Origin of the sequence: Gordonia oleivorans (genome assembly GCF_040044975.1) — a bacterium.
Taxonomy (GTDB): domain Bacteria; phylum Actinomycetota; class Actinomycetes; order Mycobacteriales; family Mycobacteriaceae; genus Gordonia; species Gordonia oleivorans.
Genome location: NZ_JBDZDI010000014.1, coordinates 1 through 115,343 on the forward strand (window position 1 = coordinate 1; position 115,343 = coordinate 115,343).

Here is a 115,343-nt window from a genome sequence, read left to right on the forward strand (position 1 = left end):
ACCCACGTGTCGTCAAACGCAAATACGTGAAATGGCACGTCAAACGCGCTCACCACGCCGCCTGGCCGCAACCGACACAGTCACCGGTCTACGCAACCGCACCGCTTAACTGAACGGTATTGGAGTTAAGCCACTTTCCGTTGACAGCGCTCTCCGTTCCGCTGACAGCGCCCAGACGTCGGCCCGTTTCGCGTTACTGACCCGTCGATTCGGTTCGGGCACCGAAGTCCCGCAGGAACAGCGCCTCGGCAACGGCGAGATTCTCGATCTCGGACGGGTCGACGCTCTCGTTGGGTGCGTGGATCAGGCAGCTCGGCTCCTCGACACCGAAGAGCATGATCTCGGCGTCGGGGAAGGTCTCCTGCAGCACCGTGCACAGTGGGATCGACCCGCCCTGGCCCTGCTGCACCACCTCGTGGTCGTAGGCGCTGCGCAGCGCGGCCGAGATCGCCTCGAAGGCGGGCCCCTCGGTGGAACCGGAGAACGGCTTTCCGGTGGCCTCGCGTTCGAATTCCACCCGGGCGTTCCACGGCGTCACCGCCCGTAGGTGTTCGATCAGCGCATCCTGCGCCACGGCCGGGTCCATGCCCGGCGGTACCCGGAGATTGATCCGCGCCCGCGCCTTGGGCGTCACCGATGCCGACGATCCGACCACCGGCGAGCAGTCGATGCCGAGGACGGTGGCTGCCGGTCGCGCCCAGACCATTTCGGCGATGCTGCCCGAACCGACGACGTCCACACCGTCGAGAACCGTTGCGTCCTTGCGGAATTGCTCCTCGGCGTAGTCGATACCGGTCCACTCCTGATCGGCGTCCACCCCGCGGACGGTGGTGTTGCCGTCGGCGTCGCGCAGGGTGGCGAGCATCGCGATCAGCGCCGCCAGGGCGTCCGGGGCGGCACCGCCGAACATGCCGGAATGCATGGCCGACGACAAGGTTTCGACGCTGACGACGACATTGGCGATCCCACGCAGACTGGTGGTCAAGGTGGGGCGACCGACGCCGATGTTGCCGGAGTCGAGAATGAGGATGGCGTCGGCGCTCAGCAGTTCCGGATGCTTGGGCACGAAATCCTCGATGCCGCCGGAACCCTGTTCTTCCGAGCCCTCCCCGATGATCTTGACGGTGACGCCCAGATCCTTGCCGAGGGCCCGCAGCGCCGTGAGGTGGACGGCGATGTTGCCCTTGCAGTCGGCGGCGCCACGCCCGTACCAGCGTCCGTCGCGTTCGGTGAGGGTCCACGCCGGCGTCGTCCAGGCCTGTGAGTCCAGCGGCGGCTGCACGTCGTGGTGGAAGTACAGCAGCACCGTCGGCGCTCCCGGCGGACCGGGGATGTGTCCGGTCACCGCACGGGACCCGTCGGAGGTGACATGTGCGGCCACGTCGGACACCCCGGCGTCGGTGAACGCCTCGATCAGCCAGTCCACCATCTTCGCGCACTCCGGCGGCTCCGGCCGGGACGGATCGAAGACCGACTCGAAGGCCACCATCTCGGTCAGATCCTCACGGGCCCTGGGCATCAATGCGCTCACCCGTTCGCGAATCTCGTCCACACTCACGTCAGTTCTCCTCCGATGCAGTACTGACCGGCTCGGTACCGATCCCCGGGTCGCGCCCGAATCCCCATTGTCGCAGCAACCGGCGCAATTGCCCGCCGAAGCCGGCGCGGTCACTCGCCTGATTTGCCGGTGCGAGTCCACCACGGCAGCACGAGCAGTGACGCCACGAAAAAACACAGCGCACCGACGAAGGTGCCACCGCCCGCGAGCGTGGCATCGAGGGCATCACCTCGGACGTCACATAGGCGGCCACCGCCGACACCATGAAGGCGATGCATCCGAGCATGTTGATCTGCGTCGCCCACCAGTCCACATCTCGCGGGTTCCATAGCGTCTCGGCCCGCGTGTAGGCGATGACGACGAGCACACCACTGATGAGGAAGGCCACCGATCCGGCGAAGTCCGGTCGCCAGACATGATGCTTCTCTGCCTGCACGGTGCCGACCGTCAACGCGGCCGAGGTGCTCACGTTGAACAGCACCGTACCGAACGACTGCGTCGACGCAGCCAGCCAGTCGTCGCTGAATGCCCTTGCACCCGAGCCCTTCTCGGTCAGTATCATCGGCCCGCTGTCGACCAGTGGCGCGCGTCGTAAGTGTCTGAACGGTTGGTTTGCTGCGATAATGGGGTATGGCGAATCGTCCTGCTGCAGCATTGATGTTGGGTGATGGTGGTCGTGAGGTGCTGGAGTCGTGGACTCGGTCGGGCTCGGTGCAGGCGTCGGCGGCGAAGCGGGCGCGGATGATGCTGCTCGCTGCTGATGGTGTGGCGAATCGGCGGATCGCGGAGTTGGTAGACGCGTCGCCGACGACGGTGATCGCGTGGCGCGAACGCTACCTTGAGCGCGGTCTGGCCGGCCTGACTGATCGTGCACGCGCTGGGCGGCCGCGGCAGGGCTGCGGGACCTCGCGATCGCCGCGCTCCTCTGGACGCTCGGACACATCCTCTACGCCCGCGATCACGGGCACTACAAGTCTCGACTCGTCGCCCGCGCCGACGCCTGCGTCACGTGCTGCGTCTACTCGCCCGCCCCGACCACGAGACCCGCCCACACACGAAGCGGCCTACGTGTCCCCGTTACAGGGGAATCGTGGCGCGAAGTGCCACCAACCACCACCGTTCAGGTTGTCAAGTGTCTGGTTCTCTGTTCTAATCCTTGTGGTAGTGGATTTTGGGGATCACGTTCACCATTCGCCAAACCCGGCAGTCGGGTCGATACCGGCGAATCTGGAAGGGGGGGTTGGACATGGCGCAGGCCATCCTGATTGGGGCCTTCTACGTAGCAATGATGGTGGTCAATGTGGTTTTCGTCGGTTTGGTTGCAGCGAACCGGGTGAAGCCGAATCGGCTTGTCGGCATTCGGATTCCGGCGGCGTTTAGGAGCGCTGAAGCCTGGACTTCAGTTCAGAAGGCGGCGGTGCCGTTTCGACTGACAGCGTCCGCCGTATACGCGGCCGGGCTCGTGGTTCTCATCAGTGGTGTAGACGTGAGCCGGTTCGGACTGCTCGTCGTCGTGGTCTGCGTCGATCTTGCCCTCTATGTAGTCGGGCACGTCGTGGGGAATCGCAGGGCGAAGTCTTTGTAGGACAACGTTATATAGGTGACGCAATCCGGGGAGGTATGCACGTGTTTAGCGTGATCAAGAAGTACAAGCTCGGTGCCGTGGTGATCGGGGTAGCAGCGGTCGCTGCCGTTGCCGCTGCCGTGATTCCAGCCGCACTGGTAGACAGTTCGCATCACGCGGCCGCGACAGCACGGCCGGCGCAGGCGAAATACGGCGATTACGACGTGATCGATGCGGTGGTGTTCAGCCAGGGGCGGATCGTTGACGACCATCCCGGGCTGAAGGCGAAGCTGCTGAACAGTTCCGTGCAGCCGTTGGACCCGGAGCCCCGGCAGAAGTTTGAACAGTTTGTCCTGCAACGAAACCCCGACTTTCACGATGTCGTCACCGTGCCGCTACAGTCCGGAGATCCGTACGCAGCACAGCAGGCGCTGAGAACGTTGTCCACGAAGGTGACCGAGGCCGTTGACGCACCGCAGCGTGACAACGCGGCCGTACTCGGCAACACCTCCCTGAGTCAAGGAGTAAGGCAAGGGGCGGTCGCCCGCGCTGCCGGGTTCGCCTGGCACGATAGCTGGCTAGCGACCGAGGGGTACATCGCAGCCGTGTGGGCGGCGGCCGCGGTGCACACCGTCGGCGGCGCTGTAACCGTGGCGGTCGCGCTCTACGTGGCCCCGGCGGTGGCGACGTATGAGTTCAAGGTGAACTCAGCGGACGATCTCACGAAGAACAGCATGGTGGCCGCGCTGGCCAGCAGCCTTGCGTAGATGACCGAGGCTAACCGCCAGGCTGAGGACGGCACCACGCTAACGCCAGGCCGGACCGCGAATCCGCGCCGGGTGTTAGGTGTTTTCGCCGGTGCCGCCACGGCGGTGCTGCTGCTCTTCGGTGTGACCATCTTCTACACGCTGCCGAGCAACGTGCTGTCGCAGCGAGACGACGACAGCGCCGTGCGCGAAGCCGTCCGGGTGCTCGCCGCGCAGCAGTTCGGCTACTTCACAAAGGACCAGCGCGGCGACCAGGCCGTCGTGTACCGGCTCGATGGGAACGGCACGATTCACAACCTGATGAAAACGCCGCAGAACCTACCGTCAAACCTGTTCGGCTGGTCCAGGATTCAACGCGCCCAGGGGCCGGAGGTGGCCGATCTGCTGAACTTCAACCCTGACCTGCAGTGGCGCGAGTGCAACAGTGCCGCTGAGGCGTGCATCAAGACGAACGCTGACATGCCGAGCACTGCTGCCACCACGAAAACCCATCGTCACACCATCTGCGGCGAGGTATACGTGGTGGTCGAACGCACCGTGGACTGGAGCTTCCGCAAGCTGGTCGACTATGACCGCCGCGCAGTGAGAGTGAGCCATGTCGACGTGGCGTGCTGACTTCTCCGACATCTTGACGTCACTGCTGACGACGATCACACGATTTGATCATCGTAACCGGTGGTGGGCAGTCGGCCGTTCCCTCCTCGCGGCCGCCACCATGTCAGTAGTTCTGCTGACACCGCTGGACTACCTGTTCACTCCGGTGGCCGGTATGCCTGGACCCCGCTGTGGTGGTGTACGAGCCGTCTCAATGCTGTGTATTGGCAACCCGGACAGTTTCCAGGAACTGCGTCGCTGGCTACTGGTACTGATCCTGGCCGTCGTAGCCAGCGGTTGGCGGCCCCGATATACAGCGCTGCTGCATCTGTGGGCGACCTATTCCATCGCCGTGGCGATCACCCTGCCCGACGGTGGCGAAGCTATCGCTGTGATCGTCTGCGGTTTGATCACCCCGCTCGCGTTCGCCGACGACCGAACCTGGCACTGGCAGCAGCCTTCTCGACCGCTATCGGACGAATGGTCGGCTCTTGCACTGGTATTCACGATCGCACTCCGTCTGCAACTCGTGTACATCTACCTTGACACGACGTTCGCCAAGTTCGGCAACACCGCCTGGGTGGAAGGGTCGGCGATGTACTACATCTCCCGCGACTCGGCGTTCGGCGACGGAGGACTGTTTCACGTCCTGAACCTGGAGGTAACCAGGACCGCGCTGGGAACGATCCTGCTGTCGTGGGGCGCGCTGGTCATCGAGGCGCTGATCGCGTTCCTGCTATTGTTCAGCGCGCGGTGGCGCAAGGTAGCCCTTGTACTGGACGTCGTGCTCCACGTCGGTATTGGGCTCACTCTCGGCCTATGGAGCTTCGCCGTCGTGATGATCTCGTCCGCTACGATCGCCGCGAACCCGGACCGTGCCGCCTGCGGGCGGGCCGTCGAGAATCCCGCGTCCGAACCACCTGATGCACCGTCGACGCCAGATTCAGAGCGGACCGAACACGATAGCGAGGTATCACCAGCATGAGCGACACAGCCAGTATCACAGTGTACGCGCAGGGGCATCCGGTCAACTCCTGTGTGCTCTACCCGATGGCGGTACCGTACGTCGCCGTGGACGGAGGAACCCCGCAGCGACTGCGCTGGGGCCGGAGTAACGCCTACACGTTCACCGGCCTCGCCGCAGGAAACCACGACCTCTTGTTCGAACTGCGCTACAAGGGTTTCAAGAATCCCGTGACACGGGCCACCGAGACCGTCGCGCTGGAGGGCGGCGAAACCGTCGAGTACCGCGTCCGTAACGGGTGGAGCAATCAGCACCCGTTCACCTTCAGACGTGTCAGCTAATTGAGTACGCGGATAGCACTGGCGCCAGGCGCTTAGAGCGGTTGTCGCCCGACATGGATTCTGCTGCCTCCCAGGCCGTCGTCGGCCGCTCTCAGTCGGTGCCCGCTATTGCAATTACCTCGCAATGATAGTAACGCTAGTGGCGCGAGTTTGAAGTTGTTGGACGGTTGGCTTTTTCCAGGATCTGTTCGGCTGTTTTGGTCCAGACGAATGGGTGGGCTCTGGGGTTCCATCCGTCGATGAACGCGCGGATTTTGGTGTTGAGGTCTGTGACGGAGGTGAACACTCCGCGGCGAATCGCTTGGCGTTCAATGATGCCGAACCAGACCTCGACGAGGTTCATCCAGGAGGCGTGGGTTGGGGTGAAATGCACGATGACTCGGGGATGCTCGGCCAGCCACTTCTTCACGTTGGCATGTTTGTGAGCTGCATAGTTGTCCATCACCAGGTGCAAGTCGACCGGATTACCGGTGTCATCGACGGTGTCGCGGTAGGCCCGTTCGACTTGCTTGAGGAAAGCCAGGAACTCTTGGTGGCGATGCTTGGGCTTGAGTGCGGCGGTGACTTTCCCGGTCGCGATATCGAGGGCGGCGAACAAGGTGGTGGTGCCGTGCCGGTAGTAGTCATAGGAGCGGCGTTCGACCTTGCCCGGTTGCATCGGCAGGATCGGCACCGTCCGATCCAACGCTTGAATCTGGGACTTCTCGTCAACGCAGAGCACGATCGCGTTCTCCGGCGGATTCAAATACAAGCCGCAAATGTCGGTGACCTTGCCCACCAACTCCGGGTCGGTGGAGAATCGAAACGACTCGGCCTTGAACGGTCTGATCCCATACGCTCGCCACGCTCGGGCGACCGAGGCGTCGGAGATCTTCAGCTTCTTCGCCAGCAGCCGAGTCGACCAGTGCGTCACCCCAAGGCTTTTCGGCGGTGGCGTGAGCGTGGCGACGATGATCGCATCCCTATCGAGCCGCCGCGGCCGCCCGGAGCGTGCACGATCAGTCAGGCCGGCCAGACCGCGCTCAAGGTAGCGTTCGCGCCACGCGATCACCGTCGTCGGCGACGCGTCTACCAACTCCGCGATCCGCCGATTCGCCACACCATCAGCAGCGAGCAGCATCATCCGCGCCCGCTTCGCCGCCGACGCCTGCACCGAGCCCGAGCGAGTCCACGACTCCAGCACCTCACGATCACCATCACCCAACATCAATGCTGCAGCAGGACGATTCGCCATACCCCATTATCGCAGCAAACCAACCGTTCAAACAGTTACGACGCGCACCACTAGCTGGATCAGGCCCGCCCCGGTGAAGAACCAGGCTCCGACGAAGAAGCAGATGTTGGCATTCGCCGCCCCCATCCAGACACTGATCCAGGGCGCGGAACCGAGCGCGAACAGGCTCGAGCCGATCATGAAGCCCCAGCATTGCTTTCGCAGCGTCGGGGCCAGAAGCCCGCGGCGGCGCCGGCTGACCGCGCCCGGTTGGGCTGCCGAGTCGGACACCCGTGTCACCGGCGCTCGCGGGTACAGGCACCAGCGTGCGCGGTCGGCATCATTTCTCTCCTCGGGACTGCGATGATGGGCGACGGTCGGCAGGGACCGCCAACCCGGCTACCCGCAGTTCTCTCACACCCGAGTTCGTGCCGTCTTCATGCGTGTCAGATGATGTTGCGCGCTCAGCTCCCACCACATGCATGCAATGCATTCCTTGTTTATGGGAGCTGCGCGCGCTCCAATGCGGAGGGGACGTCAGCGCTCAGCGTCCGCGTCGTCGGCACCCACGTCGTCGGCACCCAGGTCACCGGCACCCAGGTCACCGGCACCCAGGTCATCGGCACCCGCGACGGCCGCGTAACTCTCGGTGAACGAGACCCGTGGCGTCGTCGCGGCGTGGAATGCGGCGAGTCCGGCGAAGAACAGCGCGGCCAGCCCGAAGACACCGGCGAGTACGAGGGACGCCGCGTGCAGGACCGTCAGGTACAGCCCGTCGCCACGAGTCGCAAGCCCCCCGGCCGCCGCCAGCACCGCACCGAGCAGCGCCCACACGGCGCTGCGCACCCGCGGTGACACCGTCGAGACGAAGAAGAGTCGCTGGTAGAGGGCGGTCTCGTATTCGTCCACCGCGGCCAGGCGCACCGGGTCGTCGGCTCCGAGTTCGCGCAGTTCGCGCGCCAGCGACGCCCCGCGCCGCAACTGCTCCGGCTCCCGCTCGCGAGACCGAACGAAGGCGACGGCCGCGACGACCGCGGCCACGAGGAAGATCCCGACCATGACACCCCAGTACTCCACACCGCGAGGCTACCGTCGCCTCCGACGGGCGGGTGCGCCAGGTCACAGGGCGCCGGTCGGCGATCCCTCTCGGTCAGGAAAGGTCCAGGTATCCGCCGTATGCGCCGCAGTGCAGACATCGGAACACCGCGACCGAGGCGTCGCCGTCTGCGCGCAGGATCGGCAGCAGCTCTGCCCATTGGTCCACCGGCACCTCGGCGGTGGTGCGTACCTGCTCGATCGCGTCATCGCCGAGGGCGATCATCTCGTCGGTTCCGGCCATGCCGACGAATGCGGCGCCGTCGTCGCAGTGCGTCCACCATCGTCTGTCCTGCCAAGTCGGGAACCCAGGTGTGCGGTGGGCGATCACGTCGATCACGTCGCGGGGGACATCCCACCGTGGGAGGCCCCATCCGATGTCGGCGGTGAACTCACCGTCGAACCTCGCCGCCGCCGACCCGTCGGCGATGCACCACGGGCACAGGTCGTCAATCTCCTGCTCGGAGTAGAAACTGCCGTGGTAGATCCAGCCGCGAGAGCGTTCGCAACACTGACAGACGTCGTCGGCGGGTGCGACGGCACCGGCGGCCACCGGATCGGGAAAGTACCGAAATGTGGGCAGTTCGGAAGCGGGCATCGCGCCAGGATAGCCACCGGAGACGACGAGCCCCAACGCCAACGAGCCCCGCCGAAGGGGCGGGGCTCGTCACGGGGTGGGAAAGCGAGGACCAGGCTGTCACCCTCGCGTCCCCCGGTGATGCGGTGCTCAGGGGCGTAACGCTCAGGCCACCTGGGCCTGCCACATCCAGTGCAGCTGCTCGAGCTTCGAGGCGAATCCGATCAGCAGATCCTGAGTGACCGGGTCGGTCGACTCGGTGGCGTCGATCCGCGCCCGAAGACCGGCGATGACGGCCTTGAGGTTGTCGACCACGGCCGCGACGACGTCGGCGTCCTTGGTCCAGCCCTCACCGAATCCGGTGGTGCGGGCGGTCTTGGCGACCGTCTCGGCCCGCCCGTCGGGGCTGACACCGATGGCGGTGGCGCGCTCGGCCGCGGCGTCGGTGAACTCGCGGGCGACGGCCACCAGCTCATCGAGTTCGAGGTGGACCGAACGGAACTGTGCACCAACCACGTTCCAGTGGGCCTGCTTGGCGATCAGTGACAGGTCGATCAGATCGACGACGGTCTCCTGCAGCGCGGTTCCGGTGACCGACTTCTGCTCCTCGGAGAGCGTGCTGGTGATCGGGGTGTTCAGAGTGGAGGTCATTGTGTGACGTCCTTTCTTCTTTCTTGGCGGCACCGGGCGCTTGTGGCGGGTGCCGCGTGGATATGTCTCGTGTCGAGCAAACGGTGACGCGGGGTCAGACCCGGACGGTCAGCGTGTGCTCGATGTTTCCCTTGGTGGCCTTCGAGTAGGGGCAGAAGGCGTGTGCCGCCTCGGTGAGTTCCTTGGCCTTGGCCTCGTCGAGGCCGGGGAGGTAGGTCTCGATGGACACCTCGAGACCGAAACCGTCGTCGGCCGGGTCCTTGCCGATGCCGACCGTCACGGTGACCGTGGAGTCGTCGGGTGCGGGCGTGCCCGCCTGCTTGGAGGTCAGACGGAGGGCACCGAGGAAACAGGCCGCATAACCCGCGGAGAACAATTCCTCCGGGTTGCTTCCCTCGCCGCTGCCACCGAGTTCCTTGGGCGGCTGCAGGTCGAGGTCGATGCGTCCGCTCTCGGACACGACCTCGCCGTCGCGGCCGCCGCCGCTGGCCTTGGACGAGATGGTGTATGCGGTCTCGATTGCCATAGTGCTCTCCTCACTGATGCCATCGGTGTCGACGGCGATTGATGATCGAACGTCCTTGCTGTCCAACGATTCTCGACGATGAATGCTTACCGATTCGGGTGAACGGCGAAAGAACTTCTCGGTTAACGGAATTCGCCGCCGAGCCGGTGCACGTCAGTCCTGTTGACCGTTGCGCACGCCCTCCTCGACCTTCTTGCCGAGTTCGGCGTCCACGTTGCGCCAGTACTCGAACACCCGCGAGAGCACCGGCTCTTCGACGCCGTCGAGGACGTGGCCGACGATGTTGTTCACCAGCCGCTCCCGGGCGTCGTCGTCGAGGACCTCGCGCACCATCGTTCCGGCCTGCGCCCAGTCACTGTCCTCGGGGTGTTCGATGTAGCCGGCGCGGACGGCCTCGTCGCCGAAGGTCCACAGCCCCTCGTCGCCGGCGGCCGCGGCGTCGGCGTGCGGGCCGCCGTAGGAGTTGGGCGCGTAGACCGGGACGTCGGAGCGGCTGAAGTCATACGCCATCGCGCCCTCCTTGGAGTAGGAGTTGACCTGTGCGGCCTTGGCCGAATTGACCGGCAGCTGAGCGTAATTGGTTCCGACCCGGTAGCGATGCGCGTCGGCGTAGGAGAACACCCGGCCCAACAGCATCTTGTCGGGCGAGAATCCGATGCCCGGAACCACATTCGACGGTTCGAAGGTGGCCAGCTCGATCTCGGAGAAGAAATTCTCCGGATTGCGATCGAGTGTCCACTTGCCGACCTCGATGAGGGGGTAGTCCTTCTGCGACCACACCTTGGTCAGGTCGAAGGGATTGAACCGGTATCCCTCGGCCTCGTCGAGCGGCATGATCTGCACCTTCAGTGTCCAGCTGGGGAATTCACCCCGATCGATCGCCTCGTAGAGGTCCTGACGGTGGTAGTCGGGGTCGCTGCCGGCGAGGGTGTCGGCCTGTTCCTGGGTGAGGAACTCGATTCCCTGATCGGTCTTGAAGTGGTACTTCACCCAGAAGCGTTCACCGTCGGCGTTGACCCACTGATAGGTGTGCGAGCCGAATCCGTCCATGTTGCGCCACGACTTCGGGATGCCGCGGTCGCCCATCAGCCAGGTCACCTGATGTGCCGACTCCGGGCGCAGGGTCCAGAAATCCCACTGCATGTTGTGGTCGCGCAGTCCCGAGCCGGGGAGCCGCTTCTGTGACCGGATGAAATCCGGGAACTTGATCGGATCCTTGATGAAGAAGATCGGGGTGTTGTTGCCGACGAGGTCGTAGTTGCCGTCCTCGGTGTAGAACTTCACCGCGAAACCGCGCGGGTCGCGCCACGTGTCGGGGCTGCCCTGTTCGCCGGCCACCGTCGAAAAGCGCACCAGCGATTCGGTTGTCGCGCCCGGCTGGAACAGCTTCGCCTTGGTGTAGCGCGAGACGTCGCCGGTGATCTCGAGGCGACCGAACGCGCCGGCCCCCTTGGCGTGCACGACGCGCTCGGGGACGCGTTCACGGTTGAACTGCGCCAACTTCTCGAGCAGGTAGTGATCGTGGAGCAGGATCGGCCCCTGCGTGCCGGCGGTCAGGGATTCGTTGTCGCTGGCGACCGCGATACCGGCGTTGGTCGTGGTGCGCGGGGTGTTCTGAGACGAGGTCATGCGTGGCTCCCAATCGTGAGTACGTCAGGTCGCGGCACCGGGCTGTGGCACCGTCGTCATGTGGTCTGGCTGTGAATTGTGTTGTCGCCCTGCGGTTTCAAGGCCTCGGTCATCGAGCCGGGACGGCTCACCCGGCGGGGTCGGACCCCGCATCGTGCGCGGCGGTGGTGCGGCAGGCCGGACACCTTCCCCAGAACGTCACCTCTGCCTCGTCGATCTCATAGCCATGATCGGCGTCGGGGGTCAGGCACGGGGCCCGGCCGACGACGCAGTCGATGTCGATGATTTCGCCGCAGGACCGGCAGACCAGGTGATGGTGATTGTCCCCGGTGCGGGTTTCATAGCGCACCGGCGAGCCCGCCGGTTCGATCCTGCGCACCATGCCCCGTTCGGAGCAGGTCCGCAGAACGTCGTACACGGTTTGGGTGGACACACCACCCAGCCGGTCCCGCACGCCGGCCGCCACGAAATCGGCGGTGGAATGCGGATGATCATGCAGGATCTCGAGCACCGCGAGCCGCGGCGCGGTGACCCGGAGGCCTGCGGCGCGAAGCGCGTGGGTGAACTCTGTCCGATCCGGCATGAGACCACCATAGCCACTTATTTGGAACGAGTCCAGTATTTGGAAGAATTCCAGATTATTAGGTCTGCCTTGCCTCAGGCGACCGTTCAGCTCGACCGCAGCATCCGCGTCGGACGCATCCGCGTCGATTCGGGCAGCCATCGGTTGACGCCGCGCCGCAGCGTCATCACCGCGGCGATGACCAGCAACGCGAACTGCAACCATCCGAGGACGACCGACCCCGACCACAACTCCGGGTACCGGAAGAACAGATCGAGTCCGATCGGGATGCACATCAGGTGCAGCGCCACGATCGCCAGGAAGAAGTTGCGGCAGTTACGGCTGTGATGACTGACCGCGGCGACCAGAAACGCGTACTCGCCGACCAGGAACAGGGCGGCGATCACCAGCCCGGCCACCGGGAGGACATCGGCGAACGTCGTGATCTGATCCCCGGTCGGCTGCCCCTTCGGCGTGGTCACCGCGTCGACGAGCATCCGGTGGCGCAGTGCGTCGCGCGTCGCCCCGAGATTGACCGCGCCGTAGACGATGCAGATCAGCCCACAGACCGCCGCCGCCCACCAGGCCACCCGGGCGTGCAGCACGAGGGCCGCGGGAGCGGGCCCGGGCGCGCCCGGACGCTTCGGGTAGAGGTTCGCGCGGTCACGGTCGGCGGAATTGCGTTTGCGCAGTTCGGCGAGATCCTCCGCGTCGAGTTCGGCCTGCGTGGGAGTGCGGTCCGCATCGTCGGGAGTGGCGTCGGTCATAGTCGCATTGTCGCACCCAACGCGGCGTCGACGGTTTGGTGGTGCGCTCGGCGGTTCAGGAACCGATCTTGAGCATCCGCCCCACCGTCGCCTGCCAGAGCGTTCCGTCGGCGGCGATCGTTCCGGTCAGTTCGAGCGGTTCGTCGACGGGCGCGCTGCCCACCTGCAGCGTCTCCACCCGAGCGCCGGTCGCGAAATCCGTCGCGATGTAGTCGACCGGCCCGAGTTGCTGAACCGAACCCGCGACGTACGGACCGTAACCGAGACCGTGGATGAGACCGTCGGCGCGCGAGAGTTTCGGCAGCGACGCGAGGCGGTCGCCGTTCTCCCACACCCGCCGGCAGCCCTGCGCCGACACATCGATTCGCGTGGAGCCGCCGACGAAGCCGGCGTCGGCCGGGACCGACGGTCCCGAGACCGCCATCGGCGGGTACTGATAGCCGTAGGTGCTGGGGATGACCAGCGAATTCCCCCACGCGATCGGCGAATTCTCGGTGCCCTGCCCGGAGGTGGCGAACGCCGGCATCCGGCAGACCAGGCGACCGGTGTCGGACTCCCGCACGATCAGCGACGGACGCGCATCGGCGTTGTCGACGATGGCCACCCACCCGTCACCACCGGGACCGAAGTAGGTGGGCGTCGTCCCCGATCCCCAGGTGAGCTGGCCCGGTTTGCGGGCCGAACCACGGTCATAGGCCTGCCGCCACACCGTGCGCGGCGCGGCTCCCGGATCGGCCCACATCTCGTAGAGCGCATGTGTGGTGATCACCGAGACACCGCCGGGGTGGACGCTGAGCCCGTTGCCGAGGTCTTCCCCGGCCGGTACGTGTGTGGTCCGTACCGTCCGGTCGCCCTCGACCAGCCCCACAACCCCGTGGGTCGTTGCGAACCAGATCCGGCCTGCGGCGTCCGGAGCCAGGCCGGTGATCGCATCGCCGGACGGGATGTGGCGCGACACGTCGATCCGGCCGTCGACGTAGACCTGCCATCCGGACGTCGTATGCCGATGCGCCACAAAGAGAATCGAATTCGAACCGTCGGCGACGACCACCCGGTTGTTGCCGTCGAGGTAGCCGTATACACCGCCGAGCAGACCGCCCTTTCGCAACTCGGTGCGGGCCAGCGGTGCGGCCGTACGCGGATCGAACAGGACGACCGAGGGCACCGCGACCCCGCCCGCACCGACGAAGCCGGTGCACAGGGACACCGGCATCCCGTCCGAACCGATGAAGGTGGCTGCACACGCACCGCCCGGCACCGACGACGCGAGCAGTCGCGCACCGCGTCCCGGCCCGGGATGCGGCGTGGAGTCGGTGGACGCGGAATCGCCGTGCATCAGCGACGTCCCGGCCGGACCGAGGATCGGTGGGCCCGGATCGGCCGGCGGATTCGCTTGTGCCGCACCCGCGCCGGTGATCAGCACGGCGGCGGCCATCAGGACCACGGTCATCAGGGTCACGGTCTTCGTGGCCACGACCGTCGACCGCGACGCTCGAGTACCGGTCCCGCGTCTCACCCGTATCCGCATGCGCGACAGCACATCACATCCGAGCCGATCCGGCCAGGGTTTCGCGCGGCCTCGTTCACCGCGCTCTGTTCGACGTTGACAGCGCCCGCGTGGCCACTGACAGCGCTCACCTCTCCGTTGACGGCGCCCTGAGTTTCGTTGACAGCGCTCGTCTCCCCGTTGACAGCGCCCTGAGTTGCGTTGACAGCGCTCGATACTGCGTTGACAGCGCTCTCCCAACCGCCGGCCGAGCCCGACGAGGCGCTGGCCGAGGAGGTGTCGAGGCCTGGTGAAGGTCAGGCTGGAAACCGATCGGAAGTAAGAAGGCCTGATGCGAGCGCTGTCAACGCGGGAGAAAGCGCCGTCAACGTCAGAGAGAGCGCCGTCAACGTCAGAGAGAGCGCCGTCAACGTCAGAGAGAGCGCCGTCAACGTCAGAGAGAGCGCCGTCAACGTCAGAGAGAGCGCTGTCAACGTGGGAGAGAGCGCCGTCAACGTCACCCGACGACAACGTCCCCGTGGACGGAACGCTCCCCCGGCGGTTGGTCCGGGGAAGGGTTCGTCCACGGGGACGTCACGGGGATCAGCTGTTGAACTCGCTCATCAGGAAGCTCGTCGCGGGCAGCAGCGTGGTGATCATCGGCAGTGCATGGTTGACGACGAGACCCGGGAAGATCGGCGGGATCGGGTTGGTCACCATACGCACGTCGGCACCCTTGGCACGCCAATCCTGGTACAGCTGACGCACCTGGCCGTACGGGATGACGTCGTCGTTGATGCCACCTTCGAGCAGCACCGGCGCGTTCGGCGTGAGCCGACCGATCCGCTGTTCGTCGACGACTGCCTTCACGTCGGGGTACTGATTGATGACCGCCGACAACGGCTTTCCGCTGCGCGTCCACTGACTGGTGCGCTGGAATCCGAAGGCCAGTCCGGTGTCTCCGATGCACTGCGTCGACAGTGTCTTCAGTGCCGCGCGGCCGTTGGCATTCGTCTCACGGTCGACGACGGTCTTGAGTGCGGGGTAGCGGGCCTCGAGGCCGTTGATCGCGTAGCCGATACCGCCGACGATGAACGTCCCGTCGATCTGGTCGATGACCTTCGACAGATCCGCGGGCGGTGCACCGGCGTAGGTGGCCTTCACGTTCAGATCCGGGGCGTAGGTGGCGGCCAGCTCGGCCGCCGACGCGGCGGCGCCGCCACCCTGGGAGTATCCGGAGAAGCCGACCGGCGAATCGGCCGGTGCGCCCGCGACCTTCAGCGCGGCCCGCGCCGCGTCGAGCATGGCGTGTCCGGATTCGGCGCGATTCACGTAGGTGTGGATACCCGGGGTACCCATGCCGATGTAGTCGGTGATCGCCACTCGCACACCGTTGATGAGCAGCAGGTTCATCTCGAGAGCGGAGTAGTTGACCGCGATGCTCGGCTTGCTGGGGTCGATGGCGAGCGGGAAGCTCATCAGCTTCGACCCGGCGCACTGATCACCCTGGCCGACGGTGCCCGGACCGAGGACCACCGTCGGGCGCGGCCCCTTGCCCTGCCACGGCGCGGTCGGCTCGACGACGGTGCCGGTCACCGGCGCGGGTGATCCGTCCTGATAGGTCGAGGTGTACATGATGCGCTTGGCGGTCCCCGGCCACTGGTTCGCGACACCCGGGATCTGCAGCAGCAGCGGCGAGGCCTCGCTGCGGATGATCGAGCCGGGCGTCGAGTTGAACGACGCCGGCGGAGTGTAGAAATCGGCGGCCTGCGCCGCCGGTGCGGCCATGCTCAGGCCGGTGCCCACGACGGCACCCGCGGTGACGACGCTCGCGATCCGAACGGTCCAGGAACGTTGCCGTGATGAGGTGAATCCCCGAATGTGTCTCATGCCGAGGTAACCTACCACACGGTAACAACGGGGCGTGGCAGGGGTCACGAAACGTTCCGGCGACGTGACGATTCACCAGCACGCGCCACCCCCGCGTCGCCTCAGATCACCACCCCGAGCGCCGAGACCACGATCAGCCCGGTCACCGACAGGATCGTCTCCATCGCCGACCACGTCTTGAACGTCTGGCCGACACTCATCCCGAAGTACTCCTTGACCAGCCAGAACCCGGCGTCGTTGACGTGCGACAGGAACACCGAGCCGGCGCCGATCGCGAGCACCACCAGCGACACCTGACCGGACGAGAGGCCGTCGACGAGCCCCAGCATCAGCGACGACGCGGTGATCGTTGCGACGGTCGCCGAACCGGTGGCCACGCGGATCAGCGCGGCGAGCACCCAGCCGAGCAGGATCACCGAGATGTTCGCCGCCGACGCCCAATCGGCGAGCAGGGTGCCGATACCGGTGTCGACGAGGACCTGTTTGAACCCGCCGCCCGCCGAGACGATCAGCAGGATGCCGGCGATCGGCGGCAACGCCGATCCGACGCAGGTGGAGATGGTGTCGCGGTCCATGCCCGACCCGCGCCCGAAGTTGACCATGGCGACGATGACCGCGACCAGCAGGGCGATCAACGGCGTTCCGAGCACGTCGAGGACCTGCCGGATCGGGTTGCCGTCGTCGGAGATGGCGATCTCGGCGATCGCCTTGCCGAGCATCAGCACCACCGGCAGCAGAACGGTGGCCATCGTGACCCCGAATCCGGGGCGGCGTGAGGTCGGCCCGTCGGCCGGGTCGGCATCGAAGGTGTGCGGGGCGTCGAGTGGCACCCACTTTCCCGCGAGGGTGCCGAACAGCGGACCGGCGACGATGATGGTCGGGATGGCCACGGCGACGCCGAGCGCCAGGGTCAACCCGAGGTCGGCGCCGAGCGCATCGATGGCGACCAGCGGGCCCGGATGCGGCGGCACGAATCCGTGCATCGCCGACAACCCGGCCAGGGCGGGAATCCCGATGGGGATCAACCCGATTCCCGATCGCCGGGCGACGAGGTAGATCACCGGCATGAGTAGCACGAGGCCGATCTCGAAGAACATCGGCAGACCGATGATGGCGCCGACCAACGCCATCGCCCACGGCAGCATCCGCGGGCTCGCATGCCCGACGATGGTGTCGACGATCTCGTCGGCACCACCGGAGTCGGCGAGGAGCTTGGCGAACATCGCACCGAGCGCGATCAGGATGCCGACCCCGGCCGCGGTCGAACCGAAACCCTTCGTGAACGATTCCAGCACCGTCGGAATCGACTCGCCGGCAACCATTCCCACGGTCGCGCCACCGAGGATGAGGGCGAGGAACGGGTGCAGTTTCACCCAGGTGATGGTCACGACGATGACCGCGATACCGGCCACCGCGGCCAGCACCAGTTGCCAGCCTCCGGCGACGGGTTCGGGCAGGTCCGCGTCGGCGGCGAGCAGCATCGGCGACATCATGACCGGCTCCCCTCGGAATCATGGTCACTCGCAACAGCATCGACGATCGCATCGACACTCTGGTCGACGTCGACAGCGAGCCCCGCTTCATCCGACCCCAACGGTTCCAGGGTCTCGAATTGCGATGCGAGCAGCGAGGCCGGCATGAAGTGTCCCGGCCGCGACGCCTGACGACGCCGGATGACGTCGAGCGACCCCTCCAGATGAACGAATCGCACCGCTGGGCAGTGCGCCCGCAACCGGTCGCGGTAGATGCGCCGCAGCGCCGAACAACTCATCACCCCGCCGTCGGCGTGGTCGGCCAGCCAGACACCGATCTCGTCGAGCCACGGCCCGCGATCGTCGTCGGTGAGCGGTTCACCGGCCGACATCTTCGCGACGTTGGCCGCCGAGTGAAAGTCGTCGGCGTCGGCGAATGGCACCCGCAGACGCTGCGCCAGCGCCGCTCCCACCGTTGACTTACCCGATCCCGACACTCCCATAACCACCACCGGTGACCCCATGAGCTCTCCTCATCGCTTGTGCTTCCGATCACAGAGTGTGCCGTATAAGTAGTATTAATACAAGTAATTCTGGTCTCTCGTAGTTCTATATGAACCAGAGCGGCGCACTTACCCGATCATTCATCCCGAGACCCGATCAATGAGAGGATGTGTGGGTGAGTCAGGAAACAGGCCCGAATGACCGGCACGAGCTGGTCCTCGGCACCATCGGCGCCCGGATCGCCGCCGGGGACCTGCCCGTCGGGGCCGTACTGACGCTGGACGGGATCTGCACCCAACACGCGGTGTCGCGGACCGTCGCACGCGAGGTGATCCGGGTACTCGAATCGATGGGGATGGTCGCCTCGCGCCGCCGCGTGGGCATCACCGTGCAGCCGCGCACGCGGTGGAGCGTCTTCGATCAACGGCTCATCCGGTGGCGCCTCGACGGCGACGAACGCGAGGACTTCCTGCTCACCCTGTCCGAGTTACGACGCGGAATCGAGCCCGCCGCAGCCGCTTTGGCGGCCGTTCGCGCCGACGAACACCAGTGCCGGGTGCTCGCGGCCGCGGCCTCCGACATGGCGGTACACGGCCGGACCGGCGATCTCGACGCATATCTCCAGGCGGACAAGATCTTTCATCGCGCGCTGCTGGAGGCGAGCGCGAACGAGATGTTCCGTGCGCTCACCGGCGTCGTCGGCGAGGTGCTGTCCGGGCGGACCCATCACGGCATGATGCCGGCGACACCGAATCCCGTGGCCATCGCTCTCCACGACGATGTCGCTCGGGCGATCCGTCTCGCCGATCCCGACACCGCGGAAGCCCGGATGCGCGCCATCATCGATGAGGCCGCATCAGCGGTCGCACAGCACGACCGGATGTCCGAATAGCTACCAGAGGTCAGCTGAAGCGGACGTTCATCGTCGCCAGGCCGAAGATCTTGCGGCCACCGGACTTGGCGATGAGCAGGATCACGCCGCTTCGGGTTTCAGGGTCCAGCGACTTGATCTTGCCGGAGAACTCGATGTCGCCGCCCTCGGCCGCGGAGACGGCGGCAACCTGGGACAGCCGTACCGCATAGCGGGTGACGGCACCGGGATCACCCGACCATGCGGAGACGAAGCCGGCGCCGAGTCCCATGGTGAGCATGCCGTGCGCGATCACGTCGGGAAGCCCGGCCGCCTTGGCGATCACCTCGTCCCAGTGGATCGGGTTGCCGTCCCCGGAGACACCCGCGTAGTTGACCAGATCGCCGCGGGAGAGCCGTGCGTGCCGCAGCGGCAACTCGGCACCCACGACCAGGTCGTCGAACCGCAGCGTGCCCGGCGTGCGCTCGACACCGGCATTGGAAAACCGTTGCGGGACATCGGGCCGCACCGTCTTGTGATAGTCGGCGCCGACCGCGTCGGTGGACAGCACGGTCACGTCGTGCACCATCAGACTGCGCGCGAGCGCCGTCATCGACTGGTCGACCTCGTCGCCGCCCACGCCGACGACGGTGGTGTGCATGGAGTGCACCGTCTCCCCGGCGGTATCGGTGAACGTGTTGGTGATGGTGAACATGTCGCGGCCCGCGATCCGACGCACTCCGGTGAGTTCGACGTCGGTGGTCAGTTCATCGCCTTCGACGATCGGCCGATGCTGCTCGAACACCTGCTCGGTCTGCACGTAGGTCTCGTAACCGACGACGACGGTCTCCAGCAGGGAGCGGTTGGCCGACATCGCCGGGATCGAGGTGAACGTCAGCGGCGTCACCAGTCCCGAGTAACCCAGTGCGGCCGCGGCGGATTCGTCGCGGTGCACCGGGTGAAAGTCCTGCACCGCACGCGCGTACTCGCGGATCTTCTCGCGGCCGACGAGATAGGTGCCGTCGACCTGGTAATAGTGGCCGAGCCGATCGGCGATCGCCGGGGCATCAGGAGAGGACATGAGGCATTACCTAACGGTGGTGAGGGACGATGCCGGTCGCCGCGCGACGGCGCGTCAGCCGACGAGTAGCTCGGCGATCTGAATCGTGTTGAGTGCAGCACCCTTTCGCAGGTTGTCACCCGAGATGAACAGCGCCAGCCCACGCCCGTCGGGCACGCCGGGGTCCTGCCGGATACGTCCGACCAGGGAATCGTCCTTACCGGCCGCGGCCAACGGCGTAGGCACCTCGACGACCTCGACGCCCGGTGCGCCGGAAAGGATTTCGGTGGCACGTTGCGGCGACAGCGGCGAGGCGAACTCGGCGTTGATCGACAACGAGTGACCGGTGAACACCGGCACGCGCACACACGTGCCACTCACCAGCAACTCCGGCAGACCGAGGATCTTGCGGGATTCGTTGCGCAGCTTCTGATCCTCGTCGGTCTCACCGGAACCGTCGTCGACCAGCGCACCGGCCAGCGCGACCACGTCGAACGCGATGGGGGCCACATACTTGACCGGCGCCGGGAAGTTCACCGAGGACCCGTCGTAGACCAGCTTCTCGACGTCATCGATCACCGCACGGGATTGGGAGGCAAGCTCTTCCACACCGGCCAGTCCGCTACCGGACACCGCCTGATACGACGACACGATCAGACGCGTCAGACCGGCCTCGTCGTGCAGCGGCTTGAGCACCGGCATCGCGGCCATCGTGGTGCAGTTCGGGTTGGCGACAATGCCTTTCGGCGGGTTCTTCGCCAACTCCCCGTTGACCTCCGAGACCACCAGCGGCACATCGGGATCCTTGCGCCAGGCGGAACTGTTGTCGATGACGGTCGCACCCGCGGCGGCAAAGCGCGGCGCCTGCTCCCGCGACATGGTGGCGCCCGCGGAGAACAACGCGATGTCCAGACCCGACGGATCGGCGGTCGCGGCATCCTCGACGACAATCTCGCCGTCACCCCACGGCAGCTTCTTACCCGCCGACCGCGGGGAGGCGAAGAAGCGCACCGAATCGGCAGGGAACTTGCGTTCCGCCAACAGGGTTCGCATGACTCCACCGACCTGCCCGGTGGCGCCGACCACTCCGATACTCACACCCATGGTTCAGCGCCCCGTTCCCGCGTAGACGACGGCTTCCTCGTCACCACCGAGCTTGAAGGCCTCGTGCAGGGCGCGCACCGCGTCGTCGAGTTCGGTGTCGCGGCACAGCACCGAGATCCGGATCTCGGAGGTCGAGATGAGTTCGATGTTGATGCCGACGTCGCTCAACGCCTCACAGAAGGTGGCGGTCACCCCCGGATGGCTCTTCATGCCGGCACCGACCAGCGACACCTTGCCGATGTGATCGTCGTAGAGCAGATCGGTGAAGCCGATCTCGGACTGCAGCTTGGTCAGCTTCTCCACGCCGAGCGGACCGAGCTCCCGCGGCAGGGTGAAGGTGATGTCGGTCTTGCCGGTCTCCACCTTCGAGATGTTCTGCAGCACCATGTCGATGTTGATCTCGGCGTCGGCGACGGCCCGGAACACCTTGGCGGCGTAGCCGGGTCGATCCTCGAGGCCGACGACGGTGATCTTGGCCTCGCTGCGGTCGTGTGCGACACCGGTGAGAATTGCTTCTTCCACGGGAATGTCCTCCATCGATCCGGCGACCAAGGTGCCGGGTTTGGTCGAGTACGACGAGCGCACGTGAACGGGAACGTTGTATCGGCGGGCGTATTCCACGCACCGCAGCATGAGCACCTTGGCGCCGCATGCGGCCATCTCGAGCATCTCCTCGAAGGAGACGGTCTCCAGCCGACGTGCGTCGGACACGATCCGCGGGTCGGCGGTGTAGACGCCGTCGACGTCGGTGTAGATCTCGCAGACGTCGGCCTCCAGCGCGGCGGCCAGCGCCACCGCGGTGGTGTCGGAGCCGCCGCGGCCCAGCGTGGTGATGTCCTTGGTGTCCTGCGACACCCCCTGGAACCCGGCGACGAGCACGATCTTGCCCTCGTCGAGCGCTGCCCGGACCCGGCCCGGCGTGACGTCGATGATCTTGGCCGCGCCATGGCTGCTGGTGGTGATCACGCCGGCCTGGGAGCCGGTGAACGACTGCGCCTGCGCACCCAGTGAGCTGATCGCCATCGCGACCAGCGCATTGGAGATCCGCTCGCCCGAGGTGAGCAGCATGTCCATCTCGCGCGGCGGGGGTGCCGGGTTGACCTGCTGGGCGAGGTCGAGCAGTTCGTCGGTGGTGTCACCCATCGCCGACACCACCACGACCACGTCGTTGCCCTGCTTCTTGGTCTCGACGATGCGCTCGGCGACACGACGGATGCGTTCGGCCGAGGAGACCGAGGATCCGCCATATTTCTGCACCACGAGTGCCACGTCGGCTGCCTCCCTGCATGGTTGTCGTCTGTGTTTGCCATGGCAACCTTACCGGCGGTCGGTCAGGGGCATGCGGGCGCCGGTGGTCGCCGGTGACCCGCGGGGCTCCCGCGCTCGGATGTGTGACCGGTACCGCCGACACCCGACCCGACGCACAGCGCTCTGCCCTACCATCTCTGGCGTGTCCACCACGAGTGCGCAGCGTGCACAGGCCGAGCCCACGAGCCCGGACGACGACGCGCTCGCGACGCGCGGCCGGGTCCCCGACTGGCGTTCGTGGATCCTGCCGATCGGCATCTACCTGGTCATTCGGGCCATCGGCATCGCCGTCCTGGCCCGCTTCGACGTCCTGCGCGGCGTGTCATTGCGCGACTCGCTGGCGGCCTGGGACGGCAAATGGATGCTGGCGATCGCCGAACACGGCTACGGCGGCGTGCCGATCGACCTCACCGACGCTCGCGGCATCCACTCCTCGGACACGGCGTACGCATTCTTCCCCGGCTACCCGTATGCGGTCGGGCTGATCGCGAAACTCCCGTTCGTCTCGCCGTTCGCGGCCGCGGTCCTGCTCAACCTGGTGCTGGGCTGTGTCGCCGCGGTCGGCGTCGCCCGGTTGGGAGCGCTGTGCGTGCGTCGGATGGCCGGCCGGTCACCGATGGTCGACGCGGTGTCGGCGCCGGACGCCACCGCATCCGAGACGGCCGACTCTGCTGACGGCCGCGTCGTCGACCCGCGCCGCGTCGGCCTGTATCTGGTGGCGATCTTCGCCGCGACACCCATGTCGGTGGTGCTGAACATGGCCTACACCGAAACCCTGTTCTGCGTGCTGAGCATCTGGGCGCTGGTCGGCGTGTTGGAACGCCGCTGGCTGCTCGCCGGGATCTGCGCCTGCCTGGTCGGGACCGTACGTCCGACGGCGGTGGTGGTGATCGGGGTGGTGATGCTGGCCGCGCTGATCGATCTGTTCGGTTCGGGGCGGTCTCCGTTCGCCGGGTGGCCGGCGGTGCGGGGCTGGCTCGCCGTCGTCATCAGCCCGCTCGGGTATCTCGGGTATCTCGCCGTGGTGTGGGCGCACACGGGTTCACCGACGGGCTGGTTCACCATCCAGACCCAGGGCTGGGACACCCGATTCGATTGGGGTGTGGCCGCATTCGATTTCGTCAACGACATGCTGGTGAACTCCGGTGAGATCGCCCCGGTGGCCACCGCGTGGATCATCGTCGGCACCCTGGTGCTGGTGTGCGTGGCGATCTGGGCGCGACTGCCGTGGCCGGTCGCGACCTACGGCGTGCTCGTCGTCGCGTCGATCGTGCTGTCGAGCGGGCTGATGATGAGCCGCCCCCGCCTGCTGCTGCCGGCGTTCGTGCTGCTGATCCCGCTGGCGATCCTGTTCGCCCGCGCCCGCCCGGCCACGGCCATCGCCGCGCTCGTCCCGATCGTCGTCGGCAGCGCCTGGTTCGGTGCGCACATGCTGACGGTGTATCCGCACGCGATGTGAGGGCCGGTCGCGGGTCCGCAAGGCCTGCCGAAAGTGGGGGAAGAACGTTCGTCCCCCAGAAACCTCATCGTCGGCGAGGAATGTCTGCCGGACGAATCAGCTTCTGGGGGACGAACGTGTCGGGTTTACGACGTCGTCGTCAGGCGAGCGCCGCGAACGTGCCGTCGAGGCCCGAGTCGCGCGGTACCGTCGTCTGACTCACCGACGGCACCTGCCACGGGCAGCGGTCGAAGCCGGTGCCGATCAACGACGTCACCGGCGTCCCGCGGTCGATGACCTGCAGTTCAAAACACGACCCAGGTCCGGCGTCCTCGGTGATCCAGTCCGCCATCACCGTCGCCAAGTACGCATTGATCGACGCGTCGACCAGCTCCGGTGGCAGCACCTCGTCATTGTCGATCGCGAGGTCGGATATGGCATCGGTGAGCTCGTAGGCCTGGTCGGTGGCCAGCAGCTGGGTGGTGCCGGCATCGAACCGGAATACCCACGCGTGATCGCCGGTCGGCGCCGCCGAGGCCGCCGGAGCCAGCGCCATACCCATCGAACATGCCGCCAGCGCGGCAAGCATCAGTCGCACAACCATTTTCATGTGTTCCCCCAACCCTCATCGGAAATCATCTGTGACCGCCATGCGGCTTCTGCACCATACAGCATGGCGGGTTCACCATAGCGGCGAGATATCAGATATGCGTGTCGGCGGGTGAGCACACTCGACGAGGATCGGCGCCCACTCGACAGGCAACGGCGCCCACTCGACGGGGATCAGCGCCCACTCGACGCTTCGAAACCTGCGCACAGGTAGGCCACGCCGGCGTCGAGGATGGTGCGTGGCGACAGCAGACGTCCGACGTCGGCCCGCGCCGCGACCGACGACACGATCGGCAGCGATGCCAGCCGGGTGTCGTCGTCGCGTTCGGTCCAGCCCTGCAGCAGATCGCCGAGCCCACCGCCGGCGTCGGCGGCCGTCCCCTCGGCGCGCAGGATCTGCTCGCTGACGCCGACCAGGGCGACGCCGTTGACGTAACTCCAGAACGTCAGCACCATCTCGACCGCGCGCGCGGGTTCGACGCCGAGTTGCCCGAATCCGTCGGACAGCCACTCGAGCCCCTCGAGGGAGTCGTCGCCGAATCCGTAGCGTGGCACCGAGTAGGCCAGCACCACCCACGGGTGGCGCTGATAGAGCTGCCAGTCGATGTCGGTGGCGATGGCGATCCGCTCGCGCCACGTCGGCGCCGGGTCCATCTCGACGGGATAGGGAAAACGCCGTCCGACCTCGGCCGCCATCGCGACCAGCAGCGCATCCTTGTCCGCGACGTGCCGGTACAACGACATCGCGCCGACACCGAGATCGTCGGCGATCCGGCGCATCGAGAGCGCGTCGAGTCCGTCACGGTCGGCGATGGCGATGGCCGAATCGACGATCGCCGACGTCGTCAGCTTCTGCGTCTGCGGGGCCACCGTTTCTCCCTCCTGACCGACCGCCGGGTCACCACGTGTGACATTCACCGGGAATAACCCACTTGCGTACAGCGTACTCATATCCGTACCGTCAGTGAGCGTACGACGTACGCGTCGCTTCGACGAGAACCGTCCACACCGAGCACAGTCCACACCGGACACCATCCCCACCGAGCACCACCATCCCCACGAGCACCACCATCCCCACGAGCACACGGAGAGTCGCATCATGTCCACCCAGTACCGCCCCGTCGATCAGCGTCACCGCGAACCCGCGCGCGCCGATCGCCGAACCTGGCTGGGTCTGGCCGTGCTGACCCTGCCGGTGTTGCTGGTGTCGATGGACTTCTCCGTCCTGTACCTGGCCATCCCGTCGATCACCGACGCCATCGAACCGACGGCCGCGCAGCAGTTGTGGATTCTCGACATCTACGGCTTCCTCATCGCCGGCCTGCTCATCACCATGGGCAACGTCGGTGACCGACTCGGTCGTCGGCGCATCCTGCTGGCCGGCGCCGCCGTCTTCGGTATCGCGTCGGTGATCGCCGCGTTCGCACCGAGCGCCGGCATCCTCATCGCCGCGCGTGCCCTGATGGGGATCGGCGGCGCGACGCTGATGCCGTCGAGCCTGTCGCTGATCGCCAACATGTTCCCGAACGCCCGTGACCGCGGTCGCGCCATCGGCGTGTGGACGGCCGCCTTCGCCGGCGGCTCGGCCATCGGTCCGGTGGTGGGAGGCGTTCTGCTGCACCACTTCTGGTGGGGTGTCGTCTTCCTCATCAACGTGCCGGTGCTGGCCGTGCTGTTCCTGCTCGCCCCGCGCCTGGTGCCCGAGTACCGGGCCCCGTCGACCGACCGCTTCGACATCGTCGGCGTCGTCCTGTCGCTGCTGGCGATCCTGCCGATCGTCTACTCGATCAAGACGATGGCCGCCGAGGGCGTCACCCCGCTCGTCGCCGTCATCGGCGTGGTGGGCGTGGCGATGTTCGCGGTGTTCATCGTGCAGCAACGCTCCGCGCGGGCACCACTGCTCGACCTGAAGCTCTTCGCCAATGCGCAGTTCAGCTCCGCCGTCGCGGTGGCGCTGGTCGGCATGATGGCCCTCGGCGGCACCTCGTATCTGACCGGGGTCTACCTGCAGTCGGTGATGGGCCACGACGTGCTCGCCGCCGCCCTCGCCGGTCTGCCGATGGCCATCGCCGTCGCCGTGTTCTCGATCGGCGCGAGCCGCGTCGCCGCCTGGGTGGGTGTGCGCACCGCGTTCATCGGCTCGGTGGTCCTGGCCGCCGCCGGCAACCTGGGATTGCTGTGGCTGACCACCGACAGCCCGCTCTGGATCTATCTGGTGGCCACGTCGGTCGCCGGTATCGGCTACGGCATCCAGTTCAGCCTGGTCTCCGACATCGTGGTCGGTTCGGTTCCGCCGGAACGGTCCGGCGCGGCGTCGGGCATCTCCGAGACGAGCTTCGAACTCGGGACCGCGCTCGGCCTGGCCCTGCTCGGGTCGCTGGCCACGCTGGTGTTCCGTGAGCACGCCGACGGCCGGAACTTCGGCGACACCCTCGGTGAGACCCTGCACGACGCCGGGCAGCTGGGCCCCGACGGCACCGCACTGGCCGACGCCGCACGCAGCGCCTTCGTCGACGGCATCCACGCGGCATCGCTGGCCGCGGTGATCACGTTGTCGGTGCTGGCGGTGGTCCTGGCTGTGGTGCTGCGCACACCGGTCGGCGACGACGACGATGCCGCCGTCGAGACACCGTAGGCTCGTCGGGGTGCACGCACCGATCGAGAATCGCTGGAGCGCCCGCGGCTACGACCCCGAGGCGACGATCACCACCGCGGAGGTGACCGACGTCCTCGAGGCCGGCCGATGGGCACCCACCTGGGGCCGTATCCAGCCGGTCCGGTTCATCGTCGGGCTCCGCGGCGACGACACCTTCACGCGGCTGGCCGCAACCCTCAACCGCGGCAACAAGAGTTGGGCACCGGCCGCCGGCGCCCTCATCCTGCTGAGCACCAGCAACAATCCCGACGACGCCATGGTGCACGAGTACGGCGCCGTCGACCTCGGATTCGCCGCCGCACAGATGAGCATCCAGGCCGTCTCGATGGGGCTCAACGCGCACCCGATGGCCGGATTCGACGTTGCCGCCGCGCGGGCGGAGTTCGGTGTCCCGGCCGAGTCCCGACCGATGCTGGTCCTCGCCCTGGCCCGCCTGGCCGCCGACCCGACCACCCTCGCCCCCGAGGTCGCCGAACGCGACGCCTGGCCCCGGGAACGACTCCCCTTGCACGACATCACCTTTGCCGGGCAGTGGGGCACGTCCTTCTACCCCGCCGACTGATCACCGCCGACTGACCACCGCCGGCCGCCGATCGCTCCCCGATGAGTTCCCCGCCGCCGCAGACGCATCCCCGTGTCGGGCTGCTGGGTCCCATCACGGTCATCGACGGTGACGACGAGACACCCATCACGTCCGGGCGCGCCCGGGCACTGCTGACCGCCCTCGCGCTGGCCCATCCGCGGCCGGTCGGCGTCGCCGCACTGGTCGCCGACGCCTGGGCAGACCGGCCGCCACAGAATCCGGCCGGGGCCGTGCAAACGCAGATGTCCCGCCTTCGGCAGGTCCTCGGTACCGGATCGATCGTGGGCTCGGCCGCCGGATATCGACTCGATCTCGCCGTGCCGGTCTCCGATCTCGCTGTGGCCGAATCACTGTCGGACCTCGACGACGACTCGGACGGGGCCGGCGCGGCCCGGGTGCTCGCGCTCTGGCGTGGCGACGCCGGCGCCGACCTGCCGGCCGGTGAACTCCGGGATCGCCTGCGCGCCCGGGCCGATCGCGCCCACCGCGCCGCGCTCGAGCGGGAGTGGCATGCCCGCCTGTCACACGACCCGGCCGGCGTGGCGGCCGAGATCGCCGATGTGCGTGGCGATCTGCCACTCGACGAGCATCTCGCGGCGCTCCAGATGCGGGCCCACCTGGCCGCGGGCGATCCGAATGCGGCGCTCCGCATCCACGCGGAGATCAGTGCCGAACTCGCCGAGCGGCTGGGCGCCGATCCCGGTCCGGCACTTGCCGCCGCCCATAGCGCCGCCCTCGCGTTCGCTCCGCTGCCCCACACCCCGGCACCGCCGGCCGACACGTTCCTCGCCGACGCCGGCACCAATGCCGAACTCGCCGAGGCGATTGCACGATCATCGCTGGTGACGATCGTCGGCCCCGGCGGCATCGGCAAGACCCGACTGATCACCGAGTACATCGCGTCGACCCGACCTGCCGAGGTCTTCGTCGACCTGTCGGCGGCCCGACATCCCGACGACGTCGCGGCCGCCGTCGCCATCGCGCTGGGACGGGGCTCCCTGCCCGAACAGGACATCTCGACGGCCGCGCCGTCGGTCACCACCGGCGCCGTCCTCGCCCAGCTGAGCCCCGTCGGTGCGCTCGTGGTGCTCGACACCTGTGAACACCTGGTGGCCTTCGTCGCCGACCTCGTCGACGACATCCGTTCCCGCCGAGCCGATCTCACCGTCGTGGCCACCAGCACGACCCCGCTGGGGGTGCCCGACGAGCGCATCGTGACCGTCGGCCCGCTCGACACCGACCGCGGCGTCGAACTCGTCACCCGGCGGGCCCGCGAGTTGCGGTCGGACGTTCACCTCGATCGCGGCCTGCTGATCGAGTTGTGCCGACGCCTCGACGGTTCCCCGTTGGCACTGGAACTCGCAGCGGCACAACTGCGTTACCTGTCGCTGGCCGATGTAGTCGGGCGACTCGACGCACGTTTCGGGTTGCTCGCCGTCGCCGGTGCAGGCCGACACCATCGCATCGCCGACGTCGTCGCCGCCAGCTGGGACCTGGTGAGCCCGTCCGCCCAACGCACCCTGGCGGTCCTGGCCCTGTTCCCCTCAGACGTACGCCTGGACGACGCACTCGTTTTCGGGTCGGTGACGCTACCCGCGCTCGCCGAACTCTGTGATCACCACATGGCGAGCGTCGTCGACTTCGACGACGGCCGCACGCGGTACCGGATCACCGAGACGGTGCGGGAGTTCGTCCGGGAACGCACCCGCCTCGACCCACCGACACACCGCGCACTGACACTCGAATTCGTTTCCTGGGCAGCCGATGTCGTGGCCTCGACGACCGATGATCTGATCGCCGGCCGGGTTGGCGACGCCGCCGGGCGCCTCGACGAGAGCACCGACGCGGTGTTGGCCGCCCTCGACGATCCCGCCACCGCCGCCATCCCGGGGGCCGTCGCCCGTCTTCTCCCGATCACCCTGTGGCGGCTGGTACGAACCGGCGGTTACCCCGACGCCGAACGGCTCGCGGTGATCGCCCTCGATCACCCCGGAAGCCCCGACGATGTGCTCGGATTATTGTGCGCCACCGCCTATCTCATGGTTCGTCGACGGTTCCGGGAGGCCGCGCGGGCGCGGACCCGGCTGCGCGCCGCGGTCCGCCGGGCACCGGCGACCGCCGGGCCGATCGCACTGGCCGTCGACATCGTCACCGGATCGCCGCGTGCGACCGCGCGCATCCTCACCGACGCCACTCGCTCCTCCGACGCCGTGGTCGCCGCACTCGCCGAGATCGTCCGCTCCGATGTCGCCGAATTCTATGCGGCGGTGCACTTCTCCCGTCGATGCGCCCTGGCGGCGCTGGTGTGCGCCGAGCGGGCGGGACACCCGTGGCTGATCGCCGCCGCCCGCCAACGGCTCGGCCGCGGGCATGCCCTGACCGGGGACCGACCGGGTGCGGCCGCCCTCTATGCCCGCAGCGCCGACGACTTCGCCACGATCGGGTTCTCCGACGAGTCCACGGGTATCCGCATCCATCAGGCCCTGGCCCTGGCACCCTCGGATCCGGCCGCGGCCACCGAGATCCTCGAGGCGTGCCTGCTCGCCGCCGGTGATTCGCGGCGCCCGCACGTCGCCACCGCCCACATGGCCCTGTCGGTGCTGCGCCTGCCGGAGAACCCGCAGGCGGCGCGGCGCTCCGCGGACACCGCGATCGCCATCATCGGGGCGCCGCACGACGGGCACTCGGCCTACCTGCACGGGGTGCGTGCGGTGATCCTGGCCCGGTCCGGCGCCGAGGTGGCCGCACGGCTCGCGGCCGACGCACTCGGCGTCGCGTTGCGGTTTCTGGTGGCGGCACCGACCGTCAATCTGCCGGCGCTGGCCGGGGCGGCCGCGGCGATCTGTCTGGTCGAGAACCGCGCCGCCGACGATCCGCTCGCCGCCGCCGCCCGGGGTGCCCACTACCGGCGCGACTTCGCGGTGATCGACCTGGGCGAGGGACCTCGGTCACACCGTCGGAGCCTGATTCGGCTGGTCGGATAGGTTTCGAGACGTCGTCGACGCACCGGTGAAAGGGAGATGAAAGGCCGGCCGGGCACTGTGGTCGGCATGCTTCCCGACATCGCGATCAACGCGGAGCACCTGCGCAAGACCTTCGGTGACGTCGTCGCCGTCGACGACGTCTCGCTCACCGTGCCCACCGGTTCGGTCCTCGGCGTCCTCGGACCCAACGGGGCCGGCAAGACGACCACGGTCCGCATGCTGGCGACCCTGATCCGCCCGGACTCCGGCCATGCCACCATCTTCGGACGGGACCTGACCGGCGATCCCACCGCTGTGCGTTCCCTGATCTCCCTGACCGGGCAGTACGCATCGGTCGACGAGGATCTCACCGCCCTGGAGAATCTCGAGTTGTTCGGTCGGCTCCTGGGTTTCAGTGGTCGCAAGGCCCGCGCCAGGGGCAGCGAGTTGATCGAGCAGTTCGGGCTCGCTGCCGCGGCGAACCGTCCGGTCAGCGGATTCTCCGGCGGCATGCGTCGCCGCGTCGACCTGGCCGCCTCGATGATCCGCACACCGGCCCTGCTGTTCCTCGACGAACCGACCACCGGACTCGACCCCACCACCCGCACCCAGGTGTGGTCGGTGGTACGCGATCTCGTCGATCAGGGCACCACGGTGCTGCTGACGACCCAGTACCTCGAAGAGGCCGACCAACTCTCCGATTCCCTGGTCGTCATCGACTCGGGCCGCGTGGTCGCCTCCGGTGACGCCGACTCCCTCAAGGACCGCGTCGGCACCCGTTCCCTGGAGGTCGCGGTGGAACCGGCCCGGCTCGACGACGCCGCACGGGTTCTGCGCGACGTACTCGACGCGACGGTGACCGCGACCCCGGAGAACGGGCGACTGGTGGCACCGATCGCCGACCCGTCGCTCTCGGCGCGGGCGGTGGTCGCACTCGAGGACGCGGGTATCACGGTCGCCGAGATCTCGGTCCGCCGACCGAGTCTCGACGACGTCTTCTTCTCCATCACCGCTGCCCCGGCGGCGCCGCCGGCATCCGATACGGACTCCGCCACCGAAAGCGAGGCCGCGGCATGACCACTGTCGCCGAAACCCCGTCACCCGGAATCGACTTCGGTCCGGTCATCGAACGCATCGGACCCGGCAAGGTCGTCGCCGACACGTTGACGATGACCCGCCGTGGATTGCTGCGGCTCAAGCACACCCCCCAGCAACTCTTCGACGTCATCGTCATCCCGATCGTCTTCACCGTGATGTTCGCCAACATCTTCGGGGGCGCCATCGCCGGCAGCGTGGATGCGTATCTGCCGCAACTGGTTCCGGGCGTGCTGGTGTCGGTGGCGATCACCAGTTCGGTGGTCACCGGTGTGCAACTCCGGGAGGATATGGACCGCGGGGTGTTCGACCGATTCATCTCCCTGCCGATCGCCCGGATCTCTCCGCTGGCCGGATCGCTGATCGCCGACGTGGTGCGCTACTTCATCGCCTCGGTGATGTCGATCGGCGTCGGAATGGTGATGGGGTATCGACCCAACAGCGTGCTGGGCACCGTCGCCGGGGTGATCCTGACCATGTTCGCAGCCTTCGCGATCAGCTGGATCTTCGCCCTCATGGGCGTATTGATGTCCAAAGCATCTGCGGTGCAGGGTGTCTCGATGCTGGTGCTGATGCCATTGACGTTCACCTCCAACATCTTCGTCCCGGTGACGACGATGCCCACCTGGATGCAGAACCTGGCCGACGTCAACCCGATCTCGCATCTGGTGTCGTCATTGCGGTCGTTGATCAATGACGGGGCGGTGACCGGCCACGTCGCGTGGACCCTGCTCGGGACGCTGATCATCATCGCCGTTTTCGCGCCGATCACGGTGCGCGCGTATCTGCGTAAGGCCTGACGACGCCCGTTCCTCCCCACCCGCACGACAAGGACGAAAACTGTTGGTGACCAACGCCGCACACCCCACATCGATGTCTGCGGCACCCGGCCGCCCGGAACGGCTCACCCCCGACGACGACCTCTTCGTCCGGATGGAACACGCGATGGGGCTACCGGTGATCAATCAGGCCGTCTGGCGCCTGCCGACCCGCCTCGACCCTGCCCGCTTCACCGAACTCGGCGCGGCACTGACCCACGGACGTATGAGCAGACTCGTTGTCCGGTGTGCATTTCCGTTGCGAGACCGATGGGTTCACACGCCGGATGCGGGACGTCACGCCTTCGCCGACGAGCAGATCGACGCCGCCGACGGAGCCGGGTGGGCGCTGGCGCAGGCCAACCTCGGGATCGACAGTGTCACCGGGCCGTCGTGGCGCATGAGTGCGATCACCACGCGGGACACCGACGAGACGTTCGTGTCCTGGGTGTCGTCGCATGTCATCGGCGACGGGGGCGCGGTGATCACCGGCATCGGCGAAGCCCTCGACGGCATCGGATATGACGCCACGGATGCCGACCCCGGCATGCCGGACACGGTGCGCGAGGGTGCCGATGCGCTGCGCACCAGTGCCGTCGCCGCCTATCGACTCGCGCGACACCGCACTCGGCCCGCACCACTTCCACGTCCGACCGCGCCCGATCCTGCCGTGTCGGCCGAGGACTGGGGCGGAGTCAGTCCGACCGTCATCGTCACCATCCCGGATGCCGCCTTCGACGTGGTCGCGAAACGCGTCGGCGGTACCGCCAACACCCTGTTCACCGCCATCGTCATCGGCATTCTCGAAGACTCTGGCGCGGTCGCCGACGGCGACGAGATCCCGGTGAATCTGCCCGTCTCGACCCGTATCCCGGGCGATCGACGGGCGAATGCGAGTACCGGCGTCACCGCCCGCATACGGGTGAGCCCCGCCCTGCGCACCGATCTGAGTCCGTTGCGCACGGCCAGCAAGACCGCGTTCGCCTCGGCAACAGGTGCACCGAGTTCACTTGCGCTGCTGGGCCGTCTGGCTCAGCCACTGGGCGACTCCATCGTCCGACGACTGGCCGCCGACTCCCGTGCACCCCTGTGTCTCGCATCCAACCTGGGCACCCTCGACGCCGGATTCGCCGGCCTCGGAACCGGACTGCCCGGTTCGGTGGCGATGCGCTCGATGACCGTCGGCGCCTCCCTGGACGTGATGCGCCGGATGGCCGGCGGCATCAGTGGCTGGTCATCGCGCAGCGCCGGACACATCACCCTGTGCATCACCGCACTCGATCCCGACCGCGTCGCCAACACCGCAACGCTCACATCGCTGGTCGCCGAGGAACTCTCACGCTGGGATCTCGACGGATCGTTCTGGGGCGCCCAGCCAGAGGAGTAGGACCTCAGCGGCCCCGCCGGCCGAGTGCACGCAACCCGCTGGTCGAGTGCGCCTGGTCCCCGCTGGCCGAGTGTGCTTAATCCCCGCTGGTCGAGTGCGCCGCGCGAGCGAAGCGAGCTCGTCGCATATCGAGACCACCTCCGCACCCCCGCTGGCCGAGTGCCGACGAGCTTGCGAGTCGGTGTATCCGCCCGGCCGAGCTTGTCGAGGTCGAGGCCACCTCCGCAAGCCGCAAGCAGTACGCAAGCACCAGCTTCACCCCCGCTGGTCGAGTGCGCCGCGCGAGCGAAGCGAGCTCGTCGCGTATCGAGACCACTTCGGCAAACTGACATCGAAACCGGGCCACCACCAACCGATTCCGCGCCGAAGAAACTTGTCGGACCCCCTCGCTACACTTGACTCAGTTCAGTTGATCCGACCGAGCAGAGGAGGTGAACATCATGGCCACCAACATGATTGGCAGCCACAAGGCACCGGAACTGTCGATGACCGCCGACGACGCCGCCATGATCGATCACCTCCCCGTCGAGGCCGCGACCGCTCTGGCTCGTTCCCTGCAACGCCAGGAACGACAAGTGATCGCGCGGAAAGTGCTCTCCGCGGCGCGGATCGGGCACACCGTGTACGACGAGATGCTGCTCTCGGGCCATCAGACCAACGTGCACACCACCGGCGCCGTCGACAAGTCCGCCACCGGCAAGGTATCCACCACCCTGGGCGTCTCGGTGCCGCAAGCCACCGCGTGGATGACGCTCAGCTTCCTGCTGTCGACGCTCCCGACCGTGACCGCGGCGTTCTTGGACGGTGACCACTCGCTGGAACGTATCCGCATCATCGCCAACGAGATCGCCGTCCTGTCCGACGACGACGTCCGCGCCTTCGCCGAAACCCGTGCACTGCAACTGGCCGAACGCAATCAGGCGGATAAGACCCTGCGGGATCAGGTCATCGAGATGGTGATCGCCCTGGATCCCGACGGCGCCGCGGACCGTCGCGAGGAAGCTGCCGCACGTGACCAGAATGTGCGGGTCCGCCGAGACACCAACGGGCACTGCAGCATCTCCGTCTACGCACCAGGTGAGATGGGTGCCCATCTGGCGGCGCGGATCGCGAAGATGATCAGTGAGCGGATCTGCCCGCGTGATCCGCGTCGTCAGGGTCAGGTGCAGGTCGCGGCGTTCGCCGAAATCCAAGGACTGCCCGGCGCGCAGCTGTCGTGTGAGTGCGGTCGGGGCGACTGCTCGCGGGCGATCCCCTTGCCGGAAGAACCCAGTGGCCTGACCGAACTCGACATCGACCCCGCCGCGACTGATCTATCTGGCGATGTCGAGGTCGATGCGGACGCCGACATGACCGACGATCCCGAGACGATCACCGACGGCGACGCTGACTGTGACGACGCTGACTGTGCGGCAACGGATACTGTTGAGGCACAACCCGACGCGGACACCGATGCGCAGTTGTCGCTGTCGTTGATCACCGACCCGTCCGGGCAGCGGGAAGCTCGGTTGGAGTACTTCGGCGTTGTCGACGACGCTCACGCTGCAATCTTGATCAGTTCGGGACAGCTCGTCACCGTCACCGAGTTTCCCACCCTGGACATCCCCAGCATCAGCACCACCACCTCTCTGGACCGGATACCGGCGGCGTGGCGTCGCCTCGACGATCCGTTCCCGGCGGCACCGATCGACCCGACCGGGCACGGCGGCTATTTCTTCCCGCCGCCGGGTGCGTTGACGTATCGGATTCCGGCGTGGTTGCGGGAGAAGATCATCGAGTTGGATGGCACGTGCCGGTACCCGCATTGCGGGCGACCGGCCAGTGAATGCCAGATCGATCACGTGGTGAAGTTCGTGCACCAGGATCCGATCACCGGTGGCTGGACCGTGGAATTCAACCTGATGCCGTTGTGTACCCCGGACCATCAGCGCAAGCACATGGGGTTGTTGATCCCCACTATGTTGTCGGATCGGGCTGTCATCTGGCGTGATCCGGTCACCGGGGAGACCATCACCACCTATCCGCGGTAGGTCACTGCCGTCGGGTGGTGCTGCGCTGCAATCGGTTTCCAGCGTCGGGTTGCGTGGTCTCGACACGCCACGGGCTCGCAAGCTCGCACGAGGCGGCTCGACCGGCGAGACGGTGACGGCTCGATCGGCGGGAGTCTGGGTGCGCTGCAATCGGTTTCCAGCATCGGGTTGCGAAAGTGGTCTCGACCTCGACAAGCTCGGCCCGGCGGGATGAGTGGTGCTACTCCGCAACGGGTTTCCGGATCATTCCCCCGCCGGCACCGGCAACCGCACCTCGACGATGTCGGCGGCGGCGGCCACGGCACGCTTCGGGGACACCATCCGCTGGGCGAACTCCACTGCTGCGCAACGGACCTTCTCCGTCAGGACCGTTGACAGGTCCGCGCGGATCGACTCGTCGGTCAGTGCCGAGAACGCTCGGCCGGTGCCGACTCCGAGGGTGCGGATACGCTCCGCCCAGAACGGCTGCTCGGCGGTGAACGAGTACACCGCCGATGGCACACCGGCCCGCAGTGCGGCGGCCGTCGTCCCCGCTCCCCCGTGGTGGACCACTGCGGCGCAGCGTGGGAACAGCCACGCGTGATTGACCGCACCCACGTGATAGATGGACGTGTCGTCGGCGTCGACCCCGGGCGTGGCTCCCAGGCCGAACACACATCGAACGCCGAGTTCGGCTGCAGCCGCGCCGAACAGTGACCGAACCCGCTGCGGGTCGGTCACCGGCATCGAGCCAAACCCGACAAACACCGGCGGCTCGCCCGCGTCGAGCCACTCGGCCAGTTCGGCGTCCCCATGCGAGGTCTCGGCGAGGTGATCGCGGGCGCCGGCGGGCAGGTCGAGGAATCCGATGATGGGTTTGACCGCGTGCCCGGCCTTCCATTCGGCAACCAACTCCGGAGCGATGGCCGGGTCGTAGGCCTGGATCTGCGGAACCCGCAACACCCCGAGACGATCCGGGCAGCCGGTGCGCGCGGCGGGCCTGCCGATCCGCCGACGAAATCCGTTCTCGCTGTATCGTGTTGCCCACCACACGATGCGGTCATAGGCCCGCCAGCTGCGTCGCTTCCACTTCGGCGACCACGAGTCGGTGACGCCGGGTAGCGGACCGATCACCCCGCTCTCCGACATCGGCGCATAGCGCAGCACCGTCAATGGCACGCCCAACCGCTCGGCGAGCGCGAGGCCCCGTGCCTGACACAACGGGGCGGCGATCAGCATGTCGACGTCGGTGATCGCCGCGTCGTCGTCGAGGAAGGTCTCGACCATGGCCCGGTCGAAGGCCGAGATGCCGTCCCGTACCGTGTCGAGCGCGAATCGTGCACGCGTCCATGGGTTTCGGGACCGCTGGGCGTCCAGCGCCTCATCGGAGGACCACTGCGTGCCGGTGTCGCGGCCGATGGCCACCACCGTCGCCACTCCCGCGTTCCGCGCGAAGCCCAGCAGATTGGGCGGTACCGCGACACTGACCCGATGGCCACGCCGCTGGAGTTCGACGGCCAGACACACCCCGGGCTGCACGTCGCCCCGACTGCCGTAGAGGATGACGGCGACATGCGCGCCGTCGGATCGGCTTGTCATCATGAGTAATTCACCAGAATCTGTGATCGAGGCCCCACGCCGACAGCTCCGCACTGAGCAGCTTCGCGAGGTGATCCTCGTCGCCGTAGTACTCGGGGCTGAAGGCGGCGAACGACAGGGTGACGGTCGAACCGTACTCGACTATCCACGCCGAGAGCCCCGGGCCGGGCATCGCCACATCCTCACCCGCGGTGTCCTGCACCATCAATCGCAGCACGAACGACGACGCGGGCACTCCGGCGATGGTGCGTACCCGATCGTCGAGCACCCCGAGATTGGAGACGCTCACATCGGGGGCAGGCACCGACCGCAACGCCGTCGTCAGCACCCGTCGCGGCATCAATCGCACCAGCGACTGGAGATCGTCAGGCACGTCGGTGCCGGTCTTCGCATACTCGGCGAACGCCTGCCGGCTCAGACCACGGAGGTAATCGAGGTCGGCCGGCGACTCCTGCGGTTCGCCGACCCGCAGCCAGATCCCACCAGAGGCGTTGGCGCGCAGATCCTCTGGCCCACCGCGTTTGCTGACGGCGACGCTGACACGCATCTGGTCACCGACGGGATAGCCAGATCGGCGCACCAGCCCACACACCAGCGCGGTGAAGAGGGTGTTCCCGGTACCGCCGTACTGCCGGGCCTGGGCATGCCAGAGGTCGCGGTCGACGTCGACGATGGCCAAGGTGGCGCGGTAAGGGTCGTAGGTCGGCGGTGGTGACGGCGGGCGATTCGGGACCACCGGCGCGGTGCCCTCGCGACGTTCGCGCCGCCGCTGCCGTGCATCGCGGGCCACGGCACGGACCGACCGTGCCGCCGAACGGATCTGCCGTGCGCTGTCCCGCGCGTCCTCGGCCAGTGCCCGCGCACCGCGGGCGGTGTCGGGATCGGCGAGTGCGGTCGTCTCACCGTCGGCAGCGGCGACGAGGGCGCGCATGATCGCCTCCCCGTCCGCGATCAGGTGCGACAGCAGCAGCACCACGACGCGGCGTCCACGGGTGGTGGTCGTCGTGTGCACTCGCCAGCCCAGTCCCTGCGCGGGACGCAGATCCGCCGAACGCAGCAGGTTGTCGGCCCACGCACCGATCTCGGCATCGTCGATGCGGGCGCCGACGATAATGCGCGGTTGCACCCGCGAAGACACCCACCGACGACGCGCGGCCGGGAAACGTCGGCGCGAAATGGCGCGGTGGAGCAGGCCGGTACTCAACGACTCCGCGTACCGCTCGATGGCCTCGAGGCCCGGGTCGTCGTCGAGGACCCAGCAGAACTGGATGGGTGTGCGGAATCCGAGTTTCTCCTCGGCGAGCAGAAACGCCTCGTCCGGACCGGACACCCGGAGGCCCGTCGTGGCCGAACCATGCACCGCGGCATCGGAATGCGCACCCACGGCCTCGTCGGTCACACTGCGCCCGGTCACACCGCGCTCGGTCACGGCAGTCCCCGTTGCGAGGTCTCCCGCAGGAGATTGCGAACGGAGAAGGTGGAGGTCTGCTCGTCGTGTGCGCGGATGAGCACGAGGCGGGCGGCATGCACCACGATCAGTGGCGGCAGATAGCCGAACACCACCACCGCGGTCAGTCCGTATCGCCGGTGCATCAGCAGGGTCCGTGGCAGGAAGCTCATGTACTCGACGAATGCCGGCAGCGCGGTCTCCATCCGGCGCGGCGACACGCCCACCGTCAGCGAGGAGAGAAAAGCATTGCGGCCGTGCGCGTCCTGGACACACAGCCCCATGTCGACATCCTCGAAGATGTCGCGGCGCATGCTGACCCGCGTGCGGATCACCTGCCACATCTCCCGCCGCACCACCATGTTCGATCCGTACAGCACCGGAATGTCGCGTGGCGCCACCGTCCCGTCGGTGTCACTCGCACGTCCCCGCTTGGGGATTCGACGCAACAGCGGATCGATCAGCCTGCGGACCCGGCTCGTGGAGCCCTCCAGCGGAAGTCCGTAGGCGGCGCCGCGGCCGCAGAGGGCCGACCAGTGCCCCGCCGTGTCCGCGGTGAAGAACTCGACGATCGTGGCGGCCCACGTCGGCGGAACGCGGGTGTCGGCATCGATCCTGGCGATCACATCTCCTGTTGCCGAATCCATCCCGGCGTTCCGAGCAAAGACCAAACCCTGATTCGATTCATTGATCACCCGGACAATGCGCCATTGGTCAATGAATTCCTGAATGACCTCGGCACTGCGATCCGTCGAATTGTTGTCCACCACCACGATCTCGGCGATGTGGTCGGCCTGCTCGAGCAGCAGCGTCAGGCAGGTACCGATGGTGTCTTCCTCGTTGTAGACCGGGATGACCACGGACAGCCGCACCTGCGGGTCCGTGGCGTCCTCTCCGGCGGCATCTACTGCGAGGCTGGCCACGTCTGAGGTCGTCACCGCAATCCTTTGCTATGTCGAGTTGGTCTTTCGCGATGGCGACATTGCTGTCGGCACATCGCATTTCGGATACGCCATCGGCACACGGGTGCACTCGCACCCGACGACCGGTGGACACAGGCACCGTTGCCTCGCCCGGGTCGGCGACATCCGCCGTCGGCGGTGGCCGCGGGAAAATGAACAGGGAGCACGACATGTGCGATCGCAACAGCGACTCGACCTCGGAACGTGACCCCCGTGCAGGTTCCTTCCGCGGAGTCTAGGACACCGGCACCCACCTGGCAATGATTGGCGCCACCACGACATATGCGGACGGACTGATGAATCATAATTCGGCGGCCGTTTCACATCTAATTCACAGAAATCGAGGCGGCGTTTCCGTCAATTCTTCAAATCGGCACATCCGACATTTCGCGTCAGTAACTACCGACCCCCGAGGGTTGCCCACATCTCATCGCGCAGGGCTGGCGGGAGGGGCGAAATGCCGCTAATGTCATCGCTTGTCGACCTTCATGGTTGGGGATGAGGGAAGACGAAAACACGAAGGCGCATTCATTGTGTCGTCGAACACTGCTCGCGGAAGATGCATGCTCTGTCACTGCGTACTCGGCTTTGGTGTGACCAAGGACTCACCGTCGCCGCATTTCCGCGGGTGGCATCTGTCATCCTCCCCCAACAGCACCGGGCGTTCGGAACGGGGACCGCACGCTCGAGCTGACCAGCTTTCGCCTAGTCACCCCTGGGGATGTCATGGAGTACACGGAGCTTGCGGACTATCCGGTCCCGACCGGTCGGATCACCGAGTGGATTCCGACCGTCGAGGCCGATCGGTGGCAGTCGGACGATCGTCCGCTCTCACCCAATCACGCTGCGCACCTCTACCATTCGGCCACGTCGTCGACCGCCGACGATTTCGGGCTGGGCTCCTGGATCGGCACGGCCTTCCGCCTGCCCGGAGCCTTCGATCCCGACACCTTCGCCGAGGTCCTGCGCATCTGGATCGCCCGGCATGACGCGTTCCGCACGACGGCCCAGCACGACGGGCACGGCCACGCGCGCTACGTCGTGGTTCCGGACTCGGTGACCATCACCGCACGTCGCCAGGAGGCGCCCCCGGAGGGGGTGAGCGTCGACCACCACATCGAGCGCTTCTTCGCCCGCGAGGTCAGCGCCCTGCGCTGGCCGCACGTGGTGGCCACCACCATCGAACCCGACAGCCTCCTCGAGGCGACCAAGGGCGTCATCGTCATCGTCGGCGCCGATCACTCCGTGATGGACGCCTACACCCAGTTGCTGCTGATCGCCGAGTTCCGGGAGATCTACGGTGCGCTGACCGACGGCCGCGACCCGGTCCTGCCGCCCTGCGGATCCTTCGTCGACCACTGTGCCCACGAACATCGCACGGCCGAATCGATCACCGCCGATCACCCGGCGGTGACCACCTGGCGATCGTTCCTGGAAGGCGACTCCGGCCGGCTGACGATGCCGCGATTCCCGTTGCCCACACAGCCTTCCGCCACCACCGAGACCACTGCGACCACCGCGGCGGCTCCCGGCTGGCAGTCGAGCCTGTCGCTGTGGCTGCTGGACGCGCAGGAGACCGCCGCGTTCAACGCCGCCTGCAAGCAGCACGGCAAGTCGCTGTCCGGTGGTGCCTTCACGGCCCTCGCGGCGGCGATCGAGCGCCTCACCGGTGAGCGCACCACCCGCTTCGTCATGCCGATGCACACCCGCACCGATCCGGAATCCCTGGCCGCCGCCGGGTGGTACGTCGGCCTCGTGCCCGTCGAGATGTCGTTGGGTGAGGCGAACACCTTCGCCGAGGCCATCGACATCGTCGACGCCGGCGTGCGCCGCCACGCCGCGCTCACCCACGTCCCGCACCCACGCATCGCCGAACTGCTGGCGGTGACCGAGGCACCACGATTCGCCGTGTCCTTCGTCGACGCACGATTCGTGCCGGGCGCCGACTCGTGGGACGAGCGGGATCGCGCGCTGCGCAGCCGAATCCACAATCTCGACGAGGTCTACCTGTGGGTGAATCGCACCCATGAGGGTATGAACGTCTCGATGCGTTTCCCGAACAACGAGGTCGCCGCGACGTCGCTGCACGCACTGATCGGCGAGTACACCGCGGTGCTGCGCGAGGTCGCCGCCACCGGCGATCTGGCCTTGTGCGGCGCACCCGGCGACACCGGTTCCGCCGACACCGATTCGGCCCCGAGCCCCACGGTCACCTCGACCGAGGTTCGATGAGACTGGGTCCGGACACCTATTGGTGCCCGCTCCCCGGGCGGCTGGTGGATTTCGTCCCTGCACCGTCGACGATGCAGGCGGCCGAGGCCGCACCGGAGCACCCGGTGGGACCGTCACTGCTGCAGGGTGACCACATCTCCGGTGTGCTCGCGCAGCGCACCGCCGGCCGCGAGCACCGTGGGTACACCTGCAGTGCGATCACGGTGGACGCCGACCTCGACGAGGACCGGATGGCGGCGGCGCTGACCGCATTCGTGCGGGCCCACGAGGGTCTGCGGTCGTCCTTCCGGGTCGACGAGAGCGGCGGCGTCACCCGCTACGTCGTGGATCCGGACGCGGTCGACATCGTGGCCGCCGATGTGGCCGAGACCGACCCGCATTGTCATCTGGCCCAACGACTTCCGCACACGGCCGTCTTCGATGCGTTCCCCGGATGCGCCTTCGGGGTGGTGACACGACCGGGGTCGTTCGACCTCTACTACGGCATCGATCATGCCTACGGGGACGGCAGTTCCCAGGTGCTCGGGCTGCTGGAGATCCTGGCCCGCTATCGCGGCGAGGAGAATCATCCGCTGGTGTCCGCACGGCACGGCAGTTACCTCGATTACGCCGTCGAGGAGTTCACCCGTGCCGCGGGGCTCACCCCGGATTCGCCCGGCGTCGTCGAATGGCGGCGCGTCCTCACCGAATCCGGCGGCACCATTCCGGTTTTCCCGCTGCCGCTGGGGCTCGGTGACGATCCGCAGCAGGTGTTCATCCACTGTGAGGATCTCGCCGACGCCGCCACCACCGAGGCGCTGTCGGTGATCGCCAAAGCTCATGGGACGAGCCTGATCTCGGTGATCTACGCGGGACTCGCGCTGGCGCACAAGACGTTCTCCGGTGCCGACCGCTACGCCACCGCCACGGTGCTGTCCACCCGGGGGAACGCGGAGCATCGTGGTTCGCAGGGTTGGTACTGCAACTTCGCGCCGATCGGATTCGAGATCCGCGGCTCGACGCTCGAGGAGGTCATCGACGACGCGGCCGCCGCCGTGGAGGCGTCGAAGCGCGCCGTCGCCGACCCGGTGCACGGTGCGCTGGCGATCCTGCTCGGCGAGGGGGCCATCGACCCGTCGGTGGTCGCGAGCCCACAGATGGTGACCTACTTCGATTTCCGCTGGTTCCCAGCCCCCGACGGCGCCCACGACATCGTCGTGTTCACCGGCGAGGGACGCACCCGCAACGCGTCCCTGTGGATCTCCCGCGATCTCGACGGTCTGCGCATCAACACCCAGCGCCCCGACAATCCGGTGGCGGCCGAATCGGTGGCACGGTACTTCGCCACCGTCCGCGACATCCTCACCGCCGCGGTGGCCGTCGACGCAGGAGCACGCTGATGCACGTCACCGCCGTCGACCTCGCCGACCTCGCCGGTCGACTCACCGAGATCGAGATCACCTGGGATGCGGAGCCGGCGCGGTGCGAGGTGCCGGTCACGTTCAATCAGGGCAACCATGTTCGCGCCCAACTCACCGGGAGCGGGGCCTGGTTGGCCGGGACGGTGACCCTGCCGGATCGCCATCCCGACCGGTCGCGGATCGTCGAGGCCGTCACCCGCCTGCTGGTCGAGCACGACGCGCTCCGGGCCCGAATTCGGCCGTGCGACACTCCTCGTCAGGATGTGTACGGCCCCGACCAGTTCGCGGTTCGGGCCCGGACCGTCGGCACGGTGTGGCACGGATTCACCACCGCCCTGATCACCGAGCGGTGTCGGGCGGGTGAGGTCCCCGGATTGTTCTTCGGCATCCTCGACGATCGGCTCGTCTGCGCCTTCGATCATGCGCATGCCGACGCCTTCACCATCGATCTCGTCCTGCGACGGCTGTACGAGCTCTACGCCGATCCCGACACCGCCGCGCGCACCACACGCAGTTTCGCGCAGCGGTGCGTCATCGAGGCGACGGGCGCGTCGGTGTCGGGTGGACCGCACTCGACCGACCCCACGCGTCTGATGCAGGTGTGGGAGGACTTCTTCACGATCACCGACGCAACCCTGCCGGCCTTCCCGCTGCCGCTCGGATCGGGAGCGGCCCCGCAGCGCACCGTCGTCGTGCCGCTGCTGAGCTCCCCGGAATGCCATGATGCACTGGGCCGTTCGGCGTTTGCCCACATCCTGGCGACCTTGGCGACGGCAGTGGCATCGGTGGGCGGTCCACGGCGACTGGCGACGCTGATACCCGTGCACACCCGCGGGGCACGCGATTCCGGCTGGCACGACACGGCCGGCTGGATGGTCTCCAACGCGCCGGTGGTCGTCGACGCCGGAGACCCGGACAGCGCCACGCGCTGGCTGACACACGCTGCGGCACTGACGGATCTACCGCTGGATCAGGTACTCGCCCACTGCCGGCCGAGCTTCGTCACCGAGGGCATCTTCATGGTCTCCTACCTCGACTACCGCAAGCTGGGTCCAGCATTGCCCGGAGCACAGCACATCTCGGCCGTGACGAGAACCGACACCGCACAGTTCTGGTTCAACCGTTCGGAGTCCGGCCTGGATCTGCGCGTGCGCTATCCCGGCCGACCCGAGGCCGACGCCGTGATGGCCGACCTGCTCCGGGTGCTCACCAGCGAACTCCGGGAACCGTTGCGCCACAGCATGTGCCGCACCAGCGCCTGAGTCCCGCACCCAGTTGCACGCTCGGCTCCCACCTGCACGCCGTGCATTCCGTGCGTGTGGGAGCTGCGCGCGCATCGTCGGGTGAGTCCCTACGCGCGGCAGGTCGTCGCGGCGGTGTCGATGGCCGCCTCGGCCGCGTGGCGTTCGTTCTCCGACCACCCGTGGACGCCGAGGAACATCTGACGGTTGTCGGCGTCGGTGGGGCGCACCTGATCCCAGTAGTCCGCGCGGTCGGCGGGACTCAGCGCCAACACGTTCGCCAGTTCCGCCGACGAATCCGGGTACTTCATGATCTTGGCGTAGTCGGCCGGATCCTGCGCCGCCAGCGTCGCCTCGGCCTGCCCGACGGTGCAGGTGCTTCCCGGCACCGTCGACGACGTGTCGGCGGCAGATGCGACGCCGGCCGCGACGGTGGCGAGGATGCCCGCCCCGACGACGGCGATGCCGATCCGCACACCGACGATCTGATTCACGAGTTTCATGGGTCCACCTTTCTCCCGCACCGAAAACACCTCCGGTGTGACAGCCACCAACACTAGGAAGCCACCTTGGGAGTGGGCTGTGACGCACCTGCCAACCCTGAACGATTCCCACAGCGCGAGAACGCTTTTCACCGTTCGTCGCCATTGTCCGAATTGACGGGTGCGCCTTCCGCCGGGATCGGGCCGGTGCGCCCATCCGGGCAAGAACTACAGTGGATCCGTTCCGTTCCGTTCCGTTCCGTTCCACCCACCCCGACACGATCGCACCGATGGACACCGACGACCCACGCCCCCAACCGCCGGCACGGCCATCGATGATGGGCGCTCTGTTCGCGGTCCCGGACGTGCGGGGTCGCTGGCCCGCTGCCATCCGGGCCGGCCTCGCCTTCGCGATTCCCGCCGCCGTGCTGTATCTGCTCGGCTTCGACCGCGACTGCCTGCTGGCCGCCCTCGGCGGCTTCGCCGCACTCTACGGCGAGAAGCGTCCGTACCGTGTGCGGTGGCGGGCGGTGAGCACCGCAGGCGCTGTGCTGGTGGCGACCACCGTCGGGTACGGCGCACTCGGGGCCTGGGCCGGGCCGTCGGCGACGCCGACGGAGAATCTCGTCGTGATCACCGCGTTGGTCGCCGGTGCGGCCGTCACGGCGTTCTGTCTGAACGCGCTGCGGCTCGGGCCACCGGGCCCGTTCTTCTTCGTCCTCACCGCCGCGATCGCCTCCGTCGTGACCCGCCACGGCGTCGACCTCACCCCACTGGTCACCGCGGCCGCCGCCGGGGCCGTCGCATCCCTGGTGGTGTCGATGGCGCCGGCCCTGTGGCGCCCGCACGGCCCGGAGACCGCCGCCACGGCCGCGGCGATCCGGGCGGTCGAGGACTATCTCGACGACAATCGCAGCGCCGGACCCGCACATCGTCACGGGGTGGCCCTCTCCACCCTGCACGCGTGGTCCGTGCTGCACGACGCGGCGGCCACCAACAGCGCTCTGGCCCAACAACTCTGGGAGTCCATGCACCGCTGGCACGGCGCGCGGCAACCCCTCGACCTGGCACCGCCATTGCCCCGGCCGTCGGTCGTCCACCGGCTGCGGATCGCCGCCCGGCGGTTCAGTCACGCCGAGGTGACCACCGTGCGGGTCGCGGCCGCCGCCTTCGCCGCGGGCGCGATCTCGATCGCCACCGGACTCTCGCGTCCCGACTGGGCGATCCTCGGCGCGGTGCTGGTTCTCCAGTTGGGGCCCGACCGCATCCGCGGTATGGTGCGCGGTGCGCACCGGCTGATCGGCACGGTCGCCGGACTCGGCGTGTTCGTCGCCCTGCACCTGCTCGATCTGGGGGTGCCGACGCTGATCGTGGTGATCGCGGCGCTCAACCTGCTGATCGAGTTGACCATCGTGGGCAACTACGCCGTGGCGGTCACCTTCATCACTCCTCTCGCCATGCTGATGGGCGATCCCGCCGCCGACATCACCATTCCGGTGCGTGATCGCTTCCTGGAGACGCTGCTCGGCGTGGTCTGCGCCATCGCCGCCATGTGGCTGGTGCTCGGGCGTGCGCATCGCCGCACCTGGCGGTATGCCGACGACGCCGTCGTCGACGGTTTCGACGACGTGCTCGACGGCGCCGCTGCCGGACCCGTCGGTTCACCCCGGCCGATGACGCTGCGCCGGGACCTGCAGTGGTCACTGCTCGAAGCCGAGATGGCCGCCACCGACGCGGCGGGAAACGAACCCGGGTGGGCGCGACGACGCTGGGCCGCCCACGTCGCCCTGTGCCACGTCGGCCATGAGGCACTCACGTGGTGCTGGCGTGCCGATCCGCACCGCCCGCTCGACCCGGCGATCGCCGGGATGCTGTCCGAACGTCGGCGCCTCCTCACCGATCACACGCCTCCCGACGGCCCCTGACCGGCGCACGCGTACGCCCTTGGGTCGCCACACCCTTCGTTAATTGACAGTTGACAAACAACTCGCGCGCGCCTATACCTCTATGTGTGCCCATTCACATCCGGCCCTGGAGATGTGGCAGCTCGCACTCATTGCCGTTTGTCGTCCCCGACAACTCATGGAAAAGGCTCACCCGCATGGCTCATCCCCGGTCCCTCACCCGACCCATCGCATTCCGCCTCGGCGCCTGGGGTGTGGCCGCCGCGACCTGCGCGGTGATCGCCGCGGGTCCGGCCGCCGCCGACACCCACCCGGGCACCTACGGCGACTTCGCGCCCATCGAACGGTCGATCTCGCTGCCGCGGGATGAGTCGTCGCACCGGCAACCCGCCGAATGGTGGTACATGACAGGCCATCTCACCGGTGTCGACCCGGCGGGCAAGACCCGCCACTACGGTTACGAGATCGTGGTGTTCCAGATCGCCGCCGTCGCCGGCGTCCCGCCGATCTACGACTCCCACTTCGCGATCTCCGACCTCGGCCGCCACAAGTTCAGCTACGCCGAGCACACCACCGCGGGCGCCTACTCCACCACCCCGAACGCCGTCGACCAGGACGTCGCGGGATTCAGGATCACGGGCTCGATGGGGCACTACGCGGCGTCGGCATCGCAGCCCGGCTACTCACTCGACATCCGCACCACCGCCCTGGTGCCGCCAACCCTCAACGGCGTCAACGGTATCGAGACCTTCGGCGACTGGGTGTCGCCCTACTACTCCTACACCTCCAACGCCACGGTCGGCACCCTGATCGATCACGGCGTGCCGGTGAAGATCACCGGCAACAGCTGGTACGACCACGAATGGGCCACCGGCGCACCGGGAACCGACGGCACCGGGTGGAGCTGGTTCGGGGTCTCGTTGGACAACAACGTCCAGTACAACCTGAGCTTCTTCCAGGCACCGTCCGGCGAGGTACAGAAGGTGATCGCCGTCAGGACCGCCGACGGCCACTACGCCCCGGTGCCCGCCGACCAGGTGTCCATGCAACCGATCGGCGCGTGGCGCAGCCCGCACACCGGATACACCTATCCGACGAGCTGGCGAATCACCTTGCCCGGCGGCGCAATCACACTCACCCCGAAAATCCAGGACAGCGAGCTCAGCGGCGGCGTCGGCCACAAGTTCCACTACGAGGGCCCCACCACCGTGACCGGAACCCTCGACGGTGCCCCCGCAACCGGCAACGCCTACGCCGAAATGAACCCCCGCGGCGTGAACTGGCGACCCGACCAGTTACTGCCCTGAGCACCACCCGCACAAGCCCTTTCGCACTTCCCTCCTTCACCGCGCCTTCTACCGCACCCTCTGTCGCCCCCCTATGTCGCCCCCAAGGAGTACCCCATGTCCTTCAAGGCTTTTCGACGCCTGCTCACCAGTGCCGCGGTGCTGGTGACCGGCACTGCCTGCGCCCTGACCATCGGCGCACCGGCCCACGCCTTCCCACCGGTCCCCGACTTCCCGCAGGTATTCACACCGCCGGGACCCGTCACTTTCCCGCGGGACGAGTCGCCGCATCATCAGCAGCTGGAGTGGTGGTATTTCGTCGGCCACCTCTACGGCACCGACGCGCACGGAGCGAAGCGCGAATTCGGCTATGAGGCAACGGTGTTCCAGCTGTGGCCACTGCCCGTCGGATCCGACGCCATCTACTCCTGGCATTTCGCGATCACCGATGTGAACAAGCAGAAGTTCCGGGTCGAGGACCGCGCGAACCTCACCCCGATTCCGGCTCGCAACGGCGGATTCGGATTCACCGCGCAGGATTGGACGCTCGGCGGAAGCAACCAGAACTACCACATCAAGGCCGCCATGGCCGACCGCGGATACGCCGTCGATCTGCACACCAGCAGTTCCATCCCGTTCGTGGTCCACAACGGCAACGGACTGGTCGACTACAAGGCCGTCGGCAACACCTCGGCGTACTACTCCTCGACCGATCTCGACACCACCGGCACCCTCTGGGATCACGGTGAGCCGATCCGGATCACCGGGTCGTCGTGGCAGGATCGCCAGTGGTTCAACAAGACCCAGATGCTCGGCGGCGGATGGAACTGGTTCTCACTGCAATTGGGCAACAACACCCAGTACATGCTCTATTACCTGACCGATCCCTCGACCGGTGCGGTGATCAACAAGATCGGCACCAAGGTGGTCAACGGTGTGCCGACCACCGTACCCGGCGACCAGATGGGCATGACCGTGCTGGGCAGCCAACGCAGCCCCTCGTCGGGATTCACCTATCCCACCAAGTGGCGTCTGACCGTCCCCTCCGGAACCTTCCAGGTCACCCCGCTGGTGCCGCATCAGGAACTCACCGTGCCCCTGCACCGCACCTACCTCGAGGCGGCGTCGTCGGTCACCGGCCGACTCGACGGCCAACCGGTGTCCGGCCGCGCCTACGCCGAGGTCAACCCGTGGGAGGAGCCCTACACGTCACTGCCGTGACCGGACTTCTCACCATCTGAGGGGACGACTGCGACGGAGTTCCGACGACCGCCCACCGGCGCCGGAACCCGTCGCAGTCGCATGTGCGCACCGACTCGCCGGCGGTCCGCTCAGGCGGGTCACGATCGGCAGGGTCACGACCGGCATTTGATCCGGACATGCCCCGAGGAGTACATTCGACTGCATGCAGCGCGCGCTCCTTCTCGGTTGCCGCGGCGGGGTCTGATCTGACCGGCCCTCCGTCGCGGGCCTTTCTATGCGCCGGTCATCTTCCCCCTCTTTCACTCTCGGAGAATGACCATCATGGCAGCAGCAGACACTTTCACCTCGGGCGCAAGCCGAATCGTCGAGCCCACCGGCCCGATCCCCGCCGACCAGCCCGCGTGGAACACCCAACGTAATTCCGCGATGCCGGTACACCGCTACCGTCCCTTCGCCGACGAGGTCGAGACCGTCTCGGTACCCGACCGCACCTGGCCCGACAAGGTCATCGACCGCGCACCCGGATGGTGTGCGGTGGACCTCCGCGACGGCAACCAGGCCCTGATCGATCCGATGAGCCCGGCCCGCAAGCGCCGCATGTTCGACCTGCTGGTCCGTATGGGCTACAAGGAGATCGAGGTCGGATTCCCTTCGGCCAGCCAGACCGATTACGACTTCGTCCGCGAGATCATCGAGGACGGCGCCATCCCCGCCGATGTGACCATCCAGGTGCTGACCCAGTGCCGTGACGAGTTGATCGAGCGGACCTTCGACGCGTGCCGCGGTGCCGCCAACGTGATCGTGCACTTCTACAACTCCACCTCGATCCTGCAGCGCCGGGTGGTGTTCCGCGCCGACAAGGACAAGATCACCGAGATCGCCACCCACGCCGCCCGCAAGGTGCTCGAGGTGGAGAAGAACTACCCCGACACCAATTGGCGTTACGAGTACTCCCCGGAGTCCTACACCGGCACCGAACTGTCCTACGCCAAAGAGGTCTGCGACGCGGTCACCGAGATCATCGCGCCCACCCCGGAGCGGCCGATGATCATCAATCTGCCGGCCACCGTCGAGATGGCCACCCCGAACGTCTATGCCGACTCCATCGAGTGGATGCACCGCAACCTGGCCCGCCGGGACTCGATCATCCTGAGCCTGCACCCGCACAACGACCGCGGCACCGCGGTCGCGGCGGCCGAACTCGGCTATCAGGCCGGCGCCGACCGCATCGAGGGATGCCTGTTCGGCAACGGCGAGCGCACCGGCAACGTCTGCCTGGTGACCCTCGGCATGAATCTGTTCAGCCGGGGCGTCGACCCGCAGATCAGTTTCTCCGACATCGACGAGATCCGTCGCACCGTCGAGTACTGCAACCAGCTGAACGTTCCCGAGCGTCACCCCTACGGCGGCGATCTGGTCTACACCGCGTTCTCCGGCAGCCATCAGGACGCCATCAACAAGGGCCTCGACCAGATGAAGTACGACGCCGACGCCGATGACGCCGACGTCGACGACATCACCTGGGCGGTCCCCTACCTGCCGATCGACCCCAAGGACGTCGGCCGCAGCTACGAGGCGGTCATCCGCGTCAACAGCCAGTCCGGCAAGGGCGGCGTCGCCTACATCATGAAGACCGACCACGGCATGAATCTGCCCCGGCGCCTGCAGATCGAGTTCAGCCGCGAGATCCAGAAGCTGACCGACGGCGAGGGCGGCGAGGTCGCACCCAAGGAGATGTGGGACGTCTTCGCGCAGGAGTATCTGCTGCCGATCCGGCCGCTGGAACGGATGCGCCAGAAGGTCGACGCGGCCGAGGTCGACGGCGGCGAGGACCGCATCACCGTCGTGGTCAAGGTCGACGGCGTGGAGAAGGAGATCTCCGGCTCCGGCAACGGTCCGCTCGACGCCTTCGTCGATGCGCTGGGCACCGTCGGATTCGATCTGCGCATCCTCGACTACAGCGAACACGCGATGACCGCCGGCGGTGACGCCAACGCGGCCTGCTACGTCGAGGCCGAGATCGACGGCGAAACCGTATGGGGGGTCGGCGTCGCCTCCTCCATCACCACCGCATCACTGCGCGCCGTCGTCTCCGCCGTCAACCGCGCACATCGGGTGGCAGCACCGGCCGACGAGGCCGGCGACACCGCACCACGCACCTGGGCCCCGTAGGCCGCAGGTCACACCGTAAGTTCCCAGGTCACACCGAGATCCCCGGGTCACATCGACCCTCACATCAGAAACCACCGGCGCGGGCGATCCCCGACGCCGGAGCCACCGAGCGCGGTTACGTCGCCGTCATCGCGCGTGGCACGGAATGGGCCGGACACTTCCTTGCGCGAGAAACCCTCGCGAATGTGTCCGGCCCTTTGCCGATTCGCCGGGATCGATCCCGGGTTCTCATCCCTTACGCATGACGACCCGCGACCGCCCCGACTCCACACTGGAACGAGCACATTCCCGTTGCCCCGTCGTGAGGAGCCGGACCATTGCACGCTGCGGACATGGGCCCCATCGACTACCTGGTGATCGAATTGGCACCGGTTACCGAGGAACTGCCCACCCGGATCGGTGAGACGCTGGCGCGGATGATCGCCTCGGGCATGGTGCGGATTCTGGATCTGCTACTGGTCCATCATGATCGGGACACCGGGTTGTCGGTCCGCGAGTACGAGGACGTCGGCGCCACGCTCCCCGCGGAACTCGGTGGTTCACTCGCCGAGATTCTCGCGCTCGAAGATCTCGACAATCTGGCTCCCGCGATCGAACCGGGCCGCAGCGCGGCAATCCTGGTGTGGGAGTACGTCTGTGCCCGGCAACTCATCGACGCGGCCGCCGCGTCGGATGCCCAGTTGGTCGCGCAGGGACGAATCCCGTTGCGCGCCATCGTGTCCTCGCTGTCCTGCGATGAGTGACAGGTGGGCCGCGCCCATCTCGGACCGCGGTCAGAGCAGGCGACGCTCCCGCGCCCGGTCGACCGCGTCGCGCCGGGTGGACACCCCGAGTTTGCGATAGATCGACTGCTGGTGGGTCTTGACGGTGTTGACGGAGACGAAGAGGTCCGCGGCGATCTCGGATGCCTTGTACATCGTCGGGAGATACCTCAGCACCGCCAACTCACGCTCGGTGAGCAGTTGTTCGGGCGCCACCGCATCCGGATCGGCCGGTGGTGGGGACGCCGCGGCGGTGTCGTCGCCGCAGAGTTCGAGGATGCGATCGACCACCTCGACATGTTTGCCGGTCAGCAACCGGTATCGCGCCACGATGGGGCCGATGTCGGCGGACCACGCCGCGAACGGGCGCACCGATCCGGTGGTACCGGCGACCGCGATCGCCTCCCCGATCCGGTCGAGGGCCTGGGCGTCGCGACGGCACCGGGCGGCCGCGACGGCGGCGACCACCATGGCCTCGCACTGCTGGATCGGATAGTCGCGGTACTTCGTCGACGGCCCGAGGATCGCTGCGACGTCGTTCGGCTTCGCCGACGCCAATGCGACCTCGGCGGTGACGACCCGTTCGAGGACGCCCGCGAGTCCCCAGTCCTGCGGCATCGGTGGCAGGCTTTCCCGGGCACCCTCGACGTCCCCGTGGACCAGGTGCAGCCGGATGAGGACCACGCACATCCACCGCCGGAGCAGGTCGGGCAGCGCGCCGGCGCGCGACCGCAGGACGGCCAGGCGATCGGCGGCGGTCCGGGCGGCGTCGGCGTCACCGGCGGCCACCGCCACCCAGATCGCGTAGATCTCCACGATCATCAGGGCGGCGATGTCGGTGACCGGTTCCCCGGCCACCCGCGCGCGCCGCACATGCTCCCACGCCTCCTCGAGGTGTCCGGTGTGCAGGGCTGCGGCAATGCACACCGCATGCGAGATGAGCACCTGAGGTTGCCTGCTCCAGCCCCGTCGGCCGGCCTGCTCCAACGTGGCGCGCGCCCGCCGACCGGCCTCGGCCAGATGACCGTCGATCAGATCCAGCAGCGACAGGTAACCCGACGCCGCGATGGCCACCAACCCCATGCCCTGATCGACGGCCTGATCTCGGCAGCCTTCCAGCATCCCGCGTGCCTCGACCAACCGGCCCTGCAGCAGGTTCCCGATCCCCAGGTTGTTGGTCGCGAGCACCAGGTAGGCGGGCGCGGCCGGGATGTGACCCGGTTCGACCTCGCCGATGACCTGCCGGATCTGCTCGGCCCGCACCGTGAGATCGGCGATGGTGTGGAACCGGGCGAGCACCATCCGGGCCACCGCGACCACGATCCGGGCGCTCGACACGAGTTCAGCGTCGGGATGAACCGCGCCGTCGGCCAGCATCCGCTCGACGGCGTCCGCGTACTGGCCCATCAGCAGGTAATCGCGTCGGTGATAGGCCAGCACGACGCCGATGATCTGCTCCGCCACGGTGGCCGGGAGGCCCGGCTTGTCGTCGACCTGCTGGAGCGTCGCCGCCAGATCGGCCGCGCGCGCGGTGAGCATCAGGGGAATTGCATACCCCCCGAGCACCCGCGCCGCCTGGGCCCGATCGTCAGCCGCGATCAGGTGCCCGACGGCGGCCACGTGATCACCGTGGTCGAGATACCAGTGCGCCGCGCGGCGATGCAGTTCGGGAACGCTGTCGGGCACTTCGGTCTGCAGCCGATCGCCGAGCAACTCCCGGAGCAGCGGGTGGTAGCGGAACCAGTCCGGGCGGTCGGCGAGGCGCACCGTCAGCGCGTTGTCGGCCACCATCTGTTCGAGAACACGGCGGCCGTCGTCGCGGCCGGTGAGGGCATGCGCCAGCGATGCATCGACCTCCGGGACGAGCGAGGTCGCCAGGAGGAATCGCCGGTCGCTGGACGACAGCCCCGCCAAGACCTCCTCGAGGAGATAGGCGGCCACCAGGCGGTTGTGACCGCTGAACTGCCACAGCGCGTCTCGACTGGCCACCTCGACCGGTGAGCCGCGGCCCAGCAGCGCCAGCCGCAGACCGGCGGGCCACCCCTGGGTGCGTTCGCCGAGCACACCGAGTTCGGCCTCGGACAGACCCATCCCGTCGCACAGCTGCCGGGTCTCGGCACTGGTGAATGCCAGGTCTTCGGCGGTGATCTCGGTGACGGCACCGTCGAGCTGACGCCGTCGTAGGCGCAGTCTGGGCCAGGTCCGGCCGATCAGGATCAGCCGCAGCCGATGCTCACACGCGTCGAGCAGCCGGATGATCGATTCGTTGACGTCGGGATCGGTGATCAGATGGACATCGTCGATGACGACGATCACCGGGGTGCTGCCCGCCGCCAGGACATCGCTGATCCGATCGACGTCGCCGAGGCCGAAATCGGGGCCCGGGGCGATCAGGTCGAGACCGTCGTCGTATCCGGGCACTCGGGCCACCCGGAAGGCCGCGAGCATATCGATCCAGAACGACGGCAGGTCGGCGTCGGGATCGGCGGTCAACCACACCACCGGCCACGGCGCATCCTCGGCCCACGCGGCCACGGCGAGGGTCTTGCCGTAGCCCGGCCCGGCGCAGACCACGGTGATCGGTCCCTCGATACCGGCGATCAGTGCGGCGTCGAGGCGGGGCCGGTCGACCAGAACCGGCGGAACCGCCGGACGCGACACCCGCAAGCGCGAGCGGGCGCCGCCGATGCCAGTTTCTGTCACAACCCGTCCCGAGGAGATCGCCGGATACTTCCGGCCAGATCTTACGCACCGACGACCACATCCACCCGGGTTCATCAACCTCGCGGGTTCATCCACCTCGGATGACGACCCGATCCGGGCATCCCGCCCATGATGGACACACCAGCACGATCTCATCAGTCGAGGAGAACCCATGACGATGCGTCCCTCACGAGGCACCCGGCATGCGGTGATCGGCCATCCGGTCGGCCGGGCACGCCCGGTTCCCGCCGCCGGCGACACGATCGCCAAGGCCATCGAACGTCGTGCCACCAGGGTCGACGGAGCATCCCGGGGTGCGCCCACCTGACGGGTGCGCCCAGGAAGGACAGGACCGGAACCGATCGTCCGGCTCAGACGTCGGCGACCGCGGTCACCTCACCACGCTCGATCGCCGCGACGAACGCAGCGTGATCGCCGGTATTGACCTTGGCGTACCGGGTGGCGAACCGACGGATCGCCTTGTCGAACTCGGCGGTCTCGCCGAGGTATGCCGAAATCGCGACGGCGTCGCCGGATCGGCCGTGGCCGTAGGCGAGCACCCGGGCACACACCCGGCCGTAGGCATACAACCCCTTCTGGTCCAGGGCCTCGATGACGAAGGAACCCTTGCCGTCGCGAAGTTGACGGAGGTAGAAGTCACGCTGCGTGCCGTCGAGGCCGGGCCCACCGTTCCACCCCAGGAAGACATCGCTGACCGCCTGGATCAGCTTTTGCCCGTGAACGACGCGCTGGCCCTCGTTGTCATAGGTCGGCCCGTCGAGATATCCCGCGAGCACCGAACGCTGGGCCTCCTTGGCCTGCAGTAGCAGCGGATCGCCGGAATCCTTGCCCTGCAGCAACAGAACCCACGCCTGCGTGCCCACACTGCCCACCCCGACGACCTTGCGCGCCATGCGCACGAACTCGAAACGATCGAGCAGGACCTGATGATGCGGCTCCATCGTCGCCCGGAAGTCGACGTACCGGCGTGCGATCTCGTCGTAGAACCCCGGCGCGGACTCACCGAGCAGATTCTCGATGGGAACGATCAACGGGGGCTGATCGACGAACTCGAGGGCGCCGTCGACGACGGTCGTCAGCTTGCTCAACGCCTGCAGGCTGTCGCGCCGCCACGCCTTCTTGATGGTGCGTTGGACCTCCTTGGCCGACTTCGGATCCAGATAAGGGCTCAGCAGTGCCAGATCGGGCGTCGGAATGGCATGGCTGTACCACGCTTTCAGCGTTCCCATGGACGCCAGTCCGGCCATCGTCGTGCGGTATTCGGTGGCGCAGCCCTGCGCGATCTCCTTGGCGATCTTCGGCGTGAACCCATTGCCCAGCGCGGCGACGACCAGGCTGGCGGCGAGCCGCTTCACGTCCCATTCGAAGGGGCCGGGATAGGTTTCGTCGAAGTCGTTGACGTCGAAGGTCAACTGCCGTTCCGGGGTGGCGTACAGCCCGAAGTTGCTCAGGTGCGCGTCACCGCAGAGTTGCACGGTCAGACCGGAATTCGGGGTCCGGGCGAGGTCGTCGGCCATCACCAGGGCGGCACCGCGGTAGAAGGTGAACGGGGTCCGGGCCATCCGGCCGTGGCGGATCGGCACCAACTCGGGAACCCGGGTACCCGCCTGACCGACCAGCAGACCGATCGGGTCGCGGTCGGCGCCGTCGCCGAGGTCGGCCAGATCGGCCACCGCGACGCGGTCGGCCGCCGCACGCCCGAGGGCTTCCCGATCGGACACGCTCAGATGGCGGCGTGCCGGGTCGGCCTCTACGTCCGGAGCACTCATGGCATGTCCGTTCTCATCGGTGACGACCGGCCCCGGTCGGGTCGAGCGGGGCCGAGCGGGGTCGAACGCCGGGGGTGGATCAGGACGCGAGGATGCGCTGCTTCTCCGTGGCGAATTCGGCGTCGGTCAGCACTCCCTGCGCGTGCAGATCCGCGAGCTGCTTGAGTTCGGCGATGCGGTCGGCGTTCGACGCGGCCGGGGCCGCCGGTGCCGGTTGCGGAGGCGGGGCCTGCTGGACATACTGCGGCTCGGGCTGCGCATACCGTTGCTGCTGCTCGTAACCCTGCTGGGCCCATCGCTGACCCTGACGACGAGACACTCTGTTGGACACCGCCGTTGCGGTTCCTGCGACGACTGCGGTGCGTGCCATTCCACGCAGGAGTCCGGGCATGATGTTCTCTATTCTGTCGTTCGGCGAAAAGTAAGAGGATCAGTTCTCGGCGGACTCGAGCGCTTCGATCAGGTCGGTGACCGGAATCCGGCCGGACGCGACCGGCTCCGCCCCACTGCGCCGAAGCGCCGTCGCAAACGGTGCCGCCCAATGGTTTTCGTAGACGATGATGGCCGCGGCATGGCCGACGTCGAGCACGGCGCCCGCCTCGGCGAGATCATCCTCACCGATGAGGCCGGACGCAGCCTCGGCGAACAGCGTCACGTCGAGGTCGCCGGCGAGATCGAGGTCGGCGATGTCGACACCGACCACACCGTCGGCGGTGCGCCGGACGAAGGCGAGATCGAGGACCCGGATGATGTCGCGATCGACGAGGTCACGCAGATGCCCGAGTGCGCTGCCGTCGAAGTGGGCATCGGCGGGAAATTCGACGACGAGATAGTCGATCGGACCGATCTCGACGTCGACGTCGGTGATTTCGCTGTCTGCTGCGGTCATGGTGTCCAGCCTCTCATCGCCCCGATGTGCGCGGCATCATCCTACCGGTATGACAGCAGCCGACCGGCCGGTATGAGCGCAGTCGGACCGACCTGCGCATCGTCCCCAGGCATCGCGGTGAGGTCATCCGGTCCGGGTGATCCGGTCTGCAGGTGGGCGATGCAGGATGGAGCAGACGAACAACCGTCGCCGGGTCCGTCATGGCCCGAGATCGTGAGGAGACACAACATGTGGGATTCGTTCTGGGAGTTCATCTGGGGCATGGTGGTGATCTTCGCGTTCGTCGCCTACCTGCTGGTGCTGTTCTACATCCTGAGCGACCTGTTCCGGGACCGGAAGCTGTCCGGCTGGTTCAAGGCGATCTGGATCATCTTCCTGATCCTCATCCCCTACCTGACCGCACTGGTGTATCTCATCGCCCGCGGACGCGGGATGACCGAACGCACCGTCGCCGCACAGCAACAGATGCAACAGCAGACCGACGACTACATCCGCAACGTCGCCGGACCGTCATCCGCCGAGCAGATCGCCACCGCCAAGGCACTCCTGGACGCGGGCACCATCACGCCGGCGGAATTCGAGACACTCAAGGCCAAAGCGCTCGGGTGAGGCCCGCCGTATCGAAGTGAATCGGCCTCGGACGCGTCAGTTGTTGTCCATGACGCTGTTGTCCATGGCGCTGTTGTCCATGACGCGCCCGAGGAACTCCGTCGCCGCATCCAGCCCACCCCGCCACGGCAGGTCACCGTGATCGGAATCGACCACCCGGAACTCGTATCGTGTTCCGGCGGCGGCAAATTCGCCGAGCAATGCCGCAGTCAGCGGTAGCGGCACATCGGCGTCGCGAAACCCCTGCACCACCAGGATCGGGCGGTCGTACCCCGTGGTCGGAACGGCCATGTACCGGCGCAGCGCGGCCGCGAACACCGGATCGTCGAGGGGCCGGGAGACCAGCCGGCCGGCAGGTGTCTGCCCGACCACCGACGCGAAGTCCGGCGCGCAGACACTCGAGATCCGGTCGATGATGCCGCGTCCGAGGGGCGTCAGATACTTTCCGACGTCGACGTCGTCGGAGTTGGCGGCCATCCCCGCCAGGATCGCGGCCACGGTTCCGGTCAACCCGGCGGGCAGTGCGGGGACACCCGGCCGCAGGGCGAGGATCGCGTTCTCCACATTCGATGCGGGCGCCATCGCGACGGTTCCGCGGAAGTCGAGGTCACGCGCCCGAGCCGAGGCGACATTGCCGGTCGCCAGCGCGGCGTGACCACCCTGCGAGACACCCACCACCGCCCACCGGCGGGACAGGCCGGGAAGCGCGATGTGGGCGGCCCGCACGATATCGGCCGACGCCGTCGCCTCCGACCGGGTCTGCAGATACGGATGGGTCCGCTGGCCGGCGATGACATCCGCGGGACTCAGGCCCAGATACTCCGGAGCGACGACGGCATAGCCTGCCCGGTTGACTTCGGCGACGATCGCGGAGTCGGCACGTTCGGCGATCGTCGACGCGGTGAGGCCGCAGTCCGGTCCGAGCCCGGAGGTGCCGTGGGTCCACACCACCACCGGCCATCCGCCCGGCGGCGGTGTGCCGGCCGGTGTTCGCACCAACCCGCTCGCCGATACGGTGTGCCCGAATCCGTCGGTGGTGAGGTACGACAGTCGCGCCACGCGGTCGAGTCCGCCCCAGGCGCGGCCGAGTGGGGCGATCGCCACCACCGCGCCGGGCGGCCCGGGCGAGGCCTGCGCCGGGGCTCGCACCACACCCGCCAGAATGGCCGTGAACAGCACCGATACCATCACCGGCCACACGATTGCGCGCCTTCTCGTCGCCACGTCACACTCCTCGTTTACGAGTGAGTATCCACACCGATCCGCCCCTCGGAGTGGAATTGTGGCGTCGCGCGCGGACAATTGGGCCACATGACCTCCATGGAAATCCTCGCGCTCAGCGCGCTGTTCGTTCTCGTCGCCTGTGCCGCCGGCATCGGTGCGCTCATCGGCATCGTCGCCACCTCGGCTCGCACATCCCCGGCGGCGCCGGATCATGGCACCGAACTCACGCCCGTCCCCGCTCGCTGAGCGTCGCTCAGACCTCGTACTCCACGAGCCGGCCCTGCACGTAGACCTCGGCGATCGCCGGCTCCCGCATCCCCATCAGCAGCGCGAACAGCGTCTGCTCCCTGGCCAATTCGGGATCATCGGAACGAATCCCGTTGGTCAGCAACGATTCCAGCGGTGCCCAGCGCTCCGGCTCGATCACCAGGAAATCCGCTTCCTTGCCGGCGTCGAGGTTGCCGAATCGCTCCTCGGCGTCGAGCGCCCGCGCCCCGGCCAGTGTCCCGGTGAACAACAGCTGCGCGGGATGCAGCGCCACGCTCGCGTCTCCGGGTTCGGAGATGTGCACCTTGAACGCGTCGGCGAGCACCTGCGGTATCAGCCACTCATCCCCTGCGCCACAATCGGTTCCGGCCGCCACCGTCACACCCGCCGCCACCGTCCGCCGCCACGGCATGGTGCCCGAACCCAGGAACTGTTGCGATGTGGGGCAATGCGCGATCGATGTCCCGGTCTGCGCCATCCGTGACAGCTCGGCGTCGGTGCAGTGCACCGCGTGGGCCATGATCGTCCGTCGTCCCAGCAGACTCTCACCGCCGGTCGACGAACCCGGCAGGAACTTCCCGTCGTAGGTGTCGAGATAACTCTCGACCTCGAAAAGCGTTTTCACCGTGTCGATTTCACCGGTGAGCGGACGATTGTTCTCGTTCAGGTGGGTGTGCACGTACACCCCCCGCTCGGCCACCGACGCGTAGAGATCCCCCAGCGCACGCAAGGTGTCGGTGGTCACCGACAGGCTGAATCGGGGCACGATGGCGGTGTGGCGCAACGCGGTTGACGGGTCACCGGTGTCCGAGGCATGCCAGCGGTCGATCTCGGCCAACGTCAAGGCGATCGCGTCGGCCTCCGAGGTCATCAGCGGCGCAGCCGAATCCGGCCCGGAAGTCTGAATGCCGCGGCCGCTGACGATACGCAGGCCCGCACGCTCGGTTTCGGTGAACAGTGCCTCCTGGGCCACCGGGAACGCCGATCCGAACACCATCGCGGCGGTCGTGCCGGCCGAGATCCGGCGAGCGGTGAAATCCCGGGCGATGCGGCGGGCGAACTCCGGGTCGGCCAGTCGCGCCTCGGCCGGAAAGATGCAGGTGTTCAACCATTCCAGCAATTGCCCGCCACCGTAGGCGTCCAGGGAGTAGGTCTGCGGGAAGTGGATGTGGGTGTCGACGAAACCGGGCAGCAGGAAGGCCGGGCCGTGATCGATCACCCGGTGCGCGGCGAACTCGTCGGGAACCTCGTCGCGGGGTCCGGAGAACAGGATGATCCCGGAGTCGTCGTCGACGACCAGGGCACCGTCGGCGATGTCGACGAGCGCGGCCACCGCGTCGTCGACGGTGGGACTCCCGGCGATGTGGACGAGGTGGCCGAGGTGCGTGCTCATCGGTCAACCGAAGCACAACCGGCGCGGTTCGGCGCGCCGAGCAGGGCGCGTCTCAGATGACCCGCTCAGATGACGTGGCCGTCCCATTCGTGATCGTGCATGAATCCCTCGGCGAGGCCGACGCGGTACTTCACGCAGCTGCGCAGGATGCCGAGGTAGGCGGCGGGCAGCAGCAGGCCCGGTTTCCGGTCACCCGGCACCCCGATGACGTCGTCGAATCCGCGCAGGTCCCGGAAATACTCGCGCATGGTGCGTCCCTGCCGGGAGTCCTCCGTCCAGCCGAACAGCGTCATCCCGACCTTGATCATGGTGTGCACGTCGTCGTCGGGGACGATGACCTCGGTGTTCTCCCCGAAGAACGCGCGGTCGACCCGGTTGTGCGGGCGGAACATCATGATCCCGCTGGTCGCGCGGGGATTGCACTCGATGCAGTACAGACCCTTCTCGGGGTGATCGATGAAGTCGAAACCCACCTGGCCGGTGAAGTCGGTGCCGGCGAGGAAGTCGGTCACCCAGTCCAGGATCCCCTGGTGGTGGGCGGAGACGAACGACAGGCAGGAGCTGCCGCCGATCGCATACTCCACCGGATAGGTGGCGTGGGCGAAGATCCGGCCCTCCCGCACCACCGAGTAGGTGCAGTAGCGGTCGCCGGTGAGCCATTCCTGAGCCAGCCACGGGTTGCTCGGGTCGTGATCGAGCCACTCCATCGCGTCACCGGGATAGACCTTGTGCACCTTCTGCGAACCACGCGAATAGCACTTCTTGACGGCGAACGGTCCGGTGAAGTCGAGTTGTGCGATGTCGTCGCGCCCGCGGAGTTCGGCGAACTTCAGGGTCGGGATTCCGCGGTCGGCCAGCATGACCTGGAAGTCGTATTTGTTGTGTAGCCGGTTCTCGAGGTCGAAATCGGAGAGGAACAACTCGCATTCGGGCGGGAAGAGTCCTCGCATCATCGACAGGATGTCTGTTTCCTCGTGGATCGGGATGACGATGTCCACCGACTCCTCGACGACGATCCGCGCGAGTTCACGGCAGTATTCCTGCGGTCGGAACTTCGGAGGTGGGACGAGGTGAAAGCCACTGACCGCATTGGAGACCCGGGTGATGGCGACCGGGATCGAGTCCACCGTCGTCACCCGGTGCCCGCCGGCGGCGAGCAGACGGGCGAGGTTCAGGGTCAGGAATGATCGGCCGAAGGTGATCAGCACATGCTTACCGGTTGGGGGCACGTCGCGAGTCTAGGGCGTGTCTCCCCCTGCTTCTGCGGGGGATTGGCGCGCGGGGCGGCCCGACGACACCGGTGAGGACACCGATAACGCCGCCGAAGGGCCCGCGGGCGTCCCCAGTTCGGCATAATTGACGGGCTCTTGTCGGCCCCACCCGGCATACTCGGACATGTCGGTACCCGGAATACCGGGACCGCGATGACTGTTGCAGTCTTTCGCGTTGTTAAGTTGATGTTGTCGGTCGTCCACGGCCGCAGGGGTGGAGGTGCGGATGTTGTTTGTCGTCGGCGTCATCTCCGCATGCCTGGCTGCCGTCGCCTACGGCATGTCGACGGTCCTGCGTGCGCTCGGTGCCCGTCGCGTCGCCCAGACCTCGCGTGAGGACGGGATCGAGGACACCAACGCGGCCGGTGGTCCGTCACTGCAGTCGACGATGTCCACGTTTGTCGATCCGTCCTTCATCCTCGGCACGGTGATGGTGATCGTCGGGTTCGCCGGCGGCGCGGTCGCCGCGCGGTTCCTGCCGCTGTTCCTGTCGCAGACCATCGTCTCGGCCAACCTCGTCGTCACCGCACTGCTCGGGACGATCATGCTCAACATCGCCCTGCACACCCGGGACTGGGTGTCGATCTGGCTGGTGGTGTTCTCGCTGTGTCTGCTCGGCTTCTCCTCATCGCATACGACCGGTGAGGGCCAGGCCCACTCGATCCACTGGGGTCTGTTCGTCGCGACGCTCGTGTTGTCGTCGTTGGCCCTGCTCGGTGTCTACCGGCTGGGTCGCCACGGCGCGATCGTCGGTGGCGCCATGGCCGGCCTGCTCTTCGGCGTCATCGCGATCGCCGTGCGCATCCTCGACGGCGTCCACCCCTTCGATCTCAAGGTGCTGCTCCTCGACCCGGCGGCATGGACGATCGCCGTCGCGGGAGCGGCCGGATTCTTCGTGCAAACCGTCGCCCTGCAACTCGGTGCGGTCAACGGCGTCACCGCGGTCCTCGTCGTCGGTGAGACCGCGGGACCGAGCCTGGTCGGGGTGCTGTTCCTCGGCGACACCGCCAAGGAAGGTCTGGGCTGGCTGGCCGTCGTCGGATTCATCGGCGCGGTGATCGGTGCGGTCCTCGTCGCCTGGTACGGCTCCGGCGATCCCGACCACTTCGGCGAGGCACCGCCGATGAAGGGCGGCTGGCGACGCGGACGGGAGAATGACGACCTCGACACCGCGGAGCGCGACGCCGCCGGGGTGACGAGCGACGGGTCGACGACCGCCGCGGTGAGCACCGACACCGACGACGAGGTCAGCGAGGACCAGTTCTGCGACGCCGACTTCACCCTGGTGGAGGACGATCTGGAAGCCGACCTGGGTGTCACCGGCGATCAGCGGGTGGCCCGTCCCGGCGGTAACGGACCGCGCCGCACCCCGTGACGCCTCACCCCGTGAACCGGCTGCACGCTTGACACCGACCGATGGCGCCGACAGCGTGGTGACCATGTCCACGACCACATCCGCCGCCCGCCGCGCCTACGACACCCTCGAACCCTTCCACGTCCTGGCCTACTTCAGTCCGGCCCTGGCCGGCGCGCACGAGGCGACCGGCCTGAACGCGCATGCCTTCTACGTGGGTGCGCGTGCCGCACCGATGGGTCCGTGCGCGGCGTCGGTGGTGACTGCCGCCTTCGTCAACTTCGCCCCCGATTCGATCGCCAAGAGTTGGGCCAAGGCGCTCGAGGTCGGCCTCGACCGGGTGTCGCAGGCCCGTGACCGGATGCTCGATGAACAATTGCGCGACATCTGGGGCGAGGGCGTCGACGACGACGCGATCGCCGCGGCCGCCGATGTGTTCGCCGAGGCGGCGCAGACCCTGCCGTACTCGGGTCGTCCGCTCGCCGCCGCGTGGGCCGCGGCCCCGGCACCCACGCCGCCGCACCTGCGGCTGTGGCATACGTTCGCCGTGCTGCGAGAGTGGCGCGGCGACAACCACATTGCCGCGCTGGTGGTTCACGGGCTGGGCGGACTCGACGCCGCGGTATTCCACGAGGCGGCACTGCCCGATCCCACCGTCACGCGCCGGGTGCTGGGCCGGGATCTGACGCTGCTCACCCGCGGCTGGTCGGCGCAGGAGTGGGAGGAATCGGTGGATCGTCTTGTCGCCCAAGGGCTCGCCGAACGCACCGGTTCCGATACCGATCCCGGTCACCGCCTCACCTCCGACGGCGCCGCCATCTACGACGACATCGAGGCGCAGACCGACGCCCTCGGTGAGCAGCTGTGGTCGCGTCCGGAGCTGTCGGAGACCGTCACCGCCCTGCGCCCGTACGTGAAGTCCGTCATCGACGCCGGGGTCCTGCCCGGCACCCGGAAGAAGTAGCCCGGAAGAAGTAGCCGGCGAAATCGGCGATCTCGATCCGCCGGCGGGTGTGGTGGGTGTATTGGTCGAACCATGACACCACCGCCCCCCGCCGACGAACACGAGCCACGTGATCACCAAAGACGTTTCACCAGTGGATATCTCGCGGAGATCAAGCAGCTCAAGTATCGGTATCTGCGGGCCCTGGACACCAAGGACTGGGATGATTTCGCCGCCACCCTCACCAACGATGTGATCGGCCACTACGGCGGCCTCGACCTCACCGGCCGCGACGACCTCGTCGGCTTCATGCGCGAGTCGGTGGGACCGGGGGTGATCACCGAACATCGTGTGTCACATCCGGAGATCGACGTCGACGGCGACATCGCGTACGGACGCTGGTACCTGTCGGATCGGGTGATCGTCGCCGAGGTCGAGTTCATGCTCATCGGCGCCGCCTTCTACGCCGACGAATATCGACGCACCGCCGACGGCTGGCGGATCTGCGCCACCGGATACGAGCGCACCTACGAGGCGCACGTACCGCTGGCGTCGATCCCCGGGTTCAGCGTCACGCCGGGGCCGGCGATCGTGGTTCCTGAATGATCACCGTTCGGCGAATGATCACCGAGCCCGCAGGATCACCGTTCCCGGAGAATCAGTGAGGCGATGCCGTCGCGATCGGTGACGTCGAGCTTGGCACAGGCCCGGTAGATGTGGCCCTCGACGGTGCGGACCGAGACGGTGAGCCGCTCGGCGATCTGCCGGTTGGACAGTCCCGACGCCACCAGCGTGGCGATCTCACGTTCGCGGGTGGTCAGCGGCAGCGGCTGCGCGGCCTCGAGCAACGCCGGGGTGCGCAGGCCACCGCAGGCCGCGGCCAGGCGATTGGCCATCGACGACGACGCCACCGTCGCCGACCGTTTGCCGGCCTTGTCATGGATCGCCGACGCCTGCGCGGCGACGTCGGCCGCCGACAGCCGCAGCCCCAGTGCCTCGAGATCGGCGGCGCAGACGTCGAGTTCCACCCCGTCACCGGCGGCGAGCGCCTCGGCGTGCCGGGCGTAGAGGCCCGGCAGCGGACCGTCGATCCGTTCGGCCAGTTCGGCCAGGCGCCCGGCCGGGCCGGCGTCACCGAACCGGACGACGGTGTGCAGCGCCTGCGCCTCGACGGCCAGTTGCCCGGTCTGCGCGGCCAGCGCGGCCGCATCCCACGCCCGCCGGATACCCAGTGACACCGTGCCGGCGGCGGCCGCCTGCCAGGCCTCGGCGATGCGCAGCATCGGCCGGAACACCGCGACGTGCCGGCCGTCCCGGGCGCGGGCGCGGGCCAGGACGGCCTCGGCGCGGTCGGCCTCCCCCAGCGCGCTCAGCGCCTGGGCGAGAAAGACATAGGCGGGGAAATTCCACGAGGCCGAGTACTCCTCGCCGTCGAGGGTGGCCAGGGTCTGCTCGATCCGCCGCACCACCGATGCGCATTCGCCCCGAGCCAGTTCGACGGCGGACACCAAAATCCCGGACATCGCCCAGCTGAGATACTGCGCGGTGTCGGCGAACGCCACGTAGCGTCCGGCGGCGGCGTCGGCGGCGTCGAGTCGGCCGCCGAGGATGAGTCCGAGGATCTCGCCGATCCCGGCCGGATACCGCAACAGTCCGTCGGTGAACTTCTCGGCCTCGCGGGCCCGCTGGATCAGCGGATCGAGTTCGTCGCCGCGCCCGATGAGGGCCCGGGACAGCATGCCACCGAACACACCCCATTCGACCGCCCACGGCAGCGCGTCCTCCGGTGCCAGTGCGGCATCCGACAGGCGCAGCGCGTCATCCAGCTTGTTCTCGAAAAGCGCACAGGCAGAACTGATTCCGTCGACGATTCCCATCAGGTGCGGATCGGTCACCGCAGCGCGCACCGCGTCGAGGATGGTCGATGCCCGGTCGGCGTCGTTCATCACCCAGAACATGTTGCCGACGCGCTGCAACCCGATCCGCAACTGCAGCGACGCCTCGAGCCCGGTGGTGTCGATGCGCGCGAGGATCGCCTCGGCCTCGTCGGGATGCCCCTGCCACATCAATGCCCGCGAGAGCAGTTCGGCCTCGGCGGGACCGCCGCCCTCCTCGAGCGCGGCGCGCGCGAATCGCTCCCCCATCGGGGTCTGCGCCAGGTTCAGGGCGTCGCCCGCGGCCGCCGACAGCAGACCGAGGTCGACCGCGGACGCGTCACTCTCCAAGGCCAATTCGGCCAGCCGGATGCGGTCGGCGGGTGACGACAGCGAGCGCCCGCGCAGGGCCTTCACCAGATTGCCGCGCAGGCGCCGCGACGAGGCGAAGCCGAGGCGTCGGCGGATGACCTCCCCGAACAGTGGATGGTGGAAGCCGACGTTGAGGTTGCGGCCCTCCCGTTCGATCCGCACCAGTCCGTCGATCTCGGCTTCCTCGACCGCCTCCTCCCCGGCCACCTCGGCGAGGACGTCGAGATCGAGGGGTTCACACAGGCTCAGGTATTTCAGTGCGGTCAGCACCGACTCGTGGAGTTGTTCGATCCGTCCCTCGAGCAGCGAGGCGAGTTCGGAGGTGATGGCCGCACGTCCGCGCAGCTGCCACACCCCGTTGACCTGCCGCAGCGTGTTGGCCTGACGGGCACCGTCGACGAGGTGGCGCAGGAACAGCGCGTTCCCGCCGGACGCCGCCCACATCCGATCGGCCGAATGTTCCTCGAGTTGGCCGCCGAGCACCGACTCCACCAGTTCGACGCTCTGCTCCTTGGTGAACGGCGACAAGGTGATCCGCAGCAGGTGGTTGTCCTTCCACAACGAGGTCACCGCGTCGGGTACGGTCTCGCCGCTGCGGACCGTCGCCACGATGTGCACCGCGCGGTCGATGGCGAGTTGATGCAGCAGCGTCGCCGACAACTCGTCGAGCAGGTGCGCGTCGTCGACGCCGATGACGGCGTGACCGTCGGCGAGCAACGATTCGCGGGCCGCCGCGAGGTAGGTGACCGGGTCACTGGAGGTGGCCGTCCCGACCAGATGGGCGAAGACGCCGAGGGGGATGCTGCGCGCGGATTCGGTTCCCGCGACCCACCGCACGCCACTGCCGATGCTCGCGGTGACGTGCCGCGCGAGGGTCGTCTTGCCGACGCCGGAGTCCCCGGTCAGCACCACCCCACCCACGGCGGACTCGCCGCGCAGGGCCGCAGAGATGGCGCGATACTCCTTCTCGCGTTGCACCAGGGGCCAATTCGTTGGCATGGTTGCTGATTTTAGTCCCTTTATCAGCAAATACGCAGGTGAATATCAGCCAACGACATACGGTCGGTTGATCACGCGTCCCGTCGGTTGGTCACCACGACGCCGGCGACGTAGATGACGATGGCGACCACCGCGAAGTACACCAGCGACACATACGAGTTCCAATGGAACACGTCGTCGGCCGAACCGCCGGACAGGAATCGCGACCCATTGGCGAACGGCAGGAACGGGCCGACCCAGTCACGCACCCGCGGAACCGATCCGAGGATGGTCTCCAGCACCAGCATCCACACCAGGACGATGGAGATCGCGCCGGCGGTCTGACGGACCAGCGCACCGATTCCCATCGACAGCAGCACGCACAGCGCGGCGAAGATCGGGGTGCCCCAGATCTGCCGGATCACCGCCGAGTTGCCGAAACCGACGACCGAGGTGCCGAGACCGGCCTGCAGGATCAGGATGCACACGACCGCCAGGACCAGCGTCGTGATCACGGTGAGCGCAACGTAGACGACGGCCTTGCCGATCAACACCAGCGGCCGGTTCGGCACCGCGAGGAACGACGCGCGGATCGTGGAGAACCGGTATTCGCTGGTGATGCCGAGGACCGCCATGATCATCAGGACGATTACGGCGAACTGCTGCAACCCGACCAGGAGCACGGTCATCGCGGAGCCGTCGGCGATCTCGGTGCTGCTCGTTCCGGTCTCGTCGGGTGCCCCGGTGAACAGCGCACTGAACAGCGCGGTGATACCGATGCTGAGCAACACCACCAGCCCCATGCACCAGTACGGGGAGCGGATGGAGCCGAGTTTGATCTGTTCGGCGCGCAGGACGTCGATCACTGCGGACCTCCCTGGGACGGGCCCGGGAACGGCCCCGGTGCGGGCGGGGCAGGCGGGAATCCGGGTGGCGGCACCTGACCGGGTGGCACATACCCCGGTGGTGGCGAGCCGTGGCGCGGCGGACCCGAATGCATACCCGGCTCGGCGCCCGGCATCGCCACACCCATCTCGTGGGCGCCGCCACCCGGCGCCGCCCCGGCACCACCCTGATACTCGACGGCGTGCGCGGTCATCGCCATGAACGCCTCCTCCAGCGATGCCTGCGCGCCGACGAGTTCGTGCAGGGTCACCCCGGCCGCGGCGGCGATGTCGCCGATCCGATCGGTGGTCGATCCGTCGTCGACGACGAACACGGTGCGTCCGTGGGCGTCGATCTCCGGGTGCGGCGTCACGCCGGCGGTGACCAGCGCGTGATGGAGTTGATCCGGATAGGGCGAGCGCACCCGCACGATGGTGCGGGCCGCCGCGGTGAACTCGGCGACCGACTTGTCGGCGATCAGCCGGCCCTGCCCGATGACGATGAGGTGATCGGCGGTCAGCGACATCTCGGTCAGCAGGTGACTGGACACCAGGACGGTCCGGCCCTCGGCGGCCAGCGCTTTCATGAAGTTGCGGATCCAGACGATGCCCTCGGGATCGAGGCCGTTGACCGGCTCGTCGAACAGCAGGGTGTGCGGATCGCCGAGGATCGCGCCGGCCAGTCCGAGGCGCTGCGACATGCCCAGGGAGAAACCCCCGGCGCGTTTGCCCGCGACCTGGGTCAGGCCGACGGTCTCGAGGACCTCGTCGACGCGGGCGGCGGCGATGCCGTTGCTGGCGGCCAGCCACCTCAGGTGTGCCCGGGCGCTGCGGTTGGGGTGCACCCACTTCGCGTCGAGCAGGGCACCGACCTGCCGCAGCGGATGATCGAGGTGACGGTATTCCTTGCCGTCGATGGTGGCGCGTCCCGCGCTCGGCCGGTCCAGTCCCAGCATCATCCGCATGGTGGTGGACTTGCCCGCACCGTTGGGTCCGAGGAAGCCGGTGACGATCCCGGATGCCACCTCGAAACTCAGGTTGTCGACGGCACGCACCGGCCCATAGTCTTTGGTGAGGTTCTCCACTCTCAGCACGGACTCGACACTACACAGCCTTCGGTGTCGGCCGGGCGGTGCGATGTCTCAGGGTGATGTCTCAGGCGTCGCGGTCGGGCGAGGAGGCGTTCGCCCAGCGTCGCCGCGGAATCCGGCCCGCACCGGCGGCCAACCGGCCGGCGGTGACGCCGTGCCGCATCGCCGCGGCCATCCGTTCCGGATCGTCGGCGCGCGTCACCGCCGTCGCGAGAAGTACTGCGTCACAACCGAGTTCCATGGCGAGAGCGGCGTCGCTCGCGGTTCCGATCCCGGCGTCGAGAACGATCGGTACCGTCGCCCGCGAGACGATCATCTCGATGTTGTGCGGGTTGCGGATACCGAGGCCGGTACCGATCGGCGAGCCCAACGGCATCACCGCCGCCACGCCGAGGTCGGCGAGTCGGGCGGCCAGCACCGGATCGTCGTTGGTGTAGGCGAGTACGACGAATCCGTCGTCGACGAGTTGGGTTGCGGCGTCGAGGAGTTCGACGGGATCGGGCAGCAGCGTCCGCTCGTCGGCGACCACCTCGAGTTTCACCCAGGACGTCTCGAGTGCCTCCCGCGCCAGTCGCGCGGTGAGGACCGCCTCGGCCGCGGTGTGAGCGCCCGCGGTGTTGGGCAGGATGTCGATCCCCAATCGCCGCAGCAGTTCCAGCACGCCGGTGGCACTGTCGGCACTGACCCGCCGGATGGCCACGGTCGTGAGTTCGGTGCCCGAGGCGATCAGTGCGCGGGAGAGAACATCGAGGTTTCCCGCACCGCCGGTACCCATGATCAGGCGTGAGGTGAACTGTTTGTCGGCGATGCGCAGCGGATCGCCGATTCCCGGGTCGACCGCGGTGCCGAACGCGGATTCGGCCGGCGCGCTAGCCACCTTGCACCGCCGTCACGATCTCCACCACGGCACCGTCGGAAAGGCCACGGCCCCAGCCACTTCGGGGTATCACCTCGCCGTCGACGGCCACCGCGATCCCTCGATCGGGCAGACCCATCGTCGACACCAGGTGCGCCACCGATCGGTCGTCGGCGAGGTCCATGGTGTTCCCGTTGACCCGTATCGTCATACTCGTTCCCCTTTCGTGACGCCCGCCCCGATCCCGGTCTCCCTCGGCGCCTCGCCCAGCAACTCGAGGACCGCGTCGGATGTGTAGGGCGCCAACATGATTCCGTTGCGCCCGTGACCGGTCGCGATCACCGTCCGGTCGTCGGCCCGTTCGATGATCGGGAGGCCGTCGGGCGAACACGGCCGGAATCCCACCCCCACCTCGGTGAGTGAATACTCGCGCAGGCCCGGATAGACCTCGATCGCGTCGGCGAGCAACTCGGCCACGCCACCGGCCCGTGCCGCACCCGAGGCGTTCCGCCAGTCGGACACGTCACCTTCGTATTGTGTTGCGCCGACGACGATTCCGTCGCTTCTCGGCACCAGGTACACCATCCGGCCGTCCACTCGAGCGCGGATGACGTGCCGCGGCGGCGGTACCGTCCAGCGGTCGGCGGTCAGGCGCAGCACCTCCCCGGCGGCCAGGTGCACCGGGGCCGACGGCCACAGGTCCACCATGCCGGCGCCGGCGGTGAGCAGCACCTGATCGGCGTCGACCTCGGCCGGCGAGGTGATCCGGCGGGTGACGATGGTGCCACCCACTGCTTGCAACGCTGCGCGCAGTGCCGCCAGTAACCGCCGATTGTCCACTGCCCCTTCGCCTCGCGCGAGGTATCCACCGCGCAGCCGCGGCCCGACGGCCGGCTCACGACGACGGATCTCCGCGGCGCCGACGGGTGTCAGGTCGTCGTCGCCGCGCGGTCGGGCCGACCACACGAAGTCGGCGAGTTGGCGGAGGTAGGCGACGTCGGCGGCGGTGGTCGCGACGAACAGTGAGTCGCGGGCCGCGATGATCGACGGGTCGCCGAGTCGCTCGACGAGTGCCGGCCAGCGCCGCACCGAGGCTTCCGAGAGCGCCAGCAATGCGTCCTCGCCGGGATGTCCCTCGCCCAGCGAGCCGAGCATCCCGCCAGCCACGTGCGCGGCGCGGTAATGCTCGCCGGCGTCGAAAACCGTGACGCGCCAACCACGATCGGCGGCGGCCAGTGCGCAGGTGAGGCCGATGACGCCGCCACCGACGACGGCCAGCGTCCGCCCGTGCGGCCGTACGGATTCCGGGATCCGCGAATGATGCATCCGTGCTCCTTCCTTCGCCGGCATGATCCGGATCAGGTGTGACGGTCTGCGGGGGCGGCCCGCACTCTCAGCCCGACGTTCCCCGGACTCCCGTGTGGTGGTGCCAAGCCTACCCCCGACCGCACGGCCGCTACTCTCGTCCCCATGTCGACCGAATCTCGGACTCCCGGGACCGGCCGCGCCGAGGGACCATCCCGGCGCGATCGCCTCACCACCACCCGGCTCTACCTGTGCACCGACGCCCGCCGCGAACGCGGAGACCTGCCGGCCTTTGTCGATGCCGCGCTTTCCGGTGGGGTCGACATCGTGCAACTGCGCGACAAGGGTTCGGCCGGTGAACGCGAGTTCGGCGTGCTCGAGGCCCGCGAGGAACTCGCCATTCTCGCCGACCTGCGCAGCATCGTCGACGCACACGGCGCACTGCTGGCGGTCAACGATCGCGCCGACATCGCCGCACTCGCCGGCGCCGACGTTCTGCATCTCGGCCAGGGCGACCTGCCTCCTGCCGACGCCCGGCGCATCGTCGGCGACGACGTTGTGATCGGCGCCTCCACCCATGACCCGGAGCAGGCCGCGGCGGCGATCGCCGACGGCGACGTCGACTACTTCTGCACCGGACCGTGCTGGGCCACCCCGACAAAACCGGGTCGGGTCGCCGCCGGCCTCGACCTGGTGCGGTCGGTGGCCGCGACCGGCACCGCCAAGCCGTGGTTCGCGATCGGCGGCATCGACGCCGACCGCGTGCCCGAGGTCGTCGACGCCGGGGCCGGACGGATCGTCGTGGTCCGGGCGATCACCGCGGCCGCGGACCCCGCTGCGGCGGCGACCGATCTGCGGAGTCGGCTCGGCTGAACTGACGCAGCACCATTCACCCGCAACCGGAGATGCTGCCGAAAGCGACCCCGCGGGCGTGGTACCAGCAAACCGAAAGGCCACGATGATCAGCGACGACGACGGCCATGCGGAGAACCTGACGTTCGCGGAGCAATTGACGTTCGCGGAGCAATTGGCGTTCGTCGAAGAGATGGCCAACCGTTTCGGGCCAATCCGGGACGCTTTTGTCAACCGGCGGCAGGAGTTCGAAACCGAAGGACTCGGCGTGCCGGTGTACATGGTTCTTGCCGATACGGCGTCGTGGATCGAGCGCAGCTCCACGTCCGATCCGATGGGCGTATCCCGCATGCTCGACGCATTCGATTCCGCGTACACGAGTAGCGGAGTGAGTATTCGTGCGCTCATCGGGGTGGGTTTGGTCGAGAGCCTTCCGGGGATGTGGAGTGAACCCGGCAGGAACGTGTGGGACCTCGCCGGAAGCAACGTTCGGCGACTCATGGACGTGTACGCGAAACAGGGCGCGATTTTCGGAAAGGACCTTCTCTGAGCAGAAGCCGGGTCGAGGCAGGCGTACCTTGCCACTCACCCACGCGGACTGCCCTGAGTCCCCTCCCGAAAACCGTTTGCCCACCGCCACGAGCCGGGTCTATGGTGGTCGGATCATGTCGTGGACACACATCGCGCTCGTAACCCGCCGCAGCGGGGTCTGATTTGACCGACCCCCCGCTGCGGGGTCGGCGTGCGCTGGATGTCATGCGTTGGAAGTCGGTCACCCACTCTTTGACCGAAACGATGATCCACGATGCATTCTCGTCACCTCTCGCCCGCACCCTTGTCCTCGGGTGAGCGCGACCCTCATCCGTCCACGTTCCCCTGGTCGCGCTGCGGCGGTCCACTCCCTCGCGGCATTCGCGAGGAGGCAACGGGCATGACCTGGCAAGAGTTCAATGAATCCTACGGCGCGAGCGGCGCCATCCGCCTCGGGTCCTTCTCGGTGGCACCGGCCCCGGCGGACATGGTCGAATGCCGGGCCACCATGGCCTACGCCGACCGGATCATGTCGCTGTCGTCCACCTCGACCGGCCCGATCGGCGCCATGACGTCGATGCTGCACGAGATGGGTGCGCACGTCTCGATCCTCACGCTGCATCAGCGCCCGACCGACGACGGATTCGCGTCGTTTCTGCTGTGTGAGCGCGACGACCGGAAGTGCTGGGCCTACGGCGACGGCGCCACCGGCGACGAGGCCAACGTCAAGGCCCTGATCGCCGGCGCCAACCGACTCCTCGAGCCGTAGGCGCAGGCCCCGGGAGGTCCGGCAGCGCTCAGGTCGGGTCGAGCGCCGCCAGACGTTCCCGCAACTGAGGCCACGCCTCACCGAAGGCGGGATGCAGCGGCAGACTGTCGACGTCGGCCTCGTCGACCCACCGCAGTTCCGCGGATTCACCGTTGGCCACGGTCCGGACCGGCGCGTCGACGTCGGCGATCACCGTCGTGTAGGTCCACGCGTCCACCCGGTGCGTCACCAACGCGGCGACCACATGCAGGTCGTCGGCCTCGATTCCGGCCTCCTCGTGCGCCTCACGCAACGCGGTGTCGATGGCGCTCTCGTGGGAGTCACGCGCCCCGCCGGGCAGACCCCAGGTGCCGCCCTGATGGGACCAGACCGCCCGATGCTGCAGCAGGATCAGGGTCCGGCCCTCCTCCTCGTGGGGCGCACGGACCAGCAGTCCCGCCGCACCGTTGACACCCCAATACCGGCTGCCATCGCCACCGATGACCCAGCCGTCCCCGTCTCCGCGCACACATGCCTCCTCGACACCCGAGAATCGCCGGCGAGAAACTCACCACCGCCATCCACGGCAGGTGCGTCCGCACCACCACCGTTCCTCCACCGTATGTGAGGCAGCGCACCTCGGCCAGGGGTGGCGCGCGTGTCGGGCCGATGCGGGCGAAGTGGAGAAAACGCCCCGGGGAGGTGGGGCATCGGCCCGTCGACATGTCCTAGGGTTGAAACGGACTCCTCCCCCGGAGCGATTCATCCGATACCGAGCGATTCGCCCGATACCGGACACTGCCACGCCGCGGCGAGGCGTCGGTGGGTGCGCCCTGCCGATGCGGGCGGAGCGACCAGCACACTGAGCAGTTCGCTGCCCAGGACCGGCGGCCAGAAGAGGTGACGACGTGACCGGCGACGCATCTGGAGTGCGTACCGCGCTCACTCGTGCGGGTCGCACGATCCGACCGCATCCCACCACCCCACCGATCCGGCAGGTCCTCACCGACCGTCGCGAACTGATGTCGATGGGCCGGGGGCGCGCCCAGTCACCGTTGGTCACGCTGCGTCACTACGCCCGCACCACGCCCGGCAAACTCATCATGATCGTCGCCGTCGTGGCCATCGGGATCCTCGCCACCGGCTGGTACGGCTCCAACGTGCTCGAGAAACGCACCGACTCCCTGAAATCGATGATCGACGTGGACGAACCCCTCGCAGAGGCGTCCCAGGTGCTCTACAGCTCGCTGTCGATCGCCGACGCCGCCGCCAATTCCGCGTTCATCTCCGGCGGTCTGGAATCCCCCGAATTGCGGGCACGCTATTCCGACGCACTGGCCACCGCCTCGGCGTCGCTGATGCGGGCAGCGGGCACCTCGGGGGCGCCCGGCGAGGACAACGACGCCACCGACCGCGCGATCAACGCCGACCTGCAGACCCTCGCCACGACGATCCCCGTCTACAGCGGACTCATCGAGACCGCCCGCATCAACAACCGGCTCGGCAACCCGGTGGGCAGCGCCTATCTCGGTCAGGCGTCGGCGCTCATGCAGGACCAGATCCTGCCGTCGGCCCAACGACTCTACGATCGACGCTCCACCGCGATCGCCGACCCGCAGCAGGCCCTGACGATCCCGCCCTACGGGGTCTACTTCGGGTTGCTCGTGGTGAGCCTGGCCCTCATCGCGACCTCCCGGTTCCTGGTGCGCCGCACACGACGCCGATTCAACATCGGGGTGCTCGCCGCCCTCGTCGCGATCCTCGGGGGGCTGGCGTGGCTGCTCATCTCCGGGTTGGCGTCCGTCGCGGCCACCAATTCGGCGAAGGTCGACGGCGCCGATCCCCTCGGGCAGCTCACCGAGGCCCGCATCCTCACCCAGCAGGCACGGTCGGCGGAGACCCTCTCGCTGGTCCGTCGCAGCGATCAGGCCGACCTCGACCAGACCTTCGCGACCGCCACCGACAGCATCAGTACGACGTTGACGCATCTGGGTGGGCAAACCGCCGACGACGACGGCGCGTTGTCGTCGTCGCAGGTGGAGTCGGTGAAGTCGGCGCTGGCGCAGTGGCGCGAATCCGACGAGCAGGCCCGTGCGGCGATCGAGAAAGGTGACTTCGCGACCGCCCGCACCCTCACGATCGGCAGCGACCCGTCGAGCACCGCGAGCAGCTACGCCGCGGTCGACTCGGCGTTGACCGACGCGATCACCACCACCCGCAACTCGTTCCGCGACGACATCAACACCGCGCAACGGGTCCTCGGCTACACCGGTACCGGGATCATGGTGCTGTCGATCTTCGCCGCCGCGGCCCTCGTGCTCGGCATCATCCCGCGGATCCGGGAATACCGATGAGCCCCGGACCGATGAATCCCGGACCGATGAATCCCGGACCGATGAACCCCGGACCGATGAACCCCGGACGGCATCCGCTCACCCCGCCGCTCCGCGGAGCGCGACGGTGGATCGTGCTTCTCGGCGCGGTCGTCGCCCTGTGCAGCGGTTGCGTGACGTTCACCGCGCCGGAGTCGCCGCCGCCGTCGGCCGCGGGCGTCACACCCACCCCGCCCGGCGTGCAGACCGCGACGACGACCGAGCCGGTGCCGAACTCGCAGTCGTGCAATGCGACGGCGAGTCTGCGTCCACCCGAGCAGATGCCCGAACCCAACGAGATGCCGCCGAACAGCACGATGGCCGCGATCGCCGCCCGCGGTCGGCTGATCGTCGGCACCGACATCGGCTCCAACCCGTTCAGCTTCCGTGATCCGCTCTCCGGCGACATCCAGGGATTCGACGTCGACATCGCCCGCCAGATCTCCACGGCCATCTTCGGTGATCCCAACCGGATCGAGTACCGGGTGCTCAGCTCGGCCGACCGCACCGAGGCACTGCGCGACGGCACCGTCGACGTCGTGGTCAAGACCATGTCGATCACCTGCGACCGCCTCCGCGAGGTGAGCTTTTCGGCCCCATATTATGTTGCCTCGCAACGGATTCTGGCGCCCAAGAACTCCGGCATCACCGACGTCGACGGACTCGCCGACAAGCGTGTGTGTGCCGCGCGCGGAACGACGTCGATCGGCCGGATGCAGGCCGACCAACCACGTGCCAAGATCATCACCACGACGACGTGGGCCGACTGCCTGGTGATGTTGCAGCAGGGCCAGGTCGACGCCGTCACCACCGACGACGCCATTCTGGCCGGGCTCGCCGCACAGGATCCGTGGGTGGAGGTGGTCGGACCGGGCCTCGGCGCCGAATACTACGGAGTCGGCATCCCGCAGGGGCACGATGACATGGTGCGGTTCGTCAACGGGGTCCTCGCGGAGAACAAGGCCAACGGTCAGTGGTACGCCACCTACAACCGGTGGCTGAGCAATCTGGGCCCCAGCTACGGCCCGCCACAGGCGACATATCGGGACTGAGGGACGATGACCGGGCACGACGAGCGCACCGACGAGACACCTGCGGGTGTCGACGTCGCGACGCAGCGTGCCTCGCTGGAGGACCTCGACGTCGGAACCCAACGCGCGGAATCCGACGACCTCGACCTCGGTACCCAGCGCGCGTCGCTGGACGATCTCGATCCGGGTACCCAGCGCGCATCGCTCGAGGATCTCGATCCGGGGACCCAGCGCGCGACGCCGGAGGATCTCGACCCGGGGACCCAGCGATCCGATCCCGCCGACCTCGGAACCATGGCCACCCCGATGACCGGATCGACCGACCCGGTGGTGCGGTCCGGACCGCTGATCCCGACGGAGGCGCTCACGTCGGTCGGCCAGACCCGGCGTCTGGTCCCCAAACGCCGTCCGCAGGTGCACGATCGGCGACTCGGCAGCGGCCTGGTCGAACTCCCGAAGATCACCGACATCGAACCGGCCGACGCCGTCCTCGACTACCCGGTCATCGCCGAGGCCAAGCGCACCTGCTGGCGCTGTGGCCGTCCGGTGGGGCGTGACTCCGGTTCGGCCGCAGGCGAACTCACCGGAACATGTCCGCACTGCGGCGCCCGGTACTCCTTCGTCCCCGGTCTCGAACCGGGTACCGTGGTCGCCGGGCAGTACGAGATCGCCGGCGCCATCGCCCACGGTGGACTCGGTTGGATCTATCTCGCCATCGACCGCAACGTGTCCGACCGCCCCGTGGTGCTCAAGGGTCTGCTCAATTCGTCGGACTCGGAGGCGCAGCAGGTGGCGCTGGCCGAACGGCAGTTCCTCGCGTCGGTCAATCATCCCGGCATCGTGAAGATCTACAACTTCGTCGAGCACGTCACCGACGACGATCAACGCTTCGGCTACATCGTCATGGAGTACATCGGTGGTCAGACCCTCAAGCAGATCACTTCCGGCGGTGCGGATTCCGACTCCGCGCGGGCGACGTTGCCCATCGAGCAGGCGATGGCCTACATCCTCGAGGTGCTGCCGGCCATCGGGTATCTGCACTCGGTGGGTCTGGTGTACAACGACGTCAAACCCGAGAACATCATGATCTCCAGCGACGAGGTCAAACTCATCGATCTCGGTGCGGTGTCGGCGATCAACGGGTACGGACATCTGTACGGCACACCGGGATTCCAGGCGCCGGAGATCGTGCAGACGGGCCCGCAGGTGGTCACCGACATCTACAGCATCGGACGCACCCTGGCGGTCCTGACCGTCGACATGCCGATGGAGAAGGGTCGCTATCTCGACGGGCTGCCCGACGCCGAGTCGACACCGGTGTTCGCCGACAACCCGTCGTTCCACATGCTGCTGGCGCGGGCGACCGCGGCCGACCCCGACGACCGCTTCGCCTCCGCCGAGGAGATGACCACGCAGCTGCTGAATGTGTTGCGCGAGACCGTCGCCGTGCACACCGGGGTGCCGCGGCCGTCGCTGTCGACGGTGTTCACCCCGCAGCGCTCCACCTTCGGGACCGATCTGATGCTCGCTCCCGTCGACGGCTTCTTCGATCCCGATCTCGCCGCCTTCTACGATCCGGTCGACATCGCCCACGCGTTGCCGGTGCCGCTGGTCAATCCGACCGATCCCGCTGCGGGGCTGCTGAATTCGGCGGCGCTGTCGGATCCGCGGCAGACCCTCGACTCGATCGGCGCGGCCCGGGCCGAGGGTTTCGCCTCGCTGCTGGGCCGCCCGGCCACCAGCGCTCACCCGTCGTTGGAGATCGATCTCGCCGAGGCCCGAGCGCATCTCGAACTCGACGACGTCGACACCGCACTGGCCGTGTTACGAGATGTCTCTGCCCAGCACGGGGATTCGTGGCGGGTGCAGTGGTACATGGGTATCTGTGCCCTGATGAACGATGAACCGGAGTTGGCCCACGCCCGCTTCACCGACGTCCTGGCCGCGATGCCCGGCGAGGTGGCACCCAAGTTGGCGACCGCCGGCACCTCCGAACTCATCGGACGATGGCTCACCGACGAGAAGCACCCGACCGACGACGCCGACGGCGCTCCCGATGCCCGCATCGAGGAGATGTACACGATCGCCGCACACCACTATCACGACCTGTGGCTGACCGACCACAGCATCGTCACCGCCGCCTTCGGGTTGGCGCGACTCGCGGTGGCCCGCGGCGACTTCGACGCCGCGATCGAGCCTCTCGACGAGGTGCCCCCGACGAGCCGTCACTACAACACCGCCCGGGCCACCGCCGTGCTCGCCCTGGTGCACGGACGCGATCCGCAGTTGGTGGAGAAACGTCAGATCATCGAGGCGGCACAGCGTTTGGAGGCGATGCCGGATTCCGAGCCCCGCAAGGCGCGTCTCCAGCTCATCGTGCTCGGCACCACGATGGGGTGGATCATGGCCCATCCCGAGGAGGCCGGCTCCCCGGCCACCGTGCTCGGTGTGCCGTTCACGGAACGCGGACTGCGCGCCGGAACCGAACGCGCACTGCGCTCACTGGCCCGTCAGATGCGCAGCAACCGCGATCATCGTTTCCTGCTCGTCGACCTCGCGAACTACGTGCGTCCCGACAGTCTGTTCTGACGTCGTCGCGTCGAGTGGGCGCCCTATCTCGTCGAGTGGGCGCCATATCCCGTCGAGTGGGCGCCCTTCCCCGTCGAGTGGGCGCCCTTTCCCGTCGAGTGGGCGCCCTATCCCGTCGAGTGGGCGCCTCGCGTTCTACCGACGCACCGACGACGCGGCGCGCACCGAGATCGTGTGATCTCCCGGCGCGAATCGCGACATCATCCGACGGTAGGTGGCGGTGTAGGTCGGCCACATCACCGAGTTCCGGCCGGTCGAGTCGAAATACCAACTGCCACAACCATCGGAGTTCCAGACCGTCGACGCCAGCCGTGCATCGATGTCGGCCACATACCGATCATGGGCGGCCTGCGTCACCTCGACGGTGCCCGCGCCGTGCGCGGCGAGATAGGTCAGCACCTGGCCGATGTAGTAGGCCTGCGCCTCGAGCATCAGCACGATCGACGAGTGCCCGAGGTTCGTGTTCGGGCCGTACATCAAGAACAGGTTGGGAAAGTCCGGGATCTCGACACCGCGGTAGGCGCTCGGCGATCCGTGCCAGACCTCGTCGAGTCGCCGTCCGTCGCGGCCGGTGATGACCGACGCCAGCGGCGGCGCGGTAGGGGTGAACCCGGTGGCGAAAACGATGGTGTCGACCTCGAATTCGGTGCCGTCGGCACTCACCGCACCGGTCGGGGTCAAACGCTCCAGGGCACCGGTGACGGTGGTGTGCGGATGGACGAGCGCCGGATACCACTTGTTGGAGATCAGGATTCGTTTGCATCCGATGCTGAAATCCGGGGTGAGGCGCCGTCGCAGGTCTTCATCGGCGATCTGATGATGCAGATGCCGCAGCGAGATCGCGCGGAAGATGTCGAGGAGCTTGCGGTGGTGCGCCATCGCCATCACGTGGAATTCGTGGGTGAGCCAGGTGAAGCGCCGGGCAGCGCGATGCAGCTTCGGAAAGCGTTTGTAGGCAGCCTGTTCCACCGGCCCGATGGTGCGATCCAGGCGGGGGATCACCCACGACGGAGTGCGCTGGAAGACCACCAGTTGGTCGACGTCGTCCACGATCTCGGGCACGACCTGGATGGCCGACGCACCGCTTCCCACCACGGCTACCCGACGGCCGGCGAGGCTGTGCGCGTGATCCCACTGCGCGGTGTGAAAGACGTTGCCGGAGAAGTCTTCCAGTCCGTCGACCGCCGGGATGGTCGGGGCCGACAACGCCCCGGGCGCCGCTATCAGGTAGGTGGCCAGTACGGTGCCACTCGAGGTGTCCACCCGCCATCGCCCCTGCTCCGCATCCCACAGGGCCGCGAGAACCTCACAGCCATAACGGATCTGGTCGTCGAATTCGCGCGCGACACCCTCCAGGTAGTTCTTGATCTCCCAGCCACGGCCGTAGGTGTGCGACCAGTCGGACTTGTCGGCGAACGAGAGTGAGTACAGGGAGGTGGGCACATCGCAGGCCGCGCCGGGATAGCTGTTGTCACGCCAGACGCCGCCGGGGCCGTCGGCACGTTCGACGGTGACCACAGTGAGATGCGGATGGTCGGTGCGCAGTCGGTGCAGCGCGGCCAGTCCGCCGAATCCGGTGCCGACGATGAGGACGTCGACGCACTCGGTGCCGCCGCTCGGCTCGGGGCCATCCGTGGCGGGCGGTTGCGTGTCGGGTCGATCGGTGGGTGTGAGAGTCATCGTCGGAGCGCCTCCGTGAAGGTGGTGAAGATGCGACCGGCGACGTCGCGGTCGGTGGAGGGGTCGCGCAGCAGGCGCGAAATGGCCAGTCCACGAGCGAGTTCGGCGGCCACCTCGATCTGTTCCGCGGAGTAGCGGTGCCCGAACAGTTCGAGACCGGTGGTCAGCAACTCGTCGGCGATGCGCTGCTCCACCGGGATCAGTGCTTCCCGCAGTGCGGGATCGGTCCGCGAGGCGACCCAGAGTTCCAGCGCCGCATAGAACAGCGGACCGTCGAACACGTCGAGCAGCAGTTCCAGGTCCGGTTCGGCCGCGCCGGCACGTTCGATGATCTCGGCCTTACGCCGGTCGACGAGGTAACCGATCGCGGCCACCACGAGTGACTCCCGCGTCGGGAACTGATGAAGCAGCGCACCGCGCGACACCCCGGCCCGCCGATTGACCTCCTGGGTGGTGGTGGCACCGTAGCCCCGCTCGATCAGCAACGCGACGGTGGCGTCGAGCACCTTGTCGCGCGTCGCCGCCGAGCGTTGCGCCTGAGTGCGCGGGGCGGGCGTCGTCGGGACGGGAGTGGTCGGCGTTTCGGACACTCCGTGATCGTATCCGCCAACTTACGATCAGTCCAGACTGTTTTTGCGAGGTTCTCGTCGCGCACACCACCCCAACACCACTGACCACGCTCACCTCAACGTTGACAGCGCTTTCGTGTGCGTTGACAGCGCTCACCTCGTCGTTGACAGCGCTTCGGGATCGTTCCAGCGCAACCTGCGGAGGCCTCGACACCTCCTCGGCTAGCGCCTCGTCGGGCTCGACCGACGGGTGGGTGAGCGCTGTCAACGCAGGGGCGAGCGCCGTCAACGGTTGGGTGAGCGCTGTCAACGGGTGGGCGAGCGCTGTCACCGTAGGGGCGAGCGCTGTCAACGCGTGGGTGAGCGCCGTCAACGTAGGGGTGAGCGCTGTCAGTGCACCTGCGAGCGCTGTCAGTGCACCCGCAAGCGCCGTCAGTGCGGCACGCGCTACCCCTCGACGACTTCCGCCGACTGCCGGGCGATGGCGAGTTCCTCGTTGGTGGGGACCACCAGGACGGCGACCGGGCTGTCGTCGGTGGAGATGCGTCGCGGTTGCCTGCTGCGCACCACATTGCGTTCCGGGTCGACGACGATGCCGTAGTTCTCCAGCCCGGCAAGGGCGTCGGCCCGGACCGAAGCCGCGTTCTCGCCGACGCCCGCGGTGAAGGTGATGGCGTCCACCCGTCCCAGGTCGATCATGTAGGCGCCGATGTAGCGGCGCAGCCGGTGGATGTAGACGTCGTAGGCCAGCTTTGCGGCCGGGTCGCCGTCGGCGATTCGCTTTGTGACGGAACGGAAGTCGTTGTCTCCGCACAGCCCCTTGAGGCCGGAGTTCTTGTTCAGCAGGGTGTTGATCTGATCGGCGTTCAGTTTGACGACGCGGTGCAGATGCAGCACGACGCCCGGGTCGATGTCACCGCTGCGGGTACCCATCACCAGCCCCTCCAGCGGCGTCATGCCCATGCTGGTATCGATGGGGTCGCCTCCCCGGATCGCCGAGGCGGACGCACCGTTACCCAGATGCAGCACAATCTGATTGACGTCGGACGGTTCCTTGCCCAGCAGGTCCGGCACCTGCTCGGAGACGAACTGATGGCTGGTCCCGTGGAAACCGTAGCGGCGAATGGCATGCAGTTTCGCGACACCGCGGTCGATGGCGTAGGTGGCGGCCGCCTCGGGCAGCGCGTGAAAGAAGGCCGTGTCGAAGACGGCCACCGAGGGCACGTCGGGAAGCTTGTCCCGGGCCGCCTGGATACCGGTGAGATTCGCCGGGTTATGCAGCGGCGCAAGCGAAGAGATGCGTTCGATCTCACTGATGACGTAGTCGTCGATCAGCGTCGGCTCAAAGAACGTGCGCCCGCCATGCACCACTCGGTGCCCCACCGCCGACAGCCCCGCGTTCGCGAGGTCGATACCGCCTTCGGCGAACAAGGCCATCACCCGGCCGATGGCCGCGGCGTGGTCGAGCAGTTCGAGTTTCTCGGTGATCTCCTCACCGGCCTGGACGTGGGTGATCGTTCCCTCGTCCTCACCGATGCGTTCGGCGATCCCCTCCGCGATGACCACCTCGCTACTCGGATGCACGAGTTGATATTTCAGCGACGACGATCCGGCGTTGAGAACCAGCACCGACCCGGCGATCTGGTCGGTCATCGGGTGACCTCCTCGGCGGCCATGTTCTGTGCCTGGATCGCGGTGATGGCGACGGTGTTGACGATGTCGTCGACCAGCGCACCACGCGACAGGTCGTTGATCGGCCGTCGAATACCTTGCAGCACCGGTCCGATGGCGATGGCGCCGGCACTGCGCTGCACGGCCTTGTAGGTGTTGTTGCCGGTGTTGAGGTCCGGGAAGATAAGCACCGTGGCGCGCCCGGCGACCGGCGAATCGGGCATCTTGGTTTCGGCGACGGACGGTTCGACCGCCGCGTCGTACTGAATCGGGCCTTCCACCAACAGATGTGGGGCGCGCTCCCGGACGAGTTCGGTGGCCACGCGCACCTTGTCGACGTCGGCACCGGTTCCCGAACTCCCCGTCGAATACGACAGCATCGCCACCCGAGGCTCGATCCCGAAGCCCGATGCCGTTGTCGCAGAGGAGATGGCGATGTCGGCGAGCTGCTCGGCGGTGGGATCGGGCACGATGGCACAGTCGCCGTAGGCCAGCACCTTGTCGGCCAGGCACATGAAGAACACACTCGAGACGGTGGAGACGCGAGGTGCGGTCTTGATGACCTCGAAGGCCGGACGGATGGTGTGTGCGGTGGTGTGCGCCGCACCGCTGACCATGCCGTCGGCGCGACCGGTGTAGACGAGCATCGTGCCGAAATACGAGACGTCGCGCATCCGTTCCTGCGCCTGCTCGAAATCCATCCCCTTGTGTTTGCGGAGTTCGGCGTAGATCGTCGCGAATTCGTCGGTGAGTGGCGAGGTTTCGGGATCGATGATCTCGACGCCGGTGATGTCGATACCGAGATCCTGCGCGCGCCGGCCGACCGCGTCGGGATCGCCGAGGATGATCAGCGAGACCACGTCGCGACGCAGCAGACGTCCGGCGGCGCGCAGGATGCGATCGTCCCCGCCCTCGGGGAGCACGATGCATTTCTTGTCGGCGCGGGCGCGGGCGATCAGCCCGTACTCGAACATCTGCGGCGTGGTCACCTGACTGGTCGGCACCTTGAGGACGCTCATCATCTCGTCGGCGTCGACGTGGCGTTCCATCAGTTCCAGTGCGGCCTCGATCTTGCGGACCGATCCGACCGCCACCCGCCCGCGGGTCTTGGCCGCGGTGCGCGCGGTTTCGTAGGTCCCCTGTTCGCAGGCCAGGATCGGCAGCGTCGACTTCAGGCCGCTGACGAGTGCGTCGATCATCGGATGAGGATGCAGCCCACCATTGAGAATGATGCCGGTCAGCCGCGGAAAGCCTTGCGCGGCATTGGCGGTCACCAACGCGAGCAGGACGTCGGACCGGTCGGCCGGGGCGATCACGACCATGCCGTCGCTGAGCCGTTCGAGGATGTGCTCGACGGTCATGCCGCCGACCATCACCGTCAGCGCCTCCCGGTCGAGCAGTTCGGGATCCCCGCTGAACAGCGAGGCACCGAGCGCCTCCTGGAGTTCGGCCATGGTGGGCGCGAACAGCACCGGGTCTTCGGGCAGGCACCAGGCCGGTACCGGGACCTTGTCGAGTTCGGCGTGAATCCGTGACATCTGTTGCGGATCACAGCGATTGGCGACGATCGCCGCGGTGGTGGCGTGGATGGCCGCGATCTCGGCCAGCAGGTGTTCGGCGAGCTCGCGCACCTCAGCGGCGGTGTGGCCGGATGCGTTGAGCGCCAGGATGATCGGCGCCGAGAGGTTGGCCGCGACGCGGGCGTTGAAGGCCAGCTCGGACGGATTGCCCACGTCGGTGTAGTCCGAACCGAGGATGACCACGGCGTCGCATCGCGATTCCACGACGTGGAACCGGGCGACGATCTCGGCGATCGCCCCCTCGGGTGCGGCGTGCACCTGGTCGTAGGTGACGCCGATGCAGTCGTCGTAGTCGACGTCGGCCGAGGCGTGCTCGATGAGCATCTCCAGCAGGAAGTCGCGTTCCCCGGCGACGGCCCGCGAGATCGGCCGGAACACGCCGACCCGACCACCGGTCGCCGACAACAACGCGAGCACTCCCAGCGCGATCGTCGACTTTCCGGTACCCCCCTCGGCCGAGGCGATGTAGATACTCGTCGACGGGGCGTTCGCACTGTCCTCGCTGGCTGCGGTCATGGTGTCTTAGCCTAGCGATACCCGCCCGGCCAGGCGCCCTACTGACCGGTCGGTTCGGTACCCTCCGGCCGCGCGGCGTCCGCGACGATCGCGCGCACCACCAGCTCGGCCACCTGTTCATCGGACAAAGCGCTCTGCGGGACGAGCATGACCGAGTAGATCACCCGCACCAGGAATTCAGCGGCTCCTCGCGGATCGGGCACCAGATGTTCACCGATCTCCGGTTCGAGGTCCTGTAGTGCCTCGTCGACGATCCGCTCCACCAGCGACGGCCCGGCGGCGGCGTCGGTGCTGATGATCGCCCGGACGATCTCCTCGGGTTCCTTGCGCAGCACGTATTGCAGGGCCTCGTGCTCCCGGATGTAGGGCAGCACGTTGCGGATCTGGGCGCGGACCTTGCCGGCCGCATCCGGTTCGCTCGCCGCCCAGTCACGCAGCAGCACCCGCAACTGCGCGACCTCACGCTCGACGATGGCCGCGACCAGCGCATCGCGCCCACCGAACATGCGATACGCGGTGGCCCGTGCGACACCCGCGTGGCGAGCCACCGACGTCAGGCTCAGTGCCTTGGCCCCGAAGCGGGACACCAGGCTGACCCCGACGTCCACCATCCGATCGCGTTCCATGAGAAAACGGTAGCGAACGGGTCGCATTCGGGGTGATGCGCCGCGCACGACGTCACAGTCGTGTCACTGTTGTGCGCAGAAGTGTCGATCATAGTAGTCTCACCGCATGCCCCCCGACGGACCCACCGCGCCGACCGCGCTGACCACCGCCATCGCCGACGCGGTCCGCAACGCCCGTCTCGAACGCGACATGACCGTCGCCACCCTGGCCACCGAGTCGGCCGTCTCGCGCGCGATGATCACCAAGATCGAACGCGGCGACGCCCAGCCGACGGCCGCACTGCTCGCGAAACTCGCCAACGCCCTGGGCCTGACACTCTCGGAGCTGATCGCCCGCGCCGAGAATTCCGAGGCCCGGCTGGCCCGCCGGGACGAACAACCCACCTGGACCGACCCCGACACCGGATACCGCCGACGAGCCGTATCCCCCTCCGCCGCACACGATCTCGAACTCGTCGAGGTCGATCTCCCACCCGGCTCACAGGTCTCCTACCCCGCGGAGTCGTATCGCTTCATCGATCAGCAGATCTGGGTCCTGGCCGGCACCCTCAGGTTCGACGAGGGACCAGCGACCCACGAACTCCACCCCGGCGACTGCCTGTCGCTCGGCGCGCCGGCACCGTGCCGATTCCACAATCCGTCCACCACCGAAATGTGTCGTTATCTTGTTGTGCTCCACAAGGTTTCCCGACCGCGCTGACACCGGATCGACCTCGAGAGGCCCCACCATGGACATCCGCGACGCCACCGACCTCGACGCCGAGGGCATCACCGTCATCTACAACGACGCCGTCGAACACACCACGGCGATCTGGAACGATCAGCTCGTCGACGCCGCCAACCGCCGTGCATGGATCGCCGACCGTCGGGCCGCCGGATTCCCCGTTCTCGTTGCCGTGGAACCGGACCCGGGCAATCCCGACGCGGAGCGGGTCCTCGGCTACGCCACCTACGGCCCGTTTCGCCCCCACGACGGCTTCCGCCGCACCGTCGAGCACTCGGTGTATGTCCGTGGGGATCAACGGGGTCGGGGCCTGGGCACCGATCTGATGGCGGCCCTGCTCGATCGGGCGCGCAACGCCGGGGTGCACGTCGTCGTCGCCGGGATCGACGCCGCCAACACCGGGTCGATCCGGCTGCACGAGCGACTCGGCTTCACCCGCGTGGGGACGCTGCGCGAGGTCGGCACGAAGTTCGGATCATGGCTGGATCTCGCGTTCCTGCAACTGATTATCGACGACGGGACGCCCGCCGGTCGGTAAGGCGGATCGGCGGGTTCGCCGACGGCTACCGCCACAGCGGCAGAGCCTGCCAGTTCGAAGGAAATCCCATCTCGCCCTCGGAGCGCATCCGAATCGATGCCAGTCGCGTCGTGATCAGATCGGCGACCCCGTCCACCCAAGTGGTTCCCGGCGAGATCACTTGCAGGAGATGACCCGCAATGCACAGTGAGACGAATACAGATCCGTCCTGGCCCTTGGCCAGTCCACGAAAGCTGTCCATGGCCGCCAACCGGGCGGTTCCCACCGGCGTGAGGTTTCGGTTCCATAGCCGTGAATGATGCGCACAGACGTTGCGCACCACCGTGATGTGTTCGAGGAAGTTGGCCAGAATGTCGCCTGGTCTCGCATTGCTACGGGTTCGCGTGCCCGTGATACCCAAGTCGTGAGCGATACGGTCGCGGTCGCTCATCTTCATGCCTTTGTAAACCTTCGAAACGTCTGCGAAGTCGAGGACCTCCGTCAGCACCCAGATCGGAATCTGCCCGTTGTAGTTGACGAAGTGGTGACCGATGAACGGGTCGCGTCTCTTGGCGCGGTTGGCACGCTTGGTTACGGTGCTCAACCAATCCAAATGCTGCCCGCTGGTGAGGAAATCATCGCTGAACGGAGTGTGACCGAGGTAGGCGACGCCTCCCAGTCGTCCGAGCGCGTGACCGACCTGCGAACGCATGGCAACCTCGATACGCTCAACCGCGCTCAGCATGTGGTTCTTGAGGTGACGATCGAACTCATACAACGCGGCGACATCGGCGAAAGTGGTACCTCGTTCGAAGTGATCGCTGAGGTCCCCAGAGACGTCCCTCCGTCGATAGGGGTACCAGTAGCCACTGAGGCGATAGTAGCCGACCTGCGCCAGCCAGCGAGCGGCGTGTTCCCGATCGCCGATGACCATCCCTCGCTGTTCCAGACGAGCAAGTTGCGCATTGATCGACAGCCATTGCTTCGTCACCATGCGGGAAGGTTAATAGAAGTCCGGCCCGCCCTCGACAAAGCGAGGCGGGCCGAAACGATTACCACAAGTCTAGCCCACAGTTCCCTCACTTGCCACGAGGGTCACTCACGGCCTGACCACCATCGACCGGCTGCTCCTCGCCTACCCGGCGCCACCGCAGCGGCACCCGCAGCAGCCCGCGCGTCAGGGCGACGCCCACCAGGCACAGCACACCGCCGACGATCCGTAGGGGTGTCGGCACTTCGGCGAGCAGCAGCCAGGACAACACGATGACCAGGGCCGGCACCACCAGTGTGGTGGCCGCCATCGCCCCCGCCGACGTGCGGGCCAGTGCATAGGCCCACGTGCTGAAGGCGATGGCGGTCGGGCCGATGCCGAGGAACACCATCCAGCCGATGTCGGCGGCCGCGGCCGAGGCCACCTCGCCGATCGCGGCGGGAACAAAGGGCAGGGTGACGACGAGGCCCGCGATCGCACCCCAGAATGTCGCGGTCAACGCGTCGACGGTGCCCAGCGCCACCTTCTGCACCAGCACGCCGGCCGCGTAGAGCACGGCGGCGAGCAGTCCCAGTCCGACGCCGAGCCAGTCCGCGTGCCGCTCACCGCCACCCACCGTGATGAGGACGACGCCGCCGAAGGCGATGGCGATGCCGACCACCAGCCGCGTCGAGAAGCCTTCGCCCAGAAAGAATCCGGCGAACACGGCGACCAGGATGGGTGCGAGATTCACCAGCAGTGCCGCGGTTCCGGCGTCGATGTGCTGTTCGGCCCAGTTCAGCACCACGCTGTAGGCCCCGAACCACGCTGCGCCGTAGGCGATCACCAGTGCCAGGGATCGGCCGCGCGGTGGCACGAACGGGTTCGACGCCGCGCCACTCGATCGTCGTACCACGACGGCGGCGATCACCACCAGCGCGACGACCGCGATGGCGAGCCGCCCGAAGGCGAGCACCCCCGGCGAGAATGCCTGTCCGGCCGAACGGATCGCGATGAACGACAGGGACCACAGCGCGACGGTGGTGGCCGCGGCGAGGGCCGGGAGATTCACCGCACGTGGCGTCAGAGAATCACTCCGCGACAGTCAGTTTCCGCAGGCGCGGGGCCAGGTCGGACTCGAAGTTGTCGAGGAAACGACGCTGATCATGTCCCGGCGCGTGGAAGACGAGGTGATTGAGGCCGGCGTCGGTGTAGAACTTGACCTTCTCGACGGCCTCATCCGGGTCGGAGGCGACGATCCATCGTTTGGCCACCTGCTCGATCGGCAGTTCGTCGGCCAGACGTTCCATCTCGACCGACGAATTCACGCTGTGCTTCTGCTCGGCGGTCAGCGACAGCGGCGCCCAGAATCGGGTGTTCTCCAGTGCCAGTTGCGGATCCGGATCGTAGGAGATCTTGATCTCGATCATCCGGTCGATCTTGTCGAAGTCACGCTCGGCCTTCTCTGCGCCCTCCTTGACCGCCGGGATCAGCTTCTCGGTATAGAGTTCGGCGCCCTTGCCGGAGGTGCAGATGAAACCGTCGCCGGCCCGTCCGGCGTACCGCGCAACCACCGGCCCACCCGCGGCCACATACACCGGAATCGGTTGTTCCGGAACGTCATACATGTAGGCACCCTGGGTGTGGTAGTACTCGCCGTCGAAGTCGACCTCGTCGCCGGTCCACAGTTCGCGCATCAACCGAATGGCCTCGCGCAGCCGGGCGAAACGCTCCTTGAACTCCGGCCATTCACCCTGAAAACCGGTCGCATATTCATTGAGCGCCTCGCCGGTGCCGACGCCGAGCATGATCCGTCCCGGATACAGGCAGCCCATGGACGCGAAGGCCTGCGCGATGACGGCGGGGTTGTAGCGGAAGGTCGGCGTCATCACCGACGTGCCGATCTGCACCCGCTTGGTACGTTCGCCCACCGCGGCCATCCATGCCAGCGAGAACGGGGCGTGCCCGCCATTGTGCCGCCAGGGCTGGAAGTGATCGCTCACCGCGACCGAATCCATCCCGTGTTCCTCGGCCGCGACCGCGATCTCCACCAACTCGCGGGGATCGAACTGCTCGGCCGACGCCTTAAATCCGAGCTTCAACTGCTGTGCCATGCCGCCGCCTCACTTCGCGGAACGCCCGCCCGGTCTCGAGTTCCGGTGTCGCTCCGATCGCTGTCGTCTGATCGATATCCAACGTACTCATCACGTGATCCGCTGCACAGACGCGGCCCCATTGACGCCCAACTCGACAACTAGACCTCAAGCTCACTTGAGGTTCTATCCTCGTCGTCATGAGTATGGAGTCCGTCGCCTGGGACATCATGTATCGATCCGGCACCGCACCCACCGGGTCGGCCGGCGGCGCCGACCGCCGCACCACGCTGCGCCGGGTGGGCGGCTTCGCGCGCCCGCACCTGCGCCGCATCATTGCCTTCCTCGTGTTGTCGGTGTTCACCGCCGTGCTCACCGTCGTCACACCCTTGCTGGCCGGGCATGTCGTCAACCTGATCACCGCCGGAGACCCCGGGGCCGGCGCGGCCATCGTCGGCGTCGCGGTGCTCATCGCGGTGATCGCGGTGGCCGAAGCGGGCGCCGCCGTCATCACCCGCTGGCTGTCGGCGACCATCGGCGAGGGACTCATCCTCGATCTGCGTCGCGCGGTCTTTGACCACGTGCAGAGGATGCCGGTCGCCTTCTTCACCCGCACCCGCACCGGCGCCCTGGTCAGCCGCCTCAACAACGACGTCATCGGCGCGCAACGCGCCTTCAGTGACACCCTGTCCGGGGTCGTCTCCAACACGGTCACCCTGGCGCTGACGCTGGGCGTCATGTTCGCGATCAGCTGGCCGATCACCCTGATGGCACTGATCCTGTTGCCGGTCTTCGTGATTCCCGCCCGACGGCTCGGGCGGCGGATGTCGGCACTGTCGCGGGAGGCCGCGGAGCACAACGCCCGCATGTCGACGCAGATGACCGAACGGTTCTCCGCCCCCGGCGCCACGCTGGTCAAACTGTTCGGGCGTCCGGAGACCGAGTCCGCGGCCTTCGCCGACCGCGCAGATCGGGTGCGCGACATCGGGGTTCGCCGTGCCATGCTGCAGTCGGTGTTCATGACGGCGCTGACCCTGGTGTCCGCCTTGGCCCTCGCCCTGGTCTATGGCCTCGGCGGATGGCTCGCCGTGCACGAGCACCTGTCCGCAGGTGCGGTGGTGTCGCTGGCGCTGCTGCTCACCCGGATGTATGCACCGCTGACCGCCCTGGCGAACGCCCGCGTCGAGATCTCCTCTGCGGTGGTCAGTTTCGAGCGGGTCTTCGAGGTCCTCGATCTGGCGCCCCTCATCGCCGACAAGCCCGGCGCCATCGCCGTGCCGCACACCGATGAGACCCGTGGCGTCACGGTCCGTTTCGACGACGTCTCCTTCGCCTACCCGTCCGCGGACAAGATCTCCCTCGCCTCGCTGGAAGAGGTTGCGCAACTGGACAATCGGGGCGGCAGCACCGTGCTGCATCACATCGACCTCGACGTCCCGGCCGGATCGATGCTCGCCCTCGTCGGCAGTTCCGGCGCCGGGAAGTCGACGATCGCCTCGCTGGCCACCCGACTCTACGACGTCGACGAGGGATCGGTGCGGCTCAACGGCATCGACGTCCGCGACCTGACGTCGGCGTCGGTGCACGCCACCGTCGGATTGGTGACTCAGGACGGCCATCTCTTCCACGACACCGTCCGAGTCAATCTGACGCTGGCATGTCCGGATGCCTCCGACGACGAGATCTGGGCCGCATTGCGCCGGGCCCGGCTCGATGACCTCGTCGCGACTCTTCCCGACGGCCTGGACACCGTGGTCGGGGAACGCGGCTACCGACTCTCCGGCGGTGAACGTCAACGCCTGACGATCGCACGACTGTTGCTCGCGAAGCCGTCGGTGGTGATCCTCGACGAGGCGACCGCCCACCTGGACTCGACGTCGGAGGCCGCGGTGTCGGCGGCGCTCGGCGAGGCGCTACAAGGCCGGACGTCGATCGTCATCGCCCACCGACTCTCGACCATTCGCGCCGCCGACCAGATCGCGGTGCTCGAAGACGGCCGCGTCGTCGAACGCGGAACCCACGCGACGCTGCTCGCAAAGGGCGGGCGCTACGCCGAGCTGTACCGCACCCAGTTCGCCGGGGAGGAGTCGTCGCGCGAGTGCTGCCCGGCCGTGGGTGCGTGAACACACACTCGACGGGAAAGGGCGCCCACTCGACGCACGGACTCAGTCCTCGGGATCGTCACCGTGATCGCCCGGCGGCGGCGTGAGCTTGGCCTTCCGGTAGGTCATCACCAGCATCATGATGTTGACCAGGATGAGGATGATGCCGAGGGCGACCCACACCCAACGGCCGTCACGCCACCAGGTGTAGGTCAGGAATCCGACGCAGACCATCAGGATGATCGCGCCGACGGTGACCATGCCGCGCGAAAAGCCCTGCGCGGCGCTCTGGAACTGATGATTGGTCACCGGACGTGCACTCCTCGTACTACTGGGGTCAGTTCTGCACGACGATCGCCACCGCGGTCGCCACTGCCACCACCACTATGGCAGCGACGACGATGATCACCTGGCTCGACCCCGGCATCGGCCCGCCACGACGCAACGCGTGGTCGGTACGCCGCCACCGCCAGGCGCCCAGCAGCACGATCGCACAGCCGAGCGCCACCATCACCAGACCGAGAACCGTCTCCACGATCGCATCGGTGACGTCGGGGGCGACGTAGACGATGGCCACGCCACCGGCGATGAAGCCGAGCGCGGTACGCACCCACGCCAGCAACGTACGTTCGGCGGCCAGGGTGAATCGGGCGTCGGGAGCACCCGGGGGCCTCAGATCCTCGGCGGACGCCGGCCGATCGTCGTCATCCGGCCCATTGGTTCTCTCGGTCGTCAGTGTCCTTGGCCTCTCGAATCGCATGACCGGCAAACGCGGCCGTGGCCTCGATCGCCTCCAGTGTCTCCTGGTGACGGAAACCGAAGACGGGGAACGCGTGAATCTGCCACGAATAACTATGGGCCACGGCATCGACTCCGGCAGCGTCGAGGGTCTCGATGAGATGGATGACGTCGGGTTCGAGGAGTTCGTTCTCGGCGGTGACCATGATGGTCGGCGGGAAGTTCTCCGCGTCGAGATCGGCGATGCGGCGCGCCCCGGTGAAGGGCAGCGGACCACGCAGGAACGCGGGGGCCAGTGTGCGCAACTGGGACAGCGGGATGTAGGCGTCGGAGCGGCTGCTGCGGTCGGGATTGTCGGCGAGGTCGATGTCGAGCAGCGGCGAGAACCCGATCAGCGCGGTCGGCGCGGGCAGGTCCTGCTCGGCCGCCCCTTCGACGACCTTGGCCGCCAGGAAACCACCCGCGGAGTCACCGGCCACCACGACACGTCGAAACCCGTGTTCGGTGAGCAACTCGCGGTACGCCGACATCGTGTCGGCCACCGAGGTGCCGACGCCGGCGTCCGGCAGTTGCCGGTAGACGAGGGAGAACACCGGCAGTTCGGTGGCCTTGGACAGTCGCGCGGCGATGGAACGGTGGGTGCCGACGCCACCGACGACGAACGCCCCGCCGTGCAGGTAGAGAACGGCGGCGTCGGAGTCGCGCCGCGACGGCCCGGTCGGAACGATCAGTTCGGCCGGACGTCCGCCGAGTTCGAGTTGTTCGCGGACGACGCCGCGCGGCGTGGGGCCCGCGGCGAAGGTCCGGTCGATCAGGAACAGACCGGCCATTCCGACCCGGCCCAGCGGCCAGAGCGACAGCAGCGGTTTGAGTGCGATGCGGCTGCCCAGCCAGATCGGATACGACAGCAGGCTCGCCTTGCGATGATGCACGATCGGCATCGGACTCCTCCGGGGTTCGGTGTCAGGGGGCCGGTGTCGGGAGGCCGACGTATGACGCCGTCGGCCTTGGTGCCGGCACGTCGTCGGTCCACCCGAGTGAACTGATCGGGAGTGTGTAAGTGAACCTACACCGGCCTCCGGCGCTCACGGGGCGGTTACGGCGGGTTTCGCAACCGAACTCACCGGAGGTCATCACCGAGACGAATGACACCCAGCGTTCACCCGTGTCCGGGTCAACACGTGTCCCGGGCGCGATATATTTCTTGCTTCCATGTCGAAAAAACGGTGGTGAGAGTGGACATACCCGGCCAATATCTGTTGTCGTCACAGGCGAGCGCACCGCGCACGCTCTGCGACATCCTCGACGAGACCGCCGCACGGTATCCCGACGCACCCGCCATCGACGACGGCGACGTCATCGTCAGCTACTCGCAACTGCTCGCGGTGATCCGTCGCGGTGCCGACCGGCTCGCCGCGGCCGGGGTGCGACGCGGCGGTCGCGTCGGCATCCGGATGCCGTCGGGGTCGCGTGATCTCTACACCGCGATCCTGTCGACGATCTATGCCGGCGCCGCCTACGTGCCGGTCGACGCCGACGATCCCGAGGAGCGCGCCGAACTCGTCTTCGGTGAGGCGGGTATCGACGCCCTCGTCGACGCCTTCGGGGTGCATGCCACCCACCCGGATTCCGACGGGCTCGCGCAGGCCATCGCCGACGCGCGTCCCACCGTCACCGACGACGCCTGGATCATCTTCACCTCCGGTTCCACCGGAACTCCCAAAGGTGTTGCGGTGACCCATCGCAACGCCGCCGCCTTCGTCGACGCCGAGGCGCGACTGTTCCTGACCGACGAGCCGATCGGCCCCGGCGATCGTGTCCTGGCGGGGCTGTCGGTGGCCTTCGACGCGTCGTGCGAGGAGATGTGGCTGGCCTGGCGCAACGGCGCCTGCCTGGTGCCCGCACCACGATCCCTGGTGCGCAGCGGCATGGATCTCGGGCCGTGGCTGGTGCAACGTGACATCACCATCGTCTCCACCGTGCCGACCCTGGCGTCGCTGTGGCCGCCCGAAGCCCTCGAGGCGGTCCGGCTGCTGATCTTCGGCGGCGAGGCCTGCCCGCCGGAACTGGCCGAGCGCCTTGCCGTTTCGGGCCGCGAGGTGTGGAACACCTACGGCCCCACCGAGGCCACCGTGGTGGCGTGTGCCGCACCACTGGGCGGCCCGGGGCCGGTCCGTATCGGATTACCCTTGGCCGGTTGGGATCTCGCGGTGGTGGGCGCCGACGGCAACCCGGTCGCTGAGGGGGAGATCGGCGAGTTGATCATCGGCGGCGTCGGACTCGCGCATTATCTGGACCCGGCCAAGGACGCCGAGAAGTACGCGCCGATGCCGAGCCTGGGATGGGAACGTGCCTATCGCAGTGGCGATCTCGTGCGTCTGGATGCCGAGGGCCTGGTATTCCAGGGCCGCGCCGACGATCAGGTCAAGGTGGGCGGCCGACGCATCGAACTCGGCGAGATCGACAACGCCCTGCAGCATCTGCCCGGTGTGAGCGGCGCCGCCGCGGCGGTCCGCACCACCGCGGCCGGCAACAGTCTGCTGGTGGGGTATCTCGTCTCCGCCGATCCCGACTTCGACGTCGAAGCCGCCCACACCCTACTCACCGAACGCCTCCCGGCGCCGATGGTGCCGCGTCTGGCGCTCGTCGACGAATTGCCCACGCGCACATCGGGAAAGGTCGACCGCAACGCCCTGCCCTGGCCACTGCCCGGCGCGACCGCGGACGCCGATGACGACAACGCCGACGATCTCTCGCCGACCGAGGCGTGGCTGGCCGGGCGCTGGACCGATGTTCTGGGCGCGCGGATCACCAGCCCGGATGCCGACTTCTTCACCGAGGGCGGCGGTTCGCTGTCGGCGGCACAATTGGTGACCGCGCTGCGCGAACGCTACCCGGCGATCACCGTCGCCGATCTCTACGATCATCCACGCCTCGGGGCACTCGCCCGCATGCTCGACACCATCGCACCGACAACGGTCATCACCGAACGCGAGGTCACCCCGACACCGCGGTCGACCGGCGTGGCGCAGATCCTGCTGTCGGTGCCGCTGACCACCCTGACCGGTCTGCAGTGGGCGACGTGGCTGGGCGTGACCAACAACATCGCCGCGTGGGCGGCACGCCGACTCGACGTCACGGTGCCGTGGCTGGTCGAGGTGAACTGGTGGGTGGTGCTCGTCGCGTTCCTGGCGTTCATCACTCCCCCGGGCCGGATGGTCATCGCGGCCCTCGGGGCGCGCGTCCTGCTGGCCGGCGTGCAACCCGGCACCTATCCGCGTGGTGGCGGTGTGCACCTGCGACTGTGGGTCGCTGAACGACTCCTCGAGGCTGCCGGCGCCGCCAACATGTCGGGCGCGCCGTGGATGATCTACCTGGCCCGCGCGCTCGGCGCCGACATCGGCCGGGGCGTCGACCTGCACACCATCCCGCCGGTCACCGGCATGCTCACCGTCGGCGAGGGCGCCTCCGTCGAACCCGAGGTGGATCTGTCCGGGTGGTGGATCGACGGCGACGTCGTGCACATCGGTGCGGTCGAGGTGAAGCGCGGCGCAACGGTCGGCGCGCGCTCCACCCTCGCACCCGGCGCAGTCGTCGGGCGTGACGCGGAGGTCGCGCCGGGTTCGGCGGTCTTCGGCCGGGTCAAGAAGGAACAGCACTGGGCCGGATCACCGGCGGTCAAGGTGGGTAAGGCCGAGCATCGGTGGCCGGCGCACCGGCCGCCGCGGCGTACCGCGTGGGTTCCGGCCTACGGACTGTCCTCGCTCCTGCTCGCGGCCATCCCGCTGGTGTCCCTCGGTGCCGGCCTGGTGGTCATCGGGTCGTGGGCGTTGCACGCGAATCGTCTGCGCGACGTCGCCGAACGCGCCCTGATCCTGATCCCGGCCGCCACCCTGGTCAGCCTGGGCACGTTCGCGGTGATCACCGCGGTCCTGGTCCGGCTGCTCGCGATCGGCATGACGAAGGGCTATCACCCGGTGCGGTCGCGGGTGGGCTGGCAGGTGTGGATGACCGAGCGGCTCCTCGATTCCGCGCGCACCTACCTGTTCCCGCTGTACGCGAGTCTGTTGACGCCGTGGTGGTTCCGGATTCTGGGCGTCAAGGTCGGCAAGGGCACCGAGATCTCGACGGCGCTGGTGCTACCCAAGTTCACCACCATCGACGACGGCTCCTTCCTCGCCGACGACACCATGGTCGCCTCCTACGAACTCGGTGGCGGCTGGCTCTACATCGACGACGCGAAGATCGGCAAACGCTCATTCCTCGGCAACTCCGGGATGACCGGCCCGGGCCGCAAGGTCCCCAAGAACGGTCTGGTCGCGGTGCTCTCGGCCGCCCCCGACCGCGCCAAGAGCGGGTCGAGCTGGCTGGGCAGTCCGCCGGTCCGGCTGCGGCGCACCGCCTCGGAGGCCGACACCTCACGCACCTTCGATCCGCCGATGAAACTCAAGGTCGCCCGGTCGATCATCGAAACACTGCGGCTCATCCCGGTGATGGTGTCGTTCGGTCTGGGCCTGTTCATGCTGCTCGGCCTGCAGTACGTCGCCTTCCACGCCAACTACCTGATCGCCGGACTGGTCAGCGGGCTGATCCTGCTGGTCGCCGGGGCCGCCGCGTGCTGCATCGCCGCCGCGGCGAAGTGGCTGGTCGTCGGCCGGATCGTGGTGTCGCAGCACCCGCTGTGGAGTTCCTTCGTGTGGCGCAACGAGCTGTCGGACGCCTTCGTCGAGACCGTCGCCGCGCCCTGGTTCGCCAATGCCGCCACCGGCACCCCGATCCTCAACCTGTGGCTGCGGATGCTGGGCGCACACATCGGCCGCGGCGTCTGGTGTGAGACCTACTGGCTACCCGAGGCCGACCTGGTGACCCTGGGCGACGGCGCGACCGTCGAACGGGGCTGCGTGGTGCAGACCCACCTGTTCCACGATCGGGTGATGGCCATCGACCGGGTCACCTTGGAGGCCGGCGCAACGATGGGCCCACATTGCGTCGCACTGCCGGCATCGGGGCTCGGTGCCTCGGCGACGGTGGGTCCGGCATCGCTGGTCATGCGCGGCGATGTGGTGCCCGCCCACACCCGGTGGCAGGGCAATCCGATTGCGCCCTGGTACCGGTGAGACTGGTACCGCTGAGACTGCACCCACCCACGTGAAGCGGGCCGTCACCGAGGATCTCGGTGACGGCCCCAGTGGGATTCGGGTCGTGGGCGACGCTTCGGTTCAGACCGTGGCGTCGACCTTCTTCGGCAGGGTGAAAAGGGAGGCGATGCTGATCACGATGAGGAAGATGCCGCCGATCAGGACGAGGAGGTCGACGCCGACTCCGCCGAGGGAGATCATCGCGATGCCCGCGAGCACGCCGATGATTCCGGATAGGACGAGGAACCAGGTGGGGGCGTGTCCCGACTTGGTGACCGCGGCGTAGAGGTCACCGACGCCCTGGAAGATCCAGCCGACACCGATGAACAACGCCAGCAGCCAGACCGCGTTGCCGGGATGAAACAGCGCGATGATGCCGAGGGCCAGGATCGCGAATCCCAGGATGCCCAGCAGGATGCGCCATCCGGGGGCGATGAACGTGGCGGCGAAGGCCTGATAGATCCGGAAGATGCCGGTGATGATCAGCGAGATGCCGAACAGGACGGCCAGCACGATGGTGGTCGCGCTCGGCCAGACGACCGCGATGACGCCCAGCACAATGCCGAGAATCGACGTCGCGATGATCGCGGATCTCACCGCACCGATGAGCTCGTCGGGGATCTGTCTGGTGTACACACCGAATGTCATGGCCGAAGCGTATCCCGCGTGACATGCGGAGGGCACTCAAAGCAGCCAGGTTGAGTCCAAGGACCCCGGGAGAATCACCCGAAACGGGTGGCGGTAGACAAGAACACGTGACGCCGATCGCCTTCTTCCGCACCGAGTCCGACGACCGGCTGATGCCGACCCCGTTCGCCCGCAGTCTGTGGGCGCCGGGAACCCTGAACGGGCCGGCGGTGTGTGCCCTCGCCGCGCACCGCACCGAGGCGTTGTTCGCCGAACCGGGGTTTCGTCCGGCCCGATTCACCATCGACCTGTTCAAGGCCGCGCGGGAGGCCCCCACGGCGACCCGTGGTCGGCTGATCCGATCGGGTGGGCGTATCCGCGTCGCCGAACTCGACGTCGTGCAGTTTCCCGACGAGTCGGCGACGGCCGATGGCGACGGGGTCGTCGTCGCGCGGTCGACGACGGTGTTCCTGCGGGTGTCGCACAATCCACCCGGCGATCGGTGGGAACGGCGACCGGAGACGATCACGTTCACACCGCCGGACGACGATGGTGTCCCCACGGCGCCGTTGGATTCCGACGAGCCCGACTCCTTCACCATCATGTGGGCGCACGACGACACCGATGGCACCGTCGGCCGGTGGGATACCGAGATGGCCCGACACCAGAACGGGGCACGGAAACGTCGCTGGGCGCGCGCTGCTCCCGCCGTCCTCGGTGAGCCGATCACACCGTTCGCGCGCGCCGTGACGGCCGCGGAATCGACCAGCCTGATGGCCAATTGGGGTTCGACGGGTATCGGTTTCATCAACTGCGATCTCACGGTGGCGTTGTCACGTCTGCCCGAGGGGCAGTGGATCGGTGTGGAGGCCGATTCACATACCGAACACGACGGCATCTCCGCTTCGACCGCTGGGCTCTACGACGCGAAGGGCATGTGGGGTACCGGCATGGTGACCGCGGTGAACAATTCCGCCGCCGAGATCGACTTCACCAGTCACGATCTGCACGAGCGTTTCGTCACCGAGTGAGAACGCAGGGGTGATCACGCGGCGGGGTGATCACGCAGGGACCGCGCGGGTCCGTGTCGCGGCCCCCCGACGCCTGCTCACAGCTTTTGCTAAGGTGCCGGACATGTCCCGGTCTCGACTGTCCCGTATTCGGACCGCCATGACGATCGTGGTCACCGCGGCTGCCCTGACGACGGGACTGGCCGTCGGATCACCCGCCGGTGCCGCCGACTACGCGGCCGGAAATGCATCGATGGTCGCCCGGCTGACCGGGCCCGGGGCCATCAACGACACGGTCGGTCGATATCAGATCATCGGTACCGACCTCGGCATCATGTGGGACAACGGTCGCGGTGAGATCCTCACCGCCTTCGGTGACACGCAATCGTTCAACGGGTGGTCACTGCTGCACGGGTCGCTGTTCCATTGGCGGTCGAATGTGCTGTTGCGCAGCACCGATCGCAATCTCGCCGACGGCATGACGTTCACCGGGCACACCGGGCCGCCCGGCTATGCGAGCAGACTGCTCAAACCCAACCTGCGCCGCGAGATCACCCTGATCCCGACCGCCGGTGTGGCCGTGGGCAACCGGCAGTATCTGAACTACATGTCGGTGAAACGCTGGGTCGCCGACAGTCACTGGGTGACCAACTTCTCCGGCCTGGCGGTGTCCACCGACAACGGGCGCAGTTGGCACCGGACCGACACCTACCGACCGAACAGCGGCGGCAACGTCAAGTTCCAGATGTCGGCGTACCTCAAGGTCGGTGACACCGTCTACCAGTACGGCACCCCCGACAGCCGTTGGGGCGCAGTCTATCTGGCTCGGGTCCCGGCGTCGCAGATCGAGAATCTCGGTGCCTACGAGTACTTTTCGCGTGGCCGCTGGGTGCCCCGCAATCCCGGGGCCTCGACGCCGATCATGCCGCCGAAATCGGGTGAGATGTCGGTGGCGTGGAATTCGTACCTGGGTAAGTATGTCGCGCTCGTCCAGACCGATCCGGGTGTCATGCTGCGCACCGCCGACAGCCCGCAGGGACCGTGGTCGGCCGGCGAACTCGTCGTCTCGCGCAATGACCCGTACTCCGGGTACGCGCCCTTCATCCATCCGTGGTCGACGTCGGGTTGGACCCTGTACTTCACCTACTCGGTGTCGTACGGATACCAGGTGTATCTGATGCGATTACCGTTGCGACGCAACTGATGTCGCCGGGCCTGCGGTTCCGCCCACCGAGTGGCAGGCGGAACCGGAGGCGCCGCGTCAGCGACCCAGGAGTGCGTTCATCTGGTCGATCTCGGCCTGCTGCGAGGTCTTGATCTGCGTTGCCAGCGTGCGCGATTCGGGGTTGACCCCGCCGGCGAGTTCCTGGTCGGCCATCGTGATGGCCCCCTGATGATGGGTGATCATCCCTTGCAGCCACAGGGTGTCGAAGGCCTGCCCGCGGGCGTTCTCGAGGGCATCCATCTGGGCATCGCTCATCATGCCGCCCATGGTCGAACTCGAACCTGTCATGGACCCGTGGTGCATACCGCCCATGTGGTCATCGGCATCGTCGTCGACCGCGATCCCCCAGGATGTCAAGCGGGCCGTCATCTGGTCGATCTCGGGTTGCTGGGCATTCTTGATCTGCGTTGCCAGAGCGAGGATCGCAGGATTGTCGGTGCGACTCGGCACCAACTCGGCCATCTCGATGGCCTGCTCATGGTGCGGGATCATCATCTGGTTGAACATGATGTCGGTCCGGTTGTGCGCCGAGGCACCCGGCGACGACGTCACCGAGTCCATGGCGCCGCTCATGTGGCCGGCGTGCGCCCCGCTCGGATGTGTCGCGGTCTCGTCGGACGACGAGCAGCCCGCGACGATCAGGGCTGCGCAGGCCGCGAGGGCAGCACCCGTCAGTCGGGTGCGGTTGATGGTAAACATCTGAAAACTCCTGTGCTGGTGATTGATACGTGATGTCGGATGGCCTACACCGTCCATCAGCAGCGGATCACCGAGAGCGTCAGATGAGTGTGATGAGCCCACGGGGGAGCCCGGCCCAGCCGGCCGATGAGTGCCGGCGCGATCCCCATCAGGACCGGTGGCGCCGCGAAACCCCAGACGAGGACCAGCAGAATCACCGGCGGCAGTGGGACGTCCTCACCCCGCAGGGACACGCAGTGATGCCCGAGGATGCAGTGATCGCCGTCGCTCATGTGTGCCTGGTCGGTGTGCTCATGTCGTCCGGCGGTCACCATGGTCGGATCCGGCTGAGCGGAGGCCACCGAATGCATCGATCCGTCCCGCGAACCGGCCGTCGAGGCCCCGGCGATCAGCGAATGCATGAGCGCCACCGCAACACCGAGCAGCATCACCACGACGACGCGCAGCCACCACGGCCGGTGGGGTCGTCGCACGATCGGCATGCTCCCGAGGCTATCCGGATCGCGAGACAGAAGCCCCCGGCACGTCATCGGCTACATCGGCGTCGGTGACATCGGCGTCGGTGACATCGGCGTCGGTGACATCGGCGTCGGTTACATCGGCGTCGGTTACATCGGCGTCGGTTACATCGGCGTCGGTTACATCGGCGTCGGTTACATCGGCGTCGGTGACGGTTCCCACGCGCTCCGGCTCCAAGTCGGAGTCCGCCACCTCGTCGCATTCGGCGGATCGTCGGGCGTTGCGGGGCGCGACGATGCGGCGATCGATCAGTTGATACACGAGTACCACCACGCCGGCCAGCGCCCACCCGAGCAGGATGTCGAAGACGTAATGTTCGGCGGTGTAGACGAGCGTGAACGCCATCGCAAGGGCATAGCCCATGAACAGTGTTCGGCCGAGCGCCTTGACCCGCGGCCACATGAACAGCGCGAGGAGCATCGTCAGCCCGGCGTGCAGGGACGGGATCGCGGCGACGAGATTGGACTTTCCCTGACCGATCTCGATGAGGCCGGATGCGACATGGATGTGCAGGTATTCCCAGCCACGCGGGGAGATGCGCTCCACATACGGCGCGGCGCCGGCATACGACGGGTCGATCGGCCCCAGCATGCCACCGGGTTCGGTGGCCACCGGGTTGGTCATGCAGATCGCTTCACGCGGGCCGTCGGCGACCTCGGCGGCGGTGCATCGGGCCGCCGCCCAGGGTGGGGCGGCGGGAATCAGTGTGTATCCGACCAGGCCGAGGAACGTGGTCGCGACGAAGCAGATCGCGAACCGACGCCACGCCGAGCGGTTCCGGAGCCACAACACCGCCGCCACCGCATACGGAACGATGAAGTACGACATGTAGACGACGCTGGTGATGACCTCCCACCACGGCGCCGACGGCTGTTTCAGATGCTCCTGCAGCCACACCGTCGGAACGGCCCCGAACATCGCCTTGTCCACATCCGGCGCGAGATGCCATTCGACGGGCACCTGAATGATCTGGGCGACGTTGCGGGTCCAGTCGTAGAGCAGCAGGATCAGCGCGAACGGCGCCCAGTCGAGGAAGACCGTGATCGTTCGTCGGCGTCCGATGCTGGCCGCGATGAGACCGAGGCACAGCAGGATGATCAACCGGGTGCGGTCGAAGGCCAGGCCGTACTGGACGACCTGCCAGACCATGAACAGGCCCCACGCGATCAGTGCGACCCTGCGTACGACGGTGAGGTCGCGGCGCTTCTCGGGTTCGGCCTCCATCTCGGCGGCCGCGGCGAGGTCGTCGAGGACCGGTTCGAGGTCGACGGGGTCGGCAGCGGAATCGTCGGTCACGAGGTTGTCGGGCAGTGAGTCGCCGGGGACGGGGTTATCGGGTCTGACGTCATGGGATCTGGTGTCGTCGGATACCGAATCCTCGGTCGCCGATCGCGCTCTGGGGAACCGCGAGGCCTGACCCGTCGTCTCGTCGATACTCAAGCCCCAGCCCCTCACCAATTCCGTTTCCCGCTCGTCACCCAACGTCAGCCTAATGAACATCTGGTGTTCTCGACGCGTTCGGACACACGTTGTTCTCCGTTCGACACCCAAACCTCCTAGACTCGAGAGTGGTAGAGGTCACAATCAGCGGGCCCGGGTCCGGTAGGGAGGTCGACGATGCCGAACAGATTCCTGCGATACGGCGATCAGCGGTACATCATCACCAGGGAGGCCGAGGCGCGACTCGACCGCGCGCTGGAATCCGTGTACACCAAGGGCGGCGGCCATCAGTGGCTGAACCTCTACCACGACTCCGAGGCACCGTGCCGCCTGCTGATCGCGTCGGGCGTTCCCATCACCATCGAGACCGAACCGAACGACTGACCGGAAGCAATAGCGGAGCTATTGCGACCGACGACAACGCAGCCAGGGGGCAATCGAGCCGCCACGACCCGCAAAGGGCAATGGGAGACATACCCTAGGGTGAGAGCCATGCGTATCGGAGCCCATCTGCGCGAGGACGACGACCCCTTGGCCACCGCGACCGATCTCGGGATCGACGTCTTCCAGATGTTCGTCACCGATCCGCAGAAGTGGAACAAGCCGGTCCCCCGCGATGATGCGGCGGCCATCCGCGAGTCACCGATCGACGTCGTCGTGCATTCGAGTTATCAGATCAATGTGGCCAGCCTGAACAACCGGCTGCGGATGCCGTCACGCAAGGCCGTCGAACAGCAGGCCGCCGCGGCTGCCGATCTCGGAGCGTTCGGACTCGTCGTCCATGGTGGTCATCTCCGGGACAACGACGATGCCGCCGAAGGCTTCGCCAACTGGCGCAAGCTGTTCGACCGGCAGGTCGACAAGGGCGGCTTCGGCGTTCCGATCCTCATCGAGAACACCGCCGGTGGCGATCACGCCATGGCGCGCACCCTCGAGGCGATCGATCGGCTGTGGGAGTCGGTCGGCGATTTCGACCAGGCCGGTTTCTGCCTCGACACCTGCCACGCCTGGGCCGGGGGTGAGGATCTCGTCGGCCTCGTCGAACGCGTCCGGGCGATCACCGGTCGTATCGACCTGGTACACCTCAACAACTCTCGTGACGAGTTCGATTCCGGCCGCGATCGGCATGCGAATCTCGGTGACGGACACATCGATCCGGAGGTGCTGGCCGCGGTCGCGGCCGCCGCCGACGCCCCGGTCATCCTGGAGACCCCCGCCGAGGGCATCCCGGACGATCTGGCCTACCTGCGGTCCGCACTCGCCGGCTGAGGTGGGTTGAACGACAACGCATTTGCTCGTCACCTGGGGTAAGTGATGAGGATTTGTCCGGTGTGGATGTTGGTCCAGGTGATGGACCGGTCGAGGTGCCTGACGCCACGCCAATGCCCGACGTGCTTGCGGTGATGATCCGGTTTACACAGGGGCGCAAGGTTTTCCACCACGGTCCAGCCACCCTCGGCGGGGTTGGCATGGAGGAACGCGACCAGGTGATCGAGTTCGCAGAGGTGTGCGGGCATCCCGCAGAACGGGTACCGGCACCACAGGTCGGTGGACAAGATCTCATCACGTATCCGCTGTGGCGGGGCATAGGTCAACGCCCCCGGCGGCGGTGTGGTGTAGCCACCATGACCGGTCGGATCCACCGGCGGCGCCTGCGCCCGATCCACCACCTTCTGTAAGCGCTGCAGGGCCGGTCGGGCGTGATCGGGCACCCAGATCACCCGCGCATGGGCTGCGACATGTTCGGCCTGGACCGGATCGATCGCCCCGTACCCGTGCAACCGGTCCGGGATCTGCCCACTCGCATCACGCACCAGCAGAAACGCCGGCGGCTGCGCCGGGGTCACCGGCACCAGATCCTGCGATACCGGCGGGGCCGGCACGATCGGGGAGGTCACCGCCATCACCGGCACCGGAGAGGTGTCGACCGGCACCACCGCCGTCGACGCACCTGCGGCGTCGCTGACGCCCTGGGCCTCGTTGGTATCATCGGTGTCGTTGATGTCGTGGTCGCCATTGACATTACGACCGTCATCGGGGTCCCACTGCAGGTCGTGATGAGCGTGCGGGTCATCGGGTTCGGGCGCGGTGTCCTCGTCGGGCAGGTGCTCCTCGGCATCATCATGTCTCGGAGCGAGCACCTCGTCGGGACCCGACACCGTGAACGACGCCTCGCCGAACACCACCACCTCAGTCGAGGAACCGGACTCGGACGCGACAGGCTCGGACGCCGACGACGCGGACTCGGACGGGCCAGATTCAGACGAGGTCGGCGGGGAATCCTGGACCGGCTCGGATGCCGGGGCCGGGGTGGACTCCGACGGCGGCGCGGGCTGGGGGGTCGGCGTGGACTCGGTTGGCGCGGACTCGGACGGCGTGGACTTGCCCGCAGTGCGGCCCGCAGCCGCCTTGGCCTCGTGCCGTCGCTGCCGACGGGCGGCCGGAGCCGGGCAATTATCCAACCCGCACTGACACCCCAACCGCACCCCCGGCGCGCCGAGCAACTCACCGAACGCCACCGTCCGCAACAACCCCACCCACCGCGGATCATGCCGACACACCCGCCGCGCAATCAACTTCGCCATCCGCTCCCGCAGATAAATCCCATCCTGCGCCAGCACGACCGCAGCAATCGTGGCGTGACCATCGACATCATTGGTCACGATCACATCCGCCCAATCCTGCTCGAATTCCTCCCGCGCCCGCGTCGCCCGATCCGCATCATCAGCGATCAACGCATCATCCAGATCATCACGCAACACCGAATCAGCGGTATCCCGCGCACCCAACTCCAACGCAATATCCTCAAACGACGGCCGCTCGGCGTCACTCTCATCGGCATCGGGATCGGCATCATCTCCATCGACGTCACCCGCTTCGGCATCACCGCAGCCATCACGATCAGCCTCGCCGGCATCACCGTCGGCGGCGTCGTCGGTCTGACCCTGCGGATCATCGGCATCCGGTTGCGGCTCACCATCACCATCACCCGTGCTGCCGTCACCATCGGTGCCGTCCTCACCACCACCACTGTCCCCACCACCGGTGCTCGGCTCGGGTTTGGCGTTCATCGCCGCACGCTCAGCGGCCTGCACCAGAATCCTCACCCGATGCGTCGAATACTGCCCCTCCAAGAACGCCGCCCGGATCTTCGGAAAATCCAGCAACAGATCCTCGAGATTCATCCACTGCCGCGCCCTGGACCGCGTGATCCCCAACGCCAACGACACATCACCGACGGCAGCCTTCACCGCCCGATCCCGCACCACCATCTGCCGCAAACCCGGCAACCCGGCAAGCGCCTCCTCATAGGAGCGCCGACCGATCTCCCCGGCCAACAACACCGCACGTGCTTCCTCACGACGCGACCGCATCAACGCCAACCGCGCCTGCTCCCCACACTCGGTCAACGACATCGACCGCACCCGCGCGAGATCGGCATCGACGTCATAGGTGAACACCGACACCGCCCCCTCCCACGCAGTCAGGAAAACCGGATAACCATTGCCTCACAGTCGAATCCGACCCGGCGATCACGCCACCGGAACCATCTCCAACCCTCTGACCCACACGCTATACCCGACCACCGACAAAACCGGATCGCCCGCCAACCCCACCAGATCGGGCCGGCACAACCCCGGTGACGGAGCGCCGCCGGCCAGGGTTCCACCGGATTCCCCGAGAACTCTTCCCCCACCTACAGATTCGTCCCCCAGCAATTCCCCGCCGACGAACACAAACCCGGGGGACGAACCATTCCTCCCCCACTTTTGGTCTCGCCCAGCACTTTCGGGTCGCGTAGCACTGTCCCCCTCACACGCCCAGCACCCTCACACGGCAGCGTCGAGTCTGCCTCGCTGCTCGTCGGTGAGGGTCAGTTCGGCCGCGTCGAGGGCCTCGTCGAGTTGGGCGACCGAACTGACTCCGACGATCGGGCGTATCGACGGCGTGCCGCCGAGCAGCCAGGCGAGCACCACCTGACCCGGCGTCGCACCGAGTTCGGCTGCCACATACGCCAATTCGGCAAGACGGCGGGTCGTTCCGGGGTGATCGTACGGTTCGGGGACCGGACGGTCGGCCCGGTCGTAGCTGCCCTGGATCAGCGGACTGTAGGCCCACAGCTCCAACTCCGGATGCTCGGTGACGTAGTCGACGGTCTCGTCGGAGACGAACCCGAACCGGTGATCCTTGCCCGGCACCACGGTGTCCGGACGCGGACGCACATACGACGTCGACAGCTGCAGGGCGGTGAAGGGCTCAGTGCCCGCGACCGCGGCCAGCGCCCGCGCCTGCTCCACCCGCCACGTCGGGTGATTGGAGATGCCGATCCGCCCGACCGTCCCGTCGGCGACGAGCCCGCCGAAGGTGGCGACGATCTCCGCCATCGGGGTGGCGCGGTCTTCGAGGTGCGCCCAATAGAGGTCGATCCGGTCGGTGCGCAGCCTGCGCAGACTCGCCTGTACCGACCGCGTCACCACGTCGGCGGCCAGCCCGACGACCTCGCCCGGACGGCCCGGCACCGGCTCGGGCCCCACCTTGGTGGCGAGCACGACCTCGTCGCGCACGCCGGGATTGTCGGCGAACCACCGTCCGAGCATCTCCTCGCTCTGCCCGCCGGCGCCTGTACCGGAGGCCCAGAAGGCGTAACAGTCGGCCGTGTCCAGGGTGGTGCCGCCGCGCTCGAGGAATCGTTCGACGATGGCGCGGGAGGTGGCGTCGTCGGTACGTGTGCCGAAGTACATACAGCCGAGGACGAGGTCTGCGGTGGACATGCGATCGAGGGTACGAAAGACCCGCATCGCGGACACCTCAGATGGCGCCGCACGCAGCTGCTTGCAAGAGTCAGCACGGTCACAAATCATCGGGTTGTCGACCGGAACCCGGCAGGGTATTCTTGAGGTTACCGGCCAGTAACTTAGGGTCGATCGGTGCTGCTCTCACACCCTTTGACTCACCATCGCCCTCGAGTTCTCCAGCCAAGCAGTGAAGCGACGATCGCCGCACGGGAACCAGTTCAGCCCGCGTCAGATAGGAATCCACAAATGGGCCACTACAAGAGCAACATGCGCGACCTCCAGTTCAACCTCTTCGAGGTTTTCGAACTGGACAAGGTGCTCGAGTCGGGGGAGTTCGGCGACCTGGATCATGAGACCGCCGTCGACATGCTCCGCGAGGTCAAGTCCCTCGCCGAGGGCCCGATCGCGGAGTCCTTCGCCGACGTCGACCGCAACCCGCCGGTCTTCGACCCGGACACCCACAGCGTCACCATCCCCGAGGGCTTCAAGAAGTCCTACAACGCCCTCATCGAAGGCGGCTGGGACAAGGTGGGCGTCGCCGAGGAACTCGGCGGCATGCCCGCACCCCGCTCGCTGTACTGGGCGATCGGCGAGATGATCCTCGGCGCCAATCCCCCGGTGTTCATGTACGCCGCCGGCTCCGGTTTCGCGAACATCTTCTACGACAACGGCACCGACGAGCAGAAGAAGTGGGCCGCCATCTGCTCCGAGCGCGGCTGGGGCGCCACCATGGTGCTCACCGAGCCCGACGCCGGCTCCGACGTGGGCGCCGGCCGCACCAAGGCCACCCAGCAGGAGGACGGCTCCTGGCACATCGACGGGGTGAAGCGCTTCATCACCTCCGCCGACCAGGACATGACCGAGAACATCTTCCACCTGGTGCTCGCCCGCCCCGAGGGCGCGGGCCCCGGCACCAAGGGACTGTCGCTGTTCTTCGTCCCCAAGTTCCACTTCGACCCGGAGACCGGTGAACTCGGCGAGCGCAACGGCGCCTTCGTCACCAACGTCGAGCACAAGATGGGCATCAAGGCCTCGGCCACCTGTGAGGTCACCTTCGGCCAGCACGGCATCCCGGCCAAGGGCTGGCTCGTCGGAGAGGTTCACAAGGGTATTGCGCAGATGTTCGACGTCATCGAGCACGCTCGAATGATGGTGGGCACCAAGGCCATTTCGACGCTGTCGACCGGCTACCTGAACGCTTTGGACTACGCCAAGGAGCGCGTGCAGGGCGCCGACATGGTGCAGATGACCGACAAGGCCGCACCGCGTGTGACCATCACCCATCACCCGGACGTGCGTCGTTCGCTGATGACCCAGAAGGCCTACGCCGAGGGTCTGCGCGCCGTGTACCTCTACACCGCGTCGCATCAGGATGCCGTTGCCGCACAGATCGTTTCGGGTGCCGACGCCAACCTGGCCCACCGCGTCAACGACCTGCTGCTGCCGATCGTCAAGGGCGTCGGCTCCGAGCGTGCCTACGCCAACCTCGGCCACGAGTCGCTGCAGACCTTCGGTGGTTCCGGCTTCCTGCAGGACTACCCGATCGAGCAGTACGTCCGTGACTCCAAGATCGACTCGCTCTACGAGGGCACCACGGCCATCCAGGCGCAGGACTTCTTCTTCCGCAAGATCATTCGCGACAAGGGCCAGGCCCTGGCACACGTCGCCGGCCAGATCCAGTCGTTCATCGACTCCGAGGCCGGCAACGGTCGCCTCAAGGCCGAGCGCGCACTGCTCAAGACCGCCCTCGAGGACGTGCAGGGCATGGCGGCGTCGCTGACCGGCAACCTGATGAACGCGCAGGAGAACCCAAAGGACCTCTACAAGGTCGGCCTGGGCTCGGTGCGTTTCCTGATGGCCGTCGGCGACCTGATGATCGGCTGGCTGCTGCTGCGTCAGTCCGAGATCGCCATCGCCAAGCTGGATGAGGGCGTGACCGGCGACGACAAGGCCTTCTACGAGGGCAAGGTCGCGGTGGCGAGCTTCTTCGCCAAGAACATGCTGCCGCTGCTCACCTCGGTTCGCGTCACCGTCGAGAACGTCGACAATGACATCATGGAGCTCGACGAAGCGGCCTTCTGAGCCCAACACCAATCACACGGAAGCCCGCTTGTCGAGCGGACATCATGGAGCTCGACGAAGCGGCCTTCTGACACCGAAAAGAAGAACTGACGCACAACCAGAGAGGCTGGAACCGAAAGGTTCCAGCCTCTCTGGCTTTCCCCACCAAACGTCGCAGAACGTCACGCCATAGAGTGACGTTGCACGACGTCCTCGTCGATCGGCCGTCCACCGCCGGCACGCGAGCGCGCATACTGGCTCCCATGGGCGCGCGGACCTTCCGGATGCACAGCCGATGGCGGATTCCGTTCCGCCGCGACGACGTGTTCGCCGTCCTCGCCGATGCCGACGGCTACCAGACCTGGTGGCCACAGATCCACGACGCGGTGCGGATCGACGACGTCAGCGGACGTGCACGCTTCCGCTCACTGCTGCCGGTCTCCCTGCATGTTCGCCTGACCCAGGAACGCATCGACGCCGGCTCCGGCGTCCTGCGCGCACGCCTGGCCGGTGACCTCGTCGGCTGGAGTCAATGGGCCGTCAGCGTCGACGATCCACTGACGCACAGCGTCGTCGACTTCCGCCAGCAGGTGGACTTCACCAAACATGTTGCCGTGGTGCCACTCTGGATGATCCGGCCCATCCTGCACGCCAACCACCGATTCATGATGTGGTCGGGCCGTCGCGGCCTCATCCGGCACCTCGCCGACCGTGCGGCACGACGCGACCAGATCTCAGATTGAGACGCGACGCGCCTTCCCCATGCGCGCCGCCACCCGTAGCGTGGGCCCGGGGGGACCGATCACAACGAGGTGAACGATGAAGGCACTGGTATTCCACGGTCCCGGTCAGAAGGCGTGGGAGGACGTTCCCGAGCCCAAGCTCAGCGAACCCACCGACATCATCGTCAAGATGAACACGACGACGATCTGTGGAACCGATCTGCACATCCTCAAGGGCGATGTCCCCGCCGTCACCCCGGGCCGGATCCTCGGCCATGAAGGTGTCGGCACCATCACCGAGGTCGGCGAGGCCGTCACGACGCTGGCCGTCGGGGATCAGGTGATCCTGTCGTGCATCTCGGCGTGTGGAAAGTGCGCCTACTGCAAGCAGGGAGTGTTCTCGCATTGCCTTGGCGGGGAGGGAAGTTCCGGAATCGGCTGGATCTTCGGCCATCTCATCGACGGCACCCAGGCCGAATTCGTGCGCGTCCCCTACGCCGAGACCTCGGTGTACAAACTGCCGTCGACGGTCAGCCCCGAACAGGGCACCCTGCTGTCGGACATCCTGCCCACCGGGCACGAGATCGGCGTCCGGCACGGCGCGGTGAAACCCGGCGACGTGGTGGCCGTGATCGGTACCGGCCCGGTCGGATTGGCGGCCATCGCCACAGCGGGCCTCTACGGACCGAGCCGCGTCATCGCGATCGACCTCGACGCCAACCGCGTCGAGCAGGCCCGCAAGTTCGGAGCCACCGACGGCGTCGTCTCCTCGGCCTCGGACTGGCGCGATCAGGTGATGGCCATGACCGACGGACTCGGCGTGGACGTCGCGATCGAGGCGGTCGGCATTCCCGCCACGTTCCAGATGTGCCTGGACATCGTCCGCCCCGCCGGCCATGTCGCCAACGTCGGCGTGCACGGCACACCGGTCGAACTGGCTCTGCAGGATCTGTGGATCTCCAACATCGTCATGACGATGGGGCTGGTCAACACCAATACCCTTGACACACTTCTGAAACTGGTGGCGCAACGCCGCATCGATCCCGATCCGTTCATCAGTCATCGTTTCGCGCTCGACGAGATCGTCGACGCCTACGACGTGTTCGGACGCGCGGCAGAAACCAAGGCGCTCAAGGTGATCCTGAACGCCTGACCCGAACGCGGTCCGGCCCACCGACCACCGACTCCGATGGTCTCGTCCGGGACCGGGCCGCCAGTTCGGCCGCGTCGGCACCAGACTTCCTGCCGTGCCACTGATCTCGCCCCATGACGACGCGTACGGCCCAGCCCGCCACGATCACCACCAGGACAACTGCCGCAAAGACGACAACAATTCCCATCGCAAGAGCGAACAACTCACCCTCCCCCAACCTGCGCTTGTCCCCAGAAATAGTGACAGCCCGCTCGAGCGTTGTCCACCGACGATGAGCCGCTGCCCGTTCACACTCTTTCGCAAAGATCCAGTTTCCCGAAGCGAATCCGGCGGCATGCAGTCCGGCGGCGTAACCTCTTGCACCACTGGATCTTCAACGGATCGCGACCGAAGCCGGCCACGCTGCCGTAGCGTCTGCGACGCCACATACGATAGGACGACGTGAAGACACTCGGGGGACTCTTGTTCTGCCATCGGACTGCCGTCACCGGACTTCGGCCCAGCGCTCGCATCGCCCGGAGAAGAGTCCGTGCGCACATCCTGTGGCTTCTCGGTTTTGCGTGCACCGTGGGTTTGGCATGCACCGTGGCTGCCGGACCGGCGACGGCCGCGCCGAACGTCGGTACCGCGCCTGCGCCGGCGTCGGTCACACGGGTCACGACCACCATCGACACCACCTGTGCGGGCGCACCCAAACAGGTCCCCGTCACCTGGTATCTGCCGGCCGGTCAGCCCACCGGGTTGGTCTGGCTACAACACGGATTCTCCCGCACCGCAGCCAATCTCGACGTCGAGGCCCGCAACTACGCGGCGTCCGGACTGCTGGTGGCCGCACCCACCCTGGACTCCGTCAGTGTCAACGGCTGCGGAATCGCCTTCAACGCCAGCGACAACACGGCCTTCATCCGACAGATGGCGTTGGAGTTCGGGCATGCAGTCGAACCCGACAGTGCCGTCGGGCGGAGTTTCGCCCGCGCCTCCGCACAGGCCCACCGCCCCGATCTGACGATGCCGGCACAGCTCGTCTTCTCCGGTCACTCCGCCGGCGGCGAGTTCGTGCTGACCGCGGCCAACCAACTGCGCACCGCCGACCCGGAGGCGTACAGGCGACTGGCCGGGCTGGTGCTGTTCGATCCGGTGAACTCGTTCCTGGGCAACAACTTCTACACCTCCGCCAAGGAACTGGGCGCAGCAGAACTGCCCATTCGTGTTATCGCATCCCAGCCGTCGGTGTCGAATACCGGCGGGCTGGGCGTCACCTGGCTGTCGCAGACCACCCGGCAGGACTTCCTCGGCGTCCGACTCGTCACCGGTGTGCACATCGACGTCGAGTCCGACTCGACCGACCTGATCGGGGAGCTCTCCGAGCTCGCGGTTCCGCGTCCTCGTAACGGACGGGTCATCCGCAGGTTGTCCGCGCAGTGGGCCGACGACCTGATCACCGGCACCCGCACACCCGCCTACTACCCCGGAGGCAGCTACTACCAGAGCCTGGTCGCCTCGCACACCATC

General features: G+C 67.4%; 100 protein-coding genes and 2 pseudogenes (1 of these 102 running past the window's edge). 47 read left to right on the plus strand and 55 right to left on the minus strand.

The features are described 5' to 3' along the window. Positions 1-193: 193 nt before the first annotated feature. Positions 194-1,558, minus strand: coding sequence for a dipeptidase (locus tag ABLE92_RS17835; protein WP_348806094.1), 1,365 nt, complete (start codon positions 1,556-1,558; stop codon positions 194-196). A gap of 1 nt (position 1,559) precedes the next feature. Beyond that, positions 1,560-2,120 carry a hypothetical protein gene (locus tag ABLE92_RS17840; protein WP_348806095.1) on the minus strand — a complete coding sequence of 187 codons (561 nt, stop codon included), beginning with the start codon at positions 2,118-2,120 and terminating at the stop codon, positions 1,560-1,562. A 95-nt stretch (positions 2,121-2,215) separates the two neighbouring features. Here ABLE92_RS17840 and ABLE92_RS26200 point away from each other — a divergent pair. The 6 genes and pseudogenes from ABLE92_RS26200 to ABLE92_RS17865 form a co-directional block, all read left to right on the plus strand. After that, positions 2,216-2,437, plus strand: a pseudogene (locus tag ABLE92_RS26200) (helix-turn-helix domain-containing protein); the annotation flags it as partial. A 367-nt stretch (positions 2,438-2,804) separates the two neighbouring features. Next, entirely contained in the window at positions 2,805-3,143 is a 339-nt protein-coding gene (locus ABLE92_RS17845; protein WP_348806096.1) for an SdpI family protein, read from the plus strand. 50 nt (positions 3,144-3,193) lie between these two features. After that, positions 3,194-3,889 (plus strand): sporulation delaying protein family toxin, encoded by a 696-nt coding sequence (locus tag ABLE92_RS17850; protein WP_348806097.1) that lies wholly within the window; start codon positions 3,194-3,196, stop codon positions 3,887-3,889. Continuing rightward, a complete protein-coding gene (locus tag ABLE92_RS17855) occupies positions 3,890-4,504 on the plus strand; it encodes an SdpA family antimicrobial peptide system protein (RefSeq protein WP_348806098.1) in 615 nt (204 codons plus the stop codon). Next, the gene (locus tag ABLE92_RS17860) at positions 4,485-5,468 is read left to right on the plus strand and encodes a sporulation-delaying protein SdpB family protein (protein WP_348806099.1); all 984 of its coding nucleotides are present in this window, start codon (positions 4,485-4,487) and stop codon (positions 5,466-5,468) included. The genes ABLE92_RS17855 and ABLE92_RS17860 overlap by 20 nt, the downstream gene beginning before the upstream one ends. Then, positions 5,465-5,788: a hypothetical protein gene (locus ABLE92_RS17865; RefSeq protein ID WP_348806101.1), complete on the plus strand. Its 324-nt coding sequence runs from the start codon at positions 5,465-5,467 to the stop codon at positions 5,786-5,788. The genes ABLE92_RS17860 and ABLE92_RS17865 overlap by 4 nt, the downstream gene beginning before the upstream one ends. A gap of 136 nt (positions 5,789-5,924) precedes the next feature. On the opposite strand, the gene ABLE92_RS17870 is transcribed toward ABLE92_RS17865, so the two are convergent. From ABLE92_RS17870 to ABLE92_RS17930, 13 genes and pseudogenes are all read right to left on the minus strand, one after another. Next, positions 5,925-7,022, minus strand: coding sequence for an IS630 family transposase (locus ABLE92_RS17870; RefSeq protein ID WP_348806102.1), 1,098 nt, complete (start codon positions 7,020-7,022; stop codon positions 5,925-5,927). 48 nt (positions 7,023-7,070) lie between these two features. After that, positions 7,071-7,292: pseudogene (locus tag ABLE92_RS17875) on the minus strand (hypothetical protein); the annotation flags it as partial. 246 nt (positions 7,293-7,538) lie between these two features. Next, the gene (locus ABLE92_RS17880; protein WP_348806103.1) at positions 7,539-8,078 is read right to left on the minus strand and encodes a histidine kinase; all 540 of its coding nucleotides are present in this window, start codon (positions 8,076-8,078) and stop codon (positions 7,539-7,541) included. Between the two features lie 73 nt (positions 8,079-8,151). Next, positions 8,152-8,694, minus strand: a complete 543-nt coding sequence (locus ABLE92_RS17885) for a CbrC family protein (RefSeq protein WP_348806104.1) — start codon at positions 8,692-8,694, stop codon at positions 8,152-8,154. Positions 8,695-8,838: 144 nt separating this feature from the next. Then, positions 8,839-9,324, minus strand: a complete 486-nt coding sequence (locus ABLE92_RS17890; protein ID WP_348806105.1) for a Dps family protein — start codon at positions 9,322-9,324, stop codon at positions 8,839-8,841. Positions 9,325-9,418: 94 nt separating this feature from the next. Next, entirely contained in the window at positions 9,419-9,850 is a 432-nt protein-coding gene (locus ABLE92_RS17895) for an organic hydroperoxide resistance protein (protein WP_348806107.1), read from the minus strand. 153 nt (positions 9,851-10,003) lie between these two features. Next, positions 10,004-11,479, minus strand: a complete 1,476-nt coding sequence (locus ABLE92_RS17900; RefSeq protein ID WP_348806108.1) for a catalase — start codon at positions 11,477-11,479, stop codon at positions 10,004-10,006. A gap of 127 nt (positions 11,480-11,606) precedes the next feature. Then, entirely contained in the window at positions 11,607-12,062 is a 456-nt protein-coding gene (locus ABLE92_RS17905; protein ID WP_348806215.1) for a Fur family transcriptional regulator, read from the minus strand. Between the two features lie 86 nt (positions 12,063-12,148). After that, complete coding sequence (locus ABLE92_RS17910; protein ID WP_348806109.1) at positions 12,149-12,808, minus strand: hypothetical protein; 660 nt, start codon at positions 12,806-12,808, stop codon at positions 12,149-12,151. Between the two features lie 55 nt (positions 12,809-12,863). Next, complete coding sequence (locus ABLE92_RS17915; protein WP_348806216.1) at positions 12,864-14,243, minus strand: hypothetical protein; 1,380 nt, start codon at positions 14,241-14,243, stop codon at positions 12,864-12,866. Between the two features lie 654 nt (positions 14,244-14,897). Then, entirely contained in the window at positions 14,898-16,184 is a 1,287-nt protein-coding gene (locus tag ABLE92_RS17920; RefSeq protein WP_348806110.1) for a lipase family protein, read from the minus strand. Between the two features lie 101 nt (positions 16,185-16,285). After that, positions 16,286-17,674, minus strand: coding sequence for a GntP family permease (locus tag ABLE92_RS17925; RefSeq protein ID WP_425476159.1), 1,389 nt, complete (start codon positions 17,672-17,674; stop codon positions 16,286-16,288). Continuing rightward, positions 17,674-18,180, minus strand: a complete 507-nt coding sequence (locus ABLE92_RS17930) for a gluconokinase (RefSeq protein WP_348806112.1) — start codon at positions 18,178-18,180, stop codon at positions 17,674-17,676. The genes ABLE92_RS17925 and ABLE92_RS17930 overlap by 1 nt, the downstream gene beginning before the upstream one ends. Positions 18,181-18,335: 155 nt before the next feature. On the opposite strand from ABLE92_RS17930, the gene ABLE92_RS17935 reads away from it, so the two are divergent. Then, on the plus strand, positions 18,336-19,052 hold the full coding sequence (locus ABLE92_RS17935; protein WP_348806113.1) for a FadR/GntR family transcriptional regulator: 717 nt from the start codon (positions 18,336-18,338) through the stop codon (positions 19,050-19,052). Positions 19,053-19,062: 10 nt separating this feature from the next. Here the strand turns inward: ABLE92_RS17935 and ABLE92_RS17940 are convergent, their stop codons facing one another. From ABLE92_RS17940 to ABLE92_RS17950, 3 genes are read right to left on the minus strand one after another with little or no spacing between them, the layout of a single operon-like run. Continuing rightward, positions 19,063-20,091 (minus strand): fused (3R)-hydroxyacyl-ACP dehydratase subunits HadA/HadB, encoded by a 1,029-nt coding sequence (locus ABLE92_RS17940; RefSeq protein WP_348806114.1) that lies wholly within the window; start codon positions 20,089-20,091, stop codon positions 19,063-19,065. A 54-nt stretch (positions 20,092-20,145) separates the two neighbouring features. Continuing rightward, positions 20,146-21,174 (minus strand): aspartate-semialdehyde dehydrogenase, encoded by a 1,029-nt coding sequence (locus tag ABLE92_RS17945; RefSeq protein WP_348806115.1) that lies wholly within the window; start codon positions 21,172-21,174, stop codon positions 20,146-20,148. Between the two features lie 3 nt (positions 21,175-21,177). Next, complete coding sequence (locus ABLE92_RS17950) at positions 21,178-22,443, minus strand: aspartate kinase (RefSeq protein ID WP_348806116.1); 1,266 nt, start codon at positions 22,441-22,443, stop codon at positions 21,178-21,180. 118 nt (positions 22,444-22,561) lie between these two features. Here ABLE92_RS17950 and ABLE92_RS17955 point away from each other — a divergent pair, with 118 nt between their 5' ends. After that, a complete protein-coding gene (locus ABLE92_RS17955; RefSeq protein WP_348806117.1) occupies positions 22,562-23,941 on the plus strand; it encodes a putative hexosyltransferase in 1,380 nt (459 codons plus the stop codon). Positions 23,942-24,080: 139 nt separating this feature from the next. On the opposite strand, the gene ABLE92_RS17960 is transcribed toward ABLE92_RS17955, so the two are convergent. Beyond that, the gene (locus ABLE92_RS17960; RefSeq protein WP_348806118.1) at positions 24,081-24,530 is read right to left on the minus strand and encodes a hypothetical protein; all 450 of its coding nucleotides are present in this window, start codon (positions 24,528-24,530) and stop codon (positions 24,081-24,083) included. A gap of 173 nt (positions 24,531-24,703) precedes the next feature. Further along, positions 24,704-25,399: a TetR/AcrR family transcriptional regulator gene (locus tag ABLE92_RS17965; protein WP_348806119.1), complete on the minus strand. Its 696-nt coding sequence runs from the start codon at positions 25,397-25,399 to the stop codon at positions 24,704-24,706. Positions 25,400-25,628: 229 nt separating this feature from the next. On the opposite strand from ABLE92_RS17965, the gene ABLE92_RS17970 reads away from it, so the two are divergent. From ABLE92_RS17970 to ABLE92_RS18000, 7 genes are all read left to right on the plus strand, one after another. Further along, positions 25,629-27,164, plus strand: coding sequence for an MFS transporter (locus ABLE92_RS17970; RefSeq protein ID WP_348806120.1), 1,536 nt, complete (start codon positions 25,629-25,631; stop codon positions 27,162-27,164). 10 nt (positions 27,165-27,174) lie between these two features. Further along, on the plus strand, positions 27,175-27,747 hold the full coding sequence (locus ABLE92_RS17975) for a nitroreductase family protein (protein ID WP_348806121.1): 573 nt from the start codon (positions 27,175-27,177) through the stop codon (positions 27,745-27,747). 41 nt (positions 27,748-27,788) lie between these two features. Next, positions 27,789-30,752: an ATP-binding protein gene (locus ABLE92_RS17980; RefSeq protein WP_348806122.1), complete on the plus strand. Its 2,964-nt coding sequence runs from the start codon at positions 27,789-27,791 to the stop codon at positions 30,750-30,752. Positions 30,753-30,818: 66 nt separating this feature from the next. After that, positions 30,819-31,808 (plus strand): ATP-binding cassette domain-containing protein, encoded by a 990-nt coding sequence (locus tag ABLE92_RS17985; protein ID WP_348806123.1) that lies wholly within the window; start codon positions 30,819-30,821, stop codon positions 31,806-31,808. Then, entirely contained in the window at positions 31,805-32,626 is an 822-nt protein-coding gene (locus ABLE92_RS17990) for an ABC transporter permease (protein WP_348806124.1), read from the plus strand. The genes ABLE92_RS17985 and ABLE92_RS17990 overlap by 4 nt, the downstream gene beginning before the upstream one ends. 73 nt (positions 32,627-32,699) lie before the next feature. Next, positions 32,700-34,031, plus strand: coding sequence for a hypothetical protein (locus ABLE92_RS17995; RefSeq protein WP_348806126.1), 1,332 nt, complete (start codon positions 32,700-32,702; stop codon positions 34,029-34,031). Positions 34,032-34,471: 440 nt separating this feature from the next. Next, complete coding sequence (locus tag ABLE92_RS18000; RefSeq protein WP_348806127.1) at positions 34,472-36,061, plus strand: HNH endonuclease signature motif containing protein; 1,590 nt, start codon at positions 34,472-34,474, stop codon at positions 36,059-36,061. Between the two features lie 243 nt (positions 36,062-36,304). Here ABLE92_RS18000 and ABLE92_RS18005 read toward each other — a convergent pair whose 3' ends face one another. From ABLE92_RS18005 to ABLE92_RS18015, 3 genes are read right to left on the minus strand one after another with little or no spacing between them, the layout of a single operon-like run. After that, positions 36,305-37,642, minus strand: coding sequence for a glycosyltransferase (locus ABLE92_RS18005; RefSeq protein ID WP_348806128.1), 1,338 nt, complete (start codon positions 37,640-37,642; stop codon positions 36,305-36,307). A 7-nt stretch (positions 37,643-37,649) separates the two neighbouring features. Then, a complete protein-coding gene (locus ABLE92_RS18010; protein ID WP_348806129.1) occupies positions 37,650-39,068 on the minus strand; it encodes a hypothetical protein in 1,419 nt (472 codons plus the stop codon). Next, complete coding sequence (locus ABLE92_RS18015; RefSeq protein ID WP_348806130.1) at positions 39,065-40,024, minus strand: glycosyltransferase family 2 protein; 960 nt, start codon at positions 40,022-40,024, stop codon at positions 39,065-39,067. Before ABLE92_RS18015 ends, ABLE92_RS18010 begins: the two co-directional genes overlap by 4 nt. A 750-nt stretch (positions 40,025-40,774) precedes the next feature. Here ABLE92_RS18015 and ABLE92_RS18020 point away from each other — a divergent pair. The 3 genes from ABLE92_RS18020 to ABLE92_RS18030 are packed head-to-tail and all read left to right on the plus strand — an operon-like array spanning position 40,775 to position 44,942. Further along, the gene (locus tag ABLE92_RS18020) at positions 40,775-42,280 is read left to right on the plus strand and encodes a condensation domain-containing protein (RefSeq protein ID WP_348806131.1); all 1,506 of its coding nucleotides are present in this window, start codon (positions 40,775-40,777) and stop codon (positions 42,278-42,280) included. Further along, complete coding sequence (locus ABLE92_RS18025) at positions 42,277-43,659, plus strand: condensation domain-containing protein (RefSeq protein WP_348806133.1); 1,383 nt, start codon at positions 42,277-42,279, stop codon at positions 43,657-43,659. The genes ABLE92_RS18020 and ABLE92_RS18025 overlap by 4 nt, the downstream gene beginning before the upstream one ends. Next, the gene (locus ABLE92_RS18030) at positions 43,659-44,942 is read left to right on the plus strand and encodes a condensation domain-containing protein (RefSeq protein ID WP_348806134.1); all 1,284 of its coding nucleotides are present in this window, start codon (positions 43,659-43,661) and stop codon (positions 44,940-44,942) included. The genes ABLE92_RS18025 and ABLE92_RS18030 overlap by 1 nt, the downstream gene beginning before the upstream one ends. Before the next feature lie 89 nt (positions 44,943-45,031). On the opposite strand, the gene ABLE92_RS18035 is transcribed toward ABLE92_RS18030, so the two are convergent. Continuing rightward, positions 45,032-45,424 (minus strand): hypothetical protein, encoded by a 393-nt coding sequence (locus tag ABLE92_RS18035; protein WP_348806136.1) that lies wholly within the window; start codon positions 45,422-45,424, stop codon positions 45,032-45,034. A gap of 269 nt (positions 45,425-45,693) precedes the next feature. Between ABLE92_RS18035 and ABLE92_RS18040 the strand changes: the two genes are divergently transcribed. The 5 genes from ABLE92_RS18040 (at position 45,694) to ABLE92_RS18060 (ending at position 52,711) form a co-directional block, all read left to right on the plus strand. Then, positions 45,694-47,328, plus strand: a complete 1,635-nt coding sequence (locus tag ABLE92_RS18040; protein ID WP_348806137.1) for an FUSC family protein — start codon at positions 45,694-45,696, stop codon at positions 47,326-47,328. 176 nt (positions 47,329-47,504) lie between these two features. Then, positions 47,505-48,614, plus strand: a complete 1,110-nt coding sequence (locus ABLE92_RS18045) for a lipocalin-like domain-containing protein (RefSeq protein ID WP_348806138.1) — start codon at positions 47,505-47,507, stop codon at positions 48,612-48,614. A gap of 96 nt (positions 48,615-48,710) precedes the next feature. Continuing rightward, complete coding sequence (locus tag ABLE92_RS18050; RefSeq protein WP_348806139.1) at positions 48,711-49,814, plus strand: lipocalin-like domain-containing protein; 1,104 nt, start codon at positions 48,711-48,713, stop codon at positions 49,812-49,814. 303 nt (positions 49,815-50,117) lie between these two features. After that, entirely contained in the window at positions 50,118-51,968 is a 1,851-nt protein-coding gene (leuA, locus tag ABLE92_RS18055) for a 2-isopropylmalate synthase (RefSeq protein WP_348806140.1), read from the plus strand. 332 nt (positions 51,969-52,300) lie between these two features. Beyond that, positions 52,301-52,711 carry a DUF6325 family protein gene (locus tag ABLE92_RS18060; protein WP_348806141.1) on the plus strand — a complete coding sequence of 137 codons (411 nt, stop codon included), beginning with the start codon at positions 52,301-52,303 and terminating at the stop codon, positions 52,709-52,711. 30 nt (positions 52,712-52,741) lie between these two features. On the opposite strand, the gene ABLE92_RS18065 is transcribed toward ABLE92_RS18060, so the two are convergent. Next, the gene (locus tag ABLE92_RS18065) at positions 52,742-55,432 is read right to left on the minus strand and encodes a helix-turn-helix transcriptional regulator (RefSeq protein WP_348806142.1); all 2,691 of its coding nucleotides are present in this window, start codon (positions 55,430-55,432) and stop codon (positions 52,742-52,744) included. A gap of 172 nt (positions 55,433-55,604) precedes the next feature. Between ABLE92_RS18065 and ABLE92_RS18070 the strand changes: the two genes are divergently transcribed. Beyond that, on the plus strand, positions 55,605-55,760 hold the full coding sequence (locus ABLE92_RS18070; RefSeq protein ID WP_348806143.1) for a hypothetical protein: 156 nt from the start codon (positions 55,605-55,607) through the stop codon (positions 55,758-55,760). A gap of 43 nt (positions 55,761-55,803) precedes the next feature. Here the strand turns inward: ABLE92_RS18070 and ABLE92_RS18075 are convergent, their stop codons facing one another. From ABLE92_RS18075 to ABLE92_RS18085, 3 genes are all read right to left on the minus strand, one after another. Beyond that, positions 55,804-57,222 (minus strand): DUF2252 domain-containing protein, encoded by a 1,419-nt coding sequence (locus tag ABLE92_RS18075; protein ID WP_348806144.1) that lies wholly within the window; start codon positions 57,220-57,222, stop codon positions 55,804-55,806. 79 nt (positions 57,223-57,301) lie between these two features. After that, positions 57,302-57,613, minus strand: coding sequence for an SHOCT domain-containing protein (locus ABLE92_RS18080; RefSeq protein WP_348806145.1), 312 nt, complete (start codon positions 57,611-57,613; stop codon positions 57,302-57,304). 39 nt (positions 57,614-57,652) lie between these two features. Continuing rightward, positions 57,653-58,111 (minus strand): DUF6325 family protein, encoded by a 459-nt coding sequence (locus ABLE92_RS18085; protein WP_348806146.1) that lies wholly within the window; start codon positions 58,109-58,111, stop codon positions 57,653-57,655. 228 nt (positions 58,112-58,339) lie between these two features. On the opposite strand from ABLE92_RS18085, the gene ABLE92_RS18090 reads away from it, so the two are divergent. Next, positions 58,340-58,720, plus strand: a complete 381-nt coding sequence (locus ABLE92_RS18090) for an SHOCT domain-containing protein (RefSeq protein WP_348806147.1) — start codon at positions 58,340-58,342, stop codon at positions 58,718-58,720. Positions 58,721-58,756: 36 nt separating this feature from the next. On the opposite strand, the gene ABLE92_RS18095 is transcribed toward ABLE92_RS18090, so the two are convergent. Next, the gene (locus ABLE92_RS18095) at positions 58,757-59,908 is read right to left on the minus strand and encodes an alpha/beta hydrolase family protein (protein WP_348806217.1); all 1,152 of its coding nucleotides are present in this window, start codon (positions 59,906-59,908) and stop codon (positions 58,757-58,759) included. Positions 59,909-60,031: 123 nt separating this feature from the next. On the opposite strand from ABLE92_RS18095, the gene ABLE92_RS18100 reads away from it, so the two are divergent. Continuing rightward, positions 60,032-60,190, plus strand: a complete 159-nt coding sequence (locus tag ABLE92_RS18100; protein ID WP_348806148.1) for a hypothetical protein — start codon at positions 60,032-60,034, stop codon at positions 60,188-60,190. A 7-nt stretch (positions 60,191-60,197) separates the two neighbouring features. On the opposite strand, the gene ABLE92_RS18105 is transcribed toward ABLE92_RS18100, so the two are convergent. After that, positions 60,198-61,604, minus strand: a complete 1,407-nt coding sequence (locus tag ABLE92_RS18105; protein WP_348806149.1) for an amidohydrolase family protein — start codon at positions 61,602-61,604, stop codon at positions 60,198-60,200. Positions 61,605-61,669: 65 nt separating this feature from the next. Continuing rightward, positions 61,670-62,833, minus strand: a complete 1,164-nt coding sequence (locus ABLE92_RS18110; RefSeq protein WP_348806150.1) for an ATP-grasp domain-containing protein — start codon at positions 62,831-62,833, stop codon at positions 61,670-61,672. 268 nt (positions 62,834-63,101) lie between these two features. Between ABLE92_RS18110 and ABLE92_RS18115 the strand changes: the two genes are divergently transcribed. From ABLE92_RS18115 to ABLE92_RS18125, 3 genes are all read left to right on the plus strand, one after another. After that, positions 63,102-64,250: a DMT family transporter gene (locus ABLE92_RS18115; RefSeq protein WP_348806151.1), complete on the plus strand. Its 1,149-nt coding sequence runs from the start codon at positions 63,102-63,104 to the stop codon at positions 64,248-64,250. A gap of 58 nt (positions 64,251-64,308) precedes the next feature. Then, the gene (locus tag ABLE92_RS18120) at positions 64,309-65,193 is read left to right on the plus strand and encodes an SCO6745 family protein (RefSeq protein ID WP_425476160.1); all 885 of its coding nucleotides are present in this window, start codon (positions 64,309-64,311) and stop codon (positions 65,191-65,193) included. A 72-nt stretch (positions 65,194-65,265) separates the two neighbouring features. Continuing rightward, positions 65,266-65,778, plus strand: coding sequence for a nuclear transport factor 2 family protein (locus tag ABLE92_RS18125; RefSeq protein WP_348806154.1), 513 nt, complete (start codon positions 65,266-65,268; stop codon positions 65,776-65,778). Positions 65,779-65,813: 35 nt separating this feature from the next. Here ABLE92_RS18125 and ABLE92_RS18130 read toward each other — a convergent pair whose 3' ends face one another. The 6 genes from ABLE92_RS18130 to thiO form a co-directional block, all read right to left on the minus strand. Continuing rightward, positions 65,814-68,417, minus strand: coding sequence for a helix-turn-helix transcriptional regulator (locus ABLE92_RS18130; protein ID WP_348806155.1), 2,604 nt, complete (start codon positions 68,415-68,417; stop codon positions 65,814-65,816). Positions 68,418-68,488: 71 nt separating this feature from the next. Further along, positions 68,489-69,262, minus strand: a complete 774-nt coding sequence (locus ABLE92_RS18135) for an ABC-2 transporter permease family protein (RefSeq protein WP_348806156.1) — start codon at positions 69,260-69,262, stop codon at positions 68,489-68,491. After that, on the minus strand, positions 69,259-70,374 hold the full coding sequence (locus tag ABLE92_RS18140) for an ABC transporter ATP-binding protein (protein ID WP_348806157.1): 1,116 nt from the start codon (positions 70,372-70,374) through the stop codon (positions 69,259-69,261). The genes ABLE92_RS18135 and ABLE92_RS18140 overlap by 4 nt, the downstream gene beginning before the upstream one ends. 61 nt (positions 70,375-70,435) lie before the next feature. Beyond that, a complete protein-coding gene (locus ABLE92_RS18145; protein WP_348806218.1) occupies positions 70,436-71,197 on the minus strand; it encodes a thiazole synthase in 762 nt (253 codons plus the stop codon). A 43-nt stretch (positions 71,198-71,240) separates the two neighbouring features. Further along, positions 71,241-71,438 (minus strand): sulfur carrier protein ThiS, encoded by a 198-nt coding sequence (thiS, locus tag ABLE92_RS18150; protein ID WP_348806158.1) that lies wholly within the window; start codon positions 71,436-71,438, stop codon positions 71,241-71,243. Then, positions 71,435-72,553 carry a glycine oxidase ThiO gene (thiO, locus tag ABLE92_RS18155; RefSeq protein WP_348806159.1) on the minus strand — a complete coding sequence of 373 codons (1,119 nt, stop codon included), beginning with the start codon at positions 72,551-72,553 and terminating at the stop codon, positions 71,435-71,437. Before thiO ends, thiS begins: the two co-directional genes overlap by 4 nt. Positions 72,554-72,697: 144 nt before the next feature. Between thiO and thiE the strand changes: the two genes are divergently transcribed. The 3 genes from thiE to ABLE92_RS18170 all read left to right on the plus strand — a co-directional run bounded on the left by thiE (position 72,698) and on the right by ABLE92_RS18170 (position 74,684). Then, complete coding sequence (gene thiE / locus ABLE92_RS18160) at positions 72,698-73,405, plus strand: thiamine phosphate synthase (RefSeq protein ID WP_348806161.1); 708 nt, start codon at positions 72,698-72,700, stop codon at positions 73,403-73,405. An 85-nt stretch (positions 73,406-73,490) separates the two neighbouring features. Then, entirely contained in the window at positions 73,491-73,934 is a 444-nt protein-coding gene (locus ABLE92_RS18165) for a hypothetical protein (protein ID WP_348806162.1), read from the plus strand. Between the two features lie 381 nt (positions 73,935-74,315). Next, the gene (locus ABLE92_RS18170; protein ID WP_348806163.1) at positions 74,316-74,684 is read left to right on the plus strand and encodes a 2-isopropylmalate synthase; all 369 of its coding nucleotides are present in this window, start codon (positions 74,316-74,318) and stop codon (positions 74,682-74,684) included. A gap of 28 nt (positions 74,685-74,712) precedes the next feature. Here ABLE92_RS18170 and ABLE92_RS18175 read toward each other — a convergent pair whose 3' ends face one another. Next, the gene (locus tag ABLE92_RS18175) at positions 74,713-75,192 is read right to left on the minus strand and encodes an NUDIX hydrolase (RefSeq protein ID WP_348806164.1); all 480 of its coding nucleotides are present in this window, start codon (positions 75,190-75,192) and stop codon (positions 74,713-74,715) included. 379 nt (positions 75,193-75,571) lie between these two features. On the opposite strand from ABLE92_RS18175, the gene ABLE92_RS18180 reads away from it, so the two are divergent. Genes ABLE92_RS18180 through ABLE92_RS18190 form a run of 3 tightly spaced genes read left to right on the plus strand, consistent with a single transcriptional unit; the run spans position 75,572 to position 80,655 of the window. Beyond that, positions 75,572-77,017, plus strand: coding sequence for a GlnX family signal transduction membrane protein (locus tag ABLE92_RS18180; protein WP_348806165.1), 1,446 nt, complete (start codon positions 75,572-75,574; stop codon positions 77,015-77,017). A 56-nt stretch (positions 77,018-77,073) separates the two neighbouring features. Next, positions 77,074-78,087 carry a glutamate ABC transporter substrate-binding protein gene (locus ABLE92_RS18185; RefSeq protein ID WP_348806219.1) on the plus strand — a complete coding sequence of 338 codons (1,014 nt, stop codon included), beginning with the start codon at positions 77,074-77,076 and terminating at the stop codon, positions 78,085-78,087. Positions 78,088-78,093: 6 nt separating this feature from the next. Continuing rightward, positions 78,094-80,655 carry a tetratricopeptide repeat protein gene (locus ABLE92_RS18190; protein WP_348806166.1) on the plus strand — a complete coding sequence of 854 codons (2,562 nt, stop codon included), beginning with the start codon at positions 78,094-78,096 and terminating at the stop codon, positions 80,653-80,655. Between the two features lie 135 nt (positions 80,656-80,790). Here ABLE92_RS18190 and ABLE92_RS18195 read toward each other — a convergent pair whose 3' ends face one another. From ABLE92_RS18195 to ABLE92_RS18215, 5 genes are all read right to left on the minus strand, one after another. Further along, complete coding sequence (locus ABLE92_RS18195; RefSeq protein WP_348806167.1) at positions 80,791-82,335, minus strand: flavin-containing monooxygenase; 1,545 nt, start codon at positions 82,333-82,335, stop codon at positions 80,791-80,793. Further along, on the minus strand, positions 82,332-82,925 hold the full coding sequence (locus ABLE92_RS18200; protein WP_348806168.1) for a TetR/AcrR family transcriptional regulator: 594 nt from the start codon (positions 82,923-82,925) through the stop codon (positions 82,332-82,334). The genes ABLE92_RS18195 and ABLE92_RS18200 overlap by 4 nt, the downstream gene beginning before the upstream one ends. Positions 82,926-83,351: 426 nt before the next feature. After that, the gene (locus tag ABLE92_RS18205; RefSeq protein ID WP_348806169.1) at positions 83,352-84,557 is read right to left on the minus strand and encodes an acetate kinase; all 1,206 of its coding nucleotides are present in this window, start codon (positions 84,555-84,557) and stop codon (positions 83,352-83,354) included. After that, positions 84,554-86,671, minus strand: coding sequence for a phosphate acetyltransferase (pta, locus tag ABLE92_RS18210; protein WP_348806170.1), 2,118 nt, complete (start codon positions 86,669-86,671; stop codon positions 84,554-84,556). The genes ABLE92_RS18205 and pta overlap by 4 nt, the downstream gene beginning before the upstream one ends. 38 nt (positions 86,672-86,709) lie before the next feature. Further along, positions 86,710-87,297, minus strand: coding sequence for a TetR/AcrR family transcriptional regulator (locus ABLE92_RS18215; RefSeq protein WP_348806171.1), 588 nt, complete (start codon positions 87,295-87,297; stop codon positions 86,710-86,712). A 106-nt stretch (positions 87,298-87,403) separates the two neighbouring features. On the opposite strand from ABLE92_RS18215, the gene ABLE92_RS18220 reads away from it, so the two are divergent. Together ABLE92_RS18220 and ABLE92_RS18225 are read left to right on the plus strand one after the other, a co-directional pair. Further along, positions 87,404-87,997: a helix-turn-helix domain-containing protein gene (locus tag ABLE92_RS18220; protein WP_348806172.1), complete on the plus strand. Its 594-nt coding sequence runs from the start codon at positions 87,404-87,406 to the stop codon at positions 87,995-87,997. 28 nt (positions 87,998-88,025) lie between these two features. Continuing rightward, positions 88,026-88,559: a GNAT family N-acetyltransferase gene (locus ABLE92_RS18225; protein WP_348806173.1), complete on the plus strand. Its 534-nt coding sequence runs from the start codon at positions 88,026-88,028 to the stop codon at positions 88,557-88,559. 25 nt (positions 88,560-88,584) lie between these two features. Here the strand turns inward: ABLE92_RS18225 and ABLE92_RS18230 are convergent, their stop codons facing one another. The 3 genes from ABLE92_RS18230 to fgd all read right to left on the minus strand — a co-directional run bounded on the left by ABLE92_RS18230 (position 88,585) and on the right by fgd (position 91,622). Next, positions 88,585-89,532 (minus strand): Abi family protein, encoded by a 948-nt coding sequence (locus ABLE92_RS18230; protein ID WP_348806174.1) that lies wholly within the window; start codon positions 89,530-89,532, stop codon positions 88,585-88,587. An 85-nt stretch (positions 89,533-89,617) separates the two neighbouring features. Next, positions 89,618-90,580, minus strand: a complete 963-nt coding sequence (locus ABLE92_RS18235) for a DMT family transporter (RefSeq protein WP_348806175.1) — start codon at positions 90,578-90,580, stop codon at positions 89,618-89,620. A gap of 19 nt (positions 90,581-90,599) precedes the next feature. After that, positions 90,600-91,622: a glucose-6-phosphate dehydrogenase (coenzyme-F420) gene (gene fgd, locus ABLE92_RS18240; RefSeq protein ID WP_348806176.1), complete on the minus strand. Its 1,023-nt coding sequence runs from the start codon at positions 91,620-91,622 to the stop codon at positions 90,600-90,602. Positions 91,623-91,801: 179 nt separating this feature from the next. Here fgd and ABLE92_RS18245 point away from each other — a divergent pair, with 179 nt between their 5' ends. Then, a complete protein-coding gene (locus ABLE92_RS18245; protein ID WP_348806177.1) occupies positions 91,802-93,724 on the plus strand; it encodes an ABC transporter ATP-binding protein in 1,923 nt (640 codons plus the stop codon). A 42-nt stretch (positions 93,725-93,766) separates the two neighbouring features. Here ABLE92_RS18245 and ABLE92_RS18250 read toward each other — a convergent pair whose 3' ends face one another. Genes ABLE92_RS18250 through ABLE92_RS18260 form a run of 3 tightly spaced genes read right to left on the minus strand, consistent with a single transcriptional unit; the run spans position 93,767 to position 95,382 of the window. Further along, positions 93,767-94,012, minus strand: a complete 246-nt coding sequence (locus tag ABLE92_RS18250) for a hypothetical protein (RefSeq protein ID WP_348806178.1) — start codon at positions 94,010-94,012, stop codon at positions 93,767-93,769. A gap of 28 nt (positions 94,013-94,040) precedes the next feature. Next, complete coding sequence (locus ABLE92_RS18255) at positions 94,041-94,463, minus strand: YidH family protein (RefSeq protein WP_348806179.1); 423 nt, start codon at positions 94,461-94,463, stop codon at positions 94,041-94,043. Next, positions 94,408-95,382, minus strand: coding sequence for an alpha/beta hydrolase (locus ABLE92_RS18260; RefSeq protein WP_348806180.1), 975 nt, complete (start codon positions 95,380-95,382; stop codon positions 94,408-94,410). The genes ABLE92_RS18255 and ABLE92_RS18260 overlap by 56 nt, the downstream gene beginning before the upstream one ends. Before the next feature lie 285 nt (positions 95,383-95,667). Here ABLE92_RS18260 and ABLE92_RS18265 point away from each other — a divergent pair, with 285 nt between their 5' ends. Continuing rightward, positions 95,668-99,558, plus strand: a complete 3,891-nt coding sequence (locus ABLE92_RS18265) for a Pls/PosA family non-ribosomal peptide synthetase (protein WP_348806181.1) — start codon at positions 95,668-95,670, stop codon at positions 99,556-99,558. A 102-nt stretch (positions 99,559-99,660) separates the two neighbouring features. Here ABLE92_RS18265 and ABLE92_RS18270 read toward each other — a convergent pair whose 3' ends face one another. Next, positions 99,661-100,227 (minus strand): HdeD family acid-resistance protein, encoded by a 567-nt coding sequence (locus tag ABLE92_RS18270; RefSeq protein ID WP_348806182.1) that lies wholly within the window; start codon positions 100,225-100,227, stop codon positions 99,661-99,663. Between the two features lie 107 nt (positions 100,228-100,334). Here ABLE92_RS18270 and ABLE92_RS18275 point away from each other — a divergent pair, with 107 nt between their 5' ends. After that, positions 100,335-101,237 carry a thioesterase family protein gene (locus ABLE92_RS18275; protein ID WP_348806183.1) on the plus strand — a complete coding sequence of 301 codons (903 nt, stop codon included), beginning with the start codon at positions 100,335-100,337 and terminating at the stop codon, positions 101,235-101,237. A gap of 139 nt (positions 101,238-101,376) precedes the next feature. Continuing rightward, complete coding sequence (locus ABLE92_RS18280; RefSeq protein WP_496560822.1) at positions 101,377-102,420, plus strand: glycoside hydrolase family 183 protein; 1,044 nt, start codon at positions 101,377-101,379, stop codon at positions 102,418-102,420. 57 nt (positions 102,421-102,477) lie between these two features. On the opposite strand, the gene ABLE92_RS18285 is transcribed toward ABLE92_RS18280, so the two are convergent. The 3 genes from ABLE92_RS18285 to ABLE92_RS18295 are packed head-to-tail and all read right to left on the minus strand — an operon-like array spanning position 102,478 to position 104,955. Further along, positions 102,478-103,140, minus strand: coding sequence for a DUF305 domain-containing protein (locus ABLE92_RS18285; RefSeq protein ID WP_348806185.1), 663 nt, complete (start codon positions 103,138-103,140; stop codon positions 102,478-102,480). A gap of 56 nt (positions 103,141-103,196) precedes the next feature. Then, on the minus strand, positions 103,197-103,622 hold the full coding sequence (locus ABLE92_RS18290) for a hypothetical protein (RefSeq protein ID WP_348806186.1): 426 nt from the start codon (positions 103,620-103,622) through the stop codon (positions 103,197-103,199). Between the two features lie 10 nt (positions 103,623-103,632). Further along, positions 103,633-104,955: a phosphatase PAP2 family protein gene (locus tag ABLE92_RS18295; protein WP_348806187.1), complete on the minus strand. Its 1,323-nt coding sequence runs from the start codon at positions 104,953-104,955 to the stop codon at positions 103,633-103,635. A 321-nt stretch (positions 104,956-105,276) separates the two neighbouring features. Between ABLE92_RS18295 and ABLE92_RS18300 the strand changes: the two genes are divergently transcribed. Together ABLE92_RS18300 and ABLE92_RS18305 are read left to right on the plus strand one after the other, a co-directional pair. Next, a complete protein-coding gene (locus ABLE92_RS18300; protein WP_348806188.1) occupies positions 105,277-105,483 on the plus strand; it encodes a hypothetical protein in 207 nt (68 codons plus the stop codon). 108 nt (positions 105,484-105,591) lie between these two features. Beyond that, positions 105,592-106,368 (plus strand): deoxyribonuclease IV, encoded by a 777-nt coding sequence (locus ABLE92_RS18305; RefSeq protein ID WP_348806189.1) that lies wholly within the window; start codon positions 105,592-105,594, stop codon positions 106,366-106,368. A 29-nt stretch (positions 106,369-106,397) separates the two neighbouring features. Here the strand turns inward: ABLE92_RS18305 and ABLE92_RS18310 are convergent, their stop codons facing one another. Next, positions 106,398-108,566, minus strand: a complete 2,169-nt coding sequence (locus ABLE92_RS18310) for a hypothetical protein (RefSeq protein WP_348806190.1) — start codon at positions 108,564-108,566, stop codon at positions 106,398-106,400. 363 nt (positions 108,567-108,929) lie between these two features. After that, on the minus strand, positions 108,930-109,871 hold the full coding sequence (locus tag ABLE92_RS18315; RefSeq protein ID WP_348806191.1) for an aldo/keto reductase: 942 nt from the start codon (positions 109,869-109,871) through the stop codon (positions 108,930-108,932). Between the two features lie 270 nt (positions 109,872-110,141). Between ABLE92_RS18315 and ABLE92_RS18320 the strand changes: the two genes are divergently transcribed. From ABLE92_RS18320 to ABLE92_RS18335, 4 genes are all read left to right on the plus strand, one after another. Beyond that, on the plus strand, positions 110,142-111,977 hold the full coding sequence (locus ABLE92_RS18320; protein ID WP_348806192.1) for an acyl-CoA dehydrogenase: 1,836 nt from the start codon (positions 110,142-110,144) through the stop codon (positions 111,975-111,977). A gap of 242 nt (positions 111,978-112,219) precedes the next feature. Continuing rightward, positions 112,220-112,699 (plus strand): SRPBCC family protein, encoded by a 480-nt coding sequence (locus ABLE92_RS18325; RefSeq protein WP_348806194.1) that lies wholly within the window; start codon positions 112,220-112,222, stop codon positions 112,697-112,699. 76 nt (positions 112,700-112,775) lie between these two features. Beyond that, entirely contained in the window at positions 112,776-113,831 is a 1,056-nt protein-coding gene (locus ABLE92_RS18330) for a zinc-dependent alcohol dehydrogenase family protein (protein ID WP_348806195.1), read from the plus strand. 441 nt (positions 113,832-114,272) lie between these two features. Beyond that, on the plus strand, positions 114,273-115,343 hold the 5' portion of the coding sequence (locus ABLE92_RS18335; RefSeq protein ID WP_348806196.1) for an alpha/beta hydrolase family protein. The gene runs 21 nt beyond the window's last position; 1,071 of the gene's 1,092 nt are visible here — the first part of the coding sequence; the start codon lies at positions 114,273-114,275; its stop codon lies off the right edge, out of view.

What these genes read in the sequence shown, in the direction of transcription:
- ABLE92_RS18285 (WP_348806185.1), bottom strand. Translation starts at nt 103,140, where the DNA reads ATGTTTACCATCAACCGCACCCGACTGACGGGTGCTGCCCTCGCGGCC.
- ABLE92_RS18125 (WP_348806154.1), top strand. Translation starts at nt 65,266, where the DNA reads ATGACACCACCGCCCCCCGCCGACGAACACGAGCCACGTGATCACCAA.
- ABLE92_RS18165 (WP_348806162.1), top strand. Translation starts at nt 73,491, where the DNA reads ATGATCAGCGACGACGACGGCCATGCGGAGAACCTGACGTTCGCGGAG.
- thiS (WP_348806158.1), bottom strand. Translation starts at nt 71,438, where the DNA reads ATGACGATACGGGTCAACGGGAACACCATGGACCTCGCCGACGACCGA.
- ABLE92_RS17840 (WP_348806095.1), bottom strand. Translation starts at nt 2,120, where the DNA reads ATGATACTGACCGAGAAGGGCTCGGGTGCAAGGGCATTCAGCGACGAC.
- ABLE92_RS18040 (WP_348806137.1), top strand. Translation starts at nt 45,694, where the DNA reads ATGGACACCGACGACCCACGCCCCCAACCGCCGGCACGGCCATCGATG.
- ABLE92_RS18030 (WP_348806134.1), top strand. Translation starts at nt 43,659, where the DNA reads ATGCACGTCACCGCCGTCGACCTCGCCGACCTCGCCGGTCGACTCACC.
- ABLE92_RS17940 (WP_348806114.1), bottom strand. Translation starts at nt 20,091, where the DNA reads ATGTCCTCTCCTGATGCCCCGGCGATCGCCGATCGGCTCGGCCACTAT.
- ABLE92_RS17855 (WP_348806098.1), top strand. Translation starts at nt 3,890, where the DNA reads ATGACCGAGGCTAACCGCCAGGCTGAGGACGGCACCACGCTAACGCCA.
- pta (WP_348806170.1), bottom strand. Translation starts at nt 86,671, where the DNA reads ATGACCGCAGCCAGCGAGGACAGTGCGAACGCCCCGTCGACGAGTATC.
- ABLE92_RS18305 (WP_348806189.1), top strand. Translation starts at nt 105,592, where the DNA reads ATGCGTATCGGAGCCCATCTGCGCGAGGACGACGACCCCTTGGCCACC.
- thiO (WP_348806159.1), bottom strand. Translation starts at nt 72,553, where the DNA reads ATGCATCATTCGCGGATCCCGGAATCCGTACGGCCGCACGGGCGGACG.
- ABLE92_RS18230 (WP_348806174.1), bottom strand. Translation starts at nt 89,532, where the DNA reads ATGGTGACGAAGCAATGGCTGTCGATCAATGCGCAACTTGCTCGTCTG.
- ABLE92_RS17870 (WP_348806102.1), bottom strand. Translation starts at nt 7,022, where the DNA reads ATGGCGAATCGTCCTGCTGCAGCATTGATGTTGGGTGATGGTGATCGT.
- ABLE92_RS18060 (WP_348806141.1), top strand. Translation starts at nt 52,301, where the DNA reads ATGGGCCCCATCGACTACCTGGTGATCGAATTGGCACCGGTTACCGAG.
- ABLE92_RS17865 (WP_348806101.1), top strand. Translation starts at nt 5,465, where the DNA reads ATGAGCGACACAGCCAGTATCACAGTGTACGCGCAGGGGCATCCGGTC.
- ABLE92_RS18315 (WP_348806191.1), bottom strand. Translation starts at nt 109,871, where the DNA reads ATGTCCACCGCAGACCTCGTCCTCGGCTGTATGTACTTCGGCACACGT.
- ABLE92_RS18195 (WP_348806167.1), bottom strand. Translation starts at nt 82,335, where the DNA reads ATGACTCTCACACCCACCGATCGACCCGACACGCAACCGCCCGCCACG.
- ABLE92_RS18170 (WP_348806163.1), top strand. Translation starts at nt 74,316, where the DNA reads ATGACCTGGCAAGAGTTCAATGAATCCTACGGCGCGAGCGGCGCCATC.
- ABLE92_RS17945 (WP_348806115.1), bottom strand. Translation starts at nt 21,174, where the DNA reads ATGGGTGTGAGTATCGGAGTGGTCGGCGCCACCGGGCAGGTCGGTGGA.
- ABLE92_RS18100 (WP_348806148.1), top strand. Translation starts at nt 60,032, where the DNA reads ATGACCTCCATGGAAATCCTCGCGCTCAGCGCGCTGTTCGTTCTCGTC.
- ABLE92_RS17900 (WP_348806108.1), bottom strand. Translation starts at nt 11,479, where the DNA reads ATGACCTCGTCTCAGAACACCCCGCGCACCACGACCAACGCCGGTATC.
- ABLE92_RS17960 (WP_348806118.1), bottom strand. Translation starts at nt 24,530, where the DNA reads ATGAAAATGGTTGTGCGACTGATGCTTGCCGCGCTGGCGGCATGTTCG.
- ABLE92_RS18045 (WP_348806138.1), top strand. Translation starts at nt 47,505, where the DNA reads ATGGCTCATCCCCGGTCCCTCACCCGACCCATCGCATTCCGCCTCGGC.
- fgd (WP_348806176.1), bottom strand. Translation starts at nt 91,622, where the DNA reads ATGGCACAGCAGTTGAAGCTCGGATTTAAGGCGTCGGCCGAGCAGTTC.
- ABLE92_RS18050 (WP_348806139.1), top strand. Translation starts at nt 48,711, where the DNA reads ATGTCCTTCAAGGCTTTTCGACGCCTGCTCACCAGTGCCGCGGTGCTG.
- ABLE92_RS18190 (WP_348806166.1), top strand. Translation starts at nt 78,094, where the DNA reads ATGACCGGGCACGACGAGCGCACCGACGAGACACCTGCGGGTGTCGAC.
- ABLE92_RS18215 (WP_348806171.1), bottom strand. Translation starts at nt 87,297, where the DNA reads ATGGAACGCGATCGGATGGTGGACGTCGGGGTCAGCCTGGTGTCCCGC.
- ABLE92_RS18290 (WP_348806186.1), bottom strand. Translation starts at nt 103,622, where the DNA reads ATGCCGATCGTGCGACGACCCCACCGGCCGTGGTGGCTGCGCGTCGTC.
- ABLE92_RS17915 (WP_348806216.1), bottom strand. Translation starts at nt 14,243, where the DNA reads ATGGCCGCCGCCGTGCTGATCACCGGCGCGGGTGCGGCACAAGCGAAT.
- ABLE92_RS17995 (WP_348806126.1), top strand. Translation starts at nt 32,700, where the DNA reads ATGTCTGCGGCACCCGGCCGCCCGGAACGGCTCACCCCCGACGACGAC.
- ABLE92_RS17955 (WP_348806117.1), top strand. Translation starts at nt 22,562, where the DNA reads ATGTGTGACCGGTACCGCCGACACCCGACCCGACGCACAGCGCTCTGC.
- leuA (WP_348806140.1), top strand. Translation starts at nt 50,118, where the DNA reads ATGGCAGCAGCAGACACTTTCACCTCGGGCGCAAGCCGAATCGTCGAG.
- ABLE92_RS18020 (WP_348806131.1), top strand. Translation starts at nt 40,775, where the DNA reads ATGGAGTACACGGAGCTTGCGGACTATCCGGTCCCGACCGGTCGGATC.
- ABLE92_RS17920 (WP_348806110.1), bottom strand. Translation starts at nt 16,184, where the DNA reads ATGAGACACATTCGGGGATTCACCTCATCACGGCAACGTTCCTGGACC.
- ABLE92_RS17970 (WP_348806120.1), top strand. Translation starts at nt 25,629, where the DNA reads ATGTCCACCCAGTACCGCCCCGTCGATCAGCGTCACCGCGAACCCGCG.
- ABLE92_RS18260 (WP_348806180.1), bottom strand. Translation starts at nt 95,382, where the DNA reads ATGCCGATCGTGCATCATCGCAAGGCGAGCCTGCTGTCGTATCCGATC.
- ABLE92_RS17930 (WP_348806112.1), bottom strand. Translation starts at nt 18,180, where the DNA reads ATGGGGTCACCGGTGGTGGTTATGGGAGTGTCGGGATCGGGTAAGTCA.
- ABLE92_RS18225 (WP_348806173.1), top strand. Translation starts at nt 88,026, where the DNA reads ATGGACATCCGCGACGCCACCGACCTCGACGCCGAGGGCATCACCGTC.
- ABLE92_RS18080 (WP_348806145.1), bottom strand. Translation starts at nt 57,613, where the DNA reads ATGCCCGGACTCCTGCGTGGAATGGCACGCACCGCAGTCGTCGCAGGA.
- ABLE92_RS18105 (WP_348806149.1), bottom strand. Translation starts at nt 61,604, where the DNA reads ATGAGCACGCACCTCGGCCACCTCGTCCACATCGCCGGGAGTCCCACC.
- ABLE92_RS17895 (WP_348806107.1), bottom strand. Translation starts at nt 9,850, where the DNA reads ATGGCAATCGAGACCGCATACACCATCTCGTCCAAGGCCAGCGGCGGC.
- ABLE92_RS18220 (WP_348806172.1), top strand. Translation starts at nt 87,404, where the DNA reads ATGCCCCCCGACGGACCCACCGCGCCGACCGCGCTGACCACCGCCATC.
- thiE (WP_348806161.1), top strand. Translation starts at nt 72,698, where the DNA reads ATGTCGACCGAATCTCGGACTCCCGGGACCGGCCGCGCCGAGGGACCA.
- ABLE92_RS18085 (WP_348806146.1), bottom strand. Translation starts at nt 58,111, where the DNA reads ATGACCGCAGCAGACAGCGAAATCACCGACGTCGACGTCGAGATCGGT.
- ABLE92_RS18130 (WP_348806155.1), bottom strand. Translation starts at nt 68,417, where the DNA reads ATGCCAACGAATTGGCCCCTGGTGCAACGCGAGAAGGAGTATCGCGCC.
- ABLE92_RS18245 (WP_348806177.1), top strand. Translation starts at nt 91,802, where the DNA reads ATGAGTATGGAGTCCGTCGCCTGGGACATCATGTATCGATCCGGCACC.
- ABLE92_RS18325 (WP_348806194.1), top strand. Translation starts at nt 112,220, where the DNA reads ATGGGCGCGCGGACCTTCCGGATGCACAGCCGATGGCGGATTCCGTTC.
- ABLE92_RS17905 (WP_348806215.1), bottom strand. Translation starts at nt 12,062, where the DNA reads ATGCCGGATCGGACAGAGTTCACCCACGCGCTTCGCGCCGCAGGCCTC.
- ABLE92_RS17845 (WP_348806096.1), top strand. Translation starts at nt 2,805, where the DNA reads ATGGCGCAGGCCATCCTGATTGGGGCCTTCTACGTAGCAATGATGGTG.
- ABLE92_RS18330 (WP_348806195.1), top strand. Translation starts at nt 112,776, where the DNA reads ATGAAGGCACTGGTATTCCACGGTCCCGGTCAGAAGGCGTGGGAGGAC.
- ABLE92_RS18000 (WP_348806127.1), top strand. Translation starts at nt 34,472, where the DNA reads ATGGCCACCAACATGATTGGCAGCCACAAGGCACCGGAACTGTCGATG.
- ABLE92_RS18255 (WP_348806179.1), bottom strand. Translation starts at nt 94,463, where the DNA reads ATGCGATTCGAGAGGCCAAGGACACTGACGACCGAGAGAACCAATGGG.
- ABLE92_RS18115 (WP_348806151.1), top strand. Translation starts at nt 63,102, where the DNA reads ATGTTGTTTGTCGTCGGCGTCATCTCCGCATGCCTGGCTGCCGTCGCC.
- ABLE92_RS18280 (WP_496560822.1), top strand. Translation starts at nt 101,377, where the DNA reads ATGACGATCGTGGTCACCGCGGCTGCCCTGACGACGGGACTGGCCGTC.
- ABLE92_RS18205 (WP_348806169.1), bottom strand. Translation starts at nt 84,557, where the DNA reads ATGACCGACCAGATCGCCGGGTCGGTGCTGGTTCTCAACGCCGGATCG.
- ABLE92_RS17925 (WP_425476159.1), bottom strand. Translation starts at nt 17,674, where the DNA reads ATGTCGCCGATGCTGCTCGCCGCCGACGCGGACCTGCCCGAACCCGTC.
- ABLE92_RS18025 (WP_348806133.1), top strand. Translation starts at nt 42,277, where the DNA reads ATGAGACTGGGTCCGGACACCTATTGGTGCCCGCTCCCCGGGCGGCTG.
- ABLE92_RS18095 (WP_348806217.1), bottom strand. Translation starts at nt 59,908, where the DNA reads ATGGTATCGGTGCTGTTCACGGCCATTCTGGCGGGTGTGGTGCGAGCC.
- ABLE92_RS18300 (WP_348806188.1), top strand. Translation starts at nt 105,277, where the DNA reads ATGCCGAACAGATTCCTGCGATACGGCGATCAGCGGTACATCATCACC.
- ABLE92_RS18070 (WP_348806143.1), top strand. Translation starts at nt 55,605, where the DNA reads ATGACGATGCGTCCCTCACGAGGCACCCGGCATGCGGTGATCGGCCAT.
- ABLE92_RS17980 (WP_348806122.1), top strand. Translation starts at nt 27,789, where the DNA reads ATGAGTTCCCCGCCGCCGCAGACGCATCCCCGTGTCGGGCTGCTGGGT.
- ABLE92_RS17885 (WP_348806104.1), bottom strand. Translation starts at nt 8,694, where the DNA reads ATGCCCGCTTCCGAACTGCCCACATTTCGGTACTTTCCCGATCCGGTG.
- ABLE92_RS17860 (WP_348806099.1), top strand. Translation starts at nt 4,485, where the DNA reads ATGTCGACGTGGCGTGCTGACTTCTCCGACATCTTGACGTCACTGCTG.
- ABLE92_RS18185 (WP_348806219.1), top strand. Translation starts at nt 77,074, where the DNA reads ATGAACCCCGGACGGCATCCGCTCACCCCGCCGCTCCGCGGAGCGCGA.
- ABLE92_RS17890 (WP_348806105.1), bottom strand. Translation starts at nt 9,324, where the DNA reads ATGACCTCCACTCTGAACACCCCGATCACCAGCACGCTCTCCGAGGAG.
- ABLE92_RS18075 (WP_348806144.1), bottom strand. Translation starts at nt 57,222, where the DNA reads ATGAGTGCTCCGGACGTAGAGGCCGACCCGGCACGCCGCCATCTGAGC.
- ABLE92_RS18320 (WP_348806192.1), top strand. Translation starts at nt 110,142, where the DNA reads ATGGGCCACTACAAGAGCAACATGCGCGACCTCCAGTTCAACCTCTTC.
- ABLE92_RS18005 (WP_348806128.1), bottom strand. Translation starts at nt 37,642, where the DNA reads ATGATGACAAGCCGATCCGACGGCGCGCATGTCGCCGTCATCCTCTAC.
- ABLE92_RS17910 (WP_348806109.1), bottom strand. Translation starts at nt 12,808, where the DNA reads ATGACCGACGCCACTCCCGACGATGCGGACCGCACTCCCACGCAGGCC.
- ABLE92_RS18090 (WP_348806147.1), top strand. Translation starts at nt 58,340, where the DNA reads ATGTGGGATTCGTTCTGGGAGTTCATCTGGGGCATGGTGGTGATCTTC.
- ABLE92_RS18270 (WP_348806182.1), bottom strand. Translation starts at nt 100,227, where the DNA reads ATGACATTCGGTGTGTACACCAGACAGATCCCCGACGAGCTCATCGGT.
- ABLE92_RS18035 (WP_348806136.1), bottom strand. Translation starts at nt 45,424, where the DNA reads ATGAAACTCGTGAATCAGATCGTCGGTGTGCGGATCGGCATCGCCGTC.
- ABLE92_RS17990 (WP_348806124.1), top strand. Translation starts at nt 31,805, where the DNA reads ATGACCACTGTCGCCGAAACCCCGTCACCCGGAATCGACTTCGGTCCG.
- ABLE92_RS17985 (WP_348806123.1), top strand. Translation starts at nt 30,819, where the DNA reads ATGCTTCCCGACATCGCGATCAACGCGGAGCACCTGCGCAAGACCTTC.